General features: G+C 45.1%; 86 protein-coding genes (2 of these 86 running past the window's edge). 71 read left to right on the top strand and 15 right to left on the bottom strand.

Going from position 1 to position 115,343, the window contains the following annotated elements; genetic code table 11:
* The 12 genes from AC58QT_RS09320 to AC58QT_RS09265 all read left to right on the top strand — a co-directional run.
* Positions 1-260, top strand: partial view of a response regulator gene (locus tag AC58QT_RS09320; protein ID WP_497408665.1) — the 3' portion only. The gene continues 1,192 nt to the left of window position 1, outside the view; only the last 260 of its 1,452 coding nucleotides appear in the window; its start codon lies beyond the left edge, outside the window; it ends in the stop codon at positions 258-260.
* Complete coding sequence (locus AC58QT_RS09315) at positions 244-2,064, top strand: sensor histidine kinase (protein ID WP_497408664.1); 1,821 nt, start codon at positions 244-246, stop codon at positions 2,062-2,064. The genes AC58QT_RS09320 and AC58QT_RS09315 overlap by 17 nt, the downstream gene beginning before the upstream one ends.
* 26 nt (positions 2,065-2,090) lie before the next feature.
* Positions 2,091-4,121, top strand: a complete 2,031-nt coding sequence (locus AC58QT_RS09310; RefSeq protein ID WP_497408663.1) for a hypothetical protein — start codon at positions 2,091-2,093, stop codon at positions 4,119-4,121.
* Between the two features lie 248 nt (positions 4,122-4,369).
* On the top strand, positions 4,370-5,995 hold the full coding sequence (locus AC58QT_RS09305; protein WP_497408865.1) for a type 2 periplasmic-binding domain-containing protein: 1,626 nt from the start codon (positions 4,370-4,372) through the stop codon (positions 5,993-5,995).
* A gap of 88 nt (positions 5,996-6,083) precedes the next feature.
* Entirely contained in the window at positions 6,084-6,989 is a 906-nt protein-coding gene (locus AC58QT_RS09300) for an ABC transporter permease (RefSeq protein ID WP_310222957.1), read from the top strand.
* A gap of 21 nt (positions 6,990-7,010) precedes the next feature.
* Positions 7,011-7,904 (top strand): carbohydrate ABC transporter permease, encoded by an 894-nt coding sequence (locus tag AC58QT_RS09295; RefSeq protein ID WP_497408662.1) that lies wholly within the window; start codon positions 7,011-7,013, stop codon positions 7,902-7,904.
* 27 nt (positions 7,905-7,931) lie between these two features.
* Positions 7,932-10,268, top strand: a complete 2,337-nt coding sequence (locus tag AC58QT_RS09290) for a helix-turn-helix domain-containing protein (RefSeq protein ID WP_497408661.1) — start codon at positions 7,932-7,934, stop codon at positions 10,266-10,268.
* A gap of 45 nt (positions 10,269-10,313) precedes the next feature.
* Entirely contained in the window at positions 10,314-11,117 is an 804-nt protein-coding gene (locus AC58QT_RS09285; protein WP_497408660.1) for a hypothetical protein, read from the top strand.
* Position 11,118: 1 nt separating this feature from the next.
* Positions 11,119-13,014 (top strand): FAD-dependent oxidoreductase, encoded by a 1,896-nt coding sequence (locus tag AC58QT_RS09280; protein WP_497408659.1) that lies wholly within the window; start codon positions 11,119-11,121, stop codon positions 13,012-13,014.
* Positions 13,015-13,053: 39 nt separating this feature from the next.
* Positions 13,054-16,620 (top strand): heparinase II/III domain-containing protein, encoded by a 3,567-nt coding sequence (locus tag AC58QT_RS09275; protein ID WP_497408658.1) that lies wholly within the window; start codon positions 13,054-13,056, stop codon positions 16,618-16,620.
* A gap of 31 nt (positions 16,621-16,651) precedes the next feature.
* Positions 16,652-19,222, top strand: a complete 2,571-nt coding sequence (locus AC58QT_RS09270; RefSeq protein ID WP_497408657.1) for a golvesin C-terminal-like domain-containing protein — start codon at positions 16,652-16,654, stop codon at positions 19,220-19,222.
* A gap of 177 nt (positions 19,223-19,399) precedes the next feature.
* Positions 19,400-20,827, top strand: coding sequence for a golvesin C-terminal-like domain-containing protein (locus AC58QT_RS09265; RefSeq protein ID WP_497408656.1), 1,428 nt, complete (start codon positions 19,400-19,402; stop codon positions 20,825-20,827).
* 178 nt (positions 20,828-21,005) lie between these two features.
* Here AC58QT_RS09265 and AC58QT_RS09260 read toward each other — a convergent pair whose 3' ends face one another.
* Positions 21,006-21,791 carry a helix-turn-helix domain-containing protein gene (locus tag AC58QT_RS09260; protein WP_497408655.1) on the bottom strand — a complete coding sequence of 262 codons (786 nt, stop codon included), beginning with the start codon at positions 21,789-21,791 and terminating at the stop codon, positions 21,006-21,008.
* Between the two features lie 240 nt (positions 21,792-22,031).
* On the opposite strand from AC58QT_RS09260, the gene AC58QT_RS09255 reads away from it, so the two are divergent.
* From AC58QT_RS09255 to AC58QT_RS09180, 16 genes are all read left to right on the top strand, one after another.
* A complete protein-coding gene (locus AC58QT_RS09255) occupies positions 22,032-23,189 on the top strand; it encodes an amidohydrolase family protein (RefSeq protein WP_497408654.1) in 1,158 nt (385 codons plus the stop codon).
* Positions 23,186-23,560: a Rieske (2Fe-2S) protein gene (locus tag AC58QT_RS09250; protein ID WP_497408653.1), complete on the top strand. Its 375-nt coding sequence runs from the start codon at positions 23,186-23,188 to the stop codon at positions 23,558-23,560. The genes AC58QT_RS09255 and AC58QT_RS09250 overlap by 4 nt, the downstream gene beginning before the upstream one ends.
* Before the next feature lie 152 nt (positions 23,561-23,712).
* A complete protein-coding gene (locus AC58QT_RS09245) occupies positions 23,713-24,573 on the top strand; it encodes a DUF421 domain-containing protein (RefSeq protein ID WP_497408652.1) in 861 nt (286 codons plus the stop codon).
* 273 nt (positions 24,574-24,846) lie between these two features.
* The gene (gene hutH / locus AC58QT_RS09240) at positions 24,847-26,409 is read left to right on the top strand and encodes a histidine ammonia-lyase (RefSeq protein WP_497408864.1); all 1,563 of its coding nucleotides are present in this window, start codon (positions 24,847-24,849) and stop codon (positions 26,407-26,409) included.
* Positions 26,410-26,440: 31 nt separating this feature from the next.
* Positions 26,441-28,117, top strand: coding sequence for a urocanate hydratase (gene hutU, locus AC58QT_RS09235; protein ID WP_497408651.1), 1,677 nt, complete (start codon positions 26,441-26,443; stop codon positions 28,115-28,117).
* Between the two features lie 15 nt (positions 28,118-28,132).
* Positions 28,133-29,431, top strand: coding sequence for an imidazolonepropionase (gene hutI, locus AC58QT_RS09230; RefSeq protein ID WP_497408650.1), 1,299 nt, complete (start codon positions 28,133-28,135; stop codon positions 29,429-29,431).
* Positions 29,428-30,411: a formimidoylglutamase gene (gene hutG / locus AC58QT_RS09225; protein ID WP_497408649.1), complete on the top strand. Its 984-nt coding sequence runs from the start codon at positions 29,428-29,430 to the stop codon at positions 30,409-30,411. Before hutI ends, hutG begins: the two co-directional genes overlap by 4 nt.
* Before the next feature lie 200 nt (positions 30,412-30,611).
* Positions 30,612-31,532 (top strand): aldo/keto reductase, encoded by a 921-nt coding sequence (locus AC58QT_RS09220; protein WP_497408648.1) that lies wholly within the window; start codon positions 30,612-30,614, stop codon positions 31,530-31,532.
* 189 nt (positions 31,533-31,721) lie between these two features.
* Positions 31,722-33,476 carry a sensor histidine kinase gene (locus AC58QT_RS09215; RefSeq protein WP_497408647.1) on the top strand — a complete coding sequence of 585 codons (1,755 nt, stop codon included), beginning with the start codon at positions 31,722-31,724 and terminating at the stop codon, positions 33,474-33,476.
* On the top strand, positions 33,469-35,115 hold the full coding sequence (locus AC58QT_RS09210) for a response regulator transcription factor (protein WP_497408646.1): 1,647 nt from the start codon (positions 33,469-33,471) through the stop codon (positions 35,113-35,115). The genes AC58QT_RS09215 and AC58QT_RS09210 overlap by 8 nt, the downstream gene beginning before the upstream one ends.
* Positions 35,116-35,288: 173 nt before the next feature.
* On the top strand, positions 35,289-36,224 hold the full coding sequence (locus AC58QT_RS09205; protein WP_497408645.1) for an ABC transporter permease: 936 nt from the start codon (positions 35,289-35,291) through the stop codon (positions 36,222-36,224).
* Positions 36,225-36,234: 10 nt separating this feature from the next.
* Positions 36,235-37,197 (top strand): carbohydrate ABC transporter permease, encoded by a 963-nt coding sequence (locus AC58QT_RS09200; RefSeq protein WP_497408644.1) that lies wholly within the window; start codon positions 36,235-36,237, stop codon positions 37,195-37,197.
* A gap of 53 nt (positions 37,198-37,250) precedes the next feature.
* Positions 37,251-38,786: an ABC transporter substrate-binding protein gene (locus AC58QT_RS09195; protein WP_497408643.1), complete on the top strand. Its 1,536-nt coding sequence runs from the start codon at positions 37,251-37,253 to the stop codon at positions 38,784-38,786.
* Positions 38,787-38,795: 9 nt separating this feature from the next.
* Positions 38,796-39,713 (top strand): phytanoyl-CoA dioxygenase family protein, encoded by a 918-nt coding sequence (locus tag AC58QT_RS09190; protein WP_497408642.1) that lies wholly within the window; start codon positions 38,796-38,798, stop codon positions 39,711-39,713.
* A 185-nt stretch (positions 39,714-39,898) separates the two neighbouring features.
* Positions 39,899-42,343: a sugar-binding protein gene (locus AC58QT_RS09185; protein WP_497408641.1), complete on the top strand. Its 2,445-nt coding sequence runs from the start codon at positions 39,899-39,901 to the stop codon at positions 42,341-42,343.
* A 45-nt stretch (positions 42,344-42,388) separates the two neighbouring features.
* Positions 42,389-43,429: a peptidyl-prolyl cis-trans isomerase gene (locus AC58QT_RS09180; RefSeq protein ID WP_497408640.1), complete on the top strand. Its 1,041-nt coding sequence runs from the start codon at positions 42,389-42,391 to the stop codon at positions 43,427-43,429.
* Between the two features lie 69 nt (positions 43,430-43,498).
* Here the strand turns inward: AC58QT_RS09180 and AC58QT_RS09175 are convergent, their stop codons facing one another.
* Positions 43,499-44,437, bottom strand: coding sequence for a hypothetical protein (locus tag AC58QT_RS09175; RefSeq protein WP_497408639.1), 939 nt, complete (start codon positions 44,435-44,437; stop codon positions 43,499-43,501).
* A gap of 148 nt (positions 44,438-44,585) precedes the next feature.
* Here AC58QT_RS09175 and AC58QT_RS09170 point away from each other — a divergent pair, with 148 nt between their 5' ends.
* The 19 genes from AC58QT_RS09170 (at position 44,586) to AC58QT_RS09080 (ending at position 67,804) form a co-directional block, all read left to right on the top strand.
* Positions 44,586-45,563 carry a hypothetical protein gene (locus AC58QT_RS09170; RefSeq protein WP_497408638.1) on the top strand — a complete coding sequence of 326 codons (978 nt, stop codon included), beginning with the start codon at positions 44,586-44,588 and terminating at the stop codon, positions 45,561-45,563.
* A 71-nt stretch (positions 45,564-45,634) separates the two neighbouring features.
* The gene (locus AC58QT_RS09165; RefSeq protein WP_497408637.1) at positions 45,635-47,389 is read left to right on the top strand and encodes a sensor histidine kinase; all 1,755 of its coding nucleotides are present in this window, start codon (positions 45,635-45,637) and stop codon (positions 47,387-47,389) included.
* Positions 47,390-47,460: 71 nt separating this feature from the next.
* Positions 47,461-47,673 carry an alpha/beta-type small acid-soluble spore protein gene (locus AC58QT_RS09160; protein WP_497408636.1) on the top strand — a complete coding sequence of 71 codons (213 nt, stop codon included), beginning with the start codon at positions 47,461-47,463 and terminating at the stop codon, positions 47,671-47,673.
* Positions 47,674-47,813: 140 nt separating this feature from the next.
* Entirely contained in the window at positions 47,814-48,614 is an 801-nt protein-coding gene (locus tag AC58QT_RS09155; RefSeq protein WP_497408635.1) for a sugar phosphate isomerase/epimerase family protein, read from the top strand.
* A gap of 135 nt (positions 48,615-48,749) precedes the next feature.
* A complete protein-coding gene (locus AC58QT_RS09150; RefSeq protein WP_497408634.1) occupies positions 48,750-49,199 on the top strand; it encodes a chemotaxis protein CheX in 450 nt (149 codons plus the stop codon).
* 27 nt (positions 49,200-49,226) lie between these two features.
* Entirely contained in the window at positions 49,227-49,583 is a 357-nt protein-coding gene (locus AC58QT_RS09145; protein ID WP_497282515.1) for a response regulator, read from the top strand.
* A 247-nt stretch (positions 49,584-49,830) separates the two neighbouring features.
* On the top strand, positions 49,831-52,056 hold the full coding sequence (locus AC58QT_RS09140) for an acyltransferase family protein (RefSeq protein ID WP_497408633.1): 2,226 nt from the start codon (positions 49,831-49,833) through the stop codon (positions 52,054-52,056).
* A 490-nt stretch (positions 52,057-52,546) separates the two neighbouring features.
* Positions 52,547-52,954, top strand: coding sequence for a hypothetical protein (locus tag AC58QT_RS09135; protein ID WP_497408632.1), 408 nt, complete (start codon positions 52,547-52,549; stop codon positions 52,952-52,954).
* Between the two features lie 249 nt (positions 52,955-53,203).
* Positions 53,204-55,459: a right-handed parallel beta-helix repeat-containing protein gene (locus tag AC58QT_RS09130; protein ID WP_497408631.1), complete on the top strand. Its 2,256-nt coding sequence runs from the start codon at positions 53,204-53,206 to the stop codon at positions 55,457-55,459.
* Between the two features lie 178 nt (positions 55,460-55,637).
* Entirely contained in the window at positions 55,638-56,597 is a 960-nt protein-coding gene (locus AC58QT_RS09125; RefSeq protein WP_497408630.1) for a carbohydrate ABC transporter permease, read from the top strand.
* Positions 56,597-57,433, top strand: a complete 837-nt coding sequence (locus AC58QT_RS09120) for a carbohydrate ABC transporter permease (protein ID WP_497408863.1) — start codon at positions 56,597-56,599, stop codon at positions 57,431-57,433. Before AC58QT_RS09125 ends, AC58QT_RS09120 begins: the two co-directional genes overlap by 1 nt.
* Before the next feature lie 86 nt (positions 57,434-57,519).
* Entirely contained in the window at positions 57,520-59,223 is a 1,704-nt protein-coding gene (locus tag AC58QT_RS09115; RefSeq protein ID WP_497408629.1) for a sensor histidine kinase, read from the top strand.
* A 31-nt stretch (positions 59,224-59,254) separates the two neighbouring features.
* Complete coding sequence (locus tag AC58QT_RS09110; RefSeq protein WP_497408628.1) at positions 59,255-60,811, top strand: response regulator transcription factor; 1,557 nt, start codon at positions 59,255-59,257, stop codon at positions 60,809-60,811.
* A gap of 123 nt (positions 60,812-60,934) precedes the next feature.
* Positions 60,935-62,260, top strand: a complete 1,326-nt coding sequence (locus AC58QT_RS09105; RefSeq protein WP_497408627.1) for an ABC transporter substrate-binding protein — start codon at positions 60,935-60,937, stop codon at positions 62,258-62,260.
* A 74-nt stretch (positions 62,261-62,334) separates the two neighbouring features.
* Positions 62,335-64,428 (top strand): glycosyl hydrolase 115 family protein, encoded by a 2,094-nt coding sequence (locus AC58QT_RS09100; protein WP_497408626.1) that lies wholly within the window; start codon positions 62,335-62,337, stop codon positions 64,426-64,428.
* Positions 64,429-64,496: 68 nt separating this feature from the next.
* Complete coding sequence (locus tag AC58QT_RS09095; RefSeq protein ID WP_497408625.1) at positions 64,497-65,048, top strand: GNAT family N-acetyltransferase; 552 nt, start codon at positions 64,497-64,499, stop codon at positions 65,046-65,048.
* A 116-nt stretch (positions 65,049-65,164) separates the two neighbouring features.
* Positions 65,165-65,716 carry an RNA polymerase sigma factor gene (locus AC58QT_RS09090; protein WP_497408624.1) on the top strand — a complete coding sequence of 184 codons (552 nt, stop codon included), beginning with the start codon at positions 65,165-65,167 and terminating at the stop codon, positions 65,714-65,716.
* Between the two features lie 3 nt (positions 65,717-65,719).
* Positions 65,720-66,643 carry a DUF4871 domain-containing protein gene (locus tag AC58QT_RS09085; RefSeq protein ID WP_497408623.1) on the top strand — a complete coding sequence of 308 codons (924 nt, stop codon included), beginning with the start codon at positions 65,720-65,722 and terminating at the stop codon, positions 66,641-66,643.
* Between the two features lie 456 nt (positions 66,644-67,099).
* Entirely contained in the window at positions 67,100-67,804 is a 705-nt protein-coding gene (locus AC58QT_RS09080) for a phytanoyl-CoA dioxygenase family protein (protein WP_497408622.1), read from the top strand.
* A 22-nt stretch (positions 67,805-67,826) separates the two neighbouring features.
* Here the strand turns inward: AC58QT_RS09080 and AC58QT_RS09075 are convergent, their stop codons facing one another.
* Entirely contained in the window at positions 67,827-68,654 is an 828-nt protein-coding gene (locus tag AC58QT_RS09075) for a helix-turn-helix domain-containing protein (RefSeq protein ID WP_497408621.1), read from the bottom strand.
* 252 nt (positions 68,655-68,906) lie between these two features.
* Between AC58QT_RS09075 and AC58QT_RS09070 the strand changes: the two genes are divergently transcribed.
* From AC58QT_RS09070 to AC58QT_RS09055, 4 genes are all read left to right on the top strand, one after another.
* A complete protein-coding gene (locus AC58QT_RS09070; RefSeq protein WP_497408620.1) occupies positions 68,907-71,522 on the top strand; it encodes a discoidin domain-containing protein in 2,616 nt (871 codons plus the stop codon).
* Positions 71,523-71,776: 254 nt separating this feature from the next.
* Positions 71,777-74,065: a chondroitinase-B domain-containing protein gene (locus tag AC58QT_RS09065; RefSeq protein ID WP_497408619.1), complete on the top strand. Its 2,289-nt coding sequence runs from the start codon at positions 71,777-71,779 to the stop codon at positions 74,063-74,065.
* Positions 74,066-74,300: 235 nt separating this feature from the next.
* Positions 74,301-75,515 carry a formaldehyde dehydrogenase, glutathione-independent gene (fdhA, locus tag AC58QT_RS09060; RefSeq protein WP_497408618.1) on the top strand — a complete coding sequence of 405 codons (1,215 nt, stop codon included), beginning with the start codon at positions 74,301-74,303 and terminating at the stop codon, positions 75,513-75,515.
* A 158-nt stretch (positions 75,516-75,673) separates the two neighbouring features.
* Positions 75,674-77,470, top strand: coding sequence for a MerR family transcriptional regulator (locus AC58QT_RS09055; protein ID WP_497408617.1), 1,797 nt, complete (start codon positions 75,674-75,676; stop codon positions 77,468-77,470).
* 481 nt (positions 77,471-77,951) lie between these two features.
* Here the strand turns inward: AC58QT_RS09055 and AC58QT_RS09050 are convergent, their stop codons facing one another.
* Complete coding sequence (locus tag AC58QT_RS09050; protein WP_497408616.1) at positions 77,952-80,546, bottom strand: GH116 family glycosyl-hydrolase; 2,595 nt, start codon at positions 80,544-80,546, stop codon at positions 77,952-77,954.
* A gap of 150 nt (positions 80,547-80,696) precedes the next feature.
* Between AC58QT_RS09050 and AC58QT_RS09045 the strand changes: the two genes are divergently transcribed.
* From AC58QT_RS09045 to AC58QT_RS09030, 4 genes are all read left to right on the top strand, one after another.
* Positions 80,697-81,560 carry a helix-turn-helix domain-containing protein gene (locus tag AC58QT_RS09045; protein ID WP_497408615.1) on the top strand — a complete coding sequence of 288 codons (864 nt, stop codon included), beginning with the start codon at positions 80,697-80,699 and terminating at the stop codon, positions 81,558-81,560.
* 84 nt (positions 81,561-81,644) lie between these two features.
* Positions 81,645-82,394: an IclR family transcriptional regulator gene (locus AC58QT_RS09040; protein ID WP_497408614.1), complete on the top strand. Its 750-nt coding sequence runs from the start codon at positions 81,645-81,647 to the stop codon at positions 82,392-82,394.
* A gap of 645 nt (positions 82,395-83,039) precedes the next feature.
* Positions 83,040-83,813, top strand: a complete 774-nt coding sequence (locus tag AC58QT_RS09035) for an SDR family NAD(P)-dependent oxidoreductase (RefSeq protein ID WP_497408613.1) — start codon at positions 83,040-83,042, stop codon at positions 83,811-83,813.
* Between the two features lie 47 nt (positions 83,814-83,860).
* On the top strand, positions 83,861-84,769 hold the full coding sequence (locus tag AC58QT_RS09030; RefSeq protein WP_497408612.1) for a fumarylacetoacetate hydrolase family protein: 909 nt from the start codon (positions 83,861-83,863) through the stop codon (positions 84,767-84,769).
* A 66-nt stretch (positions 84,770-84,835) separates the two neighbouring features.
* Here the strand turns inward: AC58QT_RS09030 and AC58QT_RS09025 are convergent, their stop codons facing one another.
* Positions 84,836-85,705 (bottom strand): cupin domain-containing protein, encoded by an 870-nt coding sequence (locus tag AC58QT_RS09025; protein WP_497408611.1) that lies wholly within the window; start codon positions 85,703-85,705, stop codon positions 84,836-84,838.
* Positions 85,706-85,824: 119 nt separating this feature from the next.
* Here AC58QT_RS09025 and AC58QT_RS09020 point away from each other — a divergent pair, with 119 nt between their 5' ends.
* Together AC58QT_RS09020 and AC58QT_RS09015 are read left to right on the top strand one after the other, a co-directional pair.
* Positions 85,825-87,018 (top strand): Gfo/Idh/MocA family protein, encoded by a 1,194-nt coding sequence (locus tag AC58QT_RS09020; RefSeq protein ID WP_497408610.1) that lies wholly within the window; start codon positions 85,825-85,827, stop codon positions 87,016-87,018.
* Between the two features lie 14 nt (positions 87,019-87,032).
* Positions 87,033-87,857 (top strand): sugar phosphate isomerase/epimerase family protein, encoded by an 825-nt coding sequence (locus AC58QT_RS09015; RefSeq protein WP_497408609.1) that lies wholly within the window; start codon positions 87,033-87,035, stop codon positions 87,855-87,857.
* 51 nt (positions 87,858-87,908) lie between these two features.
* Here the strand turns inward: AC58QT_RS09015 and AC58QT_RS09010 are convergent, their stop codons facing one another.
* Positions 87,909-88,685 (bottom strand): helix-turn-helix domain-containing protein, encoded by a 777-nt coding sequence (locus AC58QT_RS09010; RefSeq protein ID WP_497408608.1) that lies wholly within the window; start codon positions 88,683-88,685, stop codon positions 87,909-87,911.
* Between the two features lie 170 nt (positions 88,686-88,855).
* On the opposite strand from AC58QT_RS09010, the gene AC58QT_RS09005 reads away from it, so the two are divergent.
* The 6 genes from AC58QT_RS09005 (at position 88,856) to AC58QT_RS08980 (ending at position 94,624) form a co-directional block, all read left to right on the top strand.
* A complete protein-coding gene (locus AC58QT_RS09005) occupies positions 88,856-89,782 on the top strand; it encodes a nucleoside hydrolase (protein WP_497408607.1) in 927 nt (308 codons plus the stop codon).
* A 67-nt stretch (positions 89,783-89,849) separates the two neighbouring features.
* Complete coding sequence (locus tag AC58QT_RS09000; RefSeq protein WP_497408606.1) at positions 89,850-91,202, top strand: GGDEF domain-containing protein; 1,353 nt, start codon at positions 89,850-89,852, stop codon at positions 91,200-91,202.
* Between the two features lie 162 nt (positions 91,203-91,364).
* Complete coding sequence (locus tag AC58QT_RS08995; RefSeq protein WP_497408605.1) at positions 91,365-92,381, top strand: NAD-dependent epimerase/dehydratase family protein; 1,017 nt, start codon at positions 91,365-91,367, stop codon at positions 92,379-92,381.
* A 2-nt stretch (positions 92,382-92,383) separates the two neighbouring features.
* The gene (locus AC58QT_RS08990; protein WP_497408604.1) at positions 92,384-93,451 is read left to right on the top strand and encodes a dihydrodipicolinate synthase family protein; all 1,068 of its coding nucleotides are present in this window, start codon (positions 92,384-92,386) and stop codon (positions 93,449-93,451) included.
* Between the two features lie 76 nt (positions 93,452-93,527).
* Positions 93,528-94,325, top strand: coding sequence for a polysaccharide deacetylase family protein (locus AC58QT_RS08985; RefSeq protein WP_497408603.1), 798 nt, complete (start codon positions 93,528-93,530; stop codon positions 94,323-94,325).
* A gap of 128 nt (positions 94,326-94,453) precedes the next feature.
* The gene (locus AC58QT_RS08980) at positions 94,454-94,624 is read left to right on the top strand and encodes a Spo0E family sporulation regulatory protein-aspartic acid phosphatase (RefSeq protein ID WP_497282462.1); all 171 of its coding nucleotides are present in this window, start codon (positions 94,454-94,456) and stop codon (positions 94,622-94,624) included.
* 22 nt (positions 94,625-94,646) lie between these two features.
* Here the strand turns inward: AC58QT_RS08980 and AC58QT_RS08975 are convergent, their stop codons facing one another.
* The 5 genes from AC58QT_RS08975 to AC58QT_RS08955 form a co-directional block, all read right to left on the bottom strand.
* Positions 94,647-95,750, bottom strand: coding sequence for a GerAB/ArcD/ProY family transporter (locus AC58QT_RS08975; protein ID WP_497408602.1), 1,104 nt, complete (start codon positions 95,748-95,750; stop codon positions 94,647-94,649).
* Positions 95,751-95,762: 12 nt separating this feature from the next.
* Positions 95,763-95,927, bottom strand: coding sequence for a hypothetical protein (locus tag AC58QT_RS08970; protein WP_497408601.1), 165 nt, complete (start codon positions 95,925-95,927; stop codon positions 95,763-95,765).
* A 62-nt stretch (positions 95,928-95,989) separates the two neighbouring features.
* Positions 95,990-97,189, bottom strand: a complete 1,200-nt coding sequence (locus AC58QT_RS08965) for a Ger(x)C family spore germination protein (RefSeq protein ID WP_497408600.1) — start codon at positions 97,187-97,189, stop codon at positions 95,990-95,992.
* Positions 97,186-98,274: a GerAB/ArcD/ProY family transporter gene (locus AC58QT_RS08960; protein ID WP_497408599.1), complete on the bottom strand. Its 1,089-nt coding sequence runs from the start codon at positions 98,272-98,274 to the stop codon at positions 97,186-97,188. The genes AC58QT_RS08965 and AC58QT_RS08960 overlap by 4 nt, the downstream gene beginning before the upstream one ends.
* Complete coding sequence (locus AC58QT_RS08955; RefSeq protein WP_497408598.1) at positions 98,267-99,787, bottom strand: spore germination protein; 1,521 nt, start codon at positions 99,785-99,787, stop codon at positions 98,267-98,269. The genes AC58QT_RS08960 and AC58QT_RS08955 overlap by 8 nt, the downstream gene beginning before the upstream one ends.
* A 238-nt stretch (positions 99,788-100,025) precedes the next feature.
* Between AC58QT_RS08955 and AC58QT_RS08950 the strand changes: the two genes are divergently transcribed.
* Together AC58QT_RS08950 and AC58QT_RS08945 are read left to right on the top strand one after the other, a co-directional pair.
* Positions 100,026-100,658, top strand: coding sequence for an SGNH/GDSL hydrolase family protein (locus tag AC58QT_RS08950; RefSeq protein WP_497408597.1), 633 nt, complete (start codon positions 100,026-100,028; stop codon positions 100,656-100,658).
* A gap of 181 nt (positions 100,659-100,839) precedes the next feature.
* Positions 100,840-102,669 carry a heparinase II/III domain-containing protein gene (locus tag AC58QT_RS08945; RefSeq protein ID WP_497408596.1) on the top strand — a complete coding sequence of 610 codons (1,830 nt, stop codon included), beginning with the start codon at positions 100,840-100,842 and terminating at the stop codon, positions 102,667-102,669.
* A gap of 100 nt (positions 102,670-102,769) precedes the next feature.
* Here the strand turns inward: AC58QT_RS08945 and AC58QT_RS08940 are convergent, their stop codons facing one another.
* Complete coding sequence (locus tag AC58QT_RS08940; RefSeq protein WP_497408595.1) at positions 102,770-103,600, bottom strand: helix-turn-helix domain-containing protein; 831 nt, start codon at positions 103,598-103,600, stop codon at positions 102,770-102,772.
* Positions 103,601-103,687: 87 nt separating this feature from the next.
* Positions 103,688-104,452 (bottom strand): phytanoyl-CoA dioxygenase family protein, encoded by a 765-nt coding sequence (locus AC58QT_RS08935; RefSeq protein WP_497408594.1) that lies wholly within the window; start codon positions 104,450-104,452, stop codon positions 103,688-103,690.
* A 259-nt stretch (positions 104,453-104,711) separates the two neighbouring features.
* Here AC58QT_RS08935 and AC58QT_RS08930 point away from each other — a divergent pair, with 259 nt between their 5' ends.
* The 5 genes from AC58QT_RS08930 to AC58QT_RS08910 all read left to right on the top strand — a co-directional run bounded on the left by AC58QT_RS08930 (position 104,712) and on the right by AC58QT_RS08910 (position 110,479).
* Complete coding sequence (locus AC58QT_RS08930) at positions 104,712-106,358, top strand: putative bifunctional diguanylate cyclase/phosphodiesterase (RefSeq protein WP_497408593.1); 1,647 nt, start codon at positions 104,712-104,714, stop codon at positions 106,356-106,358.
* A gap of 151 nt (positions 106,359-106,509) precedes the next feature.
* Entirely contained in the window at positions 106,510-107,478 is a 969-nt protein-coding gene (locus AC58QT_RS08925; protein ID WP_497408592.1) for a quinone oxidoreductase family protein, read from the top strand.
* Positions 107,479-107,609: 131 nt separating this feature from the next.
* A complete protein-coding gene (locus tag AC58QT_RS08920; RefSeq protein ID WP_497408591.1) occupies positions 107,610-108,674 on the top strand; it encodes a Gfo/Idh/MocA family protein in 1,065 nt (354 codons plus the stop codon).
* Between the two features lie 40 nt (positions 108,675-108,714).
* Complete coding sequence (locus AC58QT_RS08915) at positions 108,715-109,575, top strand: sugar phosphate isomerase/epimerase family protein (RefSeq protein WP_497408590.1); 861 nt, start codon at positions 108,715-108,717, stop codon at positions 109,573-109,575.
* Positions 109,576-109,606: 31 nt separating this feature from the next.
* Positions 109,607-110,479 carry a sugar phosphate isomerase/epimerase family protein gene (locus AC58QT_RS08910; RefSeq protein ID WP_497408589.1) on the top strand — a complete coding sequence of 291 codons (873 nt, stop codon included), beginning with the start codon at positions 109,607-109,609 and terminating at the stop codon, positions 110,477-110,479.
* A 140-nt stretch (positions 110,480-110,619) separates the two neighbouring features.
* Here AC58QT_RS08910 and AC58QT_RS08905 read toward each other — a convergent pair whose 3' ends face one another.
* Positions 110,620-111,456, bottom strand: a complete 837-nt coding sequence (locus tag AC58QT_RS08905) for an AraC family transcriptional regulator (RefSeq protein WP_310223081.1) — start codon at positions 111,454-111,456, stop codon at positions 110,620-110,622.
* A 132-nt stretch (positions 111,457-111,588) separates the two neighbouring features.
* Here AC58QT_RS08905 and lacZ point away from each other — a divergent pair, with 132 nt between their 5' ends.
* A complete protein-coding gene (lacZ, locus tag AC58QT_RS08900; protein WP_497408588.1) occupies positions 111,589-114,741 on the top strand; it encodes a beta-galactosidase, LacZ type in 3,153 nt (1,050 codons plus the stop codon).
* 59 nt (positions 114,742-114,800) lie between these two features.
* On the opposite strand, the gene AC58QT_RS08895 is transcribed toward lacZ, so the two are convergent.
* Positions 114,801-115,343: the final stretch of an MDR family MFS transporter gene (locus AC58QT_RS08895; RefSeq protein WP_497408587.1), read on the bottom strand. Its footprint extends 990 nt past the window's final position; 543 of the gene's 1,533 nt are visible here — the last part of the coding sequence; the start codon falls outside the window, past its right edge; its stop codon occupies positions 114,801-114,803.

Genomic DNA, 115,343 nt, shown 5'->3' with positions numbered 1-115,343 from the left:
AGTTTTACATTAATGTGAGCTATTGTTGTGAGTTGTTTAAAAAGGTTACGGGCATGACGTTCTCACAGTATATGACGGATTTACGGATGAACAAGGCTTCTGAATTGCTCCAAAATAGTAACTTGTCTATTGCAGATGTATGTAAGAGTGTAGGCTATAGTGATTATTTCTATTTTAATAAAGTGTTTAAACGGAATTTAGGGTGTACACCTGCCAAATATCGCAAAACGAGTGGGGACTCCAATGCGCTTAATACGTAATCTGAAGCTCAAGCACCAAATATCACTGTTGATACTGATTGCACTTATAATGATGATCTTGATGCAGAGTATGTATAATGTTTTCTTCAATTCCCTAACACGGGAACGTGCGGCTAAGTATGCCGGTAATTTGATGGAACAGGTCGCGCTAAATGTAGATACCATTGCAAAAAGTGTGGAGAGAGATTCCATTACGGTTAGTTATAGTAAGTATGTGCAGGAATTGATGGTGTCAACGAATAGCATTCGGAGTGCAGAATTAAATGACTATGTCTCTGAAATTTTTACGCATACAAGGAATTCCAATCAAAATATTTATAGCATTGTTCTGCTAAATAATAATAACAGGCTGATCTCGGACAATATGCATTACAACAATGATATCTTGAAAACTTTGGGGAAAATGTACAATTTTCAAAGTAAAGAGTTTACAAAACCGGTGTTTTCATCGATTGTGAGAGACAGCAGTGATGCGTTTTATTACTATTCGTATATTTCGCCTATTTTTTCTTCTTTTGACGCTGCAGGGGATTATTCGAAAATTGGGAACTGCATTTTTCTTCTTGATACAAGGGAATTAGAGAAATTAGTGAATACAACGGAATTAACGAAGAATTCACTTTTTCTGATCCTTGATTCCGACAATCGGGTGATCGTAAGCAATAAAGGGCTTAAAGCAGGTGAGTATTACGAGAATGTTTTTTGGCAAGATGGTACAAGCGGTACAGTGAAAGATGAAATTGTGTATGAAGGTAAAAAATCCCTCGTTCAATATAAAAAAATGGAGAATGTGGACTGGAAAGTCATCAGTGTTCTTCCTATTGCAGAGCTGACCAGTGATATGAAGCCGATCGTTTCTTTAGGCATCTGGCTGAGTATCATTATGATCGTCTTGTTGACGATTATCGGCAGTATGTTTATGTACAATACGACACGTCCGATTATGTTGATCGTGAGATTCCTATCGCATGTGGGCGAGAGGAATTTAAAGCAACGGATAAAAATCCCTTCAACAAATGAAGTGGGCATTATTGCAACGCACATCAATCAAATGTTGGATAACGTAGAGACGATGACGCGAGAAGTTGTTGAGAATCAAACGTCTCTCTATGAAGCCGAACTATCGAAAAAACAAGCGAAACTGTCAGCGCTGCAAAGTCAAATTAATCCTCATTTTCTCTATAATACGTTGAACTGCTTGAGCAGTATTGGCTTGGCTTATGATGTGAGTGAGGTCGTCAGTATATCGTCCGCGATGTCGCGCATATTCAGATATAGCATTAAGGGCCAAGAAATTGTGAGTATCAAGGACGAAATGAGCTGTATTAAAGATTATCTATTAATTATGGACATCCGGTATAAAGGCAAATTTGAGATTGTGATTGAGATGGATGAGTCTTTCCTCGAAATGAAATCGTTAAAAATGATTCTTCAACCGATTGTGGAAAATGCGATGTACCACGGCCTAGAGATGAAATCAGGCATTGGACGTCTGTTTATTCACGGTTTTGTATCTGAGATGGGCTATTTGCAAATTGATATTGAGGATAATGGCGTCGGTATGACGGACAAACAGTTATCCGAACTGCGTAAAGGGATTCGAGATGACGAGAATGTCGAGTTATCGGGAACGGACGAGAAACAAAGCATTGGGCTAGGCAATATTAATAAGCGATTAAAACTACAATTTGGATCCCCATACGGTCTGGATGTCGATAGCGAAGCAGGAAAAGGAACCAAAGTTACCGTCAGACTGCCTGTTATTGAACCTACAGGTAAAATCATCTTATTGCCTAATCGTTAGCCTGGAAAGGAAGGAGAGTCTGCAAGATGGATTTGCACGTAACGAAAAACGGTAAATGTCAGATATCTATTGAGATTTGCTATAACAGCGGCATCATTACGAACAATGCGGTGGGCTTGTTGATCGAAGAATGGCGAGACGAGTATCAAGTAGACAACCTTTCGTTGTACTCGGCACACAGGGAAGGTAACCGTATTCGTATTCTTGAACCGCAAGTCATAGAGGGGCACGATGAGCAGACATTTGTGATTTTTACAGTCATGAAAGATGGCTATTATCATATTAATCTATCCGGTGCAACTGAACAGGCGATCCTATATGGTATATGTGAAATCCTCGACCAAACATATGTTCTGGATGGCGAAGTGCGACTACCCCGATTAAATATGACCTCTACACCTGATATAAAAAAAAGAGGCGTCGAGCGGCATTGGGGTCCTTCGATGACATCGCTTGAAAACCTGGAAGTGAATCTCAACCTCATTAAACTTTTGGCCAGAAAACGAGTGAATCATCTGATGTGGATCGATAGTTGGATCAGCATGAGCTGGTATCAGTTCCTTGATTTTAGATACTTTCCTATTCTAAAAAGAGAAGATCAATTGGGCAAGATCAAGCTTGCCAAGGAATGTCTAGGGAAGATCATTCAAGAAGCGAAATATTGGGGGATGGACTTTTACCTGTCCTGTACGGAGTTCAATATTCCTGAAGATCTACTCAGGATACACCCAGATATGTTTTATCGCAATCCAGATACGGGATTATGTGTGCTGAGTTTGGACAGTGAGGATACTTGGGCTTTCTACAAAGCCAAAATCAAAGAGGTCATGGTGGATTTCCCAGCCCTTTCAGGTATTGAACTTTGGACTGGAGAGGCCATGGAAGTATGGCAATGCTATCGTCCTGAGACAGATACAAGATCGATCGGAGAGCTTTTCCTCGAGATGTATGACAAAGCGCTTGAAGCGATGGATGAAGTTGGAAGAAGCGATGCTCGTATTATTTGTTCCAGCTTTACCCACCATCCTGATTGTGAAAAAGTGTATGAAGATATTCTGGGGAGATTACCTGAGCGTTGCGATTCAAGAAGCAAAATGCAGGTGGAAGATTTCTATCGTTTCCATTCGCCAGCGACACTCCCGGGTAGACTTTCTCCCGGCAGAGAATGGGTAGAATTCGATCTCGGAGGCGAATATAGAGGAGATTGGGCGGGATGGATCACTTGTGCGCTGCAATTCATACCGGATCGAATGAGATATTACTATGATAAAGGTGTTAGCGGCTTCATGTGCAGGATACGCGGTTATGCTCTAGGTCCGAACACGAAGTTTGTTGGGGATTATGCCGTATTGAAGGGTCAACAATCGATCAAATACGATATGTATTTCAAAACCTGTTGGGATATGCATATAGGGCTCGCCGAAGTATGGCGAATGTGTAAGAGAAAGGGATACCCTGATCAGATGCTGGAATTTTTCCAATTGTCGGAGAAAGTCGCAGAACAAGCCCATTATGCAAATGAAGCTATCGTGAATAATTTCCATTCCTCTTTTATTGGCTCGATTGAAAGATATGAGTGGCAGTTGGCGTATTTGGATCATCCTTACAATACAGCTGGTCAAGAGAAGAAATGGATTTTAGAGCCTACGGAAGAAAATTTAGCCCTAATCCTTGCTGAGAAAGAACAGGCACTTATAAATATCTTGAAAATGAGCGAAATCCTGGAGCAAAGTAAACGTGAACTCGTAGACGAGGACTATGTGACGTTAAGGGCTTGTCTAGATTTTCAAATACAAGTAGTTAAGGTCTTCAAAGTACACACAGAGATGTTCTTCCGATATCGCATGCTAATGATGACAAAATTGGAAAATAGACACGCGCTTTTGATGGATTGTATGAAAAGATGTGAGCAGGAAGTTACGCTGCTTCAGGCCTATGATCAGGTACAGGCCAAACATGCCTATGCGTTAATTAGTGACATCAAATGGCGGCTAAGTAGTGATATGAATGGGCCGTATTATCATTTGCTTGCTTACCATGGGGTATGTAAGGTATAAGGGTTGCAATGGGAGGGGTTGCTTAGGCAACTCCTCTTTGTGCTTTTCATCACTGCTTTTCATCATGTGCATCTCATGCTTTGACTTTGCATCTCATGACATCGTCATCAAATGCGAAGCCATCTCATGATTTACAGATTGTCACGATCGATAAGCCCTCGGTATACTAAGGTCAATCCACGGAACACAAGCCAATAAAGTGGGGGGCACTTGGGATACATTATAAGGAGGTCAGATCATTGAAACTTATGAAAAGTTTAACTGCTGTTAAAGTTGCATCGGTCTTTGCAATCTCAGCTAGTCTCGTAACAGGTTGCGGTTCTACGCCATCTTCGGTTGACAACTCGGCAGCACCTGCGGGATCGACCGCGCCTGGAGGTTCATCGGCACCAGCAGCATCAACAGCTCCTATTAAGCTGTCGTATTGGGTTGGCTTACCGACGGATTCGGCACGTGTCATGAAGAATTATAGTGAGAATATGTTCTATAAGGAACTAGAGAAGAAAACCAGTGTGAAAGTTGACTTTCAACATCCTGCGATTGGTAGTGAGAAAGAGCAGTTTAACTTATTGATTGCTTCCGGTAATCTGCCTGATGTAATTGAATACAATTTCACCACGTATCCAGGTGGTCCAGAGAAGGCTATCGCGGACAAGGTCATTATTCCTCTGAACGATCTAATCGATAAGAATGCACCGAATTTAAAAAAATATTTGGCAGAGCACCCCGATTTGAAAAAAGATATAAGTACGGATTCAGGTGCCATCTATTCCTTCCCGGCGATTGGCGTTGGTCATTCGGATGTGAGCAGCGGATTCGTCATGCGGAAGGATTGGTTGAAAGAGCTTAACCTGCAAACGCCAGAAACCATGGATGAATGGACGACGGTGCTTCGAGCTTTCAAAGAAAAGAAAGGTGCCAAAACACCACTTACCGTAACACGTGACGAGTTGAAAGCGGATCGGTTTATCGGTGCCTATGGGATCAGCAACAGCTTCTATCTCGACAATGGCAAGGTCAAATATGGTCCTATTGAGCAGTCCTATAAGCAATATTTAACTCAGATGAATGCTTGGTATAAAGAAGGCTTACTAGATGTGGATTTCGCTACACAAGATGCAAAAGCGAAAGACAGTAAAATTACAAATGCAGGGTCAGGCGCATTCATCGCTTATATCGGCAGTGGCATGGGCAAGTATCTGAATGCCATTCCAGCGAACGATAAAACCTTTGACTTAGTCCCACTGCAACATCCTGTTCTGCAAAAGGGGCAAGAGCCGAATGTTTTCGTAGCTGCTTACGAGTATCGTGGTGATGGCAGTGCGGCGATTACACCTTCGAACAAGAACGCAGCGCAAACAGCCAAATGGTTAGATTATTTATATTCTGACGAAGGTAATATTTTAAAATCATTCGGTGTAGAAGGCGTCACGTTTAAATCGGAGAACAAATTCCCGAAATATACGGATTTAATTGTAAACAATCCAGAGAAGCTGTCTGTCGGCGAAGCTATGGCGAAATACCTGCGTGTGTCTACACCAGCACCAGGATTTGTCGGTGACGATCGTTACACAGAACAATATTATAAGTTCGATCAACAGAAGCAAGCGGTAGATATTTTCAATAAGTATGTGAAAAATATTAATAATACTCGTTTCCCACGCGTATCGCATACGAATGATGAGGTTCAAGAGCTATCAGCGATTATGGCTGAGGTAGAGACGTACAGAGATGAAATGGTTCTGAAATTTATCATGGGTTCTGAGCCTCTTACGAATTACGATAAATACGTGCAACAGTTGAAAAACATGAAAGTTGATAAAGCGCTTACACTTAAGCAAACGGCGCTAACACGTTACAACAGCCGTAAATAGGCACAATATCTCGAATGCGTAGGGGCGCTTCTTATATAGCAAAAGCACAGGCGCCCTATCGAATTCGCAAGTGAAAGGAGGAAGAGGCATGTCATGGCTAGTTAACGACTATCGAAAGCACAAATACTTATATGTCATGATTTTTCCAGTCGTCCTTTTTTATCTTATTTTCCATTATGTTCCGATGTATGGAGCGATCATTGCTTTTAAAAATTATCGGATTGCAGATGGGTTCCTGCACAGTCCGTGGGTGGGATTCGATCATTTCATAAGCTTCTTCCAAAGCTATTACTTCTGGCGACTGCTGAAGAATACGCTGCTGCTCAATGTCTACATGCTGCTAATTTCGTTCCCAGCCCCCATTATTTTCGCTTTGCTTATTAATGAAATTGTCAGCAAGCGGTTCAAGAAGCTCGTTCAAACGATCACCTATCTGCCGCATTTTATCTCCCTGATTGTTGTTTGTGGAATGATTACGCAGTTTCTAGCAAGAGATGGTTTTATTACGGACATCTTGGTTTGGTTCGGCATGGAACGGCAGGTCTTACTCGCTCATCCGGAATATTTCCGCAGTATTTATATAATCTCAGATATTTGGCAGGGAGTCGGTTGGGGTTCGATTGTTTACTTAGCTGCCATCACGGGTATTAATCCAGAACTGTATGAAGCGTCGAGGATTGATGGCGCCAATCGCTGGAAACAAATCCTGAATGTAACGATTCCAGGCATGATGCCAATCATTATTATTTTGTTTATTCTAAAAGTTGGCCATATGCTGGACGTCGGCTTCGAGAAGATTATTCTTCTCTATAATCCGAATACCTATGTTACCGCAGATATGATCAGTACATTCGTGTACCGTAAAGGCTTGCAGGGCTCTTTCGAATTTAGCTATGCGACCGCAATCGGATTATTCCAAGCTGCCATCAATTTTATCCTGCTCATAACGGCCAACCGAATTAGCAGGAAAGTTAGCGAGAACAGCTTATGGTAAAGCGATGCAGGAGGAAATCAAATGGTACTTAATTCGATTCGCCGAAGTACGGGAGAAACGATCTTCCAAATACTGAATGTCCTGTTTATGGTACTGATGATCGCCGTCACGTTGTATCCGTTCCTATTTGTCGTGTTCTCTTCGTTGAGTGATTCCAAGAGACTGATCGCGCAAACAGGACTGCTAGTAGCTCCTGTTGGATTTACGGTAGAAGCCTATCAACTGGTATTCAAAAATCCGAATATCATAAGCGGTTATATGAACACGCTGTTCATAGTCATTGTAGGAACGATTATGAATTTGATCATGACTAGTCTAGGCGCGTACGTGTTATCACGTAAGGGCATTGTATGGACGAAGCACATTATGCTGATGATCGTCTTCACCATGTTTTTCTCAGGTGGTATGATTCCGACGTATCTGTTGGTTAACAATTGGCTGCATTTAGGCAACAATCTGCTGGCGTTAATTATTCCTGGGCTTATTTCCACTTGGAATCTCATCATTCTTCGTACTTCGTTTAGTACGATACCCGAAAGCCTGATCGAGTCAGCTAGGATGGATGGCGCCCAAGATTTCACGATACTGTTCCGAATTGTCATCCCGCTTTCTATGCCGGTTATGGCTGTTATGCTGTTATTTTATGGCGTTGCACACTGGAATTCCTGGTTTGGAGCGATGCTCTACCTCCGAGATCGCGAGTTATTTCCCCTTCAATTGATTCTGCGTGAAATTTTAATTCAGAACAATACGTCGTACATGTCGGGAAATGCTGCTATCGAAGATGTAGAAGCGGTAGGAGAAAGTATCAAGTATGCCACGATCATTATTGCGACTTTGCCTATTCTATTTGTCTATCCCTTTCTGCAGAAATACTTTGTGAAAGGTGTTATGATAGGGTCGGTGAAGGAATAAGAAATCTGGCATCCGAGGTGTAGTGACATGAAGTTAAGGTATAGTTGGAAATGGCGTGGCATACGAAGCAAATGGCTGGGTTCCTATGCGATTGTGCTGATGATTCCAATTATTTTGATGGCTGCAACGCATATGCAAACGCGACGGGTGATTGAAGATGAGATCTTTAAAGCGAATTCAGCTTTGTTGTCACAGCTTCAGCAAGAGATTGACAACTACATTGATTACACGTATCGCTTGACGGAGGTTATCTCTCTTAATCCGAGGGTCAGCACCTTAGCACGCGCTCAGAAAGATATTGGTACCACGGAACGTCTATCCATCGTCCAGCTGCTAGCGGAGTTTAAAGCCTATAACATTTCTAAACGGTACGTCAATAACTTTTATATCTACTTCCCCGAGGGAGATTTTGTTCTCAGCGATAGTTCTTACTATCAAAGCGATTTATTTTATAAGCAAAATATTAGCGCCACCGGAATCTCTATGGAGCAGTGGCGGAATTACTTGGCACAAACCCAAAGAGGCTCTTTCTATAATTTTCTTGAGCTAGGCGGCGTTGTGCAAAATGGCATTATTTATACCCAAGGACTTCCTATTCAACAAGGAGGCTCCTATCCAGCAGCTCTTGTTATTGAATTAAATGAAGAACGTCTTTTGTCATCCATTCGTAATATCCAAACCTATAATCAAGGAAATGTCTACATTTTTGATGCCCAGAATAAGCTGTTGGCTTCGACGGAAGGCGATAAGGCACGGGAGCGGACGTTTGATTTTTCCAAAAAAGGTGGAGAACGTATCGGAAATACGTCTGCTGTGTGGGATGGCGAACAGGTTGTTCTTTCGTACATCGAATCCCAGCAGAGTAACTGGAAGTATGTCTATGTCCTTCCTGCCAAACTCTATAGTGAAAAGTCGGAGTATGTGTGGAATATGTCACTGCTCATGTTGGCTGTTGCCTTAATTATTGGCTTAATTATTGCCGTGCTGCTCGCCAAAAGAAACTATTCGCCTCTCCAGAAGCTTGTGCGCAGCGTCGCTGAACGCAGTGGTAATCAGACGTTAAGTCACGCCAAGTCCAACGAGTATGACTATCTGGAGGAAGCGATTGATAACACATTTGGCCGCTATCAAGATATGAATCGTACGATTGAAAAGCAGAATAAGACCCTGCGATCCAATCTCCTTGTGCGGCTTCTCAAAGGCAGAATTGAGAACGATTTTCCGATTGCAGATGTCCTCCCAGAATATGGTATTAAACTTCGTTCTGAGGATTTTGCCGTTGTCTTATTTTATCTCGATGATTATAGCGGCTTCTTTCGGCATGATGAGCAGGATGTGGAGAAGAAGCGTGAATTCGTTCACCTTATCATGACGAATATTGTGGAGGAGCTTGCAGGACAGAAGCATCAAGGCTGGATGACAGAAGTAGACGAAATGCTTGCTTGTATCATTAACTTTGAGCCGGGCACATCTGCTGAAACCGCAATTGCTGATCTCAAAAGCTTAGCGGAAGAGTCTCAGAGGTTTATTAGTAATCGCTTTCACATTCTGTTCACCGTATCCATCAGCTCTAATCATAAATCTTCCATGCAGCTTCCCGTAGCTTATCTAGAGGCGCTGGAAGCGATGGAGTACCGGATGTTGCTTGGCGGTCAGACGATCATTTGGCATGATCAAATCAAAGTGCAGAAGCCGTCATACGACTATACGATGGAGAAGGAACATCAGTTAATTAACTATGTGAATGCAGGTGATTTTCTTGGTGCGAAGGCGATGTTAGATGACATCATTGACCATAATTTGGCTGAAAAAAATATTTCAGTAGACATGATTCGATGCCTCATGTTTGACATTAGCTCTACGATGATGAAGGCAGCGATGGAATCCAATCTAGATCACCCGGAGATTTATCAAGAAAATTTGGTAGCGATTCGTGAGCTCATGAACGGGAGTACCGTCGCCTCGATGCGAGAGCGCATGACGCAGTTCTTACAAAAAATTTGCGGATATGTGGAAGAACGAAAGAAGAGTAACAAGAAAATCCGTTTGAAGGAAAGTGTGCTTAACTTTGTTTCCGAAAACTACCGCGATCAGGATCTCAATATTGGAACCATTTCCGCGAATTTCAATGTGCATCCTTCGTATTTATCCCGTTATTTCAAGGAGCAAGTCGGCGATAATTTAACCGAGTATATCAATAAGTATAGAGTGGATCAATCCAAAACACTTCTGTTGCAAGATGATATTTTGATTAAAGATATCAGTGATCTTGTAGGTTTTTACAGTATCAGCACATTTATCCGTGTATTTAAGAAGTACGAAGGGGTTACACCAAGCGCGTATCGGGAAGGCAAAAAATATTAATGCTTCGTACTTGATTGTCCAGACAACGAAATGAGGTGATCCAGCGTGGTTCACATGGAGCATCGGTATTATCCGATGATTATTATTGGAGCAACATTTGCAGGGCTGGGAGCAGCGTATACCAACAAAGGCGCACTTGTGATTGAAAGAACAGCGCTTGTCGGACATGAATTCATTAATAGCTATCATCTAGGTGAGGGTTGGCAGCAAACATCTGTAACCGCAGAAGGCGAGAAGTTGAAAAAAGAATTACTCGATCGCGGTATCTTGTCAGAGGAGGGAACTGTTCACATTCCTGCCATTGCCCCTGTGCTCTACAACAAGATTTCTGAGGATGCCATTTCGATCATGCTGCATACCGATGTTACGGAAATTAGCAGCCTAGCTGAGGGATTCGAAGTGACCGTATACAATGCCTCTGGCTTCAGCCGGTTCACAACGGATTGCATTATGGACACCCGATCGGAAAGCGCATTGCCAGGTAGTGTCGTGTCCAAAAGCTTGAATGCGATGCTGAGTTGTCGTGAAGAGGGGGTGGAAGTACCGTTGTTCACCATGGAAAATGTTCGCTTTGCCACTGGTAAGCTTCAGGGTGAATGGATTGTGAAAGTAACTGTTGATGTTGAGGATGACTGGATTGCGGCTAGGCACAAGCTGCATCACATGTGGGCGAATAGGCCGGATGTATGGGAAAAGTGGACGATTGCTGCAATAGCTGGCTGTTTCGAGCTTCAAATTATTCAAGAGCCGACTGCCATTGAGCCGAACTGGTGGAGTCATCCATCCGGTGCTTTTCGCAATCCTTTAGAGGCATTTGAAGCAGGACTTGCGTTTGGAAGGGGGAACTAGCATGCGGTTATCACAAAATGTGAATGGTGCCATAACAGTTACAGAAACAGAGTTGCCTGAATTTGCCCAAAGCTATGATGTCATCGTAGCGGGGCTTGGCACATCAGGTGCAATTGCATTAATTACCGCTGCTCGCAAAGGGTTGAAAGTCCTTGGCATCGATCGTATGAACTGTATGGGCGGCATGGGAACGGCAGGTTCCGTTAACGGCTACTATTTCGGTTCTACTGGGGGATTATATGAGCAGTTGGATGAGAAGGTAGCTGACTATGTGGATACGATCTACACGAAGTCGAGTGCTTACAACGTAGAGGCCAAGAAGTACGTTTTGGAGCAGGAAGCGATACGTTATGGTGCGAAGCTTGCTTATGAATCAGCTATAACAGGTGTTTATCTGGAGGGCAAGCAAGTAAGAGGCGTGAGCTTCATAGGGCCAAGAGGCATACAGTCAGTGAACTGCAAGGTGTTGATCGATTGTACAGGAGATGCTGAAGCTGTTCACTTGGCTGGAGGCGGCTTCCAATATGGTCGAGAGCTGGATGGTCGAACGCAGCCTTTTACAAGCGTTAAAGTATTCGCAGCAGGTAATAAAGTAAGCTGGAGAAATTTCGATTCCGGCTGTACGAACCAAACGGATGGAAATGCATTTTCCACGGCTTTGGTTCTTGCGCATGCGCAGCATTTGGAAGAAACGTACTCCAACGACAATCGGTTACTGCATATCGCTCCATTATTAGGTGTTAGGGAAGGCCGTTTAATAGAAGGCGAAGAAACAATTGCACTCGGGGACTTCTTCGCAGATAGGACGACAGAGCAACCCGTGTTTTATGCCAATGCGGATATTGATAAGCATGGCCGTGACCATGCTTTCGAGAGTCAGCATCTGCAAGATTGGTTTGTTGCCAGTAATCTAGGAGCAGCTAATATTACGGTTCCAGTCCCCTTGGGAGCAATGATCCCTAAGGGATTCGAGGGGCTGCTTGCTGCAGGTCGCTGCTTATCTGTCGATCATGATTTATCTACGTGTGTAAGAATGAACCGAGATATGCAAAAGTCTGGCGAAGCCGCAGCAACGGCTGCCTATATCGCGATCAAGGACAGTCTGGCACTGAAGGATGTGCCGTATGAAGAGCTTATCGAGCATCTGACTGAAACGGGTTGCTTTGATCCACACAACGATAAAGGGTATGAATTTGCTTATCCAGGTGGGAGGAAACCAGCACTGCCGATCGTTTGGCTAACCGATCCGGATCAGATCCGGCAAGGCTTAATGAGTGAGCAACCCGGTGTGGCAATCTGGTCTTGCAGAAGACTCGGCGGCGCGATGAAGTCGCATCTGCGCAGTTGGATGCAGGAGGGCGAGGAGTCGCTTCGCAAGCATTGTGCTTTTGCCTTAGCACTATTGGAGGATGAGGCAGCGTTGCCAAATCTACGTGCCATGGTCATGGAGCGGGACTCGCTCGTTCTACAGGATTGCCGCAAAAACAATCAAATGCGCGGATACATGGCCATCTATTTGCTGGGGAGAATGCGGGATAAGGAAATCGCCTCCGAGCTCATTCGTCTTTTACAGGATCCAGAGGAAATCGAGCGGGCCCTCTACAATGCAGGAGACGGTACGGAAGGTGCGAGGCAGAAGAAATATAACGATACGTATTTCCAGTTCTTCTCACATTCGGTTATCGCGCTGATTCGTATTGGTGAGCAGCATGCTTCCATGCAAGATGAGATTGGCAAGGCTCTGCGAAATGTTGTGGCTAGCGGAGATTACGTGGAAAGAATAACACATCGACCGTATGGGACCTACGAGTACTCGATCGTCGATAATATTCGATTCGTCATTGAAAAAGAATTGAAGCATTGGAGACTCGGGGAAAATGCGGTTAGCGCAGGCTAAAAGAATCATTATTTTAGGATGAGGGAAGGAAGGGTGAAGATGATCAAAATGCTAGCTAAGAAATGGCGTGCTATTGGGATACTTACTTCAACAATACTTCTGGGAGCAAGCGGTTTACCGCTTGCTGCCTCTGCAGCAACAGATGAGGAAATTCCGATACTTTATCAAGAGAATTTTGATAACGTGACAGATGTCAGCCAATTGACAGCTTGGACATTTACGAATGGCGTGCCCATGACGGTAGTGACAAGACCAGATAATGGCGTGGATACAGGATCTGATCCTACGAATCACAGCTTGAAATCGACAAGCAGAAAGGCGAATACGAAAGCATCAAGGACATTTGATCCATTAGAGGGAAAGGTGGTCTTAACTTACGATTTAAGGGTAGAAGCGAATCCCGCCAAGCAAATGAAGCTTCCAGAAATTAAAGGAAATCTGGATAACGGCGAATCTATCGTCACTTCGATTTCGACGGCACCAGCAACGATAGACGGTAAATTTAAATTGGATATTCCTGCGGTAAATGCAACCACACGCATTCGAGTAGATCTACCAACGAAGCAATGGATTGCGATGAGGGTTGAACTGGATACAGACACGGATACCTTCTCGGTTTGGCAGAATGGGAATCTAATCGTGGATCAACTAGGCTTCTATAATGGGGTTAAGGTGAAGAACATTAAGTCCATTGAGTTCTTTCCTACCAATGCGGATGCGCAGGACTATTATATCGATAATATTACGGTAAGGGGAAAAGAAATGACGGTTGTCACGCCAGGTGTCAGAGATACCAAGCTTTCCGTGCTGCCGGCGACACCGATGATTCCGAATGTGAAACAGCAACATCCCCGCCTTTTCGTGAATGATTTCGATACCATCAAGGCTAAGATTGCAACGGATTACAGGCCCATGCAGTGGTACAACGACGTGAAAAAACGTGCAGACGTCTTATTAACAGAGCCCGTTCGACCCTATGGAATCGAGCCTACCAATAATGCCATTCTGGAACATGCCCGCGAAATGGAGAATCGGACCTATATCCTATCGATGGCCTTTCAGATGGAACGTGATATGAAATATTTGAATCGATTGTGGCTGGAAATTCAAAATACCGCCTCGTATCCGACCTGGAAGCCATCGAGTTTCTTGTCCGTAGCGGAGATGCTTCAAGCTTATGCGATTGCTTATGACTGGAACTATTATGATTGGACGCAGGAACAGCGGCAATTTATTCGGGACACGATGTTGGACAAAGGACTCACGTACGCCGTGGATGCGTATAACGGCATCATAAGTGGGACTAACTTTGTAAGCGCTTCCCACAACTGGAATTTAGTCTGTAATGCTTCCATTATGAGCGCGGCCATTGCCATTGCTGATGAGTATCCGAACTTATCCGAATTTTTGTTGGAAAAAGGGTCAAATTCCATTCAAAGGGGAATTACGGAATATGCCAACGATGGCGCCTATCCAGAAGGAGCTATGTATTGGGTATATGGGACCAACTTTTTAACGAATGCGATGGCGACCTTTGAGTCGTCCTTTAATGAAGGATTCGCGTTACCAGCCAAATATCGTCTCTATGATGCTCCAGGTGTTGCCAACACGCCGGACTTCCCGATCTATATGTCTGGCTCAGAGGGAGCGTTCAACTACGGGGACAGCTCTGTAGGAAAGCCAAATAGCCCGCTAATGTTATGGTTTGCGAATAAGTTCAACAAGCCACAGTATGCCTGGTATTACTTGCGATTGCAGCAAGAAACGTATAATCCGGTAGTTGCGGCAACGCGAGATCAAGTATTTGCTTTGTTATGGTACGAATCGGTCAACAGCACGGCAACAGGAAGCTTTCCATTGGATAAAAGTTATGAGTTTCATGAGGGCCCGAATGCTGTGCTGATGAGAAGCTCTTGGCAGGATGACAACGGTATTTTTGCCGGGCTTAAAGGCGGGTATAACAAAGAAAACCATTCCGCGCTATCCAATGGTACTTTCGTCATTGATGCGCTTGGTGAACGCTGGGCTACCATGAGGGGACCGGGTAACTATGCTTGGCCGGGCTATTCCGACACGACGGGTGGTCGTTTTCAATACTACACGACGAGAGCGGAAGGACAGAACACGCTTGTCATCAATCCGGATGGCGGCTTCGATCAAGATATTTATGCGACAGGTCGCGTGATGGATGCGCAGTCTAGTGCCACAGAAGCATTCGGTACGTTGGACATGACGGAAGCCTATGCCGCCGATGCCACAACGGTCCGTAGAGGAATGCGATTGTTTGATAATCGCTCGAAGTTATTGCTCCAAGATGAAATAACAGCAAATACCGACGTGGATGTTTGGTGGTTCATGCACACATCAGCCAAGGTTCAAACGAGTGAAGACCGTAAGTCTGCGATGCTGACGATAAATAACAAACGCGTGTGGGCACACATTGTAGAAGGACCAGCAGATGCTGGCTTCTCGATCATGGATGCCAAGCCGCTGCCACAATCGCCAAATCCATCGGTACAAAGCTCTAACTACGGGTCGAAGCTCGCGATCCGGATACAGCATGAGAACACCATTCGTTTGGCTGTCGAATTCGTACCGTTGCAAGCCGGAGAAGCACCGCCGACTGAATTTCCTGTCATCACGAATATGGCAGAGTGGACGCTTGCAGATCAGAGTACTTCCCTTTTAGGACAAAAGCTGGGGGATGATATTGGCTTGTTCAAAGGTAGTCCGCTTGCCTACGCGAATGGCGGCAGGACGCTTATTCACCCGAATGACCCCAGCGTGACAACGAAACAGGCAAATGGGCACACCTGGGTACCTGTGCAATTCGTTACCCAAGGAATGGGCGGAAGTTACCGTGTGGATGAGGCATCCAGCCATGCAATTATCAATTATGGTGGCAGAGTTGCCGTCTTACCCGTCGAAGATGCACTGCCTTCACCGACGGTAGAAGGCTCTCGTATCCTCATGCCTGCTCCACCAACTACAGCGGGGGGGACAGTACAAGTATCGGTCAGCTCCGATTTATATCAGAGCGCATTGCAGCATGCAGTGCCTGACAGTAAGGGAATAAAAACGGTAACGATTCAAGTTGGTTCGACGCAGCAAGCGACCTCTTATCAGGTGGGACTGCCGGTAGAGGCAGTGTCCTCTTCGAATAAGAATTTGAAGGTACTTGTTGAGACCGACATCGGCTCCGCACAATTGCTGGGTAACATGCTGCCTTACCAACAACCAGATACGAAGATTACTTTTACAATCGAAAAAGTAAACCCAATAACGTTCGGAAGCTTAGCCAGCAAGGTCATTGGCAGTCATCCCGCTGTGAAGTTTACACTTTTGAAGAATCAAGTACCTATTCCGTGGGTCAGCCTGCTGAGCAGTGTTACACTGACCATTCCATATGAAGCTGCAACGGAAGAGCTGAACCAAAATCTTATGGTTTGGCGCGTCAATCAAGAGAAATTGCTGCTTCCCACATTGGGAAGTTCCTATAACGCAGAAACAGGCAAAGTAACCTTTGTAACCCACTTATTGAATTCTGATCCCTATGCGATCTCATTCTTGCCCAAGCTAAAAGATATAGGCGATTTATTCAGGTGAAATGAATCAGTTATATACAAGGAGGATTTATATGGGGAAAAAGTTGATAAGCCGGTTACTGCTTCTGGTCTGGCTCGGAACACTTCTGCTGGGAATTGCTTCTCCGGTGGGAGCGGCGGATCTGGGTGTAGGTGCATCGGATATCGTTGTGGATAATTCGGACGCCGGCGTAACGCGAACAGGCACATGGACAGTAGGCACCTCGGCAAGTGATAAATATGGCAGCAATTATGAGTCCGTACAAGGCACAGAGAACAAAGGGCAAACGATTCAATACACCCCTGTGATACCCAGAGCGGGATCCTATGCGGTGTATGCAAATTGGAGCAGAGCACTGAATCGAGCAAGTAATGTGCCTTTTGAAATTTATCATAATGGAATAAGTGATATTGTGACAATCAATCAGCGGGCTAACGGGACGGGCGGCGTTTGGAATCTGCTCGGAACCTATCATTTTGCAGCAGGAAATACGAATTTTATTAAAATAAATGCGGCTGGAACGGACGGTTATGTGATGGCTGATGCCATTCGCTTTGTACCGCAATTCGAGGTACCTAAGAGTAATGATGCCACATTAAGTGGGTTGACGGCACTTCCAGGTACAGTGGCTTATGATGTGGTATCAGCTACTTATCAGATCACAGTTCCTCCGCAGACGATTCACGTTGATCTAACACCAACCGTGTCATCCGCCGTTTATAAAAATTTGACAGTTAATGGCACTAGCCAAGGGTCAGGGGTTGCTTACCGAGCTGTCCTCACAGGGAATTCTACACCTGTAGCGATCACAGTTACCGCCGAAGATGATACACAAAGGACGTATCAAGTACTTATTCGCAAAATGAGTAATGATGCCACCTTGAGCAGTCTGTTGATTAATCCTGGGGAGTTGAATTTCAGGCCGGAGACGACAACGTATGATGTTGAGGTGGGGAATGAAGTAACCAGCATGGAAATAACACCTACCGTAACTTCACAAGTGTATCAAAGTTTGAAAATAAACGGTGATCCTCTCTTGTCCGGGGAAACGTTCACAGCGGTTTTATCCGCTAGTGTAACCCCCATTTCCATTACGATTAGGGCTGAGGATGGTACCCAACTGAGCTACTATTTGAATGTGAAAAAGGCTGGCGTAGCGCCAGTTTTGGGGGATTTGCTGATGACGCCAGGTCAATTGCCATTTAGCCCCCTTAGAACAGATTATGAGGTTGTAACGGGGAATAGCTTGACGAGCATTGACATCACGCCATCCGTTTCTTCACCGACCGACACCCTCCTGATCAACGGAATGGCACATCCTTCGGGGACTGCTTATACCCAAGCGCTCTCGATTGGCGATAATGTACTTTCGATTATTGTCTCTTCGCAAGCTGGCTTACAGACGACTTATACGATTCATATCGAAAGAATGATGATGAACTTGGATGCACAATCGGTGAATGGAGTGATATCTTTCCCGGCGGAGGAACTTGCACATGCGATGGGTATTCAAGTCTATCAGGATGCCTCAGGTCTTCTTATTTTTGGTAAAGAGGCCATTTCCTTTACGGGTGCCAGTGAGCAAGCTCTCCAGCAACAATTAGTACAGTTGCTGTCACAGCATGTCACCGTCGATGGGAAGCTTGCGGATTTCTTCAAACCTGAAGTGAAGAGCTATCAGCTTAATCTTCATCCGGATGGTAGTATCCCCGTAATAGGTATACAAAGCTACAATGGGGCGAGTGCAACCATCCAACAGGCACAAAATGCCAGTATGCCAACCATTTTGCAAATGGAAGGTGTTGGGACGTATACGTTCCATTTTGTAAATGATCCATTTTCGTCTAATCAACCTGCGAATCTTGCCATGCTGAAGTTGTCTATCGAAGGCGAAGTGCAGGAGGAACTTGTGAAAACGTGGATTCCTGTAGAGAGCGTGCTATCGAATGATGGATACGCAAATACCAATACGCCGGAAAAAACGATAGACAATGATTTGAACACGAGGTGGTCTACGACGAGCGCTGGCGAAGTCAAGTGGATCAGCTATGATTTCGGTAACGTTGTCAACGTTCATGCGATGGGGGTTGCTGGTTATCTTGGAAATGAACGATCGTACAACTTCGATGTGGAAATTTCAGATGATGGTGAAAGCTGGCAAGTGCTTCAAACGGGTTTGAAAACGAGTGGTACGACGTTGTATCCGGAGATTTATGCGTTAAACGATGTACAGGCGCGATTCGTTCGATTGAAATGCTATGGCTATGGTGAGACACGAAGCGGATGGAATGGACTTTCGGATGTGCGTTTTTATGAAAGTGAAGCTCAAGCGCAAGATGACCAATCCAAATGGGATACGTATTTCTCACAAAGCACCCAATATGAGGTTGGTGAGGAGCTGCAATTGATCGTCCAAGGACAAAGCGCGAGCGGGGAGATTGTGGAGATGACACCAACTGAAACGGTGTTCGCATCGAGCCAACCAGCAGTTGCTCAAGTCGATCAGTCCGGACATATAACGATTACGGGCGTTGGTGAAGCCCAAATCTCGGTGATGGTGACTGTCGGAGACAGGATTCTAATTGCGAATAAGACCCTAGTTGTAGGGCAACCAGTCGAATAAAACAGCTATGGAACTAACCTAGGCGATGCTGCCAGAAAGAAAGGAGGTGAGTTATTAACTTCATATAATAAGGGAGGTGATTGAGCTCTGTCCATGTCGAAGTGAAACGAGTTGGTTTAGCTTACGGACCCGTCACAGATATCTCTCGTATTTTGAAGTTAATAGGGAGGCGTTAGGTTGAATAACAAAGTAGGAATGCTTAGTCTGCTTGCCTGCATGGGTGCGATTCTCTTCAGCTTAGTTATGAACCCAGCACGTGTAGAAGCAGCTGAAGTTATCGTGGACAACAATGCTACGACAGGTATCACAACCGTTGGGACGTGGAGTACATCGACATCGGCTACAGGTTTCTACGGAACGAACTATGCGCATGATGGCAATACGAGCAAAGGCTCGAAGTCCATCACGTATACCCCAACGTTGACCGAATCGGGTAACTATGATGTCTATATGCGATGGAATTCCTCAGCAAATCGTGCTTCCAACGTGCCGGTTGATATTTCGTATAGTGGCGGCAGTACGACACTTACTGTGAACCAACGTTCGAACGGTGGTGACGTATGGAATTTCGTCGGTCGTTATGCTTTCGTTTCGGGAACGAGCGGCTATGTTCGAATTCGTAATGACAGTACGGATGGCTTTGTTATAGCGGATGCTGTGCGTTTTGTGAAAGCGCCATCAGCACCTACAGGAACCACATACGCTCCCAGTGGCTCACTTATTTTTCATTCAGGCTTTGAATCCGGTTCTACCGGAGCGACAAGTGCATCTTGTATAACGGATATAACGGGGACAGATACTTCGGTTACGTCCCCGAATGATTGGGTAACCCATCTCGATGGGTATTCGAAATTCGGCTCATTCAGCGTACAGTATCAAGGCACGGACTGCGCAGACCGTAATGCGAGCATCGTAACCGATCCAACGAATTCGGGGAATAAGGTTATGAAATATTGGCTGGGAAGTGTTGGCGATGACATTACGAAGGGCCGAGTTCAAGCTAATCTGTATAGTAACACAAGTACATTGACGGAGATTTACTATTCATTCCGGGTTTATCTGGATCCCGATGTGGATCTTATTAAGCAAATTCCTGATCCCGTGAGCTGGTTTACGCTCGCAGAGTTTTGGAATCAGCCAAGCTGGACCACTGGCACCGTCTATCCCTATCGGGTTAGCCTTAATCTGACCAAAGCAGCGGGCGGTGCATCCAGTCAGAAGTTCTATTTCCAGGTCAAAGGGCAGCGAACTCCAATTACGGATTCCGAAGATGAAGCGGATTTCGATACGGTGTGGGTGCAGGATAATCGGAATTTTAGCGTGCCTACAGGGCAATGGTTGACTGGTGAAATCTATTACAAGCAAGGGAATGGGACTACTGGCCGATTTTATATGGCGATTACGCCAGCTGGAGGCTCCAAGCAAGTTATTTTTGATGTGACGAATTGGACCTACGATCCAAATAACCTTACACCAGCTGGGTTGACACATTTCAATCCGTTTAAATTGTACACGGGCAAATCAACAGTGAACTTTGTTCGAGATCATAGTGGCGCCATCGAAGTCCTATGGGATGATGTTGCATTTTGGCCGTCTATGAACTGATAGGCGAGAAAGGAAGGGAGCTAAGCGTTTTGTGCTTAGCTCCCTTTTGTTGCGTAGATAGGTGCGAAAACCGCATATCCAGCGCTAGCCCCGCGCAAACGCGGCAGATCCCGCCGCTGGTAGCGCGAAAACCGCGCTTACAGCGCAAGCCCTGCCTCGCGACCAGCTGGAACAACAATCAAATTTGATTGTTGTTCCTAAACTCAGATGTCGTTACCCCGACTTTCGCACGGAACACACGGCTTAGGTACGATCCATTCTCATACCCGCAACGCGCAGCGATCGCTTCCAACGTATCGTTGGTTTCAAGCAGCCTACGCTTGACTTCCTCCAGTCGCAGCTTCGTGACGTATTCCACGGGCACGGTCCCGTACTCCAAACGGAAGCGGCGGGTTAGCTCAGAAGGTTGGATACCGAGCTTCCCAGCAATATCCTGCATGTGAATCTCACCGAACAGATGCCTATGGATGTGTCCAGCGGCCTGTTGCATGAGAGGATCGGTGCTTTTTTTGCGGCTTTGCGCGTATTGTCGCTCCAAATCACACAAATGTAGAATATCCATAAGCATGTGATTCGCTATTGTTGTTATATTCGAGCTCGTCCCCGAGGATTGCCAGGTTTTGCGAAGATAAGCATAGGTTGAGGTTAGTCGGTTAACATCGCCAATACTCACTTTACCCACCGGAAGGATAGGAAAATATGGATTATTTTCGATAAGTGAGGTGAAGGAGAGGAGGTGAAATGTAATTTCTCCCAACGACTTTCGCTTAAAAAGAGTACCAGGCGGGACGCACACCAGATCCCCGAATGAGGCTCTGCCGGAGAGGTCACCGACCGTATAATCGAACGAACCCGATTCTACGCCAAGTATGACGTAATATTTATGTATTTCTTGACTTTTGATAAAGCCTGGCTGCGGCCCGGCGTACGTATATATGTTCAATTCAAACGAAGGATTGTACATCAAGTTCACCTCATTTTGCTCTAAAAATAGGTTATCTTGAGTGTACCATGATTTCACGGCTTCGTCAGAGGCAACACGTTAAAAAAAGTACAGCAAATATATAAAATGCGTGCATATATTTGGCAAACCACTGCCTGTAAGATGAAAGTATGAGATCTCATTCAGGAACGAAATGTCGGATTCATGCATGATCCGATTTATGCAATCCAGCTGAATAAATACAAGGAGTGGTGAACGCAAATGAGCACGATCGAACCTGGAGAAATGGTCCAAACTGTTGAAGCGAATCCAATTGCTGCAAGAACAAGAATAAAACAATCGATTATAGACACAGACATCCATGCATCGGCTCCACGAGAGCACATGCTGTCATATATGCCAAGAGTATATCGTGAGCAAGTGTCCACATTCGGATGGCGTATGCCATCGCAAGGAGGCATGTATTTAAACGGAGGGACTAGGGGCTCGATGCAAGACATTCACTATGTGGATGATGGGACAGAAGACAGCCATTTGAAGCATTTGCAGAAATATCATTTAGACCGATACAATCTGGAATACGGCATACTTACGGGAGCAGAATACGATGTTCATGGTACACCAGATACCGATTTTGCAGCGGCTGTATGTTCGGCGCACAACGACTATTACGCGGAGAGATACCTATCGCGGGATAGCAGATTGAAAGGGTCCATTCTTATTCCAAAACAGGACCCCATCCTGGCTGCAAAAGAAATTGATCGGCTGGGCAGCCATCCTGGCATGGTACAAGCTATCGTCTCGAATGGTGCTCAGAAGCCATATGGCCAACGATTTTATCATCCGATTTATGAAGCGTGTGTCCGACATAATCTGCCTTTTACAATCCATGTCAGTATGGAGGGATTAGGAATTAACAACCCGCCGACCGGTGCCGGACATGTATCAAGCTATATTGAATACAGAGCAGCCCGTGCACAAATCATGATGTCCCACCTGGCAAGCTTTATTTTTGAAGGCGTTTTCGAAAAATTCCCAACCCTCAAAGTGGTTATGATGGAAGCCGGAATGCTATGGATCGCTCCGCTCATCTGGCGGCTGGATCAGGATTGGAAAGCGCTGCGTCATCAGACACCATGGGTGAAAGAACCGCCTAGCGAGTATTATCGCAAGCATTTTAGGGTCACTTCACAGCCGCTGGAGCTGCCGCCGAAGATGGAACTGTTCCAACCGATGATGGAGGCCATTTCTGCCGAGACGAATCTGATGTTTGCCAGTGATTTTCCACATTGGGACTTTGATTCACCGATGCACGCTTTTCCGAAGCTGGCGAATGAGACGTGGGAGCGTATTTTTTATCAAAATGCTGCAGAATTATACGGTTTGCCACAGCGTGAAAGAGGAGGAGTCACAGTATGAATCGTTATGTGGTAGGGACAATTGCTGAGCTGAAGCCGGGTTCGAAGAAGATCATCGAAGCAGGTGGACGGAGCGTCGGTGTTTACAATCTAGGCGGGACGTATTTCGCGATTCGCAATCTGTGTCCGCATCAGTGTGCTTCGTTATGTGAAGGCATCACGACATCATTCCTTACATCGAAGGGGCCAGGTGAAGAATTTTGTTTTGAGCGTGAAGGGGAAATCGTGCGGTGTCCCTGGCATTTTTGGGAGTTCGACATCAAGACGGGTCAAATGATCGTTGATCCGAAAACACGCACAAAGACGTATGATGTTTCTGTCGAAAAATATGACGTGTCCGTCGAAGAGGAATACATTATTGTTCACATGTAAAATAAGATGAGAATGAACCAACCAGCTTCCCATGAAGCTGGTTATTTCACTCTAATTCTATTAGCGTTTTTCCTTTTATTGTATAAATTTCACGCGTTCAACAAACAATTTAATACAATCGGAATTTGGCATCGCAAAAAGGAGGATTCATTGTGTTAGATTGGGTTGAAATCGTTTTACGGACATTTTTATCAATTGTGGTGCTTTTCCTGATGACGAAGCTGTTGGGGAAAAGGCAAGTCACACAGCTTTCTTTCTTCGAATACATCACCGGGATTTCCATTGGTAATCTCGCGGCGTATATATCGTTGGACACGGATACGAAATGGTATCTAGGGTTGGTAGCAATAGGGGTATGGGTGGCTTGCACCTTAGGCATTGAATTTCTGCAGATGAAAAGTAAAAAAGCGCGGGATTTCATTGATAGTAAAGGGACAATCCTCATTAGAGATGGTAAAGTCATGGAAGATAATTTAAAGAAAGAACGCCTAACCACGGATGAACTTATGGAGCAACTGCGCAAAAGATCGGTATTTAAAGTGGCCGATGTGGAATTTGCCATTATGGAACCAAGTGGAGAAATTAATGTCCTCTTAACACGTGAGAATCAACCGCTAACGCCAAAACATCTAGGCATCCAAGTTGCGCCTGAGAAGGAGCCACAAGCAGTGATCATGGATGGCGTAATTATAGACGAACCTTTGGCTACGCTAGGTTTTAGCCGGGCATGGCTGAATACGGAGTTAGTTAAAATAGGTGTCACGGTCGAAAATGTATTTCTAGGTCAAGTGGATTCTTACGGCCAATTGTTTGTTGATTTGTATGATGACAAGATCACCGTACCTGTGCCACAGGAAAAAGCAGCGCTATTTGCCACATTAAAACAATGTGAAGGGGATTTAATGTTGTATGGATTATCGACTAATAATAAGAAGGCCAAAGAAATGTACGAGCAATGCTCGAAGCAAATGGAAGACATCATTGCACAACTGAAACCGATTCTCAAACGTTGACATGAAGTTGGACTTGTCATGCGGCCACAACTAGGCTTTAAGCCATCTTGACAGCTTACGAACGAGGTGTGAAAATGGGAATAGGTAAGATTAGGGAAAACAAAATAACGATAAAGTGAGTGATCGCGATGATGGATCGGCTGGAGCTGGATACCGGACAATCGCATACAATCCTCTTTTTCAAAAAGGGACCGAATGGAAGCTAACAACTTCCGTACGGTCCCTTTCTTTTGGTAAAGCGAGAAAGGAAAGGAGTCTGACTTGACCATGGCGATGGTATCCAAACATCAGGAAAGCAACCTAGAAGCGACTCCTGTTGTATTAAACGGAGAGCAATTGATACCGGAGTTAGTCGCGGCGGTTGTTTATGATCATGTGCCCGTCGTATTAGATGAGCAGGCACTCAGACGTGTCATCGCGTGCCGCAAAATGGTGGATGAACTGGTCGCTGCTGGCAAAGTGGTCTACGGGGTCACGACCGGCTTCGGCAAATTCAGCGATGTGACGATTTCCCCTCAAGATGCTGCGCAGCTGCAGGTTAACTTGATCCGCAGCCATGCCTGCGCCGTCGGCAGACCACTGCCGGAACCAACGGTTCGTGCGTTGATGATGCTGCGCGCGAACGCACTGGCCAAAGGCCATTCTGGCATCCGCTCAGAAACGCTGCAGTTGTTGCTCGACTGCATTAATCGTGACGTACACCCTGTCGTGCCGGAGCAAGGCTCGCTTGGCGCTAGCGGAGATTTGGCTCCATTGTCTCATTTGGCGCTGGTGCTGATGGGCGAGGGTGAGGCGTTTTACCAAGGTGAACGCATGTCGGGTGAGAAAGCGCTCTCGCGAGCAGGGCTCAAACCGATTAGCTTGCAGGCCAAAGAGGGGCTAGCACTAATTAACGGTACTCAGATCATGACGTCTATCGGTACGTTGGCACTTATCCAATCCCTTCGGCTAGCGAAAATCGCTGATGTGATTGCCTCCCTAACGGTCGAATGCTTGCGTGGTATTCCGGATGCTTTTGCCCATGAGGTGCAGCAGGTTCGACCGTATCCAGAACAAATCGGCGTAGCCAAAAATCTGTGCAGCTTGCTGCGAGGCAGCAAGTTGACGACACGCCAAGGTGAGCTTCGCGTACAGGATGCGTATTCTCTGCGCTGTTTACCGCAAGTACATGGGGCTACTCGCCAAGTGCTTGCTTATGTGGGGGATAAGCTGGCAATTGAAATGAACTCCGCAACGGATAATCCCTTGTTATTCGTGGAGAAGGGTCTAGTCATCTCCGGCGGAAATTTCCATGGGCAGCCGATCGCTTTTGCTATGGATTTTTTGAAAATTGGCATGAGCGAGCTTGCAAATATTTCCGAACGTCGTACCGAACGGCTAGTTAATCCAGCATTATCGGGAGGATTGCCTGCTTTTTTGAGCCACAACCCAGGCGTGGGCTCCGGCATGATGATCACGCAATATGTAAGTGCATCGATTGTTTCGGAAAATAAAGTGCTCGCTCACCCGTCCAGCGTGGACTCGATCCCCTCCTCGGCGAATCAAGAGGATCATGTGTCGATGGGAACAACAGCAGCACGTCATGCAGCACAGATCATCAGTAACGTGTCCAAGGTGTTAGCTATCGAGTTGATTTGTGCAGCTGAAGCGGCTGAATTTGTGGGAGCTGAGGGGCTTGCACCTGCTACGCGGGTTCTGTACGACAAGCTGCGGGCACTCGTACCTCCCGTTGTGGAAGACCGCTCAACCTCCCGTGATATCGAAAACGTGGCAACGGCTTTGCTGGAAGGTGAGTGGCTGCAAGCGGTGGAGGCTGTGGCAGGGACACTTTTTTGACGAATAAGCGTAACTTAGAAGGAGATCACTTATGATGAATTCTAATCCTCACAAACGAGTAATTCGCGCTCCTCGCGGAACTGAACTGTCCTGCAAAGGGTGGATTCAGGAAGCAGCTATGCGCATGCTGATGAATAATCTTGACCCGGAAGTGGCAGAACGACCGGAAGATCTCGTCGTCTACGGCGGTATCGGCAAAGCAGCTCGCAACTGGCCTTCCTACGATGCCATCATCCGCGAATTGCAGCGCCTGGAAAGCAATGAAACATTGCTGATCCAATCTGGCAAGCCGGTAGGGGTTTTCAAAACCCATGAACGAGCACCGCGTGTGCTGCTTTCGAACTCGGTACTTGTGCCGAAATGGGCGAATTGGGAGCACTTTCGTGAGCTGGAGCAAAAGGGGCTGATGATGTACGGGCAAATGACGGCGGGCAGCTGGATTTACATCGGGACGCAGGGCATTTTGCAAGGGACATATGAAACATTTGCTGAAGCTGCTCGCCAACATACTGGCGGTTCACTCAAAGGCACATTGACGTTGACCGCAGGCCTTGGTGGTATGGGAGGCGCTCAGCCGTTAGCTGTCACGATGAATGAGGGTGTCGTCATCGCGGTCGAAGTGGACCGAACACGCATTGAGCGCCGAATTCAAACTCGATATTGTGATGTGCTAGTGGAAACGCTGGATGAAGCGCTGTTGCTGGCTGCTAGAGCAATGGCAGACAATAAGGCACTAGCCATTGGTCTTCTGGGGAACGCAGCGGAAATATTCCCGGAATTCGTGCGGCGGGGTGTTAAGCCGCATTTTGTTACAGACCAAACGTCGGCTCATGATCCTTTGATCGGCTATATTCCAGTTGGTTTTACGCTGAACGAAGCAGCCGCATTGCGTGAGAAGGATCCTGAACAATATGTGAAACTTTCCAAAAGCAGTATGGCGGTTCATGTCCAAGCGATGCTCGATCTGCAACAAATGGGCTCGGTCGTCTTTGATTATGGCAACAATATTCGTCAAGTCGCTTACGACCAAGGAGTAACGAATGCTTTCGATTTTCCAGGTTTTGTTCCAGCCTATATTCGTTCACTTTTCTGTGAAGGTAAAGGACCTTTCCGCTGGGTAGCACTCTCCGGTGACCCGGAAGATATTCGCAAAACTGACGAACTTGTGCTGAAGCTGTTCCCAGAGAATGATCATCTGCGTCGCTGGATTACGATGGCGAGTGAGAGAGTAGCTTTCCAAGGTCTCCCCGCGCGAATCTGCTGGCTTGGCTATGGTGAGCGTGAACGATTCGGTCTCGCACTGAACGAAATGGTGAGAAATGGCGAATTGAAAGCTCCCATCGTCATTGGTCGTGATCATTTGGATTGCGGCTCCGTGGCTTCGCCTAACCGTGAAACGGAAGCGATGAAAGACGGTTCCGATGCCGTTGGCGACTGGGCGATCTTGAATGCGTTGATCAACACGTCAGCAGGTGCATCGTGGGTTTCTGTCCATCATGGCGGAGGTGTAGGCATGGGCTACTCGTTGCATGCAGGAATGGTCATCGTAGCGGATGGGACGGATGCAGCTGATGAACGCCTCCGCAGTGTGCTTACCAGCGATCCCGGTATGGGTGTGATCCGCCATGTGGATGCGGGCTATGATGAGGCGATTGAAACTGCGGAAGGGCACGGCATTCGCATCCCTATGCGTGAGCAAGGACAGTGAAGGAGGAGTGAGGAGATGGAACGGATTGATTTGCTCATGATAGGGATCGGCCAATTGGTCACCCCTCCAGGAAATGTACCGCGCTGTGGGCAGCAGATGAAGGAAGTTCATGTAATCACAGATGCAGCCGTAGCCATACGTGAAGGAAGAATCGTCACATTCGGCCCTGTCGAACTTGTTCTGGAGCGTCTGACAGACATCGAAGTTGCAGCAATTGTGGATGTTGGCGGGCGTATGGTTACGCCAGGGTTAATAGATCCACACACCCATCTCGTTCACGGCGGTTCCCGTGAGAATGAGCTGGCATTGAAGCGGTCTGGTGTTTCGTATTTGGATATTTTGGCACAGGGAGGCGGCATTCTTAGCACTGTGCAGAGTACGCGGGCGGCATCGGAGCAAGAGTTATTTACGAAAGCATATAGAAGCCTGGACGAGATGCTGTTGCAGGGCGTCACGACAATCGAAGCAAAAAGCGGTTACGGTCTCTCCGTGGAGGACGAATTGAAGCAACTGCGAGTGGCCAAACAGTTGAACAATAAGCATACGATTGATATCGTTTCTACGTTTATGGGTGCGCATGCGGTACCTCTAGCCTATAAAGGTCGCACCGAGGACTACGTAGATCTCGTCATTCATGAAATGCTTCCCATGGTGGCTGAACAGGGTCTAGCTGAATTCTGTGACGTGTTCTGTGAGCATGGTGTTTTTTCCGTTGAGCAGTCACGCCGTATTCTGCTGAAAGGGAGGGAATATGGTTTGATTCCGAAGCTGCACGCAGATGAAATAAAACCGCTTGGCGGCGCAGAGCTGGCGGGCGAAGTCGGTTCGATTTCGGCTGAACATTTGCTGGCAGCGACGGATAAAGGGTTGGCTGCGATGGCCGAGCATGGTGTGATTCCAGTGCTCTTACCTGGCACTTCGTTCAACCTAGGTCTGGCGAGACATGCGCGCGCGCGCGACATGATCGATATCCATGAGCTGCCGGTGGCGCTGTCAACGGATTATAACCCAGGCTCCTGTCCAACGGAGTCGATCCAGCTAATCATGATGCTGGCTTCCCTGAACTTGAAAATGACGCCAGAAGAGATTCTGACCGCCTGCACAATCAACGCCGCAAACGCGTTGGGGCGCGGCCATGATATTGGTTCGATTGAGATAGGGAAGCGAGCGGATTTAACGATATATGATGCACCGAATCTTGCTTATCTGCCCTATCATTTCGGAGTTAATCATACGTTTGGTGTCATCAAAAACGGCAAGGTGGGCGTATGGAACCGTAAGCTCATGACGAATAGGGAGGAGGCTGGGCAATGAGTGGCGAGATCCCATTTCTCAAACCACCTGATCAAGCTGCGTTCAGAGATCACATGGAAACCAAGGTTGCTCATTGGATTCGCCAATGGGACGGCCAAGAGCAGCTGCTTGCGGGAATCATCGGCATCCCGTTGTCGAAGTCGTCTATTTCGCATTCCGGCGCTTCGACGACTCCGGCGGCGGTTCGAGCTGCGTTCAAGTCGTTTACTACATATTCGATGGAGTATGGTGTTGACTTGCAATCGCTAGCTGTTCGTGATCTTGGCGATATCCAGATGCATGTGACAGATATCGCGGAATGTCATCGCCGCATCGAGGAGAGCTTGCGCACGCTGTATAATCATATGCCGGGCTTGATCCCAATCATCTTTGGTGGTGATCATTCCACAAGCTGCCCATCAATCAAAGCCTTCGTCAATCGGTATGCCGGACAGAAAGTGGGAATCCTTCATTTTGATGCTCACCATGATGTCCGTAATTTTGAGGACGGAGGCGTCACCAATGGTACACCGTTCCGTGGGATCCTCGAATCCGGTCTAGTCGAGGGACACCATGTCGTACAAATCGGTATTCGTGGTTTTATGAATTCGAAGCCGTACCATGACTACGTGAAAAGTAAAGGCGTACATGTCTATACATCACGTGATATTCGGCGGATGGGGATGGATGCGGTGCTCGACCAAGCCATTCAACTCGCTGGAAATGAGACAGATGCGCTGTATGTGAGCTTCGATGTTGATGTCATCGATCAGGCGTATGCCCCGGGATGCCCAGCGATCGGTACAGGCGGGATACATCCGTGGGATGCCTTGGATGCGCTGTACCGTCTAGGATCGTTGCCACAGGTGCAAGGACTAGACTTCGTCTGCATCGACCCGACCGTGGATGTGCGGAATGTGACCTCGCGTCTTGCCGTGCAGTTCATGTTAAGCTTCTTGGCAGGGCTCGCGGAGCGCCCCTCAACATTTCAAAAGGCATAAGTTTGGTTATATGCGTAAATGAAAAAGCCGCTAGTTCCAAAGTAGTTGGAGCAGGCGGCTTCTTCTTTTGGCGGTAATGACCGCGACAGTTGTCTAAAACTTACGTTGTCATTTCTTGAATCTGAGTGAGCAATATGTGACAATGGGAGAGGCGAATCAGACATACATAAAAAAGATGGAGTTTTGAAGGAGGATAAATCATGTTAAAAACAATGAAGCTTGGAACTAGTTTGTTAGAAGTTCCAGTTATTGCCGTAGGTTGTATGCGAATTAACTCATTGGACAAGCTCGAAGCAGAACGCTTCGTACAAGGAGCTATGGATATCGGAGCTAATTTCTTCGATCATGCGGATATATACGGTGGCGGAACCTGTGAGGAAATTTTCGCGGATGCCATTCATATGAATGATGATGTACGTGAGAAGATGATTTTGCAATCCAAATGTGGTATTCGCAAAGGGATGTTCGACTTCTCCAAGGAGCATATTCTGGAATCTGTAGATGCGATTTTGAAAAGACTCAAAACGGATTACTTGGACATTCTGCTTTTGCATCGTCCGGATGCGTTAGTAGAGCCAGATGAGGTCGCTGAAGCTTTTGACCGACTTGAAAGTACGGGGAAAGTGAGACATTTCGGTGTTTCCAATCAAACGCCACTACAAATTCAATTATTGAAAAAATCAGTCAAACAGCCACTTGTCGCGAATCAGTTGCAGTTAAGTATCACGAACGCTACGATGATTTCGAATGGGATCAATGTGAATATGCTCAATGATTCCGCCGTTGACCGTGATGGTGGTATCTTGGACTACTGCCGCTTGAACGATATTACTATTCAGCCATGGTCACCGTTCCAGTATGGATTCTTCGAAGGTGTATTCCTCGGGAACGAGAAGTTCCCAGAGCTGAATAAGAAGATTGATGAAATCGCTGCGAAATATGAGGTGTCCAATACGACGATCGCGATTGCCTGGATACTACGCCATCCAGCACATATGCAGCCGGTTACGGGGACAATGAATATCAATCGCTTAATTGAATGTGCGAAAGCTGCCGATGTGCATTTGACGCGTCAAGAATGGTATGAGATTTATCGTGCAGCAGGGAATGTTCTTCCATAAGTATTAGAATTTGAATAGAAAACGTTCACTCCAATGGAGTGGACGTTTTTTTTTGAGGAAAAAACAAAAAAATTCTTAAACTCTCCCAATTGTATTTGGTAGTATTTGGTTTAAACTAGATACAACAAATGGAAGTATGTGTATTTGCGAACTTTTGTTCAAATGTGCAAGTGGGGGGAGTTGATAGGATTGCGCGGAGTCAGTTTGATTTTCAAAGTGTTGCTTGGATTTGTCGTGATAACGACAGCGCTAATTCTATTTTTATACTACAATAACGCCTATGGCAGGAAGATTTTACGTGAAGAAGTGTCCAAAACCAACTATACCTTATTACAATCACACGGCTTACAGATGGATAACGGGCTTCAAGAAGCGACGTATTATCTGCTTAGGTTAATAACCAGTGATACCTCCTACCCTGATTTGATAACGCTTTCGCTGTTTCCGATAGAGTCAAGTAACTATTTTTTTGCCAAACAACGGACCATGAAGTCGTTCTCCAATAATTTAGATGTATTTCGGGAAGTTGATATCTTTTTTGTATACTCCAAAACGACGGACGAAGTCATTTTTGTTACGAGAGATCAACACTTGTTAACGGAATCGGATCACATGATTCGGACAGAAATGCTCCAAGCTGCTGACGATCCGAACAAAACCTGGCGATCAACAAAGCAAGGGGATCACAGATATTTATTTCGCACTGAGAAAATTAGCCCAGAGTTAATTGTCGGGGCTGTAGTGAATGTCGGTACGTTTCTTTCTCCATTAGGTGATGTCCGATTCGGGGATAAAGGAATGGCGATGCTGCTTGATATCAACCGGGAACCGATTAACGATATTTCGATACCTGCTGAGCAGATGGCGGTAGCAAGAGGAGCCAGAGGTTCTGAACCGTTAGGGGATGGAACCTTCCGAATGAGCTATGAAGGAGTGCCGTATTTAATAATCGGTTATCCATTGAAGGAAACAGGACTTGAACTGGCGGCTATTTTGCCAGAGCAGGATCTGTTGCGAAGGCTGACTTTTTTCCAACGTATGATCTATATGATTCCGATTGCGGGTACGGTTGTACTCATTGTGTATTATCTTTTTCTCAAAAATGTGCTGCAGAAGCCGCTTCAAGAATTAATGACCGGGATGCGAAGCATTATGCGAGGCAATCTAGAGTTTCGAATTGCGGCAGGGAATGTGCGGGAATTTGTTTTCTTAACGGATACGTTTAACAAAATGGTCACACAGATTCGCTATTTGAAAATGGACGTATACGAAGAGCAATTAAAAAAGAAAGAAGCGGAATATAAACATCTGCAAGCACAGATTAATCCGCATTTCTATTTGAATTCACTCAATCTCATCTATAGCCTCTCGGAGTTAGAGGAGAACGCCTTAGTGCAAAAAATGACGGAGCATCTTGCCGATTATTTCCGTTTTATTATGCGAGGAAGCCGAGAATACGTGACAATCGAAGAAGAAACTGCACATATCCGTGACTATTTAGAAATTCAAAAACTTCGTTTTCCAAGCAAAATGTTCTATACCTGTGAGATTTCTGACAAGCTGCTCGCGATCCCGCTTCCTCCGCTAAGTATTCAACCTTTCGTGGAAAACGCAGTCGTTCATGGGATGAAAAAGCCTGGACATATTTTTCGACTCGATATCCAAATAAATCAGTCCGTTACGAATTTGGCATGCATGGACATCCGAGTAACCGATAATGGACCAGGATTTCCAGCTGACCTGTTACTTGCACTGCAAGAAGGCAGTTACGCGGGTAACAGTTCTGTGAAGCATTTAGGGATATGGAATGTACAAGAGAGGTTGAGGTTAAAGTATGGCCAAGCTGCGAGCTTTTCATTTAAAAATCTAAAGACTGGCGGGGCAGAAGTGATACTATCTGTACCGATTCAGCAACAAAGAGGAGACGAGGATAACCATGATTAATCTGTTAATTGTGGACGATGAAGAATATACGGTCCGAGCGCTGTATAAAGCGATTGATTGGGCTGCTGAAGGAATAACGACGATTTATACAGCCGCAGACTCGGATGAAGCGATGACAATCATGAAGCAGCATACCGTTGACCTCATCATTTGTGATATTGAAATGCCAGGCATGAACGGACTGGAGTTACAGGAATGGGTGAATACATCGGCATCAGCCATGGTTACCATTTTCTTGACAGGTCATGCGGATTTCACTTATGCGCAGAGAGCGATTCAGCTGGGAGGATTCGATTATCTGCTGAAACCCGTAAAGAGAGATCATTTACGGAAAGTCGTGGAAAAGGCTGTAAGTCAGGTTAGACAAGAGAAAGAATGGCAGCACTACAATGAAAATGTTCAGAAATATACGTCCATTTGGGAGAAGCAGAAGCCTTTATTAATTGAACGTTTTTGGCAGGATGTACTGGATGAGAAAATCCGTAGGAATGAGATTGAAATCGAGCAGTCGTTAGTCGCCTCCGAGCTGGCTCTGACAAGGACAACGTTAATTGTTCCTATTCTAATCAGCGTGGAACGTTGGCATAAAGAATTTACACTTCGTGATGAAGAGATCATGAATTACGCGTTGCGGAATGTAGCTGGTGAGATGTTACTAGATGGCCATACTGGAACGGTTATACAGAATCGAAGTGGATTGAACCTTGTATTAATCTATGTGAATGAGGAGAGTGCGGTTTTACTTGAGCAGAATTGGGAAAAAGCTTGTGCAGCGTATGCCCATGCCTGCTCGCTCTACTTGTATTGCACCGTATCTTGTTTTATTGGCAAACCTACCGTTCTTACCGATATTTCGCAAACAGTTTATGAATTAATTGATACGGAGCATGAGCACGTATCTGGTCATAGTCTTATTCGACTCGTTGACAGCGAGGTACAGAAACCAACAAATATGCGGCAATTTGCTATTCCGATCGCGTGGGAAGAATGGGTCAAGCTATTCGAGTGCGGCAAACGAACGGAATTAACAATACGACTTCAGGACTTGTTCACCGAACTTCGTGGATCGGCTGTAGACGCTGAGATTATTAGTGCGGTATACCATTCCTTGTTAAATTTCATTTATCATGCTGCTCATAAGAAAGGCTGGCCCGTCAAAATGCTTTTGCCTGAGGGCCGACGAGGTGAGGAGAAGAATCCGCCACGATCCCTTAACCAATTACAAACGTGGGCAGAGCGGCTATTCTCCGCGGCTATGAAGCAAATGGCAGAGAGTGGCGTAGAGAATCTGGCGTTAATCGAGACGATTAAAACGTATATTCAAGAAGATTTGAACGGCGTGACACGCGAAAAAATTGCTTCCTATGTTCATCTTAACGCAGCTTATTTGTCTCGGGTTTTCAAAAAAGAGACGGGACAATCCATGATGGATTACATCATTGCTGAGAAAATGAAGCAAGCCAAAATGCTGCTCATTGATTCACGCACCCGAATTAGTGATATCTGCGAGCAATTGGGCTATGAAAATTTCTCTCATTTTAGCAAAATGTTCAAGCGTGACGCGGGAATGACCCCACAGGAATATCGCAAGAGCTATCAGAGTCTTTACCTTGACTCAGGGAGCAGTAGTCATTCTTGATAGGGAGCTATGTGGCACGTAAGGCCGAAGCGGAATGGATTTCCTGTTTCGGTCTTTTTCATTTCAATCAAGTCATAAAAGCAGTAATAATGTCATTTGACATCGTAGTTCAGATTCTCTTTCAGCGATAAACTAAGCTATATCAAGTTCAACTGGAGAGAGAGGCGGCACACGTGTTCAAAGCTGTTAATGGTAAACTGCTTATTCGTAAAATCATCAAGGATCGATTTCTGTTGCTCATGTTGCTTCCTGGGACCCTTTACTTATTAGTCAATAATTATGCGCCTATGTTTGGTACGTTAATTGCCTTTAAGAGCATTAATTACGCCGATGGCATTCTGAAAAGCCCTTGGGTGGGATTTAAGAATTTTGAGTTTTTATTCCAAACGACGGATGCATGGTTAATTACAAGGAATACGCTGCTTTACAATCTAACTTTTATTATTCTTAATCTGATTTTCGGAGTTGGCGTCGCCATTGCGCTGAATGAGCTTCGAAGCCGGTTTATGGCGAAAATGTACCAGAGTATCTTATTTTTACCTTATTTTCTATCAGCGGTCATTGTCGGATACCTAGGTTTTTCCCTGCTGAATCAGGAGTATGGTTTCATCAATAAAGCCATACTGGAGCCTTTAGGCTTTGAAGCCATTGCTTGGTACAGTGAGCCCAAATGGTGGCCATATATTCTTCCACTGGTGCAGCTCTGGAAAAATATCGGTTATGGCAGCATTATCTATCTGGCTGCCATCATCGGCATTGATGGTGAGTACTATGATGCGGCCCTTATGGATGGTGCTTCCAAATGGCAGCAAATCACGAAGATAACCATACCGATGCTGAAACCGATCATGATCATTCTTACCATTTTGGCTGTCGGACATATTTTAAATGCAGATTTCGGTCTATTTTACCAAGTACCTTTGGATGCTGGGGCTTTGTACACCACAACGAATGTTATTGATACGTACGTATACCGTGCCTTGCTTCATCTGGGCGATATTGGCATGGCCTCCGCTGCTGGCTTATATCAATCCATGGTCGGATTTGTTGTTGTTATCGTTGCGAACAGCATCGTTCGAAAAATAAATCGCGAACATGCGCTATTCTAGGAGGTTCAACATGGATTCTATCGCTATGGAAACCAAGAAACGGTCATCTGCTGTGATCACACGGCGTACACGTAACCCGAACAGCATCTCAAGGCCTGCAAGTATGGTGCTTAATCTTTCCTTCATTCTCTATTGTGTGATCAGCTTGGTCCCTGTCCTGCTAGTCTTATCAGTCTCTTTCTCAGATGAAAATGCCATCGCTTTGCACGGTTACAGACTTATTCCAGAATCCTTCAGCCTAGCCGCCTATCAATATTTGTGGCAGGATGCTGCGCACATTGCCAGGGGATATAGTATATCTATTTTTGTCACAGTGGTAGGCAGTTTATTAGGATTAACGGTGACCGCATTGTTTGCCTACCCGCTTTCGCGTATGGACTTCAACTTCCGTGGCTTCTTCTCATTCTTCATCTTCTTTACGATGATCTTTAGCGGTGGGCTTGTACCTTGGTACCTTGTGTATACGAAGCTGTTTCCGATCAAGGATACGTTATTTGCACTTATCATTCCGAATCATCTCATGAATGCTTTCTTCGTCATCATGGTGCGCACCTTTTTTCAAACAACGATCCATCCATCCTTAATAGAATCAGCCAGTATTGACGGTGCAGGAGAGTTGAAAATATTCCGCAGTATCGTTCTCCCTTTATCCTTGCCTGTACTTGCAACGGTGGGTTTATTTTACACCATTGGCTATTGGAATGATTGGTTTAATAGTTTAGTGTTCATTAACAACGATAGCCTCGTGAATTTACAATACATGATGTATAAGGTGATGAGGAACTTACAGTATTTGACGGCGAATGCCCAAGTAAGTGGAAGTGTAAATATCTCATCTGAAATAGCCAAACTTCCTAATGAAACAGTTCGTATGGCCATGTGTATTACGGGTATGGGGCCTATTGTGCTAGCTTTTCCGATGTTTCAGAAGTATTTCATTAAAGGCCTCACGGTAGGCGCAATTAAAGGCTAGTTCCGGGAAATGACCGGTTAGCATAGATGATGTGTACAAATAGGAGGGTTCATATGGCAATCAGAAGAGCGATGCCTGTCGTATTGGCTTCAGCTGTATCGATGTCGGTGCTGTTCAGCGGATGTACATCGACAAATTCAAATGAAGGTAGTAAAGAGTCTAGTGTACCAACAAGCGCACCAGCGACACCAGCGACGACAGCAAAGACACTTGCGCCCTACAAACTTAGTATGTACATTCCTGCAGCGGGTGCACCGGCTGATCTGAAGCTGGTAAATGAGGAGATTAGCGCTTATTTAAAAGAGAAAATCAATGCTACTTTTGAGTTAAATGTGTTAGCGTGGGCTGATTGGCAGGACAAAATGAATTTGAAGTTCGCCTCCAGCGATCCCTTTGATTTGATTTGGACCGTGGCGTGGGATAACTTTACGACCAAAATTCAACAAGGCTCGCTGATTGATATGACCACACTTATCGATAAATTTGCGCCAGATGCCAAGAAAATTATCAATCCAGCCCTATTGGAGGGTTCCAAAATCAACGGCAAGAACTACTCACTCCCCGTCAACAAAGAGTTGGGCAGTCAACGTGGCATCATGCTGCGTAAGGACTTAGTCGAGAAATATAAGATTGATCTCTCGCAGATTAAGTCAATCAATGATCTTGAACCTATTTTTCAAATGATCAAAGAGAAGGAGCCTAAGGTCACCCCGCTCTATATTAATAAAGACAGCAACGTTGTATATACCATGAATGTGGCTAATTTCGATGGTAATCTCATGCGTAATGCAACTGACTTTAAGGTCGTTAGTATATTTGAAACACCGGAATACCGTAAATCACTGGATTTGGCCCGCAAATGGTATGTAGGTGGTTATGTTAATAAAGATGCGGCAACTCTCACCGATATGATGAGCGGACTGAAGTCTGGCAAAGCATTCTCCTTCTTTGAGTGGTTGAAGCCAGGGAAGGACGCTGAAGTCAGTACAGCTATAGGGATTGATTGGGTGCAAGTGCCATTGACGCAGCCTCTGATTGCGACAAGTGATACAACGGGCTCCATGGTTTCGATTTCTCGAACGTCCAAAGATCCGGAACGCGCTGCGATGTTCTTAAATTTGCTGTACACAGATAAGAAGCTACTCAATATGATTGCTTTCGGTATTGAAGGCAAACATTACGCCAAGGTAGAGGGTAAGAACGATGTGATCGATTTCCCGAAAGGTGTCACTGCACAGACCTCAGGGTATAACCTGAATCAGGGCTATATGTTCGGCAATCAGTTTAACGATTATCTCTGGGCGAATGAAGATCCAGCAAAATGGGATAAATTTAAAACATTTAATGAAAAAGCGGAAACCTCCAGATTGCTTGGCTATAATTTCGATCAGTCTAGTGTGAAGAACGAGATGGCAGCCATTACCAACGTGAAAAAGGAATTTGAACCTGCCCTTGTCACGGGGACACTGGATCCCAATGAGATCCTGCCAAAGTATATCGAAAAAGCGAAATCGGTAGGGCAAGAAAAAGTATATGCGGAGCAGCAGAAGCAGATTGACGAGTGGGTCAAAACAAAAGGAAAGAAGTGAGTTTAGCCAATGATGGCAAAAGTACTGACTACGGAAGAAATTGAGCAATTCCAGGAGCTAGGGTGGGTCAAGGTTGCACAAGCATTCAGTCGTGAGAAGGCGCTTGCTTGTCAGGATTTCCTTTGGAATAAGGTCGAAGAAGCCTATTCAGTCAAACGAGATCAGCCAGAAGGCTGGAATCGATCCCTCATTTTTCACCAAGTCTCGTACAATGGTCCTGTGTTTGATGTCTGCCATACACAGCGAATGGCCGATGCGATCGAGGATTTGGTAGGTGAAGGCCGGTGGCGCGAGCACATAGTCTATGACGGAAAAGATGCCGATTACCCCACTTGGGGCTGGTGGCCGGTTAACTTCCATCTAGGCGGCGAAAAGTCATGGGATGTGCCAACGGATGGTTGGCACTGGGATGGTCAACATTTCCATCACTTTGTGGATAGTCCCGACCAAGGATTACTATGCTTATGCATGTTTTCTGATGTAGGTCCACAGGGTGGAGGCACGCTAGTAGCGGAAGGATCGCATAACGTCGTGGCTAAATTTCTTGCAGGTTATTCGGAAGGCATTGAACTTGGCGAAGGGATACGAACGTTGAATGCGAAGCATCCTTGGTTATCTGAATTGACCGGATTATCGCCAGCGGCATCTGAGCATGAATCGCGCATCGAGCGGTTTATGAATCAATTCCAGACGGATGCAGATGGTTTCAAGCTGAGGGTCAAAGAAATTACCGGAGAACCGGGAGATGTGATTCTGTGTCACCCATTCCTGTATCATGCTCCCTCACAGAATCATAGCGGTAAAGTACGATTTATGTGTAATCGAACAACACCTTTGTTTGACCGGATGCATCTGGAGCGAGATGACGAAGCTGGCTATTCGCCATTAGAAAGAAGTGTTCGAACTGCTTTAGGTAAGGCCTTATAAACGTATTTCAACAGGAGTGACTTCCATCGGTTTCAAAATGCTGGTTGCCGATGGAAGCGACTCCGATAAATGAATAGAGTATTGAGAGGAGGGATTAAAAAAGATATTTCTGTTGCACTGAATGAAAACGCTTTCATACAAGTTGAATTCAGTCTTATCACTAACATTTATTAGGAGGCGAAAGAATGAACCAAATGATTGGCCAACGATTCGTGGCACGACTATTCACACTGATTCTTGTAGTGACGTTAATGGGAGTTCAATTACTGCTTGTGGCGCCAACTTCTGTCTCAGCAGCAGCAGCAACCACCTATTACGTGGATTCCGATGGAGGTAATGATACGAATAGCGGTACAAGCGCAGCATCCCCCTGGAAAACATTAGCCAAGGTTAACAGCACGACCTTTGGTGCAGGGGACAAAGTGCTTTTCAAATCGGGCTCCTCGTGGACGGGGACGTTACAGCCCAATGGATCAGGTAGCAGCGGATCACCTATCATTTTCGATAAATACGGAAGCGGGTCTAATCCTGTTCTGAACGGAGCGGGGGCAGCCTCAACGGTATATCTATACAATGTCCAATATATCACGGTACAAAATTTGGAAATCACCAATGATGCAGCAACCGTTGCGAAACGCAGTGGAATTCTTGTTGTAGGTAAAGGTTCTGGTATCTTAAATAGTATTCATCTTAGGAATTTGAACATCCACAACGTCAAAGGAAGTTCAAACCGTGATACCGACATGTACTTGAATGCAGCGATCTATGTGATGACGCAAGATGGCCCTGCTGGGTCTCCGCTTGCTAGCTTCAATGATTTGGTCGTGGAAAATAATAATATTCATGACAATACGACAATTGGCTTCTACTCGAATGGAACAGGTACGCATTGGAATGATGTGACGACATTTCAGTCTTGGTATACGAATGTCCAAATCAAAAATAACACGATCGCTAGGACAGGAGCCGACTGCATCGTAGTTGGTTATGGCAACGGCGTGTTAATCGAGCATAACGCTTGCTACGATATCGGGGTGAATGGCACGAATCATCGCTGGATCGCTGGCATATGGACATGGGCGACCAAGGATGCAACGATTCAATACAATGAAGTGGCAAGAGTACATTTCCAATCGGGTACTGATAATGATTCTACCGCTTTTGACACCGATATTCACACTTATGGTACACATACGTATCAATACAATTATTCCCACGACAACGCAGGCGGTTTTTTCATGAGTATGGGGGATTTGAGAAGATTTGGCGGGCAAAATATTGTGCGCTACAACATTAGTAAAAATGATAATCACTTACATTGGGCTGACGCTACGTTTTCCAGTGGAGACCAAGAAGCGACATATGTCTATAACAATACCTTCATCCAAAACAGCGGCTATGGCTTTAAGATTCAAGGATTGAAATCTGTGTCTTGGGAAGGCAGCTATTACAATACGAAATTCGAGAATAATATCTTCTCCATTTCGGGAGGCGGGCCGATTGATTTCCCATCCACGCATCTATATGACAGTAATTTGTATGAAGGCTTCACGCCGCCAACCGATGCAAATGGAGTGATTGGAACCCCACAATTCGTCAACAGCAGTGCAGGTGGGGATGGTCGCGTAACGACAAGCGGCTTGCGGTTACAAGCCACTTCACCAGCCATTGATGCTGGTAAAGTTATTGCGAACAATGGCGGTCAAGATTTCTGGGGAACTCCTGTCGGTAACAGCCCAGATATCGGTGCAAATGAATACAATGCATCCTACACCGATACTCAAAACCCAACGGCTCCTGTTAATGTGACAGTTGCAAGTGTGACCGATGTTTCCGTTAAACTCACTTGGAATTCCTCGGTGGATAACTTCGGTGTGATGGGCTATAACGTGTATAAAGATTATAATGCAATCATGCTTACCCCCGCATCTGCTACTTCTGTTTCTATTGTTGGACTTCAGCCGAACACAACGTATGTCTTCTATGTAAAAGCTGTAGATGCAGCATGGAATTATTCCTCGGGAGGCAATGCATTGACGGTGACGACGAAATCTGCACCGCCTGCGGTATCGGCAATTCACACCGCTACGCCAGTGACGATTGATGGCAATTTGAATGAAGCAGACTGGCAAATTACGATGCCGCTAAGCAAAACGGTGAGCGGTGTGACCTATACGAGTTCCCAGTTCGGTGTGATGTGGGACAGTACCTATCTCTATGTCGGTGTGAACATTACGGATCCAGCACTATTTAATGATTCCACCAATATCTATGATGATGATTCCTTTGACATTTATATCGATGCGAATCATAATCGCAACTTTACGTACGATGCGTTTGATCGTCAATTTGCCTTTGGTTATAACGATTTGACAGCTTCTGAGAAGAACGGTCACCTCACAGGTGTGGTATTCAAAACGATACCGATAACAGGTGGCTTCAGCTTGGAAGCCGCAATTCCTTGGAGTAATTTAGGTATTACACCAACTGCGGGTATAAAATTCGGGTTTGATATTGCGAACAACGACGACAGTAATGGCGGTGCACGTGATAGTCAGACGATGTGGAATGGAACAGGTGACAATTGGACGAATACCGCTGCGTTTGGCGATGTGTTGTTACTGCCATAAATGCTTTATCAAAAGTAGGAAGCCAGCATAGAAGGGAGCCGCTGTATGAAGAACAAAGCAATCAATCATCGGACCATTTCAGGTAAAGGGACAGGGGGAAATCAATCTAAGGGAAGGCCTAACCCCATGTTGTTCGTGACCTGTTTGATCGGAATAACTATCATTGGCATCCTATGGTGGAATTTGACCCAAGCACAAGCGAAGATGACAACGATAGACAACGCTGAGGTGGTTGCGACGGTAGAGGGAGAGCCTATTATCGAACAAGAGCTCCAGTGGCAGTTGAAGAAGCTGCGTTCTCATACAGACGGCAATGTGGAAGTTAAGCTGGCAGATCAACGTGAACAAGCTTTGAAGGAAAGTATTCGTTTAAAAACACAGCTCTTGGAGGCGAAGCGAAGAGGAATCGTGGAAACTGTGCTGTATGCCGATTACGTACCGAAATGGCAAGCCGAAAATAAACGCAGAAAGGATGCGTCGTTGAGAAATGAAGTTGTTTATGGCCCAATCAGCTTAGAGGAAGATGCGTATTATGACTTCTACATATCCGACATCCTATCTAAATTACGAGATAATATCGCTGCTGAGAAACCTTTCTCACTAGAGCAGATAGCCGCATATTACAAGGAGCATCTTGACTTATATAAAAAACCAAATCGGCTTCAAACAAATATGTTTAGGGTCGCTTTCGGCAAAGAGTTAACGAAGGATGCGGCGTTTCGTACCGCACAGGTAATTGCGGATGGATTGAAACACGGAGATGCTCCTGAAAAGCTGCTGCAACTGGCAGGCAGCAAACATATCGTCGCACAGCAGCGAGCATTCAATGAGCAAACAGCTAAGCAAGATACCATGAATGGAACGAATGTGTGGAAAGGCGTTCAGGCGTTAAAAGATGGTGAAGTTTCGGTCCCTATTGAGGAAAACGGCAGTTATTTTATTTTCCAATGCGTAGAGCTGGAGGATACGGGCTTCTTACCGCTGGAGAAAGCAAGTGCAGGCATAGAAATCGCGCTGATGGAGCAAGCATTTCCAAGGATGACAGAGCGTTGGGTGAAGGAAGTTGCGGTAGACATCAAGCGTTGACAAGTAACTTGAATAGTCGTGATAAAAAAAGTCCATCATTTCCCCTAAGGGAACTGATGGTCCTTTTTATTACTCTACATGCAAGGTATGATGATTAGTAATTGTATCAAGCAATGTCTGAACATAGGCATCAATACTGAACCACCGCGTATCGATCGTAACAGAGACTTTGTTTTCAACCATGTTAATCGCTTCTCTAGGATGAAGTAGATCATATCTTGGATTATACATTTCGGTGAATGGCGGCAGATCAGCTCGTCCCATGGGAGCGATTGGTATTGCACCAAGCAGCTGCGCCTCATAAAGGGCTAGGGTTAGGCTACCGCCGATCGTGACGGATACGGCAGCGGTTGCTTTTGATAATAGTTGATAATACTCTGCATGTGGCAGTCTTCCGACTTCGATGCCCAATTCTCTCCACATGGCCACTGGATAGTGAGAAAGAGGTGTTACTGGCGAAGCCACAACGACTCTGTAGCCTAATTCCATGAATTCAAATGCCATGCGAACAGACAGATATGGTTGATAAAATTCGTTCATCCGACCTGGGAAGACTACGAGTTTTTCCCGTTCTTCGGAAGATTGGATGCCATTTAATGTGGCATTCACATAGTCGTGGTCATAGGGAAAACCAGCTGCAATGACTTCAACTTGAGAGCCTGGAGCTAGGCATCGTTTCCCCCAAGGTACCATGCTGGGATTCGTATAGAAAATGGCTTTTAAAGACGGATGATGAAAGATCCATAAGGACTCTAAGTCCAAGACATTTGTGAAAGGGTTCCAGACATCATGCTCTTGAATATAAATGTGTTCAGGCACAGGATCCGCTTCTTTGATCAAATCAAAAAGGGTGAAACGTGTAATCAAAACGGGATGCTTGGGGTCATCGGGAAGCTTGGGAGAAAAGGTATACGGCACTCCCGCGGTATCAAGTCCTTTTTTTAAACCACTGAGGTAATTGGGATACCACGCTGTTTGATCATTTTCGTCGACAAGCACATGTAACATAATAAATTGGCCTCCATGTGAACTATGTATTGAATCTATAAGCAAAATATATCATATTATAATTCGAATATCATTTATATCATGGTCTTCTAACTTAAGTAAGCAGATAAGTTGAGAATCGTGAAAAAGTCAGGACGGTGAAGCAATCATGGTAGCAATGAACGAACATATTTTCTTAGAGTCCGGCAGGGTTCGTGACGATATTCCCCATGAACGGGAAGTTATTTATGTGGGACGTAATGGTCAGAAGGTAGAACGGATTCAGGTGGAAATAGAGGGTGCCATGATTAGTTTTATTTTTAAGCCCCTAACGAATTATCCGAATAAAGGAAAAGAGTTATGGGTGCAAGAACATATTAGTTATCGAATTCCCGAGGTACGTATTCCCCAGATTATGTACAGCGCACAAGCGTTTGAACCGGAAAAAGAGTGGATGGTTTTCGAAGATCTGGGTGAGCTGGAACATAGCTTCCGCGCAGACATGCTGATCAAAACATCGGAGCTCATGCCGTATTGGCATCGGTTGCCTACATCACTTTTACCTGAGGCATTTGAAGGTCATTCACCTAAATTAACAGAAATTCAGCGTTTCATCCAAGCTAAGGGTGAACAAATCAAGCAATTATGGCTTCGACATGGTTTTCAAGATGAACATTTGACTTATTTTCTTGCGGTTATTCTTCCTTATGAGCATCTCGAGAGTGAAACAGTCATTTCACATGGTGATTTATATCCATTGAACCTAACGGAAGTGAATAATCAATCCTACATTCTCGACTGGGAGTACATCCATATAAATAGTGTATTCTGGGATCTTTATAACTTGATGGACATAACGAGCCCGCAATATAGCCGTTTGGTTATTCAACAGGAACCTCGGATAGATATCCTTGAACGATATATGGCTGTTCGCTCGAGGCTGCATTTCCCAACAAAGGAAGGCTTTATTCGTGATTATCATTCCTTTAGTGCATTATACTCGATGTGGTTATTGCTGTTAATTGAAGATGACATCGAGCAAGGAAAGTTTGAAGAAACAGCTCTAATACGGCAATACAACGAAACTCTTGAAATATTCAGAATCGTCCTGCTCTTTTTAATAGACACAAGGGGACAAAATTTTTAAAAAAACTGCAAAATTCGACAGAATTGTTTTATAATGAAGAGACAAAACGCCTGTTGAGGGAGATCGTAAGCATGTTTTCATCTCTAGAAAAGTTCCCATTAAAAACAATATTAATTTTTTTAATCGCCATTTTAAGTATGAATTTAACGTATTTTCAACATTCGAAAGTTCTCTTGAATAACCAACAAAAAGAAAAAATAAATTTGGTGACCTCGACGATTTCGACCGAGCTCGATAAGCAGAGCGAAGTAGAGGCAACCTATGATGAAATGCTAGGTCATGAACTTAGAACAGCTTCGATCGCTATTCAGAAGTCATTACATCCCGACTTTAACCATGTCACGAACGAGCAGTTAGTCGAATTAGCGCAGCAGTTGAATATTGGCGGTTTAACGCTATTTGAGCGTCGAGGCAATGAGTTTATTGGGGTTAGATCTTCAGATCCCAAAGAAATTGGTGCAAATTCGAAGACGTGGGGCATCGTATATACAGCCCAATTACAGCTAGCAGATCGTAAAACCGTTGATGTAGGTACGGGTTTATCCATGGAGAACTTTTGGAGCGGACCGATCGATACGGCTTCGACGGATGAAACCAACATCCGAAAATGGGGAGAGTATTATGATGGCACCACCAATTATATTATTAATCCGTATTTGAATGTTTCAAGCAGTTTGGAACATTATCGCGAAAAAGTAGGTGTGGATGTCAGCATCCATGAACTGCTGGATAGTAACAAAGGAAATTTACTTGAAATTGGGGTTCTAAATCCTGAGAAAATCTTCGATAAAGGTCCAACCCCTAATAATAGAGAAAAGTGGTATTCGGAGCGGCTCATTCTGAATGGTTCATACACGTATCGAGATCAAGCAGAAGAGAGTAAACTCAAAGAAGCGTTGGAGAAAAAGAGTACAGTCTTTTACAACGTGATGATTAATGGCACGAACGTATTGAAAAGCTTTACACCAATTGAAACCTCGAATCTGAAGTATAAGCGGGATGACTTGAATAAGGTGGTTATGGTTGCAACCGATTACACACAGATTGAGAAAACGTTGCAGCAACAATTCCGTGAAGTTTTCTTCTTTATGAGTATTGTCACGTTGCTGGTTTGTACTGTTATCATCATTCTTTACTCGGCAACTCGGAAGAAGAATGAAGGCGCTGTAAAGACGGTTCAAGACGTGTATCTAGATAACATTAATTCCATTGTTCAGTCCATTAAGGAACAACGTCATGATATTATTAATCATATTACAACCATCTCGTGGATGATAAAATTAAAGAAATATGAAAGCCTGCAAGACTATATTGATCCTTTAATCCAAGAAGCCAAAATGATGGATTACAAGATTAAAGCTGTTGAAATTAATATTCCTGCATTAAGTGGAATTATTCAAGCAAAGCTAGCGCAAGCAGAGGTTCATAACATTGACATGCAGGTTGATTTTAAAAATATGGAAAATTTGCGACTTACGACGATCAAGACGACGGATTTAGTTCGCATCTTAAGTAATTTACTCGATAATGCCTTTGACGCGGCGAATGAGCTTCCTATGACAGAAAGAAAAGTCACACTTGAAGGCGTTGTTCAAGCTAACCAATTGATAATCAAAGTGCACAATTCCTGCAACCCGGTAAGTCCAGATATCCAATCACGCATATTTGAATCTGGCTTTTCGACCAAAACAAGAAAGAACAATAAGGGCTTAGGACTTCACATTATTAAACAGTTAATTGAACGTTACAAAGGAAGTATTGATTTCTCCATGCATGAGGCTAGTGTTACGTTTTCCATCGTCATTCCATTAAAACATGAAAAATAAAAATTTGAATGTATAAGATTTCCTTACACTCCACATCCTAAGTTTACACCACGAGAAGGAGTGATTTACGAATGGCTAACAATAACAACACATTGCTTGTTCCAGAGGCTAAAGCCGCTTTAAATCAATTGAAGTATGAAGTTGCTCAAGAGTTAGGGATTGCATTGCAACCGAATGGTTACAATGGAAATCTCCTTACACGCGACGCTGGTTCAATCGGTGGTACAATCACGAAGCGATTAGTGCAAATTGCTGAACAACAACTGCAAGGATTTAGACGCTAGACACTTGCCTATCGGTTCATGGTTCGAGAAGACTGCGATCACTCGTATTACTCGGGTGAATGCAGTCTTTTTTCTTTACAAATTCAATCAATTAGGGAATTATGGTACATGAGACTACTTCAAATGGAGAGGGAACAGCGATGATTCTACCTGGCATTGTATCGGTCACATTTCGTAATAAGACAGCTGATGAAATACTTCAACTAAGCAGTTCTTGTGGGTTAAAAGCAATTGAATGGTCTGAGAATGCCCATGTTCAACCTGGGGATATCGTAGGTGCGAGTGAACTCTATAGAAAAACGATCGACTCTGGCATGGAGGTAGCGGCTTATGGTTCTTATTTTCGGTTGTTGGAGAACGAACAGCCAGTACGAACTTTTCGAGATAGCCTGATAGCTGCGAAGGCGTTGCATGCGCCAGTTATTCGCATTTGGGCAGGAACCCAGTCATCTTCAGCCGCTAGCGATGAATATCGGGCACAGGTTGCTAGGGAAGCGAAGCTTATAGCAGAAACCGCTGCCGAGGAAGGGATTAAGGTTGCGTTGGAGTGCCATCGGGGAACATTAACGGACACGAATGAATCGTCGCAGCGACTGTTAGAAGAGGCAGACCATGCAAACCTGTACAGCTTGTGGCAGCCAACACCGGAGTTTTCCATGAAAGAACGTTGTGAAGGGCTGCAAGCATTAGCCGTTAATAAGAAGTTATTGAACTTGCACGCTTATTATTGGCAAGGAGACAACCGCCGACCGTTCTCGGAGGGAATGCATGAATGGTCACAGTACTTGGCACAGGTGGATCTCCATGAAAAACGTTACATCTTGATGGAGTTTGTGATGGATAACACAACCGAGCAGTTCCAATCCGATGCCGAAGCTTTAAAGCAATTATTAGTTCATTTATATGAAAGTCTTCCAAACAACAACGGAGCATCGCGATAAGCGAGCTCCGTTGTTCATTTTTTCACATACATCCTTAACATTTAGGAGCGTAAATACCTAACAATTATAAGCTAAAGTAAACGTATAGAAGGTAGTCAACAACCGGTTACATACAACTGAATAGAGGAGAGAAGTATGACACAGAGCCTGCAGAATTTACTTTTGGATAGTGTAAGAGTATCGATCGGGAACGTGATTCCAAAGTCGTTGGATCAAGCAGAAGTAAGCACAAGCAATGAACCGTTAAGCAAGGACGAGATTGGCGTCTCCATCAATTTTACGAACAGTGAGTATTGTATGATTTTAGATGGTCAGCGCGTCGTGTTTAGCCGAATGAGTGAAGCGATCTTTGGTATGTATATGGAAGGTGACATGCTGGATAGCTGTGTAAGTGAAATTGCGAATATTATTGCGGGTGGAACTACAACGATTCTAGGGGAGCAAGGGGTTTCACTCGACATCACGCCACCGTCATTGCTCCAAGATAATTTTCATGTTAACGATACATCAAACAAGCTCATGCTGCCTATATCTATTGAGACGGTGGGCGATATCCGGGTTGTTTTATTGAAAGAGCAAGAATAAGAGTATGACTAAGAGGAGTGACTGAGAATGGCTAAAATTTTAATCGTAGATGATGCAGCTTTCATGCGAATGATGCTGAAGGATATTTTGACCAAAGGCGGACATGATGTCGTAGGCGAAGCGGAGAATGGCTTGGTCGCCATACAGAAATATCAAGAACTGAAACCAGATATCGTGACGATGGATATTACAATGCCCGAGATGGAAGGCGTAGAAGCCGTCAAGGAAATTAGGAAAAAAGATGCGAATGCTAGAATCGTTATGTGTTCGGCTATGGGTCAGCAGGGGATGGTCGTTCAAGCGATTCAGGCTGGCGCCAAGGATTTCATTGTAAAACCATTTCAAGGCGATCGTGTGTTGGATGCGATTCGCAGAGCCATATAAATCAAACCAGATGTAAAACGTTCATTCCTTGCAATTGTTGCAAGCGTGGTGAGCGTTTTTCTTATTTTTGGCAATATATAGCAGATAATCTATTCCGCATAGGAAACTCCTGTAAATGATTTATCTCCGAGAAAGGGTTCTTCATTTTTTCTAAATTTAGATTGGAAATGCTCAAACTTTATTAGCCAACGTTCCGTCTTATTCTTATCTAAAGATTAGCGTTACACACAGCAGGAGGTTTCATCTAATGGCAAGCAAGTTGGAAATTAAGCAGAAGTTGAGCAGTGACAAGGTGAATAAGCATTACATGCCGGGGTTAGATGGGTTGCGTGCGCTGTCGGTACTGGTTGTAATTGTTTATCATTTGAACAGCTCATGGATGCCAGGTGGTTTGTTGGGGGTTGGGGTATTCTTTACGTTATCAGGCTATTTGATTACCGATCAGTTGCTCCTCCAATGGCACACAACGCGGCGGATTGATTTAAAGGATTTTTGGATAAAAAGAATGAGAAGACTCATGCCAGCTATGGTCTTCATGCTGGTGTTTGTAAGCATGTGGCTGCTCATTATGGATCGCGCTAGATTCATTCCTTTGGGGGACGATTTCATCTCGGTTTTACTCTATTTCAATAACTGGTGGCTCATTTTTCATCAAGTATCGTACTTCGAGAGCTTTGGTCCGCCATCTCCAATTGGTCATCTCTGGTCATTGGCGATCGAAGAGCAGTTTTACTTCCTTTGGCCATTAGTTTTAGCACTTATTTTATGGTTTGCGAACCGGCGAGGTTATCTCTTTTTGCTCACATTATTAGGCGCGCTGGCTTCTGCGCTTGTCATGGCGTTCGTCTATCAACCAGGTGTAGACCCAAGCCGCGTTTACTATGGAACGGATACAAGAGCCTTCGCGTTGCTGATCGGTGGAGCGCTGGCGATCATACTCCCTAGTCGCATGGCAACCAAACGCGCGGGAAAAGGCAAATCGGGCGTAATGCTCGATTGGATCGGCGGTGCAGCCTTCCTCGGTATCCTTTACATGATGTGGAAAACGAATGCCTATAATGCTTCTCTGTATTACGGTGGATTAGTAGTATTCGCCGTATTGTCAGCCATTGTCATCGCGGCCATCGTTCATCCGACAACCTTGCTGAGCAAGATCATGGGGTGTAAGCCATTGCGCTGGATTGGAAAGCGGTCATACAGTCTGTATATTTGGCATTTTCCAGTCATTATTCTTACTTCTTCGGCCATAGATACAGGAGAGACGCATCTGACCAAAATGGGGATGCAAGTTGTGCTAAGTTTTCTGTTGGCATCCTTCTCGTATACGTACATTGAGGAACCTTTCCGTCGGGGCACTTTTCAACCTAACATTTGGAAAATGGCATTCTGGTCCCCTTCACGATTACGGTATATGTTAGTGATCACCATTCTACCAATCCAATTATTCGTCATTTCTTGTTCGAATAACTTGTCTGCGCAGAAGTCGGAAGATAGCGCAGGTGGGATTATTAGTGTGATGGAGGGTATAGGAACAACGGTAGGAATGGGAACGGTAGGGACAACGGTTGTTGGGTCAGGAACAGGAACTACGGCAATTGGGACTACGACTATAGGAACAGCAGATAAAGGGAAAACAGAGATAACGGCAACGGCAGGAGCAGGTGCAGGAGCGGGGACAACAACGGCAACAGGAGCTGGGGCTGGCACTGGAAAAACGGGGCCAACAGCGACAGGGGGGACGGCAGGAACCACAGGAACAGCAGGGACAACAGGAAAAGCAGGAACCACAGGAACAGCAGGAACAACAGGAGCAACAGGGACTACAGGAACAACAGGAACAACAGGGACAGCAGGAACAACAGGAACAACAGGAACAACAGGGACAGCAGGAGCAACAGGGACAGTAGGAACAACAGAAACATCATCAAAACCACTACCGTCTGGGCCGCAATCGACTGAAACACCAAATGATCATTCGACCGAACCTACGCAATTAGAATTTAAGGGTATTACCGCTATTGGTGATTCTGTTATTCTAGATGTAGCGCCATTCCTGGGAAAATTACTCCCAGGCATCATCGTGGATGGCAAAGTGGGCAGACAGATGACCCAAGCACAATCGACAATCAATGAGCTTAAGTCCAAAGGAATGCTAGGTAAGCGTGTGATTATTGAGCTTGGTACGAATGGTGCGTTTAATCCAAACCAATTGCGTGACTTGTTAGCTTCGTTAGGGGAAATGCAGCAGATTATTCTGGTGAATACGCGCGTACCTCGAGACTGGCAAGATACAGTGAACGCTGCACTGACGACTGTTGCTGCAGAATTTCCAGCAGCTACGATCGTAGACTGGTACACGGCAAGTAAAGGGAAGAATGCCTACTTCGTGAATGACGGCGTCCACTTAACGGAAGCGGGTGCACAAAAGTACGCAGCACTCCTTAATGATGCGATACGTAAAAATACGAAGTAGACAGCACTTACTGTGATAAAAGAACAGCACAAAACAACTCTAAGAGGGGGGTGAGCGGAGCTCACCTCTCTTTGGTGTGCCCGGGAAGCTGAAAAAAGCCGATAGTCCGATATCTCCCAACTAAACGAAGGATCTCACGCTTAAAATGGTGTGTAGTCAGGTTTTGCCCGCTTATCTACCTATTTTCCTTGGTTAGGTGCTGTTTTAGGGGATTTAGTTGGGCGATTTAGGACTAATTAAGCGTTAAAGACGAGTAAAGTGAGATTAGTTTGGTTAAATCGGACTGTTGATTAACTAATGAGCAACAGCCCGCAGCGACGGCGCTCTTGCGCATAATAAGGAAGTATTTGTAAGAAGCGTTAGCGAACTATTAGCAAAAAACATGTTTAGCTAAAACCAGAAATAGAAGTTTCACAACAATTTATCTATAAAATATGTATAATTCAGAGTTTGCAAATTTTACTTAGGAATTGCGGGGGAAATGATATCGATGAATTTAATCCACTACTATCGCGAGCAATTTCTCGAATTAATATCACAATTCGAGCCTAATTGGGAGGAGGAGCCTTTTTTCAAATTTGGTTACCGCTGGAACGCGATGACATCTAATTTGTATAAGGAGTTCTTTCAGATCAGTCAAATGAAAGGTGAACAGATGTACTTGATGTACGCGATCGAACTCCCCGAGATATATAAAGATACGAACATTGTTGAGGTTGTTAAGAATGTGTCCTCGTCTTATGAACTTTCCATGTATATGTTCTCAAATAAAATTCTCCTTTCTTCCTGCGTCTCGATTGAGAATTTGCAGCAGACTACGTTAGGCTTTTTAAATCAAGCACGTGGAGAAATTATTGATCTTGTATTCTCAGCTATCCAATTACCGCCCAATGGATGAATGTGTTAAGAAAATGAAAGAAATTTGTTCATTACTCCCCTATGTTCTCCCTCATTAGTCAACTATACTGAACTCAAAATTGAATGAGCGGCCAAAAACACCAAGAGTAATGATCCTAATTAGATGCCGGGCTGTTACAACCAAGGGGGGATGAATAGGTAGCAGGGAGATCATGGTGAATCCAGGCGAGTAAGAAGTTTTATTTTTCACTGAAAGTTAAGCGCTTACAATGAGAAGGAGGCTAGGATCATGAGATTATACTCGAACAAAAGTAAACGTTTAGGTGCACTCTTAGTCACCATTATGATGTTATTTTCATTGATGATATTACTTGTACCAGCAACTGCATGGGCTGCGAATACAACTTATTATGTAGATGCCGTTAACGGCAGTGATTCGAACAATGGCACAAGCACCGCGACGGCTTGGAAATCTTTGACCAAAGTAAACGCTACAACGTTTCAGCCTGGTGATCGTATTTTATTTGAAGCGGGAAATACCTGGGTCGGTCAGTTGTATCCAAAAGGCTCGGGTATCTCAGGGAACCCAATTATCATTGATCAGTATGGCACAGGCGCTAAGCCAAAGTTCCAAGGTCAAGGTGCCGTTAAAGCAACGGTATATTTATATAATCAGCAGTATTGGGAAATTCACAATCTAGATATTAGCAACCAAACAACGGGTTCCCTCGGCGATCTAAGAGGCGTTCATATTACTGGAGCAGACATCGGCACGCTTAATTACTTCCGTTTAGATGGTCTCAATGTGCACGATGTGAGCGGTGAAGTGAACTGGATTGGCGGGGATGTGGCGGATAATGCAACGGGCATCACTTTTCAAACGGGTTGGGATCGTTCCAAGAGAACCGGCGGCATTGTGTTCGATATGTCAACGAATGTATTAGCTCCGGCAGCAGCAACAGTGAAGAGCAAATTCAACGACGTGGTTATTTCTAATAGTTCCATTAAGGATACTTCTTTTGGTGGAATCATCTTTAAACAATATACAGGTGATGGGCGAGATAATAACGGGAATGCCTCTGTTTCGGTCGGATGGGGTGTTCGGAGTTCAGCTTCGGATACGAATTGGTATCCTTTTACAAATGTGACGATCAAGAATAATTTCATTAGTCAAGCGAACACGATTTATGGGTGTAATGGTATTTATATGACGGATGTTAAAGGTGGAATGATCGAGAATAATGTGGTTGCGGCAGCGGGAACTTCAGGAATCGAAACCTATTATGCCGACGATGTTGTTATTCAGAAGAACGAGACCTATGGTGTGGTGAAAAAAGCAGGAGGCGCCGACTTTAACGGTATCGACACGGATAAAGGAACGACGAAACAGGTCGTCCAATACAATTACATTCATGGCAATGGGGATGGCATTCTGCTGTGTCAATTCAGCTTTGGGGACTCCATTATCCGATACAATGTGATTACAGGTAATTCGAGATATCAGATTTATCTCCATTCCGATTCGGCAGCAACCTCACAAATATATAACAATACGATCTACAATACGAATAGCACGTATTTAATTTATGGCTATGGATCCTATATAAATGCCAGCTACAATATTAGAAACAACATTTTGAATTCCACCCAGAGTTCACCAGTTCTAACGACAGGTGGCGGTATTGCTTATAACACGAATAGTTACTATGGGACTGGACTTACCGTTCCTGCTGGAGATGCGAATCCGAGAATTGGTGATCCCAAATTAGTGAGTCCGGGAACGGGCGGAACGGGAACAGAAGCAAGTGGACCCGCAATGAGCACATTAGGTGGCTATAAGCTTCAAACAAGTTCTCCGATCATTAATCAAGGAGTTACGATTACGTCCAATGGTGGGCTTGATTTCTGGGGAGATACGTTATACACAGGCGCAGCCGATATTGGCGCCGATGAAACGCAGGTTACGGGAGGAAGTACGGGTCCTACCTACTTAGTCAATGATACATTCGACGCTGTGACTACTGGCAGTGCCCCAACAGGATGGACAATTGCCAACGGCACCAGTCCAAACGCGATCACTGTGCAAGCTGTACCGAGTGCGACCGATAAGAGCGTACAGCTCAGCAAACCGACAGCATCAGCCAAAACATCGATGTCCAAAACATTTGGCGCGACTAGCGGATCAATAACGATTGAGGCGAGTGTTAAACGAAGTGAAACGACGTCATGGTGGTGTTTGCCTTACCTCTATGACAGTTCAGGTGTGGTAGCGGAATCCATTGCCATGGACACGGGGAACATCAAAGCGAACGTGAATGGCACCTGGACGACTATTCAAGCATTCACAGCGAACACTTGGTATGATTTCAAAATCGTTCTAGATACAAACACGGATAAGTTTGATTTCTATGTGAACGGCACGTTGAAGCTTTCTCAAGCAACAATGAGAGCAGCAGTAGCGAATGTGTCCAAGATCGAATTTTATGCGGATAACTCGCAGACAGGTACTACGCATGTTAATACGGTAAAAGTTTACACGCCATAACGTCATTTAAACGAACAATCCCGAATTTCCAGCGATGGCAGTTCGGGATTTTTGTGTGTGAAATAGTGAAAGAACTTCATTCAATGCGCAATGTAACTCCTTTGAGATGTCTTTTATAATAAAACTATCAGATAACAAGCGATTCATGTAGCGCTTTGAACAGGGAGTGGAATGATTAATGGAAAGCAACGCGCTGCAAACAGACCGTTTGCTTGCAAAACCGAAGAAGAAGAAAATCCCGTTTCTAAGCCGATGGGAGTCTCCTGTGGCCGGATACCTCTTTTTATCCCCTTGGCTAATTGGATTTTTCCTATTGACACTTGGGCCAATCCTGATGTCCTTGTATTACTCGTTTACAAATTATTCCTTACTGGACGCACCACATTGGCTTGGCGCACAGAACTACAAGCATATCGTGATGGAGGATGATACGTTCCGTGAGTCCATTAAGGTAACCTTGCTATTTGTTGTATTCTCCGTACCACTGAAGCTTGTTACAGCTCTGTTGGTGGCGATGCTGCTGAATAAGAAAATCAGAGGGATCTCCTTCTATCGGACGATGATCTACTTCCCATCATTGATCGGGACGAGTATCGCTGTGTCGATTCTATGGAAAAATATTTTCAGCAAAGACGGCTTTATTAATCAAGCTTTAGCGCTTGTCGGTATTCAAGGGAAATCATGGATTGCTGACCCCGACACGGCTTTGGGGACACTCGTCCTTCTCATTGCATGGCAATTCGGATCGGCAATGATTATTTTCCTTGCAGGACTTAAACAAATTCCAACGGATTTGTATGAAGCCTCTTCCGTAGATGGCGCTAGCAAGGTACGACAATTTTTCACGATTACGCTGCCCATGTTGTCTCCCATCATTTTGTTCAACTTTGTGCAATCAACGATTAATTCCTTCCAGATGTTTACGCAGGCATTTATCATCACCAATGGGGGGCCTGTGAATTCAACGTACGTTTACGTCATGTACTTGTATGAACGAGCATTCTCGAAGTTTCAAATGGGTTATGCCTCAGCGCTAGCTTGGATTCTACTGGTCATCATTGCAGCGGTAACAGCGCTTATTTTCGCAACCTCTAAATACTGGGTTTATTATGAGACGCAAGGAGGGAAGGGGAAATGATGGCAAGACGTCAAGGTTTGACCCATCTTTTATTACTAGTTTCAAGTCTGATCATGATGTATCCTGTCTTCTGGTGGTTAGGAGCTTCCCTCAAAACGAATGATGAGATGCGCTCACCGAATTTATTTCCCGAAACATTTCGCTGGGCTAACTATACCGAGGGCTGGATATCCGTTCCGAACTATGACTTCAGTGTCTTTTATATCAATAACTTTCAATTAATCTCCGGGGTATTATTTACAAGTATCGTATCTTGTTCCCTTGTTGCCTTTGCTTTTGCTCGCCTTGATTTTCCACTTCGTAAGCTCTGGTTCGGCATTCTGCTAGTGACGTTAATGCTTCCGACGCAAGTAACGATCGTGCCTCAGTATGTGTTATTCAGTAAATTTGAGTGGATTAATACGTATTTACCCTTCTATGTTCCTCATTTGCTTGCAGGTGGTGTGGGAGGTCCCTTCTTTATCTATTTGCTTGTGCAATTTATTCGTTCCATACCGAAAGAGCTGGATGAGTCTGCGAAAATAGATGGATGTTCTTGGTTCGGTATTTACTGGCGGATCATTATACCATTGACCAAACCTGCGCTTGTTACTGTTGCCATTTATTGTTTCCTATGGAACTGGGATGATTTCTTTGGTCAATTATTGTATATCAACTCTGTCGATAAATACACGGTGAACTTAGCTCTGAAGCTGTTCATTGATTCTGCTGGAACGGTGCCGTGGGGGCAGATGTTAGCTATGTCGTTAGTGTCTGTTATGCCTGCTGTAATCATTTTCTTTATCGCTCAGAAGCATTTCGTTGAAGGTATTGCTTCGGGTGCCCTAAAAGGATAAGCTTAGGAATGACTAGGAAAGCTGCTGCATTTGCTGCGGCTTTCTTTGCATAAGAGCTTAGTTTGAATCATACGGAGGGCAGACACATGCTGCAAAATCCATTTAAATCATACGGCATTATTGCGGTTTATTTTTTCAGCTCAGCCGTCATTATAGCCATGTTAATCGGGATTGTTATTGCCGTTAGTTATTCGGGTACATCGAGCGAAATTGCTTCCAATACATCCTTTTATCAGCAACGGTTGCTGAATGAATTAAGCAAAAAAATGAGCACAAGCTTAATTGGTATTGAGCAGACCTCGGGGACCTCGGCCAAGAATGTCGATCTTCTGTACGGCCGATTACGTGATAAGGACGCGTACGAGCGTCTTCAAATCGAGACGGACCTGCAGAGTCAATTGAAGTATCTTGTCTTCGGCACACCGATTCTGCAATCCATCCATGTCTATTCGGATTACCCCTTTACGTCGGATACCCAAGGTCCTGTTACGTTCTTTCCGATGTCGCAATTAGATAACGAAGCATGGTATCCAAGTATTCTGGAAACAGATAGCGCTTGGCTTGGCGAGCACAAAATCATGTCCAATGGACGTGAAGAATCGGTGATAAGCTTCGCCCGTAAGGTCATTAATAATAGCAATCAATATTACAGCTTAATGGTTTTTAATATAAAAGTATCGAGCATTCGGCATTTGATATCAACAGAAGATGATACGACCAATATGGCTTTACTTGATGCAGCAGGCAGATTAATTACGCATGCTGGCAACAGCAGCAAATTGCAGCAAGCGACACTCACCTTGAAGGGGGAGATGGATAAGCCAAGCGGTTCCTTACGGGTGGAGGATGATTTCTTCGTTTGGGCCAAATCACCAGATTCCCAGTGGACACTCTTCGAGGCAAGCTCTTGGAGTGATATGACGAAAGGCAGTAAAAGCATGGCAAAGCTATTTCTTCTACTTGGGGCTACTACGATTGTGCTCGTGCTGCTGCTTACTTTATTCTTATCTCGCCGATTCATGAGACCGATGAATCAATTAATTCGAGCTATGGGGCAATATTCCCCTGGGGATGACCAAGGTTTACCTACTGACTATAAGAATGAGTTCGGCAAGTTATTTCATGGGTATCGAAAGTTAACACAACGGATCGAGGACCTGTATGAATCCCTGCGGGAGCAGCATGTTCAGCAAAGGGCAGCAGAGCTGAAATCGTTGCAGATGATGATTAATCCTCATTTTTTATATAATACGCTTGATCAAATTAACTGGACGGCGATCGAAGCGGGGCAGAATAAGATCAGCTCGATGCTCGCGCAAGTAGCGAGTATGTTTCGCTTAGCGCTATCGAATACGAATAGTCTGGTGGCTGTCACAGAGGAAGTCGCGCATATTGACCACTATTTAAAATTTCAACAGGTGCGTTGGGAAGATAAAATGTCGTATCTAATCAAAGTGGATGAAAACTGTAAGAGCTGCCTCATGCCAAAAATTTTTCTGCAGCCGTTCGTAGAGAATGCTTTTATGCATGGTTTCCATGGCGCTTCCGAAGCCGAAATAGGTATAGATATCTATCGAAATGAGAACTACCTATATGTAACGATTACGGATAATGGCAAAGGGCTTAGTGAGAATTGGCAAAACAAGCCTAGGAAGCGCGGAGGTTATGGACTTCGTAATGTGAAGGAAAGGCTGGATGCCTTATTCGGCAATCACTATAGCTTACAACTGAGCAATCGAGCGCAAGGCGGCGTTCATGTTGAGATTCGATTCCCGCTATCCGACAGTTAACCATATTCATAACAAAAGGGAGTACATGAGCATGTGGAAAATAGCCATCGTAGATGATGACTTTCAGGTTTTACGAGGTTTACGACATATCATACCTTGGGCCGAGCTAGATGCTGAATTCGCAGGAGATGCGATTGACGGTGAAAGTGGACTGGAATTAATTCGTGAAGTAGAGCCCGATATTGTCATTACGGATTTATATATGCCTGGCATTAGCGGTATTGAAATGATTGAGAAACTGCGGGGGGAAGGCTTTCAAGGCAGATTTATTATTCATAGCGGTTATACCGACTTTGAGTATGCGAGGCAAGCGATTCGTTTGGATGTCGATGATTATTTGAATAAACCCATAACAATCGAACAGATTCGCGAAATCTTGTTTCGAACGATTGGTCAATTAGAAGATTTTTATCTGGAAAAAATGGAGAAAAAGCGGCTAGTTCGTTTTGTTCAAAACTATGAGAAACAAATGGCCGATGAGCAGCTTGCAGCTCTGGTTAATGGTACTCTTCAACCTAAAGCGGCTGATATGAAGCTGCCTACTGTCGAAGCTTATTGGACAGACTATGATCAACAGGTCGTCGTGCTTGAACTGGTGAAGACAGACCGAATTACCGATATCTCGGTGGCGGATTGGCATTTATTTCGCTTCGCCATGTCCAATATTACGAAGGAACTGACGCAGCAGGAATGGCCGGAATCAGCGTTTATTTGGCTATTCGGACCGTATTCAGCACTTGTCCTGCATATTCCTCGCAGCGAAGCAGATGAGATATCGCTTGAAAGAGCTGGACGCTTCATAGAGACATTAACAGGCAGTATGCTGCGTTATTTGGGTTTAACGGTGAAAGCAGCGATTGGCGAACGCATAAGTAAATGGGAAGATTTGAAGGCGTCAGCAGACGTCGCTTTTGAATCGTTGCAAGCCTTTGAGCAAGGGCAAGGTGCGGTGAATCTGGTTCGTTACCTTTCCCAGTCCCTGCAGGAAAACAGTGAGGAAGCGTTATGGTCCCATATTCAGCGGTTCATTGATCGGCAAGAAGCGTCGGCCAAAGGCGGTGACCCCAAGCTATTCTATCGTGTCTTAGCTACGGAGATTTGGACGCTGCTGCAATATGCAGCCCAGCAAGCTGACATGGCGATCTCCCCTGCGGATGAGAATGAGCTGGTTACGTCAACAGATACGATTATTCATCGTGCGGATGTGGAGAGCTTCTTGCAAGCAAAGGTGAAGAGCATTGGACAGAAGCGACAGCCAAGCATTAACCAGAAGCATAAAGGGGCAGTCGATTTCATGCTCGGTTACATTCATGAGCATTATGCGAAAGACATTACGATGGATGAGTTGGCGGGACAGTTATTTATCTCGAAAAATTATTTGAATCAGCTATTTAAAAAGGTGACAGGGGAAACCTTTATGAACTATGTGATTCGTGTCCGACTAGAGAAAGCGAAGGCACTTCTCTTAGAAGGGAATTTATTGATTTATGAAGTCTCTGAGCAAGTTGGATATCATAATGTGCCATATTTCAGTACACTTTTCAAGAAATATTGCGGAATTAACCCTAGTGATTTGCTGAAAAAGTAAATTATTCTCCCCACTTGTTTCAAAAACTGAAAGAAATCAGTTCGATCCTCTCCTATACCGTTCAGCCTTTCAGAGATACGATATGTGTGTGAGATCGACATATGCGAGAGGGGTAATTATACAATGAAGAGGAAATTAATGACTGCTGCACTATCACTTGTTGTCATGGCATCTGTATCGGCTTGCGGATCCAAAACAGAGGAAGCGCCAGCGAAAGCTTCGGCTCAACCATCAGCGGCAGCGGCTGCAACACCCAAAGCAGAACCTGCAACGCCTGTTAAACTTCGTATTGCTTGGTGGGGCGCACAAGAACGTCACGATGCGACACAGAAGGCGCTAACGCAGTATACGGCTCTACATCCGAATGTTACTTTTGAAAGCGAATTCTCGGGTTGGGACGGTTACTTCGATAAACTCGGCGTTCAGTTCGCAGCGAAAAATGCCCCTGACATTATCCAAATGGATGCTGCTTACTTAAATGAGTATGTTGGACGTAATTTGGTCGCTGATCTTGCAAGCGTTAATGTTGCCGATATGGATAAAGCGCTTATCGAATCAGGTAAAGTGAATGGCAAGCTCTTCGCAATGCCGTTAGGAACGGCCGCACTGGGTATGGCTTACGATAAAACAGTCATCGAAAAATTAGGTTTAAAGTCACCAGCTTGGGACTGGACTTGGGATGATTACTATAAATTTGGTCAAGATGCCAAAGCCAAACTAGGGAAAGATAAATACGTTTTCGTTGATCAAAGTTCAGATTTAGTTGACTATACAGCTTATCAGCTAAGCCAAGGTAAAGGGCAGTCTTTTACAGATAACAAGCTATCGATCGATAAAGATACATGGATCAAATACATGAATAAGCAATCCGAAATGCGTAAAGCGGGCATTGTTACACCTGCTGATATTACAGTTACAGACAAAGAGCTTGATCCGAAAATGGATAGTGTGGTCAATGGAACAGCGCTTGCTCGTCACATCTTCTCCAATCAAGTGGGTGCCATTAATGGTCTTAAACCTGATGCATTCGGGTTTACAACACTTCCCAAATCGGCACAAACAGGTGGTTGGTTGAAACCGGGTATGTTCTGGAGTGTAAATGCAGGCTCCAAGCAACAAGATGAAGCGAAAAAATTCGTTGAGTGGTTCATTAACGACCAAGAGGCAGGGAAAACATTATCTTTAACACGTGGTATTCCAGGAAATGCAAAAATCGTAAGTACACTTGCTCCGAATTTCAGCGCGTCCGACAAAACATCGGTTGATTTTATTAACAAAGTAGGACCGGCAGCACAGAAATTTGTCGCTGAACCGCAAGGCTGGGGTAATTTCAAGAAAGACTACAAAACAATCGTTGAGAAAGTCATGTTCGACAAAGCCACAGCGGATCAAGCTTACGAAGAATTGATGAAAAAAGCCAAAGAGTATGATACAGCAGTAAAAAAATAATAGATGGCCTAGAATCATGGCGTTGTCGCTTCTTAGGACGCGCCATGATTTTTTCCTTGGATAGGGGTGTAGATATGGATTTAAATGGTATTCGTACATCTACGTGGCGGCTGGAAGGTCAGGTTTCTATCTCTCCGCCTGTTCGATTGGGGTCACCAGTTCGTCATGCTTTGGATATGCTGATAAGAGATATTAGGCATGTGCTCGGAACGGTGCCAATTCTTGTAAATGAGCCAGCCAAAGCCGAGATCGTCATTCGTTATGCGACTGATCGTGATGGGTGTGCTGTGCATCCAGAAGCTTTTGCTCTGCGTTATGCGCACGATGATGAGAAGTTGCAGCTACATATCGTTGCCAATGATGACTTGGGGCTCGTTTACGGTATCTTGCATGTAAGTGAAACTGTTTTTGGCATTCCTCCTTTCTGGTATTGGATGGATCAAGGAATTCAGACACGTACTTCGATTGAGGTTCATGCTTGTAAAGTGTATGACTCACCTGTTGCTAAAGTAAGATTCCGAGGGTGGTTCGTCAACGATGAGGTATGTCTCATTGGATGGAAAGAGACTTATCCACCTTCACGTGAAGTGTGGCTGCCTGTGTTTGAAGCCCTGCTTCGCTGCGGTGGGAATATGGTGATTCCGGGGACGGATCTACCGAAGACAGGCATTCACTTGGAGCTTGCGGCCGAAATGGGGCTTTGGTTAACCCATCATCATGCGGAGCCTTTGGGCGCGGAAATGTTCCTCAGAGCTTATACAGGAAGATCGGCCAGTTATATGGAGGCCCCGGAATTATTTGAAAACCTTTGGCTGGAAGCCATTGAGAAGCAAAAGGATCAAAACATCCTATGGGTACTCTCCTTCAGAGGGCAGGGGGATAAGCCTTTTTGGGAGAATGATCCATCCTTTGATACACCAACAAAGCGTGGGGAAATGATTTCCCGCGTCATTTATCGCCAATACGAGATGATTAAGGAAGCCGTTGATAACCCTGTCTATTGTGTAGCTTTGTACGGTGAGATTGCGGAGTTATACAAAGGCGGTTATATCGAATTACCTCACGATGTGATCAAAATTTGGGCCGATAATGGGTATGGTAAAATGGTGTCCCGCCGACACGGCAATTTGAATGTGCGGATGCCTGCGCTGCCTGCTGTTGAAGATAGGGGTGGGCATGGTATCTATTATCATGTGACCTTCCATGATCTTCAAGCGTCGAATCATTTGACAATGTTCCAAGGCTCGGCTGCCTTTGTGAAGGAGGAAGTGGAGAGCGCCTTAGAAGCGGGATGTACCGATTATCTCCTGCTGAATTGCGGAAATATTCGTCAGCACGTGTATATGTTAGATATCATTCGTGAGCTGTGGCTTCAAGGAACGATGGATACGGAGAGACATTTACATACGTATGTTAGTCGCTATTACCCAAGTCACCAGGAAGAAATAGCAAATTTGTATCGCACTTATACAGAAGCAGCCATTGCTTATGGTCCTCATGCAGATGACCTAGCTGGAGACGAGTTTTATCATCATCCTGCAAGACGATTAATCGGACATTGGCTGCAAGGACGCACAAGTGAAGCGGACCGCGGGTTGCTGTGGGCGACGGGAGAAGTGAGCTTCGCAGAGCAAATTAGGTGGTTTGAGCAGCGAGGTGAAGAGGGGCATGTTACTTGGTCGAGATGGGTTCAGACATGCGAGGAGCTGCTCAACAAGCTTGATGGTGAGGACAAGCAGCGAGTCCTTGACCATTTGTGGTTGCCAGGCGTCATTCATCAGACGGGTTCGGAAGGATTATTCTGGCTCTGCCGTTCCTATGAAGCGGCTCGCAGCGAGCAATATGCGGAAGCCTTCGTATTTGCTTCTCAATCGATGTGGAGCTATGACAAAGGCTTGCAAGCTCTTCGCTTGGCTGAGCATGGCAAATGGGCGAATTTCTATCGTGCCGATTGGCTAACGAACATCGCAAGTACCGTTACGAATGTAGATACGCTGCGCCGATACCTGCGCATGCAGGGGGATAGTCCCGACTTTTTCCACTGGTACAAAGAATACCTTATGCCCGAAACGGAGAAATATATTTACTTGGAAAATACACACCGGAATCCACTTTCGGATGATGAGCTCGCCAAGCAATTACAGCACTATTTTCATAATCAAACATAACGTAATTTGAACCATTCTTTATTCCGACGTATAATAACAGGACTTCGAGATAAAGGAGGATGGTAGTCATGAATGACAATAATGGAAGAGTATATATCCGCTTTCTGGATGTAAGTGACACAGAGGATATGCTGGATCTCATGCTGCGTAACCGTCAATTGTTTGAGGGAGTATGCCCTAAGCGCAATGAATCTTTCTATACAAAAGAAGTGCAAGAGAAGAGTATTCTAACTGGTAATTGCCAAAGAGAAGAAGATAAACGATATGCATTCGGTATTTTTTTAAAAGAAACGGGGCAACTCATCGGGGATATTGCACTATTTGAAGTCCAACGCGGGCCTCATCAGAAATGTATTCTTGGCTATAGTATGGACCAAGCCCACAATGGAAAAGGGTACATGACAGAAGCGATACAACTTATCTTGAAATTTGCGTTTGAAGAGGTTGGCTTACAGAGAGTAGAAGCAGGTGTGATGCCGCGTAATGTGGGATCAATACGTGTGTTGGAAAAGGCCGGCTTCCAGCAAGAAGGGCTCAATCGCAAGTTATTGGAAATTAATGGCAAACGCGAAGATCACTTGTTGTTCGCAATGCTGGCGGAAGATTTTTTGAAAGCATAAAGGGAAGGTACGAAAGGTAAAGCAGTGGCTCTAGACTTTTTAGTCTGGGGCTATTTTTTTTACCACAAAAAGGAACCTTTTCCTAATTGAACGGTCTTATACATAGAGGTGAGCGTGTGGCGGACGATTTGGCGTATATCAAACATTTGGCTGATGGGTATGACCGAGAACTTGTACTACAAGACCTCATGGAAAATTTCGGGGAAGATGTATGGAACTTTGCCTTTTTCTTAACGCAGCGTTCGCATGTGGCAGACGATATAGCGCAAGAAGTGTTCCTTGCCGCATTTACAGGGATGTATGCATTTCGCGGGGAATGCTCGGTGAAAAGCTGGCTGCTAACGATAACAAGAAATAAATCGCTTCATTATTTACAGGGAGCTTTTTTTCGAAAAGTAACTTTAACGGATCGTTTCATTGCGACTGGCAGCTCTCCAGCTGCGGAGCGAATTGTCTTCGATCGAATGGATAACCGAGAGCTGTGGGACATCGTGATGACGTTACCTCGCAAATATCGGGAAGTGCTCATTTTGGATTATCATTACGGTCTCAAAATGAATGAAATTGCTGAACTTTTACATGTTTCCGTGGGAACTGTGAAATCAAGATTGCATCGAGCCAAGACGAAGATGAATGTGTTATTAACCTTGAACATGGAGGAGTCGTAAATCATGCATGAGGAAAAGCCTGTTTGGGCAAAGCGAATGTCTGAATCGCCATTTGCCGAACGTCATTTTACCAATCGACTTGCACATGGTGTGCTACTTCGTGTAAATGAAGCGGCAAATCCCCCTAGACGAAGATATAAATGGGGAGCGGCTGTTATGATGCTGCTGATTGTCGTTCTTGTATTTGGTCTAGCAGGTGCGCCAAATTCTGTTCATGTGAATGTTCAAGAACAGAACGCATATGACCAGCAGGGGCGACTGATTTTCTCTGTTGCACCAGAGCCTAATGCGCGAGCAGGAGTAATGAACGGCTATATCTTTCACTTTGAAGAGGCGATGGAGACATTTAAAGAGAAAACGCTTACGATTCAAGCGGTTCATCTCCCAACAGGACACCGTGAAACGGTATCTTCTGAGAAGATCGAAACAGCTAGCCCAGGGTATCCTGGCTTAGAAAGGTATGCCATTCGTTTTACACTCCCACTTGCCGGCGTATGGCGACTAGATGTGACATTAGATGATCAACCTTATGGCGATGTAACAGTGAGCATGAGTGATCCGTCTTGGGAGATCAGTCCGATGTTTCAATCCGGCAATTATTGGATGCGTGGGCTTGAGAAACAAGTTGGCTTTATTGATGCTGGTTTTATCGCTGGCAAGACGAACAAATATATGTGGCATTTCTGGGGGACAGATGAGGAACTGAATGGCCCTTTTCAGATACTTGCGGTAAGAGAAGGCTCGAATACGCTTATTGAAGTGTTTTCCTCCAATGCATTTTCTTCAGCGAATGCCCTCGGGCAAGCTAATAATGGTGCAGACCGTCATCTGCCAACTTCGATGATACTGCCGGAAAGAGGCCGATGGCGGTTACTGCCCTACGTGCACGGACGATTACTAAATTCCATTGTGGTGGATGTGAAGTAGGGAGTCCAGAGAGGCTTGTTAACTGGATAAACTACCGTTCGTTTGAAATGAGAAATACGGCTGTGCAGGTCTGGGAAATTCAATATCTAAAAAAGATGCGAATATGCATCTTTTCCTGCTAGAAAAGTCACGAACTGGTAGAAATGATGCGAATACGCATCTTTTCTCACCACATTTATCCTTTTTAAGCAATATCGGTATAAAAGAATGTATTTTCGCAGCAATTCTTCGATAATCGGACTAATCTCCTTAAAAAAGATGTATTTTTGCAGTTTTGATTCTAAAATAGCCATACCAGCTGCAGATCCCAATCTGCGGCTATTCCTTATTCTCATGACCAGACTGAACAAAATTGCTAGTTTTAGCCTATCCCCATGCAAGATTACTTTGAATCATTTGTGTACGATGAGAATGTAGTAATCATAGTAATTTAAAGATCTTGAGGAGGCAGCTACAATGTCACAAGTTACGAACTTTCAATTAACAGAGGAAATGATTAACCAATTTTACCGTGAAGGGTATTTCTACGCACCTGGTTTTATTACAAGCGAAACTGTGGAGGCCATAAACAAAGAAAATGCTGTGTTCGTGAATACGATGGGGAATGGGCAATGGAAAAGTCACGCCATTGTTGATATCGCCAAAGAACGCGAGGATTATCCCCAAACAACAAGCTTTCTGACGAATCAGGATGTTGTTCGCGTATTTGAACGTATTTTGGGGGATGACGTCAAGCTTTGGATGGGGATGTACGCTGTTGTGGACCCGCAGGGGAAGGGGCTGGAGTGGCATCAGGATAACCAATATACCCATATTCTTGGTCATATGCTGAATGGTTTCATTGCACTTGATCATATCTCGCAGGAAAATGCGGGACTTTGGCTCGCGCCAGGCTCCCATCTACAGGGACGGCAACCCAATCTAAATACAGAAGAGGGGCATAGACGAGCAGCTGAACCAGCTAATGGCGCACCTTGTAACCCAATGGCACCAGGGGATGCGGTATTTTTTCATCGAGAAACGCTTCATCACAGTAAAATGAATCACACCGATAAACCACGACGTGCCTATGCCTTTCAAGTTGGAGCCGCGAGCTGCCGTTATGCCAAGACGGGTAAGTTGCTGGAAGATCGCGTACAGTTATCAGGTTACCAATTCTAAAAGGTTAAAGTGATGCGATGGTTCATCGCTTACGGTAAGCTCTCGGTGTCATTTGGTGAAATGTTTTGAACACTTTATTGAAATAACTGGCAGAACCGAAGCCGCAAGTCAAGGCAATCTCCGTAATGGATTTTGTCGTGGCGTGCAGCATATGCCCGGCATACTGAAGTCTCAACCGAACGATAAACTCATTTGGAGTTAGACCTGTCACTTCCCTGAATTTGGTATAAAACCATGTTTTCTTCAGGTGTGATTGGGCAATCACAAGGTCCATATCCAAGTCCTCTGACCAATGCGTCATTACATATTCAATCGCCTGAATAATGCCACTGGAAGAGGAATCCTCTTGGGATTGATCTAGGTTATTCGTAACATAATACCTCTGCATGTGAACCAGCATTTGGATCATCAATGTTTGCTGTTGAAGCTCCCAGCCGGGAAGTGCTTGCTTCTCCTCCTCGAGGGCTTCAATGGCCAATCGTTGAACAGCTTGTGCGTAGACGGTATCCGCAGGAATGAGAGGCGAGGTATTCGACATGTAAAAGGGTGTAAGCAAGCTGGAACCTCGCGGCACGAAGCCGACAAAGGAGGGAGAGAAAAGCAACATGATCCAGCGACTAGTCTGTCCCTCTTCTTGAATGAGATTCCAATGCGGTTCAAACGGGCGTAGCAGGAAAATATCTCCTGGTCCTGCATAATAGCAGGCATCTCCAATTTTGTATTTCATCCCTTGATCCAGCGCGATGCTGACCTCAAGTGCATCGTGCATATGTAAATCATGATCAGTGAATTGGGCGAATTTCTCTTGAATCGTGTAACCGGAAGTTAAGGGCATGCGCTCATACTGCATGTGAGTTTCACTCCTTTTTGTATCAAGATTAGTATATCTTTTTTTCGAAATGATGTCTTATCTAAAATGATATAACCAAAGTTCCGTCTGGGTAGATGACCTAGGCGGTTTTTTCTATTCAACATAAAAAAAGACATAGAGGTATAAGTGATGACAATGACAAAGGAAAATTAGGGGAGTAAACTCTAGTGATGATGAGTCCCTGATTTGATTGCTCATGAGTAAGCAACATTAGGAAGGAGAGACACTCGTATGTCAAAGACAGAAGTTATAACGGAGATCAATCTCGCGCTACATCGCAAAGTAACTTGCAGCTCAGAAAGTTCGAATGGGACTGGCCATCAAGCGGTTGATGGTGCCCTTGATACTTGTTGGCAACCATCGAGCTCCGATCGTAGGGAGGATAACCGCGTATGGATCACAGTTGACCTGGGGGATTGCTATGCGTTCAATGTTGTCCAGTTGAAACTGGCGTCCGGTTTCATTCATAGATACCAAATTCTTCATTCTACTGATGGAGAAATTTGGAAGGAAACGTATAGCAGGGAAACGTCGAGAGGTGGCATTCATTCAGACGAACGTGCTCTGTTTCCAAAAGTTAGAGGAAGATATGTCACTTTGGAAGTGGAACTGTTTGATCCGGAGCGGGATGTTCAGCTTATTGAACTTGGTGTCTATGAACGGCTAACGATCCCTTCAGGTCCCTTGTTAGATCGCTTAGTCTGTACGGTTGAAGGTAGCGCTTACGATCAGGACGATACATTTACAGTACTAGTGAACAATCGGGTGAAGTTGGATCTGAGGGGGATTCTAACAGACGGTTCAGATATCTACTTCGATTTTGAGGACATCTCGCTTAGCAGCAGCCACGAGGATGTGGTGAAAGTAGATGAGAATTGGGTAGTAAGCAGTCTCAAGTCAGGCATTTCACAGATAAAGATAAGTGTCACTTTAGACGGGGTGATGAAAGAGGCTAGCTTCTTTATTGATGTAAGTGATCCTACAGAGTGGTTAGTGGATATTAATATGGTACATCCCTCTCTGGTTATGGATATCGGTCAGCCAGCCTTCTTGGAACTTGGTTGTCTATTTCCAGATGTGCATGTGAAACCTACCGAGGCGATGAAGATGGATGTTTCTTTAGTAAACATGACTTTGGAACAGCTGGTTGATCGGCATTCTGAAATTAATGTGGCTTCGGGCATGGCGTCGGTTATTACATTTTCAGGTGAAGTGAGGGAGTCAGGTAAGTTCCGAATAAGCGTTGTCATGGAAATAGAAGGGGAGCGCTTCTTTTATGATGCTTTTTATTTTACCGTTAAGGATCCTCACAGGAATAAAGATGGCCAAAGTGAAATCGTACATATCGACGAGAAGGGGAAACTGGCTTACGTACCTGATTACAAAGGGAATCAGATCCTCGATTTCTCAAATTGCGGTTATGGTGGGGGAGGCGTTGCCTTACCTGATGTGGAGACAGTTATTGTCCTTGAACCTGTGGAAGGAGATAATACGAAACATATCCAGGCAGCGATTGATCAGATAGCTGATTTACCGCTATCTGTCTTAGGTTTTCGAGGTACCGTTCTTTTGAAAAAAGGTGTCTATCCCATCGGCGGTACATTGCAGATTCAAGCAAGCGGCATTGTCGTACGTGGTGAGGGGGAAAGCGAAGATGGAACCCTACTGTATGCCACAGGTACAACACAGCGAAATGTGATTGAAATCAGGGGCGAATCAGTTCCTTGTTTACTGCCCGATACACAGACCTCTATTTGTGATCTTTATGTGCCCACGGGAGCAAGAACGATCCATGTTAGCGATGCATCTTGTTATCAGGTCGGAGACACCGTCAAGGTGCTTCGCTATGGTAATGAACGATGGATTCATGCCATTGGCATGGACGCCATTCGCTTGCGGCCAATTGGAGGGGGAACTGTTCAATGGCTTCCGTTTCAGCTGGAGTTCGATAGAGTGATTACTCATATCGATGGCAATTGCGTGACACTGGACGCGCCTATCGCAAATGCAATTGAAAGCCGCTGGGGAGGCGGGGCATTGATTAAATACGCGGATACGGGCCGTATCGAGCAGATCGGTATCGAGTATTTGAGAGTGGTTGTTTCGTACGATTCAACTATCCATGAATCACGAATCGACGGCAATGAGGGCAGTGAATCTTACCTAGCGGATGAACAGCATGCGATTAATTTTATAGATGTGGACAATGTCAAAAACGCATGGATTCGCAATGTCGTTGGCTTCCATCTCCAGCGTGCACTGGTGCAGGTTGGTCGCTCTGCGAAATGGATAACCATCCAAGATTGTGCAGCCTATGACTTTGTCAGCGTAATTACAGGAGGTCGCCGGTATGCCTTCCATCTCTTGGGTGAATTAACGCTCGTCCAGCGAGCCTTTACGGAAACCGCCAGACATGCTTTTACCGTAGATGCGCGTGTTGCAGGGCCGAATGTATTCCTCGACTGTGAATCACAAAAGGATTACAACTCGAGTGAACCCCATCATCGCTGGTCAGTAGGCTGTCTGTATGACAATGTAAAGGGGCGTATTCATATTCAGGATCGAGGGTGGTTGGGGAGCGGCCACGGATGGTCTGGGGCGAACTATGTCACTTGGAATACCTCCAACGAGCTAGTCTCTCAACAGCCTCCAACGGCTCAAAACTATGCGATTGGACATGTCGGAACGCAAGGTAAGTCACTTCTCCCCAGCCCCTATGATCAACGGCAGCGCAAGGAAGCCTACTGGGAAAGTTTTGGGAGCCATGTCACTCCACGAAGTCTATATACACAACAGTTACTGGACCGTCTCATGGTGAAAGCGTGTGTAAATAAATTGCCCGAATGACTGTAAGTGGTCCATGCAACTGTGCATGGGCTTCTTGGCATGAGCTCTCTTCTAAATTTTGGATAGCCAGTTTAGGTAATGAGGATACATAGTTTCGATTTTGAAGATACAGTTACGATTATGATGATGATTATTTTCAGTGATTTGTATTAAATTGGAGAGGAGTGCACGCACTCAACATCTAGGAAAGGAGTTCAAAGATTCGAGGGATTTCAGTGTCCACTGCGTAAGTAAGATTAAGGGAGGATGTATTTATGAAGAAAGGTAAACAAGTAGGAATGATGATGCTTTTGATGAGTTTGTTGCTTGCTATGATCCCATTCGCAGGTTATGCTGCTGACGCTAAATTGTCGGTCGCACCATCCGGTGTGACGGCGAGTGCGGATGATGGGAACGTGCCTGCCAATACGGTGGATGGAAGCTTAACGACACGTTGGTCAGCAAGTGGAGATGGACAATGGATTAAATATGATTTGGGGTCTGTTAAGAAGGTTTCTTACATTAAAATGGCATTTATAAGTGGGGATACGCGAACATCGAATTTCGATATTCAAACTTCTACGGACAATGTTAATTTTACGACGGTTCAGTCGAATGTGACGAGCAGTTTAACGACAAGCTTGCAGACCTTTGATTTTCCAGATGTAGACCCCGCCCGTTATGTTCGCATAGTTGGACACGGCAATTCTGCAAACTTATGGAATAGTTATACCGAGGTCGAGATTTATGGTGACACTTCTGTAAGCGCTTCCGTAGATGTGAAGTTCTCCGTCTCAGGGTCTAACGTGACCGCAAGCGCGGATGATGGAAATGTCCCAGCTAACACTGTGGATGGGAACTTAACGACAAGATGGTCGGCTAGTGGGAATGGACAATGGATCAAGTATGATTTGGGGTCAAATGTTAAGGTTGCTTTTATAAAAATAGCCTTTGTAAGCGGAGATACACGAACCTCCACTTTTGATATTCAAACGTCCACGGATAATGTGAATTTCTCGACAGTTCAGGCCAATGTGACGAGTTCTCTAAATACAAGCTTACAAACGTTCGACTTCGCAGATGTAGCATCAGCACGTTATGTGCGAATTGTTGGTCACGGCAACTCCAACAACTTATGGAACAGTTACACAGAGGTAGAGATTTATGGTGAGGCTCCTGTGATACCAGGTGTTTCTGTTTCTACATCCGCACAGTTAGCAACCGCCTTAAGCAATGCTTCCGCAGGTACGACCATCGTGCTCGCTAACGGGACATATGCCCAAACAGGACCATTTGTTTTAAGTAACAAAAATGGCACATCGAGCAGTCCAATCACAATTAAGGCAGCAAATGCAGGTCAGGCAATCATTTCTGGTGGTGCGTCGCTTCAAATACAGAATTCATCCAACGTCGTGATCGAGGGATTGAAATTCACAAATTTAGGGAATACGGGACTTCTGTTAGATGGTTCGAATAACATTCGTGTAACTCGAAACCGATTCGCACTGCAAGCCACAGGCAGCACCCTCATCTGGCTTCAGGTTAGTGGCGTCAACAGTCATCATAATCGAATCGACCATAATGATTTTGGGCCGAAGAGTGACACAGATCCACTGATTGCTTATCAAGGCGATAACAATGGAAATATTTCTCAGTATGATGTCATTGAATATAATTACTTTCATGATGTGGGGCCATGGGTAGCAAATGGGAAAGAAACGATACGCCTAGGCTTATCTGGCATCTCTTTGTCCAATGGGTATAATACGATTCAGTACAATCTTTTCGAGAACTGCGATGGCGAACCGGAAATCGTGTCTGTGAAAAGCAGTAACAACACCGTTCGTTACAATACCTTTAAGACTTCCAAGGGGGGACTCACTTCCAGACATGGGCATAACAACTCCTTCTATGGTAACTATTTCCTAGGTGATGGTGTAGAATCAGAACAAGCGGGCATTCGGATATATGGAAATGATCATAAGATTTACAACAATTACATGGAAAATCTAACAGCTAACGCGATCATTTTAGATAATGCTGATTATGATGGCGGTACAGGCGGTTATCCGTCCAATCCATCAGCGGATGACTTGAGAGAACAGTGGAAAATCTACCGAGCCCAAGTCGTCAACAATACGATCGTGAACAGTACGACGGGAATCATCGTTGGTTCTGGCAAACCCTTGGCTCCACAGGATAGCAGAGTAGCGAATAATATTGTAAGAAACTCCACGGGTACGCTGTACAATGAAGTGGGAACTACAAACACAGTCTTCGAGGGGAACATCGGTTACGGAAGCACAGTAAGCAATAACAGTTCGCGGACGACGGCTCAAATTTGGAATACCAACCCCTTATTCACAACGGTAAATGGCTTGCAAAAATTGTCATCCACAAGTCCAGCGATTAATGCTGCAGTCGGAAGCTATACGTATGTGATCGAGGATATGGATGGAGAAGCACGTTCTTCCAATGACATTGGAGCCGATGAGCGGTCTTCAAGCACAACCTTTGGAAAACACCCTATGACAGTAGCAGAAGTTGGACCTAATGCACCATAGATAGTGACGAGTTCGAATGTTGGGATTCGTAATGAGCAAGAGCGCACAGCTTGGCTGTGCGTTCTTGTTGCATTTGTAATCGCTATCAATTTATAGTGTGGGATTGCAGGATTATAGGCAAGAAGGGAGAATAGTATCCTTGTGTTTGCGTTACTTCCGAATTTGTATGATCGAAGACACCTTTTATGAAGGGGACTAACTCAGCATAATTCACGTGTGGGAGGAAGAAGAGAACATGGCAGGAAACAAAGCAGTTGTCTACAGTAAGCCAGGAAGTGTTGAGATTCGTGACACCGATTATCCGGAGTTAGTGCTGAAGGATGGGCCTGGTGTCAATCCCTTGAACGTTGGTAGGAAATGCGAGCATGGGGTGATACTCAAGGTCGTAACAACGAATATTTGCGGCAGTGATCAGCACATGGTGAGAGGTCGGACAACGGCTCCGTCAGGACTCATTTTAGGTCATGAAATAACAGGGGAAGTCATTGAAGTAGGACGCGATGTAGAGTTTATTAAAAAGGGAGATTTAGTATCCGTGCCCTTTAACATAGCCTGTGGTCGTTGTCGCAGCTGTAGAGAGCGGAACACGAATGTATGCTTAAATGTAAATCCAGATCGGCCAGGCTCAGCCTACGGGTATGTAGACATGGGAGGTTGGGTTGGTGGTCAATCGGAATATGTCATGGTGCCATATGCAGACTTCCAATTGCTGAAATTCCCTGACAAAGACAAAGCGATGGAGAAAATACTTGATCTGACGATGCTCTCGGATATTTTTCCGACGGGCTATCATGGCGCCGTTAGCGCTGGCGTTCGACCAGGTTCAACGGTATATGTAGCTGGTGCGGGTCCTGTTGGTCTTGCAGCGGCACACTCCGCACAACTGCTTGGAGCAGCCGTGGTTATTGTTGGAGATCTGAATGCTGAGCGCTTAGCACAAGCAAAAAGCTTTGGCTGTGAGACCGTTAATCTCCGCGAAAATGCAGATTTAGCAGGACAAATCGATCAGATTCTCGGCTCGCCTGAAGTAGATTCCGCTATCGACTGTGTCGGATTCGAAGCACATGGTCATGGCAAAGCACATGGCGAAGCGCCTGCGACGGTGCTTAATTCCATCATGGAAGTAACTCGCGCGGGCGGAAGTCTGGGGATACCTGGACTCTATGTAACTGGTGACCCGGGTGCCGTGGATGAAGACTCCAAAATTGGCACATTAAAGATCCGTTTCGGACTGGGCTGGGCAAAATCACACACATTTGTAACGGGGCAAACACCAGTTATGAAATACAATAGAGACCTGATGATGGCGATTCTCAGCGGCAAAGCACAAATCGCCAAAGCGGTTAATGCGACTCTTATCTCCTTGGCAGAGGCGCCGCAAGCGTACCAAGAATTTGATCGTGGTGTTTCTCGCAAATTTGTTATTGATCCACACGGACTTGTAAAATAATTCCATTTAATAATGTCGAGGCTGGCCCGAATAGGGACAGCCTTTTTGCGATGCGAACAATTTGATACATTCATTGTCATTTGTATAGAGTCCTGAATACCATGTTATAGATGCCTAAGCCTACGGGATACAAGAAGAAAGGATATGATCGTTAACAAATGAAAAGGACATACAAAGTCAATGAGATCGCACGTTCCATTCGAAAAACGCAAGCGACTGTCGTAGAATGGTCCAAACAATTTGCTGATTTTCTTCCGTCTACCGCTGTTGGAGGAAGCTTAAGATATACAGAAGAAGCAGTCGAAGTCTTTCGAGTAATTGCCAAATTAAAAGATGCCAATAAATCTCTTAAGATGATAAACGAACATTTATTGGAAATGAGCCTAAAAGGAAATCATCCGCAAAGTGGTGAAGCGATTCTTGTTACTCCGACACCTGCCGCTGATCAGGAATTGAACGTACCCCCAGTAGACAACATAGCGAACCCGCTAGTAAGCAATGAAATCTTGGAATTACGTAATCTGGTCCAGTTTTTAACGCAAAAAATAGAAGCCAATAAAACGCCAAAACGCATAAACGAACAGGTAGAAGAAAGTCCAATGGTTAGCATATCTTCACTTGCAAGTGGTAGACAAGTAGCGCCTACTAAAAATTATGTCAATGTTCTGTTCGATGAGCTTTCGAATGAGGTCGCGGAACTTCGCAATATTGTCCTTACATTTATGGAAAAGATGATCGAAGTCACGACGGATGCAAATCAAGATGAACGGTTAACCAATATGGCTGACTCATTAAATCTTCAATTCAATGGTATTTCCGAAGAAGTTGCTGAGCTGCGTAATATCATTAAAGTTTTTACTTACAAAGTGGCTGAAGTGATTGAGCAAGACGACAGCAATGAGGTTGCCGCTAATGTGGATGTACTCAACACGCAATATAAAAGTGTATCAGATCAGGTTACTGAACTGCAGCATGTGCTCTATACGGTTCAGCCCAAGTTGATTGAGACGCTTGAACATGAGCTCAAAGATGAAATGCTAGCCGTGACAAAGGAGCAACAAGACCAACAAGAACAACAAGTGCAACAGCACGGAAGCATTACGAAGCTAGAGGATGAGCTCCAAGAACTCACTACCATTCAGCTCAAAATGACAGAGGCGCTGGAGCAGAGTTTTCGAGTAGAATTACTCGCAGCAACAACGGAGTTACAGACGCAACTGCATGAAAGTGTCTCGACTTTGGCACAGGAGTTTCAAGAGCTTAATAACGTTCAGCTAAAAGTAACAGAAACGCTGGAGCACAATCTGAGAGGCGAAATGCTTGCAGCGACAACAGAGTTAAATGAGCAGCAGAAGCAGCTGCAGGAAAGTGTCGCAACGTTGACACAAGAGCTCCAAGAGTTCTACACCGTTCAACCCAAAGTGATCGAGGCTCTGAAACAAAATATCAAAGGTGAGTTTCAGGTTACGACAAGTGAATTGCAAGCACAGTTTCATGAAGGTGTCTCGGCATTAGAGCAAGAACTGCAAGAGTTTTATACCGCTCAACCCAAAATCACAGAAGCTTTGGAGAAAAACATTCGAAATGATATAGAGTCAGTGACAGGCGAGTTGAAACAACATCTTACCGAAAGTATCACGACGATGGAGCAGGAACTCCAAACCGTTCAACCCAAGATCACACAAGTGTTGGAGCAAAATCTCAGAAATGAAATGCATGCAGTGACCTATGAATTGCGAAAGCAGTATAAGGAAAGTATCACAGAGTTAGAGCAAGATATGCGTAACAATTATGCTATTAATTCCCAGAAATTAACTGAGCTGATTGAACAGGCAGTTAACAGTCAAGTTGTTAACAATGAAGAAGTACTAAACAATCGATTTGATACGATCACGATACAATTGTCATCCCAACAACGATTGCTTGATAAGTTAGCGAAGTTTCTGGGGATTTAGTGACTAGGTAGAGAAGTGGCCAAAGGAGTGCCGTAACTCGAAAAAATCGAGTTACGTAAGGTGAAAGTGGCCAAAGGAGCAACGTAACTCGAAAAAATCGAGTTACGTAAGGTGAAAGTAGCCACAGGAGCACCGTAACTCGAAAAAATCGAGTTACGCGAAGCGAAAGTAGCCATATGAGCAACGTAACTCGAAAAAATCGAGTTACGTAAGGCGAAAGCAGCCAAAGGAGCTGCGTAACTCGAAAAAATCGAGTTACGTAAGGTGAAAGTGGCCAAATGAGCAACGTAACTCGAAAAAATCGAGTTACGTAAGGTGAAAGTAGCCAAAGTAGCACCGTAACTCGAAAAAATCGAGTTACACGCCGCGATGACAGCCAAAGTAGCACCCCTCCAGTAACATCACAAAAGCCTCCAACCCCCACGCTAAGTGGAATTGGAGGCTACTTGCTGTATTGGGCATCACACGATACCAAACTAGTCTAGCGGAATGTAAGAATAAGTGATGATTTTGACGCCATGTTGAGCAGTGATAACAGCTGAATGCCATCGTCGAATCTTTCAAAGGCTAGGTTAACCCCATCATGCTGCACGTGTTGAATCGATGGCAATTCCGCCATAGGAAGCTTCAATTGGCTCAACTCCAGCTTACCGCCCAGCACCTGTATGTGAATCTGCTCGGCCGTTTGCTCATACGTTCCCCAGCCCATATCCAGGGACCACACGGTTCGGAAATGACCCTCGACCAGTTGTGCGGGACGGAAGCCAATCATCTTACAGACCATGTTATATTCAAAACCGCTAAAAGCCTGAATCAAAGCGTAACTCGCCATAGATCGGGCGTAGTTGCTTCCACACTCGATCTCATTCCATGGATTTCGTTTCTCGCCGTCATAACGATCCCGGATTGCTACAACGATGGAGACGCCTTCCTCGATAAAACCTTCTTGAATCATGTGCGAGGCAGCCTGGTATTCAAATCCCGTCATGGTTTCCGAGTTGTAAGTCAATGGAATAGAAGGCTTGCTCACGCCATTCGGCCATGTGCAGATAACAAGACCACCCTCGTCATTGAGTGCGTACAACCGCCACGTATTCGCTTCTTGTCGCATGCTGGATTTGAAGTTGTGCTGATACAACGATTTCAAAGCGATTCGCGTCTGTTTCTTATCAAAAATCTCACCTAAACCGCACAGATTGGCATGCCATTGGGCGATGACCTGATCAATGACGCAGCCTTCGGCGATCTGATATTTGATTTCGCAAGTCTCCTTATTCCAATAACTACTAATGGTTTCTTCATCAAAAGAATCAAGAACTTTTTGATCTGTTAAATCAATCTGTTGTACATAGTAAGAACCGTTAAACAAATGCGCATCAACCCAAGCTTTACCGGTTTCAAAAATCTGCATGTAGGTATCGGCTGACTTTACATCGTCTAAAAATGAGGCCATTTCTGCACCTGCCTTGAGGGCAGCCAAATAAAATCCGCTTAGCCAGGAGTTGGCACCATAAAGCTCCATGTCTAAGGTGTGATGCTGGCGGCCTGTGAGAACACCTTTCTTCTCAGGGTCCCATTTATCTTCGTTCGTGTCAGCCCAGGCATACTCAATCGATTGTTTGACAGCGGGCCAAATCGAGCGCAACCACGCGGTATCCCCCGATATTTTCCATTCGCGATACGCTTTCAGCACACCTCCGAATTGACCGTCCGCGCAGGCACGGTAGTTATTTCGCTCTCGTCCAAGCGGCAGCATCAATCGAAAGGACATCCGGCCATCCTCGCGTTGATTGTACGTGAAATCCAGATCGCGCATGCTGCGCTCCAAGGAAGGGAACAGAAAAGGCAAGGCATAAGCATAGTTCCACACATGGGTGCACGAGCCTTCACAACAACCGGTATCTGCAATGGAGCCCTCAAATCCATAGAAGGAACCATCTTGCAGACGTAGACTGGTCGCTGTTTTGATAACAGAAAGATTAGCCGAAACGGCGTCAAGCACAGCAGCTGGCAAAGTAGATGAGAATAACGCTTCCTTAAAAGCTAGCGTGTCTCCATACAGGCGATCCCAATGGTTAAAAGCGTACTGTGCAGTCGACTGAGAATCTTGGAACAGTGTCGCATAGTAATTGTGCCAACTATTGGGGCCAGATGGGTTAGGGTTCCAATAATTAACGACCTGTGGGAAATGCCAGGAGATCGTGAAGCGGATCTTTTCCTTCTGCCCAGGTAACAACGTAATATGTCCGGCTAACGATGCCGTGTCTTTTCGGTGCGGTGGGCGCTCATCTTCCTGGTATTGTCTATTCTTGAATGGTCCGGGTTGAGTGAAATCATGCCAGAACATTTCCAGATTATCGCACCATTCTCCGCGGTACCAAAACTCCTGATAACTAACATTGGCGGTATCCGTAGCGATCGTAATATCCCCGTATTGAGGATCTTCACGGTTGAATGGATTGGAACTCAGCTTAATCATATGTAATTCGCGATCATGTTCACCATTCGAATGGTGGTAGGTGTGAATGATTTTCTCAGTTGGCTGTGGATTACTTGCCGATAGGCATATCGTATACGTAAGAATACTTTCCGTTGTGTTTGCAATCTCCCATTCGAAGAAGGCAGCAGGTAGGCTTGAATCATCCGCCTGGAGCGGGATCAAGGGATTATAAGCGATTAATCGAACATTGCCAGGGAAAGCTGGCTCTGCGAAAGTCATTTCGGCCAAAGGAAATTCCCCTTGAAACGTTACCTCTTGAAAATGAGGCATACCAGCCATCGTCTGGCTCTCCGGGCCAAATCCATATCCACTATGCAAAGCTCCACCGCGGATATATTCACCCATATAGGGGGCTTGCATATCGCCTTGCAGCACGCGTGCATCGACAACCCTACCATCGCGCTCTGCTTTAATAGCGAAGTGGCTAAAACCGTTAAAACTCTTCTTGTTCGGTCGATTGAAGATTTCCCAATCGACCAGTTGGCCGTTGCCTGCAAGGCCAATGCTTCCACTGCCAATTCCACCTAAGGGAAAACTGATTTCCCTTGTTTTAAGGCCTTTATACATGTTTTTCATACCTTCAACCTCACTTCAGTAAATGGTATACTAATACCCATATCGCATCTTTAGTATAAGGGAAGGGCAGGAATATGCCTTTGTAAATTACACGCATTTGTAGGGTGAAAAACGACTGAAATGTTTCTTCGGAAAAGAGGGTTCTGACAGATGATTCTTGATCATTACGCGATAGCTCCCTATATTCGTATTGCTGATTATGCGATACGTCCGCCTTTTTTTCTAGGTGAACGCAATTTATTGGATTATATTATTTTTTATGTGCAAGAAGGTCAATTCGAGATACAGATCAATGGACAGGAACATGTCTTGAAAGAAGGCGATTTATGTCTCTTCCAGCCTGGTGATCTACATACGATCAAAGGACTCAACAATACCATTAACCCGTATGTTCATCTCGATTTTTTCTATAATGTGCACCGAGAAGAAAGCTTTGTGACGCGGCCTGGACAATTGGACATGATGCCTTACAGTGCATACTCGCAACCCCGATTGCACGAGTGTACGGAGATTCGTATGCCATTTCGGATAGAGACTTCTCAACCTAATAAAATGAGGGATCTTGTTTTGAAAATGATTGAATGCTGGCAATTACAGACCTACTTGGGAATCATGGAAGCGAATCAGCTAGCGAATGAGTGGATCACGCTCGTATTTAAGCAGTACATGAAGCCGCAATCTCCCCAGCGAACACATCAGCCATTTCTAAACTGGATTACCTCTTACTTTGCATTTCACTTGTCTGAACCCATAACCGTTGCGGATATGGCTCAAAGAGCTGGTTTATCTTCGTCCCGATTTAACGTGCTTTTCAAGCAGCATTTTCAACAGACACCTTATCAATATTTGATGAATTTGCGAATAGAACATGCCTTAGAGTTATTAAAGGAAGATGTTTCGATTCAAAAGGTGAGCGAGTATTGTGGATTTACCGATGTGCATCACTTTTCGAAAGCATGTAAAGCTGTCACTGGGATTACGCCTGGTGCACATCGCAGGAGAGTGAATCCATGAAAAGTTGCACGGACTTACACCTGCTCGTACTTTATGTTATCATCGAATGAAAAAGTCTGTTAGTAGAGTCTGTGAGGGTCGAACATGGAACGAAAATATTGGGTCCCAGCACTAGAAAGAGCACAAGACGTGCTGCAGTTAGTTGCTGCTGGTCCTTCAAAGTTAAAATTAATGGATTTGAGTGCAGCGACGGGCATTAATAAAAGCACGATGTTTTCTCTTTTACATACGATGGAAACCTTGAATTGGGTGATCAAAGAAAAAGGAGATACCTATGCATTGGGTTCCTTCTTTGGAATGATTGGCCACGCATACTTCTCTGGCATGTCGCTGGTGAAGTTATTCGAAGAGAAGGCAAGCCGCTCGGTGGAACGACTTGGTGAGACCATTCAGTTGGGTCGCTTGGAGAAAGGCGAGCTCGTCTATTTGGCCAAGAAAGAGGGAGCAACGCAAGTTCGGCTCATCTCTGAGCCTGGCATGCGTTTGCCAGCGTATGCAACGGCAATGGGCAAAGTATTGCTTGCTGCGATGACAGATAAGCAGGTGCTCTCCTACTATGAGGAAAGCAGCTTCCAAAGCTATACGCCGAATACGGTTCAAAACGGAGGGGAGCTGCTTGTTCAGCTCCGAATTGCTAGAGAGAACGGCTACGCGGTCGATCAAGAAGAAGTTGTACTTGGATTTTGCTGCATCGCTATGCCGATTCTTGATCGCAACGGTGAGTCGATTGCCGCAGTTAGCTGCTCCATGCCTGTCCATCAATGGACGGTAAAACAAGATTTGGCCAAGCAAGAGATGAAACTGCTGGCGCACGCGTTGTCAGCTGTTTTTTAAGATAGCTAAACCAGTTCGGAAATATAGTCCGTATTTACCGCTCTAATTGTGCGCAAAAGCGTCGCCGGCGCAGCCAGTTGCTTGCTAGCGCACAAAAATTGTGCGCAAGAGCGCCGCCGCCGCAGGCAGTTGCTTGCTAGCGCACAAAAATTGTGCGCAATGGCGTCGCCGGCGCAGCCAGTTGCTTGATAGCGCACAAAAATGGTGCGCAAGAGCGTCGCCGCCGCAGGCAGTTGCTTGCTAGCGCACAAAAATTGTGCGCAAGAGCGCCGCCGCCGCAGGCAGTTGCTTGCTAGCGCACAAAAATGGTGCGCAAGAGCGTCGCCGCCGCAGGCAGTTGCTTGCTAGCGCACAAAAATTGTGCGCAAGAGCGTCGCCGGCGCAGCCAGTTGCTTGCTAGCGCACAAAAATGGTGCGCAAGAGCGTCGCCGGCGCAGCCAGTTGCTTGCTTGCGCAAGACGGCAAATTCGAACTATTGCAGAGGGTGTCCCAAAAGCCAATATAATGGCGCGGGGCACCCTCTTTTCCATTTCCATACTAGTCCTCATTTTTGTTCATTGACGAGACTGAAAGCGGATGCTAAACTTAATTTATAATTTATATATTAAACTAAGTTTATTATAATAAACTAAGAGGTGAATCTAAATGAGACTACAGAATAAGGTTATCATGATTACAGGTGCTGGTTCGGGGATTGGGAAAAGCACAGCGCTGCTTTTTGGACAACATGGTGCACATGTGATCGTAAATGATTTGGATGCCATCAAAGGTGCAGAAACGGCTTCCGAAATCGAAGCTAACGGTGGTAAAGCACTCTTTTTGCAAGCAGATGTGACCGATCCGGAATCCGTTAAGGCGATGGTTGACCGAGCAATCGAAGCATGCGGGCGAATAGATGTGCTTTTTAATAATGCGGGAATTAGCGGCGTTGGTGCTCTTCATGAGCTAGAGCCGGACCAATGGGATCGCGTCATTCGTGTGAATATTCGTGGCGTCTTTCTGCCATCCAAATACGTCATTCCTTACATGATGGAGAAACGCAGCGGGTCGATTATTAACATGTCCTCCTGCATTGCGGAGATTGGCTTGGCTCGCCGAGCATCGTATGCAGCGACCAAAGGAGCGGTACTGGCGTTGACGAAATCGATGCAAGTCGATTATGCGCCTTACCAGATTCGTGTGAATGCCCTCTTGCCGGGCACAATTTTAACACCTTTTGTTGAGAATTATTTGAAAACCTCTTATGATGATCCTGAGGCTGCAATTGCCTCTCTGAAAAGTAGACAGCTTAGCGATGAACTCGGTACGCCGGAGGATGTTGCGCAAGCCGCGTTATTCCTTGCTTCGGATGAATCCAAATTCATGATGGGCTCGCCTTTGTACATTGATGGTGGTGCTGTGTTTGGTAAGAATGCGTAAATAAGCATGATTGAAATCAATTAACGGAAGAGAGAGGAAGTTCCCTAATGAAACTCGTCACAATTGATCAAGCCGGTAGTCTTCATCTAGGTGTGAAGCTGGAGCGTTATGTATTGGATATTAACGAGGCGTTGAAAGGATTCCCGGAAGAAGGGCTTCCAACGGATATTATGTCTGTTATTGGTAATGCTGCAACCGCGATCCCTCAGTTGGAGAGATACATAGCAAGAGTCGTGGAGGAAGTGACAGAGGGCAGTTCATACCTTTTGGAAGAATCCGAAGTGACATATGGCCCCTGTGTGACGCATCCAGGCAAAATCATCTGCGTAGGCTTAAATTATCGCAAGCATGCCGAAGAGACCAATGCGGCAATCCCGCAATATCCGATTTTATTTAATAAATTCAATAATACGATTACTTCGCATGGCGACGACATTCCGCTTCCGAATCGCGTTACGAGCCAAGTCGATTATGAAGCTGAGCTGGTTATCGTGATTGGGAAAGAGGCTAAGTATGTAGCCAAGGAGCAAGCATTGAGCCACGTACTTGGTTACTGCAATGTAAATGATTTGTCGGCCCGTGATTTGCAAATGCGCACCCAACAATGGTTGTTAGGGAAATCTTGCGATAAATTCAGTCCGCTTGGTCCTTACTTGGTCACGGCTGATGAGGTGGGAGATCCGAATCAGTTGACGATCAAATGCACGGTGAACGGGGAAACGAGACAAAATTCGCATACGTCCGATATGATTTTCCACTGCGATGAAATCGTCAGCTATATTTCCCAGCATATGACGCTGTCGCCTGGTGATATCATTTTGACTGGAACGCCTGAAGGGGTAGTTCTCGGTAAGCCGGTTGATCAACGCGTATATTTGAAGCATGGGGACGTCGTTACGATTGAAATTGAGAAATTAGGTGCACTGACCAACCGTATGGTGGATGAGCAATTATAGACTTTTTATATGTTGAAAAAGAGAGAAGGCAGCCTGCGGGCTGCCTTTTTTTCGTTCATAAATGAATCACGATTCCCGCATATGTCTGCTTTCCTGTATGCTGACCTGCTTCGCATAGTGTTTCGGCAGAACGCCTGCTTTTTTCTTAAACATACGTAAAAAGCCGGTATAGTCGTTAAAGCCAGAACCTAAGCAAGCCTCTGTCACGTTAGCCCCGTCTTTTAGTAGTTTTTTGGCAAGCGCAATGCGTTTATACACGATGTATTCGTGGATGGTACTGCCGGTATGCTTTTTGAATAGACGACTGAGATGGTAACGGCTGATATAGAACTTCTTTTCCAACAATTCGAGAGATAAATCTTCTGCCAAATGCTGATTCAGATAAGCAAGGATGGGAGTCAAGCGAACGGGTAAGCCTACACCAAGCTCTTTCTCGTTGTTCGTCTCAAAATAACGCTGCACAAGCGAAATGATTTCTAAGAGATAACCTAGCTTAAGCAACGTATCACCAGCACTGGGATGTTTGTTTGCGTAATCATATTTGTGAAATAAATCAACCAAGGAAGATGTTTCCTGTTCGGTGAGGGAGATTTTATTATTTTCGCCAAGAGGGCGATTATAGAAGCATTGTAAGGGAAGAAGGGTTTCCGTTTGAAAATATGCCAGTAATGCAGGGTTAAATTCAATCGTAACACGCTCATACATGGCATCAGTGGTTAAGGCAGGCTTGTGAATTTCGTGTTCATTCGTAATGATCAGATCACCATACTGTAAAGGATACACCGTTTTCTCTACAAAATAATTCACGTCTCCTCGGATGAGGAAGAAAATTTCACAGCCCTTATGCAAATGGAAATGAACATTAAAGGGTGGTTTTCTAGTGGCATGCTGGAAATGCACATGTTGATCGAATTGTGCCAAATACGTTGAAATCATCGGCAATCCCTCTTTCACTGAGCAAGATTATCCATATCTGAGGCAATTTCTTCAAGGAAGTAGTAATTAGAATGATATAGGATGAAGGTGAGATATTCAATATAGAGGAGGGAATCTGAATGAGTACTACGAAAATTAAATTTGGGCTTGTTGGGATTGGCAACATTGGCAAGACGCATCTGAAATATTTGGCTGAAATGGAAAATGTGACGTTAGAAGCTGTCTGTGATGTGGATCAAGCGAAGGCAGACCAGTTTGCAAGCACTTATGGGGTGAAAGCCTTTTATAACGCTAGTGAAATGTTAGCGCATTCAGGTATCGATGTCGTCATCATTGCCGTTCCGCATTATGATCATCCTGTGATAGCTATTGAAGCTTTTGAACGAGGCATTCATGTCATGTGTGAGAAGCCCATCGCTGTGCATGTGAACGATGCGAATCGCATGATTGACGCCTACGAAAAGGCAAAGCTGATTTATCCTAATCTACAGTTCGCGATCATGTTCCAAGAAAGAACGCTGCCGTTCTATGCGAAGCTGAAAGAAATTGTGGGAAGCGGCGAACTAGGTCAATTAACGCGTGCCACATGGATTCATACGAAGTGGTTTCGTTCCCAATCGTACTACAATAGCGGTGGATGGCGTGCGACTTGGGCTGGTGAAGGCGGCGGCATTCTTACGAACCAGTGTCCACACACACTTGATATGTATCAGTGGCTGTTTGGCTTGCCAGCGATGATTTCGGGGCATGCCCATATCGGGAAATATCATGATATTGAAGTAGAGGATGAGGTCACAGCTTATTTGGAACATGCCAATGGGATGATTGGACATTTGATCGTAACAACGGCCGAGTTGCCTGGAACGAATCGTCTGGAAATCGTGGGAGATCTGGGGAAACTGTTGCTTGAGAATGGCAAGCTGCTCTATTACAAGTACCCCCAATCCATGCTTACCTTTACCAGAGAGACTGAGCAGCAATTCGCATCATGGGAGATTGAACCCATCGAGGTTGCCGTAGACACCTCAGTTCCGAGCGGGCATGCCATCGTGACAAGGCGGTTGGTGGATCGATTGCTTGGCTTACAAGTGGACTTAATTGCTGAAGGTCCGGAAGGTTTGGGCGCGTTGACATTGGCGAATGGTATTATGTTATCTTCCTTTGAGAAGCGTCCGGTATCTGTTCCGTTAGATGGTGTTGCGTTCTTGGCTCATTTGAATGAAAAGATTCGCACATCCAGTTTCATTAAAAAAGTGAATCAAGCAACCGAGGTGGCCGTAGATATGTCGGCTTCATTCGGGAGTACGAAATAAGAGGAGGAAACGACATGTTAAAAGTAAAAGTAACGTGTTTCGCGGACGAAATCTCGCATGATTTGGAAGAGCAGCTGGACGTACTTACTCAGGAGGGGCTTGCTAATCTCGAGCTTCGCAACGTATGGGGGAAAAATGTGTTGGACTTAAACGAAGAGGAGTTACAGTCCATACGAAGCATTCTAGATCAGCGAGGATTTACCGTTTCTTCCATCGCATCGCCAATAGGTAAATACGCTGTGACAGATGATTTTGCACCAGAATTGGCCGCCATGCAGCGTGCCATCCATGCGGCACATGCTGTAGGTACACCCTATATCCGAATCTTCTCGTACTATACGAAGGACCTCGATTTAGATGCATGCAGGGATGAAGTTCTAAGCAGAATGAAGCAGCTAACTAAGCTTGCGGAACAGGCGAATGTCATTCTCCTCTTAGAAAATGATAATCATTTGTATGGCTCAAAGGATGACCGTGTTTTGGACATTTTGCAGCATTGTAACTCCAACTCGCTTCGCTCGGCATTCGATCCCGGAAATTTCGTTATGAATAAAGTGAAACCCGCAGACGAAGCCTATCCGAAATTGCAGTCATACTTGGCCTATGTGCATGTGAAAGATGCGACGAATGAGCCGCATCAATTCGTTCCTGCTGGTGCAGGTGCAGGACAACTTCCTGAGCTGTTGCTTCAATTGCGTGAGGCTCAATTTACGGGCTATCTTTCCGTCGAACCTCATCTGCATCATTATTTACCCCATGCTAGTAATCCCAAACGCGTAGTAACCGCAATTCGTGCCTTAAAGGACCTGCTCGCTCGAGCAGAAATGGCATGGGAGTAAGCAATATTATAAGCAACATCAGATTCGTAATAGCTTTCAATGGGCCGGGCACTAGCTGCTCGGCTCTTTGTTTGTCGAAGGGGCCACTTGTATCCGATATCGGCGAGGTGAGAATCCGGTAGCTTTTTTAAAAAGGGAGCAAAACTGCGTGTCATTGGAGAATCCACAGTCATTAGATACGGCAGAAATCGAGAGATCTGTTTGCTGCAATAGACGTTTGGCTAACTCAAAACGCTTGGACATCACATATTGCATAGGGGAGAGTCCGTATTTTTCTTTAAAGAGATGCCGGAATCGATCATAGCTATAACCAACCAATTCGGCTAAGAGGTCAACACTAATCTTCTGATTTACATTCTCATCGATGTAATTTTTGGCGTAAATGACCTTATCAACAGAAGGTTCAGAGGAAGTGAATTCATCATAGCGAAGGAGTTCGATAACCAATTCGCCAACAAGATGATTCAGTTTAGCGGAATAGAAGGAGCGTTTATGCTGCATCTCAATAAGCATTCTTTGCAGTAAAGCAAGGATAGTTCCATCTGTTTGGTCGCGATACAAGCCTTCCCGGAGGGCATACCGACCTAGCTCTACTTGAAATCCGATAAACAAAACATCGCTGTCTGTCGTATGTTTTTCATCGTGCAAGGTATGAGGTTTGATTAAGGTGAAGGTATCACCTTGAAAGTCGTAGGTATAGTCTCCGATCCGAGTTGCGCCGTTCCCTTGCAAATAATAAACCAATTCATAGCATTGATGTCGATGCGGGATGACCGTCTGATGCGCTAGCCGAGTCGTTCGAAAAAGAAAATCCAAATGCCCAATCATGGTAGTTTGTCCTTTCACTTTAATAATCGTATAGATAGCCGAATCATATAAAAAATAAGCCGATCTATGATAAAAATATAGCACGAATATAGGTAGAATAGCTCTATATACCAAAGAATGTACACAAGATGAACAGCCACATTATGATACAAAAAGTGAGGAGATGTGCCATGGAATTTCCATTGATATCGGATGAGGAACGTATCCAACGATTGAAATCGAAGTCTGGCAAGATACGAATGGTATTGGATACGGATACGTTTAATGAGATTGATGATCAATTTGCTGTTGTTTATGCCTTGCAATCGCCTGAACGCCTGCAAGTAGAGGCTTTCTATGCAGCGCCGTTTTTTAATGATTTGTCGTCAGGGCCTAAGGATGGTATGGAAAAGAGTTATCAGGAGCTGCACAAAATTGTATCTCTGATGGCACGCACAGACATTCCTATTTATAAAGGGTCTGAGACTTATTTGCCAGGTCCTGAGACACCGGTAGAGAGTGAAGCAGCGCGTAATATGGTGGAACGAGCGATGGCATCCTCGCCGGAAGACCCCTTGTATGTTGTAGCGATTGGCGCGATAACCAACGTGGCTTCCGCCCTCCTTATGGAGCCTCACATCATCGCGAACATCGTGGTTGTGTGGCTTGGCGGCCATGGGCTACACTGGTCGCATACACGTGAATTTAACTTGGAGCAAGATATCCATGCGGCACGTGTTATTTTGGATAGCGGTGTCCCACTCGTGTTAATTCCTTGTATGGGTGTGGCTTCTCATCTACAAACGACGTTATCGGAGATGAAAGATTTTGTGAAGGATGCAGGGGAGATCGGTGCGTATTTGTATGAGACGTTCCGACAAGTTCATCCTGATCACTATGCCTATTCCCGTGTGATATGGGACATTTCAACAATTGCTTATCTCGTTAATGAAAAGAGTACACCGAGTGTACTTCTCGCAAGTCCGATTGTATCCGATGAGGCAAGATGGAGCCAAGATCCGTCACGACATCTCATACGGTACGTCCATCATATTAATCGTGATCTTGTATTCCGAGATTTGTTCCGTAAGCTAAGGGATGATTTAAAGACACAATAACGATTTGTCTTTTATTCGAGAACAGGCGTATACTTGATCTTAATGATGAAGTAAGGAGCCGCCATGTATGGATATTCCAAATCGAATTGCCATAGGTATCTTAGGGCCCGACGCACTTGTGAATAAAGTGTTAAGCGTAATTGGGACGTCGTTTCCATCTTTTCAGCCGATTTCGCGAGCCTGTTCTGCAGAAACTGCGTCTGAGATTGCCGAGGAGCTGCTCTTAGAGGTGGAAGTGCTGCTTGTAACAGGTCCTACACTCTATCGAAGAGTCAAGGAGCATGTCATTACCCACTTGCCTGTACATATGATTCCATTAACGGACACGGGACTATTTAGTGCGTTATATCGTTTACGAAGTAAGCCCCAACTTCATTCAGCGGGTGCTATTTTTAGTATCGATTCTTTTACATCCTCCACCTTAAGCAGGCATGTGAAGGAAATCGGTGAAACATCATCCAGCTTTTTGATTTACGATGGTGTTCCCTATCCGCAAGTGGAGACCATGATGCACTTCCATGTAGAAGCGTTCCGCAACGGAGCTGCTCAAGCCGCATTGACCACAGATAGTGAAGTTGCGGATAGGCTGAATGAGCAGGGAATTCCTTGTGAATGGATTACCCCGACCGATCAGAATATTACGGTAGCCTTGGAGCGTGCGCTGCTCTCTACAGAAACTCGGCGCAGTAAAGAAGCGCAAATCCTTGTAGGTATGATCAATGTGGATGATTTCGGCAAAAAGCTGCAACAGCAGAGTACGGAGCACGATATCCAACGTTTCAAGCTGGAAGTTCACAGAAAACTGATTGATTATGTAGAGTCGTTGGACGGCTATTTAACGCATCTTGGTGCGGATGAGTATTTATTTTTTACAACACGGGGGATCTTCGAACGTGAAACGGTGGGCTATAAGTCGGTTCCGCTTGCTCGAGAAGTTTGGAAATCGCTGGGTCTTTCGCTAAGTATGGGCATCGGCTTCGGCCGCAGTGCGAATGAAGCAGGTACGCATGCCCGACTTGCCCTGCGCAGATGCAAAGAGGCGGGCGGGAACACTTGCTTTATTGTTCGTGAAGATAAAACGCTTATTGGCCCGCTAGAAATGGCGGATCCACTCAGTCGGGATTTGTCGGTGACAGATCCCGAGCTGCTGAAGTGCGCAGAAGATGCCGGGATGACGTCAACTTATTTAAGCCGGCTCATGGCGACAGTCGCAAGGACGAGCAAGCTCGACTATGAAGTGCATGAGTTAGCGAGTATTCTTGGCGTCACGGTTCGAAGTACGCATCGTCTACTGCTGCAATGGATGGACCATGATTTGATTTCGAGCGTTGGTTATGTGAAGGTCCCCAAAGGTAGACCCAAGCAAACGTTCAGACTTCAATTCCTAGAGAAATTGGCTGCTGATCCAAGTCGTGTATAGATAGGAACATACGAACCGCTCTTAGATTGGCCATGCTGCCAGTAAGAGCGGTTTTTTCCTTGCATTTAAAGACGATATAAAGATTTGTCTTTTATGTTTGAGAGTCCGTATACTACAGTCAGGAAGCTTAATTCAAGAACATAATGTGAGGAGATTGCGAGAATGAGAACATTAGAAGATTTGGATAAGGTTATGTCGTCACCGTCACCGGAATTAATCCAGTTTATGCGGGAATTGGATGGGGATATTATGCTGCTTGGCGTTGGAGGCAAGATGGGACCGAGCCTAGCCAAGCTAGCCATGAACGCGATTCAAGCTGCTGGTGTTGATAAAAAGGTATATGGGGTTTCGCGCTTTTCAGAAAGCGGTTTGCAGGAGGAACTACAATCCTTTGGTGTAGAAACCATTGCCTGTGATCTTTTAAATGACGAAGCGCTGCAAGCGTTGCCAGATGTGCCCAATGTCATTTATATGGCAGGCACTAAGTTCGGTACAACGGGAAAAGAGCATTTCACTTGGGTGATGAACGCGTATTTGCCTGGCAGAGTAGCTGAGAAGTATCGTAACTCCCGGATCGTCGTATTCTCAACGGGTAATGTGTATCCGTTTACTCCAGTGGCCTATGGCGGGGCTCATGAAGCCATTAGTCCTGCCCCAATTGGTGAGTATGGTCAGTCCTGTCTTGGCCGTGAGCGAATGTTTGAACATTACAGTCATAAGAATGGTACGCCGGTTTTGATCTATCGTTTGAATTATGCGATTGATTTACGCTACGGTGTATTGTTAGAAATTGCGAAATCTTTAAAAGAAGGTCGTGCCATCGATCTTGCTATGGGGCACTTCAATTGTATCTGGCAGGGAGATGCGAATGATATTGCAATTCGATCACTAAAGGCTACACAAAGTCCAGCTAATTTCTTGAACGTGACGGGACCTGAGACCGTCTCTGTGAAATATGCCGCGGAGCAGTTAGGCCAACGCCTTGGAATTGAGCCTATCTTCAAAGGTCAAGAATCGGAAACAGCACTGCTAAGTAACGCAGCGAAGAGTATGCAGCTATTTGGCTATCCGCGTGTTTCACTTCTACAGATGTTTGATTGGGTAGCAGAGTGGATCGAGCATGGTGGCAGTATGATTAATAAACCTACTCATTTCCAAGAGAGAGAGGGGAAATTCTAGCCATGACAGGACGCCGGGAATTAAGTAATGAGCAACGAATTGCGCTGCACGATGGAATGGTCATTCCAGCGCATCCACTTGCCTTAACCGCAGATCGATTGCTGGATGAGCAAAGCCAAAGAGCGTTGACACGTTACTATATGGCAGCGGGTTCTGGTGGAATTGCAGTTGGCGTGCACTCCACACAGTTTGAAATCCGTGATCCGAAATACAATTTATACGAGAAAGTACTCCGTATGGCTTCGGAAGAGGTGGATCGCGCAGGACTTACTAGACCTTTTATCAAGGTCGCAGGCATTTGTGGTCCTACAGATCAAGCCAAAGACGAGACAGATACGGCCATCTCCCTTGGCTATGATGCAGCTTTATTATCTATGGGTGGCTTGAGCGGCTGGACGGAGTCTCAAATCTTGGAGCGGACAGCACGCATTGCGGAGAAAATGCCCGTCATCGGATTCTATCTTCAACCTTCTGTTGGCGGCAAGGTATACAGCTTTGATTTTTGGAAGCAATTTGCTAACATTCCGGGCATTGTAGCGATCAAAATGGCTCCCTTTAACCGCTATCAAACGATTGATGTCGTACGTGCCGTCTGCTATTCAGAGCGCCGCGATGACATAGCTCTTTATACCGGCAATGATGACAACATTATTAATGATCTTCTAACTGTTTATAAATTCCAAGTTGAGGGTAAGAACATAGAGAAAAGAATTGTAGGCGGATTACTTGGACATTGGGCCGTCTGGACGCAAAAAGCAGTGGAGCTTTTAGACGAAATAAAGGGAATCCGAATGAATCCTACGCTGGCATCTGAATGGCTTACACGGAATATCGAGGTGACCGAAGCGAATGCAGCGTTCTTCGATCCTGCCCATGGCTTCGCAGGTTGTATTCCTGGTATTCATGAAGTACTTCGTCGTCAGGGATTGTTGAAGGGAACATGGTGCTTAAATCCACATGAAGAGTTGTCGCCTGGTCAATCGGAAGAAATTGACCGCATGTACAAAGACTATCCTCATTTGAATGATGATGCCTTTGTGAAGACGAATCTATCGAATTGGTTATCCTAATTAGGAAATGATAGCCCGCCAAAGAAGTTTCTGATACATTGAAAGTATGACATTGACTTATTTTGGAGGGGTTCCTTTGCGTATTCGATTAGATCGGTTTCCACAAGGTGTCACCAAAGCTTTAACGCTAAGTTACGATGATGGCAAGTTACATGATCGCCGGCTTGTGCGTATATTGAATGAATACGGAATAAAAGGCACGTTTCATTTAAACAGTGGATTTCTAGGAAAAGAAGGGTATATCGAGGCGTCTGAGGTGACTTCGTTATTCGCGGGACATGAGGTATCTGCTCATACCATTGATCATCCTTTTCTAGAGCAATCGCCAATGGACCAAATCGTACGAGAAATTTCACGTGATCGTGAAGCCTTGGAATCATTGGTCGGCTATCCTGTGCGCGGAATGAGCTATCCTTTCGGAACCTACTCCGATCAAGTCGTTCAAGCACTGCCTTCACTAGGCATTGAATATGCACGTACGGTTGCTAGCCATGGCGGATTCCAAATGCCGCAAGACTTCTTAAGGTGGCATCCAACGTGCCATCATAAGAACATGCTTGAGTGTGCGGATGCGTTCGTACAACTCGAACAAAGGCATTCTCGGATGTCGTTATTGTATGTCTGGGGACACAGTTATGAGTTCGAAAATGATAACAACTGGGAGATACTTGAGGAGTTCGGTGACAAAGTGAAAGGCAGATCCGACATCTGGTTTGCAACGAATGCTGAAATTGTGGCGTACATGCAAGCCCTTGAACGTCTTCGTTTCTCCGCGAATTGCCAGATCATCCATAATCCTTCGGCCATTCCAGTCTGGATAAGTGTAGAAGGAGAACAGGTAGTGGTTCCAGCGGGACAAATCATCAATATATAGTGTTTTTTTGTGAAAAAGTGTAAAATCGCCTAATTTGCTAATAGTTTCTTAACAATATTCAATTATGATAAAGGTAACAAAACGTGTGAGTTATCCACAATAGGAATTTCAAAATCGGGGGGATCAATATGGGACAACGATATGAGTTGGAAGAAAAGATTGAAGCACTTCGTAATGAGCTGAATCTTGCTAGTCAAACATACGGCCTATTGTCTGATACGGTATTGAAACTTTCTATCGAACTGGATGAACTGTTGAATACCTATTATCAACTTCTTTTTCTTCGAACGATTGCCTAATGAGGCAACGAAGAAACCGAGTTCACACTTGCGGGTGTGAATCTCGGTCTTTTTTATTTCTAAGCCATGATAGTCCCCATAAGACAAGGGGGATGGCTACCATATGGATCGGGAAAATAATCTGAACAGCAATCTTTTGCGGGAAAAAGATGGAACTGTCGTAATAACTGCGCGGCAGCATGGCAAGAATTAGAATAACCGGAGCCACTAGCCAAAGCATGCGAGGCCAATGCGTAACTTTAAAAACTTGTGCCGTGCCGTATGTGCACACGAAGAAGTACAAGGATACTTTCATGAAGACGCCTATAATCCAGATGGGAATAATGAGGGCATCTAGATTTTGAAAAAAGTTATAAACGGAAATATAACGTACCAGATTGAAATAAGGATATGTCTGCCCGGCAGCCATTTGAACGCCAAAGACCGTAATGAGCACGAACGTTGCTATACTAGTCAGCAAGCCACCTACAGCAACGCTGAACAAAACGGGCTTCGTCCCCCGATCAGGATGAGATAGGAAAGCAAGCAGGAACACAAGCAGCATACAATCACCGAGAAAAGCCCCCGTATGTATGGAACCCTTCAGAATGACTTTCATACCCGAATCCACATAGAAAGGGAGGAGATGTTTAAGTTGAATATCTCGGATACTCAGTAGGAATGTCACCATAATCATCAGTAAGAGAATAGGCCCTAAGAGTTCACTACTCCGGGCTAGGGCTTCAATTCCGCTTCGCGTGACATAGATAGCAACAAACATCATAGCCATAATGGGCACGATGATAGGGGTTCGCGGCAGAAGCGATGCGAGAATGAATTCGGCGTATTGTCTTAATATGATGGCAAGTACAACATACCAGTAAGCTCCATAGACAATAAATAGCAAACGAGCTACCCATTTACCAACTAGTTTAGGTAGGTATGTGACGAAGGTTTGTCCTGGATAGTTCCGATTGATTCGCGTGCAAATGAAGGCGATAAACATACCGATGAGTGTCGCAATTAACATGGAAAACCAGGCATCGTTTTTGGCCGTTAGTAAAGCAGGACGAATCGTCAACAGAATGGTCATGCTGATTTGCATCGTGGCTATCATCCAGAATAATTGCTTTCCACTGATCCGCATTCGCATACTCCTTTATTGATCGATCAACTTGGCTAACGGTTGAAAAATATGATCCACCCAATGTGTTGGACCTGGCAGTCGAGGATTCATAGCGAGAATTACAGCTAGGATCCAACACAAGCTAAGGATGGTAAAATAAGTGACTCGCTCTTTATGTGGAGTTTTTTTTCTAATCATGAACCATTGCACCCCAGTGACTAGGAAACAAATCAGCATAAGCCATGGAATTGTAGTAGAAGTCATTTTCTTGGTTGCTCCTCCAATTCAACTTCCTTGATGCTGGTTAGACCTGGGCGTTGAATCGTAGCATGAGGTTGAATATCAACCTCAATGGTGGGGAACATTTCCTCCCACCCCGCTTTTTGCTTTTCCCATTCTTTCGGGTAAACGCGATGAAAGGCACCGCCAAAATCAAAAATATCTGCTTGTAGTTCCCTCTGCACTTTGTTTAAAGCAATGCGGACACGTGCTTCGATATCCTCATTCATCGCTTTTTCAATGATTTTAACTGCATGGGGATCAGCACTAATTACTAATGATGTTGAATTTTGCAGAGCACTATTCTCTGTGCGAATTTGGAGCTGAACCGTCCAAGTCCCGTTCTTGATCATTGGCTTAACCTTGGTTTTACTGTTTATTAATCGGAGTGAAACGGAGCCAGGGTCATCTTCAGGATTCACTGTGACAACCGCTTGACTAATTTCATCTCTAACCCAGAGTATGCCTCTAGTTGTAAACTCATCGACGACGCCAACCATTTTGCCCTCTCGAAAGATAGCTGTACCATTAACGGGTGTAGGCATATTATCATAATTGTCTGGAGCTGACACAGGTAGAAGTTCAATCCAAGGCGTTGCAGCCGCGCCAGTCTCCTCGACCAGCATTTGAGCAAGTTCAGCGAGTGTAACGCTGAGAGAAAGCTTTCCTTTCGATATTTCACGCATAATCTCCGCCGAATTTCGTTCAAGGAAAGAACGCGTATCTAGCAAATTTCTCGCCTTCCCTTTGGCTACATACATATAAGCACGTTCTCTTGGCTGCGGAGCGCGCATTAAGTAGTCAATTTCATCTCGAATGCCATCCTTGGCAATATCCTCGCTAAAAATAAATACCTCTGCATGCCCCCAAAAAAGCTTCCGTGGGAGCTTTTCTTGAATATGGGATAACGCATCAGCAATATTTTCCCCTGTCGCAGAAGTGACAATAGAAGCTTGGTTTCCCACATTCGCGCCTTGCTCCCCCATGCCATTGGCAGAAGAAGTCCTTGGGACGAAGATTTGAACAGATAGCAAAATAGTCTTCGAGTCTACCTTATCAATAGCTGCGCCAGTAATCAGAGCCACATCATTCACTTCTATACGATCCCAACATCCAGTAAGAAGGAAGAGGCTTACTACTAGCGCTAACGGTAATCCTAGGTGACGAGTGAAGGCACTCATCGTTGGAGTCTGCCTTTGATGAGAACGGTGATAAGCAAGAATGCTGGGATAACGACTTGCATGAGCAATGAGAAAAACGGAATGCTCGTGTTTAAGGAGTGAGCCATTTCTTGCGCATTAGGGGCAACCCAAATGTTGATGAGAATGATGAGAAAGCCCATTGGAATAATGAGTGGGCGATAATCAGACAACTTAAACAATTGTGCTGTCCCCAAAGTGGCCCAATAATAGGTAATTGCGACTTTAATAAAAATGCCCATTAAGGAAACGGCCATCAAGACAGATTCCAGATGCTCAACAAAATCGGAGAGAGCAATATAGCGTACGGCGACTAAGAATGGAAAGCTCATAGCCGTGGTGAGTGAACCAAATGTAAATAAAATAGCCAAATTAATGGATAACATGGTGAACATAACGGCTAACATGCTGTAAATACTCCATTTCATACCGTGTTCCTTTTTTGTTAAATAGGGAAATAGGAATGACAGGAAGAAAAACTGTGAGAACCAAGAAGCAGGCGCAATGGACCCTAGTAAAGCTGGAAGAGGTCCGTTTCCCAAAATAGGACGTATTTGTTTGAAATGAAAGTCCGGGATTAAGGTGAAAATCATCGTCAAGATAATAACCATGGCAGCCGGTATGAAGAGTTGTGTGGTTCGCGCAATAACTTCAAGACCTGTATATAATGCATAGGCACATACCGCCGTAATGGCGATCACGACGATGATTAACGGTGTTTCACTTAGGAAGTTACTTGTAATAAAATCACCATATTCTCTAAGTGTAAGACCAGTTGAGTACAGGAGGACTAATACATAAATAAAAGCCATGATGGATCCCAGATACCGCCCGCAAATATGAGGGAGATATTGAATAACGGTATCCGTTGGGAACTTCGTGTGTAATTGGAAAACAATATAGATGGTTAAGAGACCGACAAGGGCAGCAAGAATGGGTGTCATCCACATATCCGTTCCTGCTAGTCGCATCGTAATAGCAGATATCGTGATTGTCGTTGTTACGAGTATCGTCGGATGCATGATGAGCGCCATCTGCATGGGGGAGATTCTACCTTTTTCAATCATGGGCATCATTTCCTTTAAGGTGATCTGGTTTTTGCCCCTTAGGCTCACGAATATTATTCGATTTGACCGTAAACAGAGGTCGGCGTCTTATTGACCAAATCGGGGCACGGACAAGCACATCTTTCAGTTCACTTCCTTTCATAGGAGCAAGTGGCTGAAGATAAGGTACGCCTAACGAACGTAGGGAGCACAAATGAATGACAATGACAATAAATCCTAGCATCAAACCTAATAACCCTAGTATGCCGGACAAGAACATGATGGGGAACCGAAGCATACGCAGTGCAATACCCGTTGCGTACTGCGGCATCATGAAGGAAGCAACCCCAGTTATGGCAACCACCATAACCATCGGTGCGGATACTAGGCCAGCTGAAGTCGCTGCTTGTCCAATGACGAGCGCGCCAACGATACTGACAGCAGCACCCACTTGTTTTGGAAGTCTAACCCCTGCTTCACGCAAAGCTTCAAATGATATTTCCATGAGCAAAGCTTCTACTAGCGCAGGGAAAGGAATATCCTCACGAGACTTCGCAATGCTAAGTAACAACGAAGTTGGGACCATTTCTTGATGAAAAGTTAGAATTGCAATGTATAGGGATGGCAGCAAAAGTGTTGTGAAGAAAAAAACATAACGCAACCACCGTATTAATGTGCCAATTATGAAACGTTGGTAATAATCCTCTGGAGATTGCAGCATAGAAAAGAGGGTTGCTGGTGCAATTAAAGCGAAGGGGGTCCCATCGACAAGAATGGAGACTTTACCTTCCAGCAGTGCAGCGCACACCACATCCGGTCGCTCAGTGACTTGAATTTGTGGGAAAGGTGAGAAAGGACTATCTTCAATCAGTCCCTCAATGTAGCCACTCTCCAAGATTCCGTCAATCCGAATTTCGCTAATTCGCTGGTTGACCTCCTCAATCAGTGATTCTTTTGCGATCCCCTCCATATACACAGCGTAGACCATCGTTTTGGTATGGGTGCCTAGTATATACGGGATCATTTTCATAGCTGGACTTTTGATTTTCCTACGCAGCATAGATGTATTAACAACAAGTGTTTCTGTAAATCCTTCTCGTGGTCCTCGAACCACGGATTCAGCCGTAGGCTCGTTGATCGCTCGTTTCTCCCACCTAGCTACACCAAGCGCGAAGCAGGATGGCAAACCTTGTATGAAAAGGCCGACACAACCGGAAGAAATATGCGAAATGACCTCTTCCATCGTTGTAACTTCAGTAATGTTAGAGATCGAGACGAGAGCTGATAACTCTTTCGTTGTATAGTTCCATTCCACTTCAGGCTCTCTAATAAGTGGGGTTAGGATATCTTTGTTAATAAGTTCTAAATCAACTAAGCCTTCCACATAAATCAGAAAAGCTTTTGTTGTCTGACCAACGTCGAAGGGGTGAATATGGATATCATGACAATTATGATAAATAAGGTTAAGTTCACGCAGATTGTCCTGAAGTTGGTCAGAGATGAATGTAGGTAAAGTCGTAGACATGGCATCCATGAGCAAAACTCCTTATTAATCTCACGTCCTTAGAAAAGGCGCAGTCATTGATTTGGGTATTCCGTATCTTTTTGTCCAATTTTGTCAGAATTTAAACGCATGTTGTCCATTCAGGGGTTACTTGAATCGAAGATTTTCTTTGTTCACGCGACTCATCAGACATGGTATAATTTGTGAGGAATTTATCTCATCAGTACGTAAGAAGAAGGCTTGGTCAATCAAAGGAGGATTCATGAGGATGGCAGTATGGGTAGAGCAAGGAGATACCGTTCTATTTCAAGGAGATAGTATTACGGATGCAGGACGTATTCGTGATAATGGCAACGATCTAGGCAGAGGCTATGCACTTATGACAGCTGCACTTTTTTCAGCGAAATATCCGGAGAAACAGGTTAAGTTCTTGAACAGAGGGATTTCTGGCAATCGTGTTCCTGATTTGCAGGAGAGATGGCAGCAGGATTGTTTGGATTTGAAACCAAATCTAGTTTCGATTTATATTGGCATCAACGATACGTGGCGCCGATTTGATCGTAATGAAGGGACCTCAACAGAGAAATTTAAAGAGGGGTACCGTAACCTGCTAGAACAGACAGCAAGTACGGGAGCGAAGCTGCTTCTTATCGAGCCATTTGTACTGCCGGTGCCTGAGGATCGCAAGCTATGGAGAGAAGATTTGGATCCTAAGATCACAGCTGTCCGTGAATTAGCCAGAGAATTCGGCGCACGTTTACTATGCTTAGACGGTTTGTTTGCCCAAGCTTCTACGCAAGCTGATAGCGCTTTCTGGGCACCAGATGGCGTTCACCCGTCTCCTGCTGGACACGCATTAATTGCCAATGCTTGGCTGAAGGCAGTTGGAGCTGCAGAGTAGGGAATTCAATATATTGTTTCGCTTTAGATTATAAAGCTTCCGCAACTTGCGAGAAGCTTTTCTTGCTATAGAAGAAAAGTGGTCATTATTTGACGTAGAGTGGTCAAAATAATAGCTAGTTTGTAGAGAGGCGTTGGGTTTATAGTTAATAGAAAAAGTGTGTAGGCTAGGAGGATTATCTATGAATAGTCGATTATTATTGGAAGCATTGCTAGAAGCTGAGAGTGACCATAGCCGCTTGTTTGACGAAGCTTTGCAGGTAGTCAAATCACCGATTAAGCAAACGGAAAGTCCTCTGCTCACAACGGTATATAACGAGATTACACCTTTAATTCAGACTTTTGAAAGTAAGCCAATTGCAGCGTTACCCTTCAAAGAGTGGGATTTATATCGCTCCGAGGGTTTGCGAATGGAGTTCGAAACGCACTATTTCGATCGCCGCCGCCGCTTAGCAGCTTTGGTTGTAGCCGCGTTGAAGGATGGCATTGCGCCGTATGTGTCAGCATTGGAAGATACGATCTGGGCCATTTGCGATGAATATACGTGGTGTTTGCCAGCACATTTAAAGAATCATGATGCTGCTGTTGAGGGGGAAGAATTCAAACATATTGATTTATTTGCTTCCGAAACCGCACATGCACTCAGTGAGACCTGTCATATGTTCGGAGATCAGCTGAATGGTATCGTCGTGAGAAGAGTGCAGCGTGAGATCATGAACCGAGTCCTTGAGCCGTATATGGCCATTAAGCGAGCTTATTGGTGGGAAACCTGTGATATTAATTGGTCCGCGGTTTGTGCAGGAAACATCGGTATGACGGCGATTTATCTGATCCCTGATTCGAAAGCGCTGTTGCCGATTATTGGACGTGTTCTCGACTCGATGGATTGCTTTCTGGAAGGCTTTTCAGACGAGGGTGCTTGTTTGGAAGGTTTAGGCTACTGGTACTATGGGTTTGGTTATTATGTGTATTTTAGCGAGCTGCTGAAGCAGCGTACGGGAGGCAAGGTGGATATTCTCCAATCCGATGCCAAAGCTCGCAAAGTCGCTCAATTCCCACAGCGCTGTTTCTTGCAAGGCAACCATATTGCTAATTTCTCTGATTGTTCGAAGAAGAATGGGATTCAAATTGGCATTTTCAGCCGCTTATGCGAGCAATTTACGGAAATTCGTATTCCAACACTAGCAAATCAGCCAAGTACAGTGGATCATTGCGGACGCTTCGCAAGTGCTGTGCGTAATGTGGTGTGGTTGAATGAACCGTTACTCCGCGAACGGGAGGAAATGCCGCTGCAGTCAGACTTCCTGTCTGAAGCACAGTGGATGGTCAGCCGAGCAAAGGTAGGAAACAAAGTCGTTAGCTTTGCTGCCAAAGGAGGACATAACGATGAACCGCATAATCACAACGACATCGGCCACTTCTTATGGGTTGTAGATGGGGTTAGATGGTTTGAGGATTTGGGAGCAGGCTTATACACGAAGCAATACTTCGGTGATGAGCGGTATACGATTCTATGTAACAGCTCAGCTGGTCACAGCGTTCCAATCATCAACGGCAACTACCAACAGGAGGGCCGTTCGCATGGCGCCCGGGTGCTAGCCGCAGACCTCTCAGAGCGTAGTGACAGGTTCAGCTTGGATTTGGCGAAGGCGTATGCGGAGCCGACCTTAGAGAAGCTCGAGCGTAGCTTCGAGTTTGATAAACAGCAAGGAAAGCTAACCCTTTCGGATGTCTTTGAATTTCGAGAGTCTGGTGCAGCGGTAACGGAACGATTCATTACTCAGCATAAGCCAGTTCTTAGACAGGCTGGGGAGATTGTACTTGCCGATAGCTCGGCAGAGAAAGTGTCGCAGCAGGTGTTACGCTATGATGCCGAACAGCTGCAGGCATCGTTTCAAGCTGTGGAGCATCAGAATCACGAAGGCGGTACCGAGACGGTGTATCTAATCGATCTAGCTGCTGCTGAAGTAGGCGCTCAAGTAAGCATTGTTGTAACGTTGGAATTGGCATAAGCGAAGGATTTAAAGCAAAACCTCCAGCTATTCTCGGTATGGACTGCGTATGCAGCGTTAATCCGAGATAAGCTGGAGGTTTTCTGTTTGATTCATTTTCCTAGGCATTAAGCCACAATCCGAATTGTTGGCGATATTGCAGGGGAGTTAAGCCTGTCTTCACTTTGAACATTCGGGAGAAATAGTTCGCATTTTCGATGCCAAGCTCATAAGAAATCTGTGAGATGGGCTTCATGCTAGTCGCAAGGAGCTTCTTGGCTTGTTCGATTTTGATACTATGGACGAAATGGAGCGGCGCTTGACCGGTTTGCTTAATAAACAACTTGCGCAAATGAGAGTCACTTAGCTGAACAAGCTCTGCCAACTCATGAACTTCCGGCATCTGTTGCGGATGCGCGTGTAAGAAATGGATGATCGTGTGAATCCGTTTATCCAAGTGCGAAAAGCTCGAGCTGGGCTCAGCCACCCCTCGTGTATGCAGCAGCGCATGCAAGACGCGGAGCAAGGAAGCCTGCTGTACCAGATGAACATAGGGGGATGGGTCACGTTCAGAGCGCAGCATCTCGTGAATAAAAGGTTCAACCACGCTTGCACTATCCTCATAGAGAAGCGGAATATTTAATAGCTGGATCCAGCTTCGATTACTCACTAAGGAGATTTCGGCATCGAAGTTGATGCTGGTTAACAATAGGTCATCTGAAATGGCGTGAAAGCTGATTAAGCTTTCAGCAGGCAGAATAACGATATGGCCTTCTTTACATCGTAAGGAAGTTTGATCAATCTCCAGTTGGAAGATTCCTTTATGCACGAACCACATGACGCAATGACGGAGTGTACGGTCTTTGGCTTGCCAGTGATAATCGAGTTGATATTGTGTAATATGCAGAAATCGGATTTCTAACGCTTCAATCATCATCTGAAAAGAATTCAAAGCGGTTCCCTCCGCACCCAGTCTCGTCTGTTTCTATTATTCTATCATGTTCGCTAGGACAAGACGAGGTGAGGAAGTGTGGTCGTATTACGCCGTGGGGATTACACCTTTAATATCCTCATTGCGTTTCAAACGATCTTCACCATTCACGAGGAACGTACGGATACGTGTAGTATCGCCGCCCCACTCTTCAATTTTGAACTTGACCTCGGGGGTCGTATAACGGACCGAGAAGGCTACACGAGGTATGTTGGAAGTATTATTTTCAGAGCCATGGAAGGTAGCTTCATTAAAAAAGGCAATCTGACCCGGGGACATCTCTAAGTCGATGGCTAAGGATTCGTCGATGGACTCTGGCGGAAGGCCTTGCTCAAAGGCACTTTGATCAGTTCCAGTAGCCACATGTGCAACGAACGATTTGTGCGTTCCTGGAATAACACGGAGGCATCCGTTTTCACGAATCGACCATCCCAAGCTTACCCAAGCTGTCGCATTGATCGCAGGTTCCATTGGCCAATAATTGATATCTTGGTGCCAAGGAATGAATTTATCATTATTAGGCTCTTTGTACCAGAAATGCATAGCCCATAGCACGAGGTCATCTCCGAGAATCTGTTTCATTGCGTTAATGATGCTCGGATGCGTGGCAAGCGTATATGCCCAGTGATGGTGCTGGTGCCAAGCGGACAAGTTCATTTTCGTGGGACCAGGCTCGAATTTATTTTGTCCAATGACCTCGAAGAATTGATTATAGTACTTATCTGATTCCTCCAGCGTAAGGCCTTGTATAGGACCGCTATAGCCTTCGTTGACGTACTGCGTGAGTGAGAATGGATCGCCTTTTGTTATCATTTGGATAACCTCCCATGTGAGTTAGCTTGGATTGCTTGCTTAATGCAATTGTAAGGCTTAACGCTCTTAGGAGTAAGGAAGTAAAACGATTATGAATAGCACAAAACGCTTATTTTTCAATGTGGTAGCAACGGAGAGTTAAGTGTTGAAACGCTAGGACCATTTAGGGAGGAAAATAGTAGGACTCTGTCGAACTGGTAGTACTATCGGCCCATACCGGGCATACCGCTTAGGTTATTCGGAAAAAGGAGTTCTACGGATGACAATTCCTGCAACGACAACATTGGATTTGAATTTACTGCAAATGATGCTGGATGATATTGAAGACTCTATTTACATTATGAAGGTATCTGGTACGGAGATTACGTATTACTACGTTAATCAGGCCGCAACGAAATTTAGTGGAATTACAATGGATCGAATGGGGACGTCTTTTTTCGAATCCAACTCGAGTCAGATGGCAGATTATTTATATAAAAAATATGCTCGGGTTCTCGAAGAACGACGGACGATACGGTACGAGGATGGCATTAAATTACCCAATGGGATGCATAGCGGCGAGAGCATTTTAACCCCTATTTTGGGTGAGAATGGGACGGTTAGTTTTATCTTTTCAGTGACTCGGGATATCACAGAACGTAAGCAGCAGGAAAATATGTTGTATTACTACGCTTATCAAGATGATCTTTCTAATTTGTTTAATCGCAGATATCTACTTGAGCATGTCGTAGAGCCTTCAACGATTTATTTATTGGATTTGGACAATTTTAAAAATATTAATGACACCTTTGGCCATCAGGCTGGAGATTCGGTGCTGGTTGAAGTGGCGTGCCGCCTTATAGAGGAGTTTGGGGACAATCGTTATTCGCTCGTGCGCCTTGGTGGAGATGAATTCGTTGTTGTGGATTCCATGCCCGCTTTACGGGTCGAAGAAACGGCAGAACAGCTGAGTGAGCTGTTTCACGTTCCTTTTCGCGTAGATGAACATGCGGTGAAAGTGAATGTGAGCATCGGAATTGCGGAGCGGAAGCACGAGGAAACGATTCAAGATTTGCTCAAGCAAGCAGATATTGCGCTGTACACTGCCAAAGGATCAGGTCGAAAGCGTTATCATTTATTTGAAGCTTCCTCTCGTTATAATCATGTGGAGAATTTCATTCATGAACTAGCTCTCTCGCAAGCGATTGATAAAGATGAACTGCACTTGCATTACCAACTTATTTATAATCCGGCATCGGGGCAGGCTGTTGGTGCTGAAGCACTATTGCGATGGCATAGCAAAAATGGCGGTCCTGTGCAGCCTAGTGATTTCATTCCGATTGCAGAGGAAACAGGTCTCATTGTACCTATCGGTTATTGGGTCATCCGTCAGTCCTGCAGGGACTGGCATCAATTGAAGGAAATGTACGGACCTCTCTTCAAAATTTCAGTCAATATCTCACGCGTTCAACTGAATGAGGAGCTTTTTGTTGGACATGTTTTGCAAATTTTGAAAGAGGAGGGTGTGGAGCCCTCTGTGATGGAATTAGAAATTACGGAAAGCACGACGATTCACTCGTTGCAGGAAGTACAGTTGATTTTGAGTAAGCTGCGCGGGGCAGGCTTTACGATTGCGTTAGACGACTTCGGAACGGGCTATTCGTCGTTAAGCATGCTAACGCTTCTGCCGATAGATAAGCTGAAGATTGACCGTCTATTCATTGCGGATGGGAATGTCCCCCTCATCGCGGCTATACTCGCTATGGCCAAAGCATTGAATTTACTCGTTGTTGCTGAAGGTATCGAAACGAGTGATCATTTCCACATGCTTGCAGACATGCAGTGCTGGGGCATACAGGGCTATTTTATCAATAAACCTAGGCCGATTACTGAACTACCCAGTAGGTTGGATCTGAGTATACAATAATTTCGTCGTAGTTCAAATGCCGTTGTACGCTTCTTGCGTATGACGGTATTTTTTGTTGGATTGCGAGTTGAAAAGAGAAAGCCTATTTATTTTGCTACACCCATTGCGTATGTTAAAATAACAACGGTTAATTAATCGATGGAGGTTGCACATGAAAGCATTAATTTTCGAACAATTCGGTGGTCCCGAAGTCCTCATATATAAGGAGATTCCAGATCCTATCGTACAAGGGGATCAGCTTATTGTTCGGACGAAAGCGATAGGTCTGAATTTTGCTGACGTCTACCGTCGCAAAGGTAACTATCATTTGGCAGGGGAGCCGCCCTATATTCTAGGATACGAGGGAGCGGGCGTTGTTGAATGGGTGCCTGCGCATATGACGCATATACATGTCGGGGATCGCATCGCCTTTGCGGATGTTCCCTTTGCAAATGCGGAATTAGTCGCCGTGCCGGTTGACCGCGCGATACCACTGCCTGCAGACATCGCCTACGAACAGGCGGCTGGACTTCTGCTGCAAGGAATGACCGCGCATTACCTCGTGAACGACAGCTATCGTGTTCAAGCTGGCGATGAAGTACTCATCCATGCTGCGGCTGGGGGAGTGGGTCAACTTTTGACCCAATTGTGCAAAAGGCAAGGTGCTAGAGTGATAGGATTAACGTCATCCGAAGCTAAAAGGCAAATCGCCCTTGGTGCTGGAGCTGATGAAGTCATCCTGTACGCCTCGGACTGGGTTCATGAAGTTCAGCAATGGTCCAATGAAAAAGGTGGCGTCCAGGTTGCCTATGACTCCGTTGGTTCAACTTTAATGGATAGCTTCGCTGCCGTTCGTACGAAAGGGACTGTCGTATTCTATGGCATGGCTGGCGGCGATCCAGCGCCTGTCGATCCAAGAATGTTAATGGATACATCCAAAACTTTAACAGGCGGAGATCTCTGGAATCACGTGACCAGCTTAGAGAATCGTATAAAGCGAGCCCATGATCTATTTGATGCACTAAGAGACGGAAGCTTGAAGCTGGATACGTTGACGAGATTTGCTTTGAAGGAAGGCGCAGATGCGCATAGATTACTGGAGAGCAGACAGAGTACGGGCAAAATTATACTAATCCCATGAGACTAAACAGCAAGTCAATGCGAGGAGTTTTGAACATATAGTCCATGCAGCTGCATATTTTAGGTATTCTCGCTATGCCCAAACCATGTTAACTTTAAAGGGTAGATACTTTAAGGAGGCTTGAATGTGCAATGAGCGTAAATAAATTGAGAATTGGTGTTATCGGTGCGGGTTCCATTTCAGATTTGCACTTTGCATCATATACGAAATCAGAGGATGCTGTCATTGTTGCTGTCTGTGACCTTAATCGTGAACGTGCAGCTGCGAAAGCAGAGAAATATGAAATTGCTCAAATTTATACGGATTATAAAGAACTGCTTGCCAATCCGAACATTGATGCCGTCAGTATTTGTACATGGAACAATACACATGCTGAGATCAGTATTGCTGCTCTTCATGCTGGCAAGCATGTTCTGGTAGAGAAGCCGCTTTGCAAAACTGTAGAAGAAGCGCAGCGTATCCAAGATGCGGTTCGTGAAACTGGGAAGATTCTACAAGTTGGATTTGTACGAAGATATGATACGAATGCTCAGTTAGTGAAGCATTTTATAGATAATGGTCAATTGGGAGAGATTTATTATGCGAAAGCGTCTTGCCTTCGTCGCTTAGGAAATCCTGGTGGATGGTTCTCGGACGTTGAACGCTCAGGTGGCGGTCCATTGATTGATATTGGTGTACATGTCATTGATGTGTGTTGGTACTTAATGGGCAGACCGAAGCCAGTTGCAGTTAGCGGACATACGTATAACAAGCTTGGAAATCGGAAGAATGTGAAGAACTTATCGTTCTATAAAGCAGCTGATTATGATGCGGAACGCAATACGGTTGAGGATTTGGCGAATGTATTGATTCGTTTTGACAATGGGGCTTCCCTCATGGTGGATGTGAGTTTCACACTTCATGCTAAGAAGGATGAAATCGCTGTCAAGCTGTATGGCGACAAAGGCGGCGTTGAGTTAGAGCCTGAAATCACGTTCGTCACTGAGGTGCTGGATACGATTACGAATGTGACACCACAGATTGATAACAAATCGATCGACATTCACGGCGCGTTCCAAAATGAAATCAATCATTTCGTGTCCTGCTGTCAAACCGGCCAAACGCCGATTAGCCCAGTGGAAGACGGCCTTGAAATGATGAAAATTCTTTGCGGTATTTATGAGTCCGCAGCGAAGGGCCAAGAAATCAGATTGTAGCCCGAACGAATCGGAGCACAGGAGTATTGGAGGAGCACGTATGAAGCTGGGCGTAAGCACATATAGCTTGTATCAGGCGTTAAAGTCTGGGGAAATGTCGATCATGGACGTTATCGATTGGATTGCGGATCAGGGAGGTGAACATGTCGAGATTGTCCCATTGGGATATGATTTACCGGGTAACTTTGCGCTTGCGGATGCGATTCGTGAGAAGGCTCAGGCCCGAGGTATAGCTATTTCCAATTACGCCATCGGAGCTAATTTCCTAACAGAGACCGAAGAGGAATATGTGCAGGAAATTGAGCGGGTGAAGGGCGAGGTCGATCTTGCTGCCCGACTAGGTGTCACCAAAATGCGGCACGATGTTGCGCGAAGTGAGGATCTATCGATTCGTAATTTTAACGCTAACTTAGCACGTCTAGCTGAAGCATGCCGTCAGATTGCTGACTATGCGAGCCAGTTTGGCATTGTGACGAGTGTTGAGAATCACGGATTCTTCGTTCAGCACAGTGAACGTGTTCAAGCCCTGATTCATGCTGTTGATCGTGCAAATTTCCGCACAACATTGGATGTTGGTAATTTTGTGTGCGTGGACGAGGATTCCGTTGCTGCAGTGACGAATAATCTTCCTTATGCCTCTATCGTCCATGTGAAGGATTTCTACATACGTCCTTCCAATCAGAATCCAGGAGAAGGCTGGTTCAAGTCATCCTATGGTACCTTTTTGCGTGGAGCGATCGTTGGTCAAGGGGATTTGAATATGCGTGAAATCTTGCGTGTGGTCAAAAGCTCAGGCTACGATGGTTACATTTCCTTGGAATTTGAAGGGATGGAAGAGTGTAAAAAAGGCACATCCATCGGTTTGCAGAACATCCGCAGATTATGGGATGAAATCAACTAACGCTTAGTTCGCGATAAGGAGTGTAGCAAATATGATTATCAATCCTATTGGAATTATGGTAGATAGCTTGCGTCTTGGATTACGGGATGGTCTAAAGAAGTCGAAGGAACTTGGTGCGGATGGTGTTCAAATCTATGCGGTTTCCGGCGAGATGGACCCGGCGAACTTAAGCGCGCCGGCGCGCAAAGAGTTACGTAACTACATCGCGTCATTGGATCTTCAAATTTCAGCGCTTTGCGGCGATCTAGGTGGACATGGTTTTCAAGATCAGACGGTAAATGCAGCGAAAATTGAAAAATCTAAGCGCATTCTTGATCTCGCTGTTGAACTAGGTTCGTCTGTAGTAACGACGCATATCGGCGTAGTACCAGAGGATCGGAACGATCCCATTTATCAGACGATGCTGCAAGCTTGTGAAGAGCTTGGTGTCTATGCGAGCAGTTTAGGCGCCTATTTTGCAGTGGAAACAGGTCCAGAAACATCGTCACATCTGAAAAGCTTCCTTGATAACTTATCCACCAAGGGTGTCTCAGTTAACTTTGACCCAGCAAATATGGTGATGGTAACGGGAGATGATCCTGTTCAAGGTGTATACACCTTGAAGGATTACATCGTTCACACGCATGTGAAGGACGGGATTCGTCTTCGTCAAGCAGATCCGCGTCAGGTATATGGCTCACTTGGCTACAAACCAATGACACACGAGAGCATTGCGGAAGCGGCAACATCTGGTGATACGTATCGTGAGTTGGCTCTGGGTGAAGGTCATGTCGATTTCGACCGCTACTTCCAAGCTCTGCAAGAGATTGGGTATAAAGGTTATCTAACGATCGAACGTGAAGTCGGCGAACAGCCAGAGAAAGATATTGCAAGTGCCATTGCTTTTATTCAGAAATATAAATAAATGGGGAGCCCCTCATATGCAAAAAAAACCGCTGTGGCGGTTTTTTTGCGTTTGGAGCGGTGCTTGAAGGGGAAGGTTCTTCGAAGGACGATTTTCTGTGGTATGTACAAGATTAAGAGTTAAAGCCACGCACCAACACCTCACTTCACATAAGGATGCCGAAAACCATCCGGCGTTTGCCCGACGGCTTTACGAAACGTCGAGATAAAATGCGACGCATCCAGAAACCCCGTAGCCTCTGCGATGTGTTTTACTGTTAGATTAGGCTGAGCGATCAACATTTCCTTGGACTTCTGCAAGCGCAGCTGAAGCAGATATTGGTACGGAGAGAGTCCGAAAGCACGACGAAATAATGTATTTACATGCTGCGCAGAGACACCGAGCTGAGTGGCCATCCAGCTCAGTCCAACATGCGCGGCAGCGAAGTTTTGTTCGAGCTGGAGCAGCAGCGGCAGAAGCCGCTCGTGACTTTGCGAGAAGGAGGCACTTTTGTTCAAGATGCCGTGCTTCTTAAGCAGCGTCAGGAATTGATAGATTTCTAAGGAACCGTTGGTTCCGGTGAAATCATGACTATCCCGATATTTATGATAGTAATATTCATGAATAGTAGCGAGCGGCGTATCAGGTCCCCAGCTGATTTGCGACGATAAAGGAATTTCCAAGGCATGCACGATAGATGCAGCTAACGCGCCATCGAATGTTAAATACCACGTGGACCATGGCGTATCAGTCACGTTATAAGTATGAGGGATACCGCCAGCGAGTAGCATCCCTTGCCGTTCGCCAAGTTTAACGGGACCGCTGTCCAGAATGATTTCCCCACTACCGGAGATGGTTTGCAGCCAATGAAAGCAAGGATATCCCTCATGCCGTTCATAATACTGCTGCTCGCGTTCATATCCGATGGTTTCGAGGATCAGGGGGAGCTTGCGGTCCGTTTCGGTAATTACGAAAAACTTTCTATAATCAATAGCCATGACAAGTCCATCTCTTTCATTTTTTAATATGCGATGCGTAATATCTTATATTTTAAAAGAAATAGTTGTCTTGTACAATGAGGGAAGCAGGTTGATTTATAATCCAATAACCTAAAGTGAGGCATAGCATCCATGGCGAATAAATTTGTATACAAAGCACCTGAAAATGGTTACCCCGAATGGAACAATAATCCAGACATTTACCAATTGAATCGATTAGAGGCTCATGCTACCTTAATGCCTTATCACACGGAAGAGGAAGCTCTGGCGGGCGTTCGAGAGGCTTCGCAATTTTATCAAAATTTAAATGGCACATGGCAATTTCACTTTGCTGAAAATGCAGACGGACGTCCGCAGGATTTCTATAAAGTGGACTTTGATAGCAGCAACTGGGCTGAAATTGCCGTCCCTTCCCATTGGCAGTTGCAGGGCTTTGACTTTCCGCAATACACGAATATCATTTACCCTTGGGTAGGTCACGAAGATATTAAACCGCCATTTGCCCCGGTGAAATATAATCCTGTTGGTTCTTATGTGCGCAGCTTTTCGATCCCGGAAGGTTGGAATGGTCAGCCCGTTTACCTAAGCTTTCAAGGGGTAGAGTCAGCTTTCTATGTATGGGTGAATGGTGATCTGGTTGGCTTTAGCCAGGATTCGTTTACACCTGCGGATTTTGATATTACGCCATATCTGATCGAGGGCGAGAATAAGCTTGCAGTGGAAGTTTATCGCTGGAGTGATGCAAGCTGGTTAGAAGATCAAGACTTCTGGCGCTTGAGCGGGATTTTCCGCGATGTGTATCTATACACGACACCTACCGTACATATTGCTGATTTTAAAGTAGACACGCATCTAGACAGCACTTGCGAAGATGCTGAACTACGCATTCAAGCGACCATCACGAATTATGATGTGAAAAGTCAAGGCGTGCACCATGTTGAAGCGATGTTATACGATAGCGAGCAGCAAGCCATGTGGGAAGCGCCGCTACGTGTCGATGTTCAAACGAATGATACGGCTAAGCAATCCATTGAACTGACGACTCACATGGCACGTCCGGCCAAATGGAGCGCGGAAAATCCATACTTGTACACATTGGTACTTCTTTTATCGAATGAAGAGGGCGAGCTTCTCGAGACAGAGAGCTGTAAAGTCGGATTCCGTAAGTTTGAAATCGAAGATGGCTTGATGAAAATGAATGGTCAGGTTATCACATTCAAAGGTGTGAACCGTCACGAGTTTGATCGCGATCGCGGTCGATCCGTTGAAGAGGAAAGCATGCTTGCAGATATCTTACTGATGAAACAATACAATATCAATGCGGTGAGGACCTCACATTACCCGAACAATCCGCGGTGGTATGAGCTTTGTGATCAGTATGGTTTATATGTAATCGATGAAACCAATCTAGAAACACACGGTTCATGGAGTTATCCACAATCTGAATTAGGCGAAACGGTGCCAGGAAGTCGACCTGAATGGACTGGGGCTGTTCTGGATCGCGCGAACTCCATGCTGCAAAGAGACAAGAATCATCCATCCATCGTTATTTGGTCGCTCGGTAATGAGTCTTTTGGTGGCGATAATTTCTTGAAAATGCATGATTTCTTCCGTGAAGCTGATCCTTCCAGAGTTGTTCACTATGAAGGTGTGTACTGGTGGCGCGAATCCGAAAGAGCATCGGATATGGAAAGTCAAATGTATTCCAAAATTGAGAAAATCGAAGAATACGCCAAAAACCAGCCGAAGAAACCGTTTATTCTTTGTGAATACAGCCACGCGATGGGGAATTCCTGCGGTAACTTATTTAAGTACTGGGAGTTGTTCGATAAATACCCAGTCCTTCAAGGTGGGTTCATTTGGGATTGGATTGATCAATCCATTCGGACAACGACACCGGATGGCATCAGTTATCATGCCTACGGCGGTGATTTTGGCGACACGCCGAATGATGGCAATTTCTGCGGCAACGGCTTGATCTTCGCAGATCGCTCGGTTTCACCAAAGCTGCACGAAGTGAAGAAGTGCTACCAGAATGTGAAGTTCGAAGCGGTAGATGTGGCGAAAGGCCAAATCCAAGTGACCAACCAATTCTTATTCACGAATTTGAATGAATTTGATTGGGCATGGACGATTACGCGCAATGGAGTCGAGGCAGCTAGTCGTGTGATTAGCCATTCCTATTCCGTTGCACCTGGTGAGACAACGACGATTGAGCTTGCGTTGGATGCGTTGGAAAGTCATTTCCCGAGGGATGAATTCGTGCTAACGCTGAGCTTAAGCTTGAAGGCCGACACATTATGGGCTGCAAAAGGACATGAAATTGCCTGGGAGCAATTTATCCTGCCAGTAGCGAATTTGTCTACGATTTCTGGTAATTGGGAAGCGGAGAAGGAATCAGCTGCAGCTCTAACCACAGAGACTGCCGTGCAAGTTGTAACTAACTCGGACAACAGCATCTTGCTTCAAGGGGAGCGTTTTGCCCTGAGAGTGGATGCGTTGACTGGCGATATAACCTCCTACGTATACGAAGGAGTCGAACTCTTGCAAACAGGACCGGTGCCGAACTTCTGGCGCGCGTATACAGATAATGACCGAGGCAATCAGCACCATATTCGTTGTGCGCCGTGGCAGGGAGCAGGAAGCGGTCGCAAGCTTCTTTCCTTACAAGCCAAATCACTGGATTCAGGACGCGCTGAAGTTCGCGTACGCTTTGGGTTAGCGACACAGCCTGTTTCGGACGTTCAACTCGTATACACCGTTTCCACTTCTGGTGAAGTTGAGGTTCGTATGCAATTAACGCCTGGCGACAAGTTGCCAGAAATCCCTGAAGTAGGCGTCATGTTTGAATTGGACAGTTCCTTCGAGAACTTAGCATGGTATGGCCGCGGACCGCACGAAAACCACTGGGATCGCAATGTTGGCGCGAAGCTTGCGCTGCATAACGGAACCGTCGAAGAACAGTTCGTTCCGTACTTGCGTCCACAGGAATGCGGCAATAAGACGGATGTTCGTTGGGCGACGCTCACGAATGCAGCTGGACGTGGATTGCGTATCGCAGGTTTACCAACGGTTGAGCTTAATGCGCTGCCGTACTCCCCTTCCGAACTGGAAGCACATGATCATCCTTATAAGCTGCCTGTAAGTGATAAAGTTGTGGTACGTGTCAACTACAAGCAAATGGGCGTTGGCGGTGACGACAGCTGGGGGGCAAGAACACATCCCGAGTTTACGTTGTTCGCTAACCGTACGTATGAATATGCGTTTACTTTTAAAGGTATCTAATTAAGCATAAGAAGCTGTCCCTCGAGTAGATTCTTCTACTGTAGGACAGCTTTTTTTATTTACGAATGCCCAGCCGCACCCCCGATTTCCTTGGTAGGATCGAGCTGCTCTTTACTCATGGCAAAGGCGAAGATCAACGCTAATGATGCCGGGATGATCGTCCAAGCGAAGGTGAGGACGATCGACGAGGATAAGGCACTTGTGATTTTGTCCAGCACAGGGGCTGGAATGTCGAGCCTCTTGGCGGGATCCAGCAAGGTATGTGAATCACCTGCAGGCATAGCGACCGGCGATTGCCCGTCAGCGGTGAAAGCTTCTGTCATTTTTCTGGTAAAAGCATGGCTCTGGATAATTCCGAACACCGTAATCCCAAGCGTCATGCCGAGGGAACGGAGGAAATTCAAGGTCGAAGTGGCTGAGCCGCGTTGACGAGCATCAAATACGTAAATCGCCGCATTACTGAGAACCGAGAAGGAAGCGCCAATACCAAGTCCAATAACAATCATATACAGGGTCACGAGCCACCGAGGTGAATCCCCTGAAAGCGTCGTTAGCAATAACGTACCGACAACGAGCAGTGCGATGGTTGGTATCATGATGGA

It is taken from the genome of Paenibacillus sp. J31R109, assembly GCF_059692055.1.
This window is presented reverse-complemented; position numbering and strand designations above follow the sequence as displayed.

What these genes read in the sequence shown, in the direction of transcription:
- AC58QT_RS09315 (WP_497408664.1), top strand. Translation starts at nt 244, where the DNA reads ATGCGCTTAATACGTAATCTGAAGCTCAAGCACCAAATATCACTGTTG.
- AC58QT_RS09310 (WP_497408663.1), top strand. Translation starts at nt 2,091, where the DNA reads ATGGATTTGCACGTAACGAAAAACGGTAAATGTCAGATATCTATTGAG.
- AC58QT_RS09305 (WP_497408865.1), top strand. Translation starts at nt 4,370, where the DNA reads ATGAAAAGTTTAACTGCTGTTAAAGTTGCATCGGTCTTTGCAATCTCA.
- AC58QT_RS09300 (WP_310222957.1), top strand. Translation starts at nt 6,084, where the DNA reads ATGTCATGGCTAGTTAACGACTATCGAAAGCACAAATACTTATATGTC.
- AC58QT_RS09295 (WP_497408662.1), top strand. Translation starts at nt 7,011, where the DNA reads ATGGTACTTAATTCGATTCGCCGAAGTACGGGAGAAACGATCTTCCAA.
- AC58QT_RS09290 (WP_497408661.1), top strand. Translation starts at nt 7,932, where the DNA reads ATGAAGTTAAGGTATAGTTGGAAATGGCGTGGCATACGAAGCAAATGG.
- AC58QT_RS09280 (WP_497408659.1), top strand. Translation starts at nt 11,119, where the DNA reads ATGCGGTTATCACAAAATGTGAATGGTGCCATAACAGTTACAGAAACA.
- AC58QT_RS09275 (WP_497408658.1), top strand. Translation starts at nt 13,054, where the DNA reads ATGATCAAAATGCTAGCTAAGAAATGGCGTGCTATTGGGATACTTACT.
- AC58QT_RS09270 (WP_497408657.1), top strand. Translation starts at nt 16,652, where the DNA reads ATGGGGAAAAAGTTGATAAGCCGGTTACTGCTTCTGGTCTGGCTCGGA.
- AC58QT_RS09260 (WP_497408655.1), bottom strand. Translation starts at nt 21,791, where the DNA reads ATGTACAATCCTTCGTTTGAATTGAACATATATACGTACGCCGGGCCG.
- AC58QT_RS09255 (WP_497408654.1), top strand. Translation starts at nt 22,032, where the DNA reads ATGAGCACGATCGAACCTGGAGAAATGGTCCAAACTGTTGAAGCGAAT.
- AC58QT_RS09250 (WP_497408653.1), top strand. Translation starts at nt 23,186, where the DNA reads ATGAATCGTTATGTGGTAGGGACAATTGCTGAGCTGAAGCCGGGTTCG.
- hutH (WP_497408864.1), top strand. Translation starts at nt 24,847, where the DNA reads ATGGTATCCAAACATCAGGAAAGCAACCTAGAAGCGACTCCTGTTGTA.
- hutU (WP_497408651.1), top strand. Translation starts at nt 26,441, where the DNA reads ATGATGAATTCTAATCCTCACAAACGAGTAATTCGCGCTCCTCGCGGA.
- hutI (WP_497408650.1), top strand. Translation starts at nt 28,133, where the DNA reads ATGGAACGGATTGATTTGCTCATGATAGGGATCGGCCAATTGGTCACC.
- hutG (WP_497408649.1), top strand. Translation starts at nt 29,428, where the DNA reads ATGAGTGGCGAGATCCCATTTCTCAAACCACCTGATCAAGCTGCGTTC.
- AC58QT_RS09220 (WP_497408648.1), top strand. Translation starts at nt 30,612, where the DNA reads ATGTTAAAAACAATGAAGCTTGGAACTAGTTTGTTAGAAGTTCCAGTT.
- AC58QT_RS09210 (WP_497408646.1), top strand. Translation starts at nt 33,469, where the DNA reads ATGATTAATCTGTTAATTGTGGACGATGAAGAATATACGGTCCGAGCG.
- AC58QT_RS09200 (WP_497408644.1), top strand. Translation starts at nt 36,235, where the DNA reads ATGGATTCTATCGCTATGGAAACCAAGAAACGGTCATCTGCTGTGATC.
- AC58QT_RS09195 (WP_497408643.1), top strand. Translation starts at nt 37,251, where the DNA reads ATGGCAATCAGAAGAGCGATGCCTGTCGTATTGGCTTCAGCTGTATCG.
- AC58QT_RS09190 (WP_497408642.1), top strand. Translation starts at nt 38,796, where the DNA reads ATGATGGCAAAAGTACTGACTACGGAAGAAATTGAGCAATTCCAGGAG.
- AC58QT_RS09185 (WP_497408641.1), top strand. Translation starts at nt 39,899, where the DNA reads ATGAACCAAATGATTGGCCAACGATTCGTGGCACGACTATTCACACTG.
- AC58QT_RS09180 (WP_497408640.1), top strand. Translation starts at nt 42,389, where the DNA reads ATGAAGAACAAAGCAATCAATCATCGGACCATTTCAGGTAAAGGGACA.
- AC58QT_RS09175 (WP_497408639.1), bottom strand. Translation starts at nt 44,437, where the DNA reads ATGTTACATGTGCTTGTCGACGAAAATGATCAAACAGCGTGGTATCCC.
- AC58QT_RS09170 (WP_497408638.1), top strand. Translation starts at nt 44,586, where the DNA reads ATGGTAGCAATGAACGAACATATTTTCTTAGAGTCCGGCAGGGTTCGT.
- AC58QT_RS09165 (WP_497408637.1), top strand. Translation starts at nt 45,635, where the DNA reads ATGTTTTCATCTCTAGAAAAGTTCCCATTAAAAACAATATTAATTTTT.
- AC58QT_RS09160 (WP_497408636.1), top strand. Translation starts at nt 47,461, where the DNA reads ATGGCTAACAATAACAACACATTGCTTGTTCCAGAGGCTAAAGCCGCT.
- AC58QT_RS09155 (WP_497408635.1), top strand. Translation starts at nt 47,814, where the DNA reads ATGATTCTACCTGGCATTGTATCGGTCACATTTCGTAATAAGACAGCT.
- AC58QT_RS09150 (WP_497408634.1), top strand. Translation starts at nt 48,750, where the DNA reads ATGACACAGAGCCTGCAGAATTTACTTTTGGATAGTGTAAGAGTATCG.
- AC58QT_RS09145 (WP_497282515.1), top strand. Translation starts at nt 49,227, where the DNA reads ATGGCTAAAATTTTAATCGTAGATGATGCAGCTTTCATGCGAATGATG.
- AC58QT_RS09140 (WP_497408633.1), top strand. Translation starts at nt 49,831, where the DNA reads ATGGCAAGCAAGTTGGAAATTAAGCAGAAGTTGAGCAGTGACAAGGTG.
- AC58QT_RS09135 (WP_497408632.1), top strand. Translation starts at nt 52,547, where the DNA reads ATGAATTTAATCCACTACTATCGCGAGCAATTTCTCGAATTAATATCA.
- AC58QT_RS09130 (WP_497408631.1), top strand. Translation starts at nt 53,204, where the DNA reads ATGAGATTATACTCGAACAAAAGTAAACGTTTAGGTGCACTCTTAGTC.
- AC58QT_RS09125 (WP_497408630.1), top strand. Translation starts at nt 55,638, where the DNA reads ATGGAAAGCAACGCGCTGCAAACAGACCGTTTGCTTGCAAAACCGAAG.
- AC58QT_RS09120 (WP_497408863.1), top strand. Translation starts at nt 56,597, where the DNA reads ATGGCAAGACGTCAAGGTTTGACCCATCTTTTATTACTAGTTTCAAGT.
- AC58QT_RS09115 (WP_497408629.1), top strand. Translation starts at nt 57,520, where the DNA reads ATGCTGCAAAATCCATTTAAATCATACGGCATTATTGCGGTTTATTTT.
- AC58QT_RS09110 (WP_497408628.1), top strand. Translation starts at nt 59,255, where the DNA reads ATGTGGAAAATAGCCATCGTAGATGATGACTTTCAGGTTTTACGAGGT.
- AC58QT_RS09105 (WP_497408627.1), top strand. Translation starts at nt 60,935, where the DNA reads ATGAAGAGGAAATTAATGACTGCTGCACTATCACTTGTTGTCATGGCA.
- AC58QT_RS09100 (WP_497408626.1), top strand. Translation starts at nt 62,335, where the DNA reads ATGGATTTAAATGGTATTCGTACATCTACGTGGCGGCTGGAAGGTCAG.
- AC58QT_RS09095 (WP_497408625.1), top strand. Translation starts at nt 64,497, where the DNA reads ATGAATGACAATAATGGAAGAGTATATATCCGCTTTCTGGATGTAAGT.
- AC58QT_RS09085 (WP_497408623.1), top strand. Translation starts at nt 65,720, where the DNA reads ATGCATGAGGAAAAGCCTGTTTGGGCAAAGCGAATGTCTGAATCGCCA.
- AC58QT_RS09080 (WP_497408622.1), top strand. Translation starts at nt 67,100, where the DNA reads ATGTCACAAGTTACGAACTTTCAATTAACAGAGGAAATGATTAACCAA.
- AC58QT_RS09075 (WP_497408621.1), bottom strand. Translation starts at nt 68,654, where the DNA reads ATGCAGTATGAGCGCATGCCCTTAACTTCCGGTTACACGATTCAAGAG.
- AC58QT_RS09070 (WP_497408620.1), top strand. Translation starts at nt 68,907, where the DNA reads ATGTCAAAGACAGAAGTTATAACGGAGATCAATCTCGCGCTACATCGC.
- AC58QT_RS09065 (WP_497408619.1), top strand. Translation starts at nt 71,777, where the DNA reads ATGAAGAAAGGTAAACAAGTAGGAATGATGATGCTTTTGATGAGTTTG.
- fdhA (WP_497408618.1), top strand. Translation starts at nt 74,301, where the DNA reads ATGGCAGGAAACAAAGCAGTTGTCTACAGTAAGCCAGGAAGTGTTGAG.
- AC58QT_RS09055 (WP_497408617.1), top strand. Translation starts at nt 75,674, where the DNA reads ATGAAAAGGACATACAAAGTCAATGAGATCGCACGTTCCATTCGAAAA.
- AC58QT_RS09050 (WP_497408616.1), bottom strand. Translation starts at nt 80,546, where the DNA reads ATGAAAAACATGTATAAAGGCCTTAAAACAAGGGAAATCAGTTTTCCC.
- AC58QT_RS09045 (WP_497408615.1), top strand. Translation starts at nt 80,697, where the DNA reads ATGATTCTTGATCATTACGCGATAGCTCCCTATATTCGTATTGCTGAT.
- AC58QT_RS09040 (WP_497408614.1), top strand. Translation starts at nt 81,645, where the DNA reads ATGGAACGAAAATATTGGGTCCCAGCACTAGAAAGAGCACAAGACGTG.
- AC58QT_RS09035 (WP_497408613.1), top strand. Translation starts at nt 83,040, where the DNA reads ATGAGACTACAGAATAAGGTTATCATGATTACAGGTGCTGGTTCGGGG.
- AC58QT_RS09030 (WP_497408612.1), top strand. Translation starts at nt 83,861, where the DNA reads ATGAAACTCGTCACAATTGATCAAGCCGGTAGTCTTCATCTAGGTGTG.
- AC58QT_RS09025 (WP_497408611.1), bottom strand. Translation starts at nt 85,705, where the DNA reads ATGATTTCAACGTATTTGGCACAATTCGATCAACATGTGCATTTCCAG.
- AC58QT_RS09020 (WP_497408610.1), top strand. Translation starts at nt 85,825, where the DNA reads ATGAGTACTACGAAAATTAAATTTGGGCTTGTTGGGATTGGCAACATT.
- AC58QT_RS09015 (WP_497408609.1), top strand. Translation starts at nt 87,033, where the DNA reads ATGTTAAAAGTAAAAGTAACGTGTTTCGCGGACGAAATCTCGCATGAT.
- AC58QT_RS09010 (WP_497408608.1), bottom strand. Translation starts at nt 88,685, where the DNA reads ATGATTGGGCATTTGGATTTTCTTTTTCGAACGACTCGGCTAGCGCAT.
- AC58QT_RS09005 (WP_497408607.1), top strand. Translation starts at nt 88,856, where the DNA reads ATGGAATTTCCATTGATATCGGATGAGGAACGTATCCAACGATTGAAA.
- AC58QT_RS09000 (WP_497408606.1), top strand. Translation starts at nt 89,850, where the DNA reads ATGGATATTCCAAATCGAATTGCCATAGGTATCTTAGGGCCCGACGCA.
- AC58QT_RS08995 (WP_497408605.1), top strand. Translation starts at nt 91,365, where the DNA reads ATGAGAACATTAGAAGATTTGGATAAGGTTATGTCGTCACCGTCACCG.
- AC58QT_RS08990 (WP_497408604.1), top strand. Translation starts at nt 92,384, where the DNA reads ATGACAGGACGCCGGGAATTAAGTAATGAGCAACGAATTGCGCTGCAC.
- AC58QT_RS08980 (WP_497282462.1), top strand. Translation starts at nt 94,454, where the DNA reads ATGGGACAACGATATGAGTTGGAAGAAAAGATTGAAGCACTTCGTAAT.
- AC58QT_RS08975 (WP_497408602.1), bottom strand. Translation starts at nt 95,750, where the DNA reads ATGCGGATCAGTGGAAAGCAATTATTCTGGATGATAGCCACGATGCAA.
- AC58QT_RS08970 (WP_497408601.1), bottom strand. Translation starts at nt 95,927, where the DNA reads ATGATTAGAAAAAAAACTCCACATAAAGAGCGAGTCACTTATTTTACC.
- AC58QT_RS08965 (WP_497408600.1), bottom strand. Translation starts at nt 97,189, where the DNA reads ATGAGTGCCTTCACTCGTCACCTAGGATTACCGTTAGCGCTAGTAGTA.
- AC58QT_RS08960 (WP_497408599.1), bottom strand. Translation starts at nt 98,274, where the DNA reads ATGATTGAAAAAGGTAGAATCTCCCCCATGCAGATGGCGCTCATCATG.
- AC58QT_RS08955 (WP_497408598.1), bottom strand. Translation starts at nt 99,787, where the DNA reads ATGGATGCCATGTCTACGACTTTACCTACATTCATCTCTGACCAACTT.
- AC58QT_RS08950 (WP_497408597.1), top strand. Translation starts at nt 100,026, where the DNA reads ATGGCAGTATGGGTAGAGCAAGGAGATACCGTTCTATTTCAAGGAGAT.
- AC58QT_RS08945 (WP_497408596.1), top strand. Translation starts at nt 100,840, where the DNA reads ATGAATAGTCGATTATTATTGGAAGCATTGCTAGAAGCTGAGAGTGAC.
- AC58QT_RS08935 (WP_497408594.1), bottom strand. Translation starts at nt 104,452, where the DNA reads ATGATAACAAAAGGCGATCCATTCTCACTCACGCAGTACGTCAACGAA.
- AC58QT_RS08930 (WP_497408593.1), top strand. Translation starts at nt 104,712, where the DNA reads ATGACAATTCCTGCAACGACAACATTGGATTTGAATTTACTGCAAATG.
- AC58QT_RS08925 (WP_497408592.1), top strand. Translation starts at nt 106,510, where the DNA reads ATGAAAGCATTAATTTTCGAACAATTCGGTGGTCCCGAAGTCCTCATA.
- AC58QT_RS08920 (WP_497408591.1), top strand. Translation starts at nt 107,610, where the DNA reads ATGAGCGTAAATAAATTGAGAATTGGTGTTATCGGTGCGGGTTCCATT.
- AC58QT_RS08915 (WP_497408590.1), top strand. Translation starts at nt 108,715, where the DNA reads ATGAAGCTGGGCGTAAGCACATATAGCTTGTATCAGGCGTTAAAGTCT.
- AC58QT_RS08910 (WP_497408589.1), top strand. Translation starts at nt 109,607, where the DNA reads ATGATTATCAATCCTATTGGAATTATGGTAGATAGCTTGCGTCTTGGA.
- AC58QT_RS08905 (WP_310223081.1), bottom strand. Translation starts at nt 111,456, where the DNA reads ATGGCTATTGATTATAGAAAGTTTTTCGTAATTACCGAAACGGACCGC.
- lacZ (WP_497408588.1), top strand. Translation starts at nt 111,589, where the DNA reads ATGGCGAATAAATTTGTATACAAAGCACCTGAAAATGGTTACCCCGAA.